Here is a 103,311-nt window from a genome sequence, read left to right as displayed (position 1 = left end):
CTCTTTCCCCACACCCCGCTCTTCCGATCTGCCCGCCCCCGCGGCCCCCCCCCCCCCCCCCGCCGCAGACCCCCGGCCTCCGATCCCCGCCACCGCCCGACCGGCTCCGGCCACCGAACCCGAAGGACGACCACCATGCCCGCCACCACCACCGTCGCGCAGTACCTGGACTCCCTCCCCACCGCCCAGCGCGAGATCGCCGACCGGCTGCTGCCGCTCGTCGAGGCCGCCCTGCCCGGCCGCGGCGCCGTCTGGCACGGCCACCCCGTGTGGAGCCTCGGCGCCGCCCCCGGCAAGAACCCGGTCTGCTTCCTCAAGTCGTACGCCGGCCACCTGACCTTCGGCTTCTGGCGCGGCCAGGAGTTCGCCGTCCCGTCCGGCCGGCTCGCCCCGGGCTCGCGCACGATGGCCTCGGTCAAGCTCCGGAGCGCCGCCGAGGTCGACACCGCGCTGTTCGCCGACTGGCTGGCCCGGGCCCGCGGCCTGGAGCAGCTGCCCGCCTGAACACCGGACGGACCCACCCGGTACGCCGGGCGGACGGACGGGTCGCACCCCGGAGCGACTCCCGCCGCCCGGCGCAGCCGCGTCCCCGGCCCCGGCCGCCGGGGCGCCGTGACCCGCCGTCACCCGCACCGCCCCGCACTGCCCCGGACGGCGACACACCGGCGGCCGGCGGGACGCCGCGCGGGCCCGGCCACGCACTACGGTGGCGCCATGGCCGCCGAACGAGACCTGTCCGCCCTGCTCTCCGGGCTGCGACCCGCGCTGAACCCGGGGCGGTACGTGTACTGCACCCTGCCCGGCAGGGTCCCGCCCGGCCTGCGCCCGGTGGTCACCGTCGCCGAGGAGGAGGGCGCCACCGTCGTGGTGCCGCAGGAGGAGGCGGACTCGCTCGGGCTGGGCTACGAGTTCGTCGCCGGCTGGATCACCCTGCGGATCCACTCCGCGCTGGAGGCCGTCGGCCTCACCGCCGCGGTCGCCACCGCACTCGCCGACCGCGGCATCAGCTGCAACGTCGCCGCCGGGTTCCACCACGACCACCTCTTCGTGCCGACCGCCGACGCCGAGCGGGCGGTCCGCGTCCTGGAGGAGCTGTCGGCCGGTCAGGGCTGAGGCGGCGGCGCCGGGGAGCGGAGGCCCGTCCGCGGGTAGGTACCACCCGTACGACCGGATCCGCTCCACCGGGAACGGAGGACGCACGTGACCACCACCCCCTGGACACCCGCGGCCGCGGCCGCCCTCGCCGACACCCTCGACCACGCCGTCCTGGACCGCGGTGTCCCGGGCGGCGTCCTCGTCCTCGGCACCGCCGGCTCCACGGAGACGGCGGGCCGCACCGTGGCCGCCCGCGGCGCCGTCGCTCCCGAGTGCGGACCCGCCGAGCCCGACGACCGCACCCGCTACGACCTCGCCTCACTCACCAAGATCATCGCCACCTGGGTGCTCACCGGCCGGGCCCTGGCGGCCGGCCTGCTCGACCTGGACGAGCCGCTGCGCGCCCGCTTCCCCCGGCTCCCCTCCCCCGGTGGCTGGCTGACGGTCCGCCAACTGCTCGCGCACAGCGCCGGCCTGCAGCCCGAGACCCGGCTGGACCGCTACCTGCACCTCGACCGCCCGCTCGCCGAACTCCTCTGCGCCGAACAGCTGGTGGCCACCCCCGGCACCGAACACCGCTACATCAACCGGGGTTACGTGCTGCTCGGCCTGTTGCTCGCCGACGCCCACGGCACCCCGCTGGACGCCCTCGGCGACCACTACTGGCACGGACTGGGCATGCGGGACACCGAGTTCGGCCCGGTGCGGCGCTCGCCCGCGGTGGCGCCGACCGAACAGCGGCTGCGCGGCGCCCCGCGCACCTGGGGGATCCCGCACGACCCCAACGCCGCCCTGCTGAACGGGATCGCCGGCCACGCCGGGCTGTTCTCCACCGCCGCCGACCTCGCCGTCTTCGCCGAGCACCTGCTGACGGCCGACGACCCCTGGCTCGCCGCCAGCCTGCGGCCGCAGATCGCGGTCGAGGCCGGCCGCTCCCGTGGGCTCGGCTGGCTGGTCACCGACACCGGCGCCGCCTACCACCACGGCTACACCGGCACCAGCCTCTACCTCTGCCCCGCCCTCGGCCGCTACGCGGTGTTGCTCACCAACGCGGTGTACCACGGCTTCAGCGGCAGCCGGCTGACCCCGCTGCGCGACCGCATCCTCGCCGCGGTCACCACCCCCTGAACCGGCGCACCGCGGCCCGGCGCACCCCGGGCCGGACGCGCGCGGGTGCCCGCACCGGCGCAGGGCCGGTGCGGGCACCGCGGGCGGGCCGGTGGGGCGGCCCGCCGCCGACGGCTCAGCCGCAGCCCACCCAGGTGGCGTGGGCCGGGTCGAGCGCGTTGGTCACGTGGTGCAGCGAGGTCGGGTCGAAGGCGATCAGGACGTGCTCCGAGAGGTCGATCAGGCAGCTGTCCTGGATGGTGATGTTGTCGACGTCCGGCCCGCTGAGGAACTGCGTCCGGTACGGGGTGACCACCTCGTCGAAGACGGTGGAGATCACCGTGTAGTGCACCCCGGGCACGGTGTCCGGCAGCGAGGAGAGGTTCCGGTTGAACGCCGAGCCGACCACCTGGTCCTTGCAGGCCGGGCAGGCGGTGTAGATCAGGTCGGCGACCCCGGGCAGGTAGGGGGCGAGGTTGGCGATGCCGGAGAGCGTGGTGCCGTGGTTGGACGGCGCGAGCGCCACCAGCTTGTCCACCTTGGACGCGCCGCCGAGGAACTTCAGGTAGTAGTTCGGGATCATGCCGCCCTGCGAGTGGCCGACGATGTCGACCTTCACGGCGCCGGTGTACGACCTCACCAGGTCGACGAACCGGCCGAGTTGGGCCGCGGACTCGGCGGCCGGGCCGAGCCCGCCGATCGGCAGCAGCACGCCGCTGCCGGAGGAGGTGACGCCGGGGACGGTGCCGTAGTCGAGGGCGAAGACGCAGTAGCCCTTGCTCTTCAGCAGCGGCGACAGCACCAGCCAGTTCTCGAAGCGGTTGGCGAAGGTGCCGTGGACCAGCACGACGGGATTGGGGTGGGCCGCGGTGGGGCGGCAGTTCCAGTCGTTGGCGCCGGGCGGGGAGGCGACGGTGTCGCCGTCCGGCGGGGCCGCCGTCGCGGGCGCGGTCTCGGCGGCGAGGGCGGCGGACCCTCCTCCGCCGAGCAGGGCGGCGGCCAGCAGGGCCGAGCCGAGGGCGCCGACGAGCCTGCGGCGGAAGGTTCTTGCGGAGAAGCGGAGAAGTGGGGTTCTCAACTGTTGCCTCCACACCAGAAGTTTGTTACCAACAGGTAACCGGGAGTGCCTCCATGATGGGGCCGCCGCACCGGACCGGCCCTCGGGCGTTCCCCAGACCTGGACGGTGATTTCTGTGAGCAGTCACAACGCCCCGGCGCAGGTCACGGGGTGGCACGTCCCGACGATCGGCGGCGTCCCCGCGGACCAGCGACTGCTGGCCGCCCTGCCGGAACTCGTCCGGGCGGTCCTCGCGGCACTGCTCGACGCCCTGCCCACCTACCGGCGGCTGCCCCGCGAACAGGTCGACGGCGAACTCGCGCGCACCACCGAGCGCCGCGTCCGCGCCCTCGCCCGGGCCGTCCGCACCGGAGAACCCGCCCCGGACGAGGAGTTCACCACCGTCCGGCAGACCGCCGCCCGCCGCGCCGAGGAAGGGCTGCCGCTGGACGCCGTCCTGCTCGCCCACCACATCGGCCTGGAGGTCTGCTGGGACTGGATGACCCGGCAGGCCGGCGAGGGCGACACCCCCGGGCTGCTCACGCTCCACCGGCTGCTGCTCGACCACCTCCGCCAGGTCACCGCCGCGGCCGGCGCCGGCTACTTCGAGGAACGCCGCACCATGGTCGACGAACGGCACGCCGCCCGGAACGCACTGCTCGGCGCCCTGCTCGACGGCACCCCCGCCGACGAGGCCGCCGCCCGGGCCGGCCTGCGACTGGCCCCCGGCTACGCCGTCCTCGTCCTCTCCGTCGACGACCACCCCGACGAACACGCCGAGGACGTCGACCGGACGGTCGCCGGCCGCCGCAAACTCCGCCGCCTGCGCGCCGAACTCGACCACCGCACCCGGCACTCGGCCCTCTCGGTGCTCGCCTCCGACGGCGGCCTGGTGCTCGTCCCGCTCGGCACCCGGCCGTCCGACCTGCCCACCGCCGAGTGGCACCGCCTCTCGGACACCGTCGCCGCGACCGCCCGGGCCGCGGGCGCCCCGGTGCTCGCCGCCGGGGCGGCCGCCGAGCCCCCGGGCGTCGCGGCCGCCGCCGCCCTCGCCTACGAAGTCCTCGACGTGGCCCGCGCCTTCGGCCGGCCGCCTGGCCTCTACCGGCTCGACGACCTGCTCCTGGAGTACCAGCTCAGCCGGCCCGGCCACGCCAGACCCCGGCTCGCCGCCCTGATCGGCCCCCTCCACGGGGCGGGCGAGTTGCTCACCACCCTGCGCACCCACCTGGCCGGCGGCCTCAACCGCCGGCACACCGCGAACGCGCTCCACCTCCACCCCAACACCGTCGACTACCGGCTGCGCCGCATCGCCGCCCTCACCGGCCTCGACCCGGCCCGCCCCGCCGACCTCCTGCGCCTCACCGCCGCCGTCGCCGCCCACGACGCCGAACGCGCGTGACCGCCGGGTCGGCGGTCACGACTCCACCACCGCCTTGCTCCACCGGCAGCGGCGCCGGCAGGGTGCTGACACAGCACCGGCACAGGGGGGCACACGGGCTTCATCAACCAGGCCGAGGGGAACAACGCGGGCAAGGAGGCGGCCGAGGCCTACGACCGCGGCGACTCCGTGTTCGTCCGGAAGGCCGTCGAGGCCTCCGGCTGGACCCTCGCCGACTTCGCCGTCGGCGAGGGCAGGGCACTCGCCGGGGAACGCATCGCCCGCGTCGTGCTCTTCCGCCGCAGGGCCTGAGCCGGGCGGTGGGAGGCGGGGTCACGGCCGCACCTCCCACCGCCACCTCACACGTGCTCCGGGTCCGCGTCGGCCGGTGCGAGGTCCTCGGACTCCCAGCGGAGCAGGTCGCCGGGCTGGCAGGCGAGGACTTCGCAGAGTGCGGCGAGCGTGGCGAAGCGGACGGCCTTGGCGCGGCCGTTCTTGAGGACGGCGAGGTTGGCGGGGGTGATCCCGACGCGGTCCGCGAGCTCGCCCACGGACATCTTCCGCCTGGCCAGCATCACGTCGATGTCGACGACGATGGGCATCAGATCACCTCGTCCAACTCGGCCTTCAGCTGCGTCGCCTCGACGTCGCGCGCGACGGCCTGGGCGAGCAGCATCCGCAGCACGAGCACGATGAGCGCGACCCCCAGGATCGCCACGCCGATCCCGGCCATGATGACGGTGACGCCCGGGTCCTCCCGCTGGCCCGGGGCGTTGATCGCGGTGACCGCGAACCAGACGAGGGCGGCCGCCACGATCGCGCCGATCACGCCGTCCACGTAGCGGAAGGCTGCGTGCGAGAACACCGTCCCGCGCCGCACCATCGCCACCAGCCGCCAGACGCAGACCAGGGCGACCTGGGCCGTCACCAGGCCCAGGATCGTCACGACGCGGAACGCGGTCAGCGGCAGCGTCCCGTCCTCCGGGTCGTTCCCGCTGACCAACACCCACACCATCAGGACCTGCACCAGCACGGTGCCGGCGAACACCACCGCGAGCACGGCGCGCAGCGCCCCCACTGTCAGCTTTCCCACGACCTCATCCTCCCATCGAATTGCGATGGGAATCTATCGAATCTCGATAGGCACGGCAAGAGCGGGCTCCGCCGGTCGTTCGCTGAGTCGTCGAGCCCCGGACGCGAAAAGGCCCCCGGCCCGCGTGATGCGGATCGGGGGCCCTCCGTCGGCCTGGTGACGGACGAGTCGGCCTGTACGCCGGGTTCTGTCTCCCGGGTTGCTTGCGCGGCCCGGGGAGGCGGCCATCCATCTAGGGCTGTCGTTGCCGACAGCCTCGTGCGGTCCACCCGCGGACTCGGGCGAGCAGCCCTCGAACATCCGCGCACGGCACCCCGAGGGGCACCGATCTTGACCTTGCTCCAGGTGGGGTTTACCGAGCCGGCCGAGTCACCTCGGTCGCTGGTGGTCTCTTACACCACCGTTTCACCCTTACCCGCCGCCGAAGCGGTGGGCGGTCTGCTTTCTGTGGCACTGTCCCGCGGGTCACCCCGGGTGGGCGTTACCCACCACCCTGCTCTGTGGAGCCCGGACGTTCCTCGGCGGGCCCGTGAAGGACCCGTCGCGACCGCCCGGCCGGCTCGTCCGCCGTAATGGTCATCGTAGCCGCTCGGGGGCCCCGCCCGGCACACCGGCCCGGGCCGGGTCCAGCCGGGCGGCGACCCGTGCGGCGCTCGCCGCGGCCCGCGGTGTGGTCGTGGCCAGACCCAGCCCGATCACGGCGAGGCCGAGCGCGGTGACGATCCACCAGCCGGCGTGGCTGGCCTCCGCGAATCCGGCGGCGGCCGGTCCGACCAGCGCCGAGGTGACCACGGTGCCGATCACCGCGACGCCGAGCGACTGGCCGACCGAGCGGCTGGTGGAGGCGACCGCGGCGGCCACCCCCGCCTGGGCGAGCGGCATGCCGGAGACCGCCGAGTTGGTGATCGGCGCGTTCACCAGCCCGAACCCGAGCCCGAACAGCGCGTAGGCGCCGAGGACCAGCGCGGGCGGCGAGTCCGCGGCCACCCGGGTCAGCAGCAGCCCGCTGGCGGCCAGCGCGGCGCCCGCGCAGACCAGCGGCGTCCGCGGCCCGGAACGCCCGACGATCCGCCCGGACACCGGCGCGAAGAGCAGCATCATCACGGCCATCGGCAGGGTGAAAAGCCCGGCCTGCACCGGGTCGTACCCGCGGACCTCCTGCAGGTACAGCGCGTTGAGGAAGAGGAAGCCGCCGAGCGAGGCGAAGGCGCAGACCGCGGTGACGGTCGCGCCGCTGAACGGGATGCTGGCGAAGAACCGCGGGTCGATCAGCGGCTCGCGCACCCGCGACTCCCAGATCGGCAGCAGGACGAGCGCGGCCGACGCGACCCCGGCCAGCGCGAGGATCAGCGGGGAGGTCCAGCCGTGGCCGGGGCCCTCGATGATCGCGGCGGTGCCGCAGCCGAGCATCAGCAGCATCAGCAGCTGCCCGACCGGGTCGAGCCGGCGCGGCCGCGGCGAGCGGGACTCGGGCACGTACCGGAGGGTCAGGACGAAGGCGGCGAGGCCGATCGGCACGTTGACCAGGAAGATCGCCGGCCAGCCGGCGCTGTCCACCAGGAAGCCGCCGATCAGCGGGCCGAGCGCCATGGAGATGCCGACCACGCCGCCCCAGACGCCGATCGCCTGGGCCCGCTCCCGCGGGCTGGTGAAGGTGTTGGTGATGATCGACATCGCCACCGGGTTGAGCATCGAGCCGCCGACCGCCTGGAGGCTGCGGAAGGCGATCAGCCAGCCGAGGCCCGGCGCGAGGCTGCACAGCAGCGATCCGAGGACGAAGACCAGCAGGCCGATCAGGAAGATCCGCCGTCGGCCGACCCGGTCGGCCACCGAACCGGAGAGCATCAGCAGCGCGGCGAGCACCAGCGTGTAGGCGTCGATCACCCACTGCAGTCCGGAGGCGGGCGCGCCGAGGTCGTGCTGGACGGCCGGCAGCGCGACGTTCACCACGGTGGTGTCGAGGCTGACGATGAACAGGCTGAGACAGCAGACCGCCAGGACGAGCAGGCGGCGGCGCCGGTCCCCCGCGGGAGCGGGTGGACGGGCGGCGGGGTCGTCCCGGCCGGGGCCGGGCGCGGGCGGGACGGGGCGGCTCAGGGACACGGGCGGCTCACACGGGTGCGAAGCGGACGGTTCGGGTGGCGGGATCGGCACTGGTGAGGCGGACGCGGATGCGTTCGCCGAGCGGCAGCCCGGGCCCCTCGCCGTCGCACTTGGCGACGACGGCGGGATCGGCGAGCTGGACGGTTCCCCGGGCGGGCCGGCGCTCGTCGACGTCGATCACCACGGCGTCGAAGTCCTCGCCCTCGCGGCCACGCAGCACCTCGGCCTCGATCAGGTCGACGCAGGCCCGCTCGACCTCGTGGGCACGCCGGTCGCCGCGCTCCATCTCCCCCGGCACGTCGAGCAGGTCGTCGCGGACCCAGCCCGGCACGTCGGTGCCGCCGGCCACCGCCACGCAGATCTCCTGCGCGTACCGGTCGGCGAGGCGGCGCAGCGGCGCCGTGCAGTGCGCGTACGGCGCGGCGAGCGCCGCGTGGCCCGGGTCGGCGGGCGGCGGCACGCCCCGGGCGGCGTCGAAGGCGTGGTAGCCGGCGCCGCGCAGCAGGCCGGTGCACTCCTCCAGGAAGGCGGCGTTGCGGGTGTCCGCAGGATCGAGCGAGCGGATCAGCTCGGGGTAGGGGATGGAGTCCGGCCAGTGCACGCCGAGCGCCCGGGCGACGCGGTGCAGCCTGGCGTAGGCGGCCTCGGGGGCGGCGGGCAGGGTGCGGAGCAGTCCGGTGCCGGCGTCCAGCATGAGGTCGGCGGCGGCCATGCCGGTGAGCAGCGAGATCTGCGCGTTCCAGGCGTCGGCCGGGCGCGGTGTGCGGTAGGCGAGCTGGTAGCCGCCGTCGGCCGGTTCGACCTCCTGCTCGGGGACGGGCAGACTGATCCCGCCGCGGGCGGCCTCCTGCCGTTCGCGCAGCCGTCCGATCTCGGCGAGCAGCCGGAGCTGCCCGTCGGCCGTGCCCGCGTCGAGCGCCTCCTGGACGCCGGCGTAGTCGAGCCTGCGGCGGGAGCGGACCTGGGCGCGGCGGACGTCGGCGAGCACCACGGCGCCGTCCGCGTCGAGGTCGATCTGCCAGAGCACCGCGGGGCGCAGCCGGCCCGGCAGCAGGCTGGCCGCGTCCTCGGAGATCCGGGGCGGGTGCAGCGGCACCCGGACGTCCGGGAAGTAGAGGGTCTGCACCCGGCGGCGGGCCTCGGTGTCCACCGCCCCGCCCGGGACGACGAACGCGGCGACGTCGGCGATCGCGTAGTGCACGCGGTAGCCGCCGTCGCGGCGGGCCAGGTGCATGGCCTGGTCGAGGTCGAGGGAGTCCGGCGGGTCGAGGGTGAAGAGTTCCAGGTCGGTCGCGTCCACGTCCGGCAGCCGGGGCACGGCCGCCGCACGGTCCGCCTCGGCGAGCACCTCGGCGGGCCAGTCGGTGCGGATCTCCAGCCGGCTGCGCAGCTCGGCGAGCTCGGTGTTGATCCGGGCGGTGTCGGCGGTGCGGACACTCAGTTGTCGACGTGGCATGACCGCAGCGTAAGCGGGCCGGCACCGGCGGGCCCGTCGGGCGCGTCCCGTCCGGTGGTCAGAGGCGGTGCGGCCGCGCGGCGGGGAGTTGACGGGGCGCGGCGACGGAGGCCGGACGGCTTCGGAGCGGGCGACCGGTCGCCAGTACAGTGGCGGGGACGTCTGCCACAAAGTGTTGAGGAGTGCCGCCGTGCTGGTCCTGTTGCCGCCCTCGGAGGGGAAGGCCGCGTCGGCGCAGGGCGCTCCGGTCGACCTGGAGGCGCTGTCGCTGCCCGGACTGACCGCGGCTCGGCGGGTCGTCCTCGACGCGCTCGTCGGACTCTGCCGCGGCGACGAGGACACCGCCGCCGAGGTCCTCGGGCTCTCCCCCGGGCTGCGGGGCGAGATCGCCCGCAACGCCGAGCTGCCCACCGCCGGGGCACTGCCGGCCGGCGAGGTGTACACCGGCGTGCTCTTCGACAACCTCGGGCTCGCCAAACTCGACCAGGAGGCCTACGAGCGGGCCGAGCGCACGCTGCTCGTCTTCTCGGGGCTCTGGGGCGCCGTGCGGATCGGCGACCGGATCCCGCCGTACCGCTGTTCGATGGGGGTGAAGCTGCCGCCGCTCGGCGCACTCGGCGCCCACTGGCGGGCCGCCACCGCGGAGGCCCTGCCGGAGGCGGCGGGTGAGGGGCTGGTGCTCGACCTGCGGAGTTCCGCGTACGCGGCGGCCTGGAAGCCGGCCGGGGAGGTCGCGGGGCGGACGGCGACCGTGCGGGTGCTGCACGAGCGCGAGGTCGGCGGCGAACTCAAGCGGTCCGTGGTCAGCCACTTCAACAAGGCCACCAAGGGGCGCCTCGTCCGGGACCTGCTGAACGCGGCGGCGGACCCGGCCACCCCCGGCGAACTCGTCGACGCCCTCACCGCGCTGGGCCACCGCGTCGAGGTCTCCGCCCGCGGCACCGCACGCCGCCCGTGGCAGCTCGACGTCGTCGTCTCCGAGATCCACTGAGGCCGGCCCTCAGAGGCACCGGGCCGACCAATAGGGGCGCGGGGAACTGCGCAATCGGGGGTAGGGCCGAACCTGCGGAGTACGCCGGCCCCGGATTGCGCAGTTCCGCCCCCGGCCTTCGGCCGGGAGGTGCCCCCAGCGCCCCTGACGTGCTGCCCCTGATCGCTCCTACCGGAGGTGGCTGGTGTCGTTGAGGAGGCGCAGGGAGGCGTTGCCGTCGGCGTAGTACTGGACTGCGCAGAGGGAGGCCGCGGAGAGCTCCATGCGGTAGACCGCGTCGGGCGGGGCGCCGAGGGCGAGCCGGACGAGGGTCTTGATGGGGCTCACGTGGGAGACGACGAGGACCGTCCGGCCGGGGTGGCGGGCGATGATCTTGTCGCGGGCGACGCCCGTCCGGTGGGCGAGGGAGGAGAAGCTCTCGCTGCTGCCGGTGGGCTTGGCCTTGCTGGAGGCGAGCCAGGCGTTCAGGTCGTCGGGGTACTGCTGCTGGACCTCGGCGAAGGTGAGGCCCTCCCAGGCGCCGAAGTCGAGCTCCCGCAGGCCGTCCTCGATCCGGACCTCCAGGCCGAGCCGCCGGGCGACGGCCTCCGCCGTCCCGCGGGTGCGGCGCATCGGGGAGCTGACCACCGCCTGGACGGTGCCGCGGGCGGCGAGCGCCTCGGCGACCCGTTCGGCCTGCCAGCGGCCCTTCTCGGAGAGTTCGGGGTCGGTGCCGCCGCTGCCGGAGAAGCGCTTCTGCGGGGTGAGGGCGGTCTCGCCGTGCCGGAGCAGGACGAAGGTGGTGGGGGTGCCGAGGTCGGCGGGGGCGGCCCAGCCGGCCCGGGGGGCGGCGGGTTCGGGCAGCGGCTCCTCGACCTCGGCGGCCGGGACGGCGGGGGCCGCGGCGGACCGGGGCTCCCACCGGCGGCCGGCCCGGCCGGCGTCCATGGCTTCGTTGGCGAGCCGGTCGGCGTCCTTGTTCCGCTCGCGCGGGATCCAGGTGTAGGCGACGCGGCCGCGCGGGAAGACGGTGCGGGCCTCGGCGGCCAGCGGCTGCATGTCGGGGTGCTTGATCTTCCAGCGGCCGGACATCTGCTCGACGACGAGCTTGGAGTCCATCCGGACGTCGACGGAGGCGTCCGGGTCGAGGCCGTGGGCGGCCCGCAGGCCGGCGATCAGTCCGCGGTACTCGGCCACGTTGTTGGTGGCGTGGCCGATGAACTCCGCGGCCTCGGCGATGATCGCGCCGGTGTCGGCGTCGCGGACGACGGCGCCGTAGCCGGCCGGCCCCGGGTTGCCCCGGGAGCCGCCGTCGGCCTCGACGATGAACCTGCGGGGGGACACGCCGCTCAGACGCCCGACTCGGCGGTGCGCACCAGGATGCGGCCGCAGTTCTCGCAGCGGACGACCGCGTCGGCCGGCTCGGCCTTGATGGCGTTGAGGTCGGTGATCGCGAACTCGACCCGGCAGCCCTCGCAGCGGCGCTGCTGGAGGCGGGCCGCGCCGACGCCGCCCTGCTGCTCGCGCAGGCGGGTGTAGAGCTTGAGCAGGTCGGCGGGGATCACCTTGGCGACGGTCTCGCGGTCGCGGGCGGTCTTCTCGACCTCGGCGTCGATCTCGCCCCACGCGGCGTCGCGGCGCTCCTCGCTCTCCTTGAGGACGACCTCGGAGTGCTGCAGACGGGCCGTCAGCTCGGTGACCCGGCCCTGGGCGGACTCCAGGCGCTCCATGACCTCCAGGACGACGTCCTCCAGGTCGGACTGGCGCTTGGCGAGCGAGCCGATCTCGTGCTGGAGGTTCTCCAGGTCCTTGGGGGAGGTGACGGCGCCGGAGTCCATCCGCTGCTGGTTGCGGGCGGCGCGGGCGCGGACCTGCTCGACGTCCTGCTCGGCCTTGGTCTGCTCGCGGGTGGTGTCGGAGAGCTGGGCCTGGGCGGCGACGACCAGGTCCTTGAGGGCGGTGTGGTCGGCGGCGGCCTTCTCGATCTCGGCGAGCTCGGGCAGGGTGCGGCGCCGGTGCGCCAGCTGGTCCAGGCGGGAGTCGATGGCCTGCAGGTCGAGCAGGCGGATCTGGTCGGCGGGCGCGGCGTTCAAGCGGGAAGCTCCTGTGTGAATCGATCAGGTGTCAGGCGGTGTACGGCATGGGGGCGTGCCCCGTCCACGGGTCGGTGACCAGGTGGGAGACCTTGGTCTCCAGCTGCCAGCCGTGCTTGCCGGCCGCTTCGGTCAGGGACCGGGCGGCGAGGTTCAGCCAGGGCCACTCGGTGGCCCAGTGGGCGGCGTCGACGAGGGCGGTCGGAGCGGCCTCGGACGCCTCGGACGCGGGGTGGTGGCGCAGGTCGGCGGTGACGTAGGCGTCGACGTCCGCGGCGCGGACCTCGGCGAAGAAGGAGTCGCCGGAGCCGCCGCAGACGGCGACCCGGCTGATCGTCCGCTCCGGGTCGCCGGAGACGCGGACGCCGGTGGCGGTGGCGGGCAGTCCGGCGGCGACCTGCGCGGCGAACGCGGCGAGGGTCATCGGCTCGGGCAGCACGCCGATCCGGCCGCCGCCGCGGCGGCCGGCCGGGTCGGTCGGGTCGGGGACGAGCGGGCCGGTGACGCGCAGGCCGACCGCCTCGGCGAGGGCGTCGGAGACGCCGGGGTCGGCGTGGTCGGCGTTGGTGTGCGCGACGTGCAGCGCGATGCCCTGCCGGATCAGGGTGTGCACGACCCGGCCCTTGAAGGTGGTGGCGGCGACGCTGGTGGTGCCGCGCAGGTAGAGGGGGTGGTGGGTGACGACCAGGTCGGCGCCCCACGCGGCGGCCTCGTCGACCACCGCCTGCACCGGGTCGACGGCGAAGAGCACCCGGCGGACCTCGGCCTCCGGGTCGCCGCAGACCAGCCCGACGGCGTCCCAGGACTCCGCCCACTGCGGCGGGTACAGCTCTTCGAGCGCGGTGATCACGTCGGACAGATTCGGCACCTGTCGAGACTACCGCGCCCGGCGGGCGGCCCGGTCCGCGCCGTTCGGCGCCGGCCCGCACAGCTGCGCGTCAATCCGCGCGCGGCGGCGCGCCGTCCGCCCGCCGGCCGGCCGGCGGCGCACGTCGTCCGGGGCGCGCTCCGGAGCGCCGGGCCCGATCCGGTCGCACTCCGGAGCCCGCGCACGACCGGAATCGGATCTGGATCACCCTTATGAGTGAAGTGACCCGGGCTGCGTTGAGTCACACCGACCACGAAAGTAACTTCATTCCCGCGAACGAGAGTTGCCCTGACCTGGGGGGTCGGGAAGGGCGCCGGACTCCGGCCCGGGCCGGGCGAGTGGCCCGCGGGCGGTCCGGCGACCGGGCCGCTCTCGTCACTTCCAGGACGACCGGGCCGCGGTGCAGGAGCAGTGGGCACCCGCGGCGTCGACACGAAGGGGTGTGAAGCGATGGGGGCGGGCACACCGCTGCGTTCGGCCTCGGTGGCGGGGCCGGTCGGTGACGGGCCGGATGCGGACGGCACGGCACTGGAGGTCGTGCGGACGGCCGAGGCCGGTGCGCCGGGGCGGGGAGGCGAGGGCGGCCGGGCGGCCGCCGTCGACGGACCTCGGCGCGCCGCCCGGCCGTCCGCGCCGGTGGACCGCGCGGGGAGGCGCGGCGAGCCGGCGGGTGCGGAACTCCGCGGTGGCGGGCGGGGGTTCGCCGAGCCGCCGGTCGGCCCCTTCGAGGGGAGGGGGTCGACCAGGCCCGGGCAGGAGCCCGGGGCACCCGAGCGGTTATCGGCCGCGCTCACCGCGGCCCGCCTCGCCGCACCACCGGGGCCGCGGACGGGCGCCGCCGGCACGACACTGGACGACTGGGTCGCCGAACGGCTCGGCCGGGACGGCGATCCCGGTGTCCCCTGGCCGCAGGCCCGCCCCGTCGCCACCGCGCTGGCCGACCTGTTGGTGCGGGTGCACGGACTGGGCGCCGCGCTGCGCGGCCTCTCCGCCGACCGGGTCATCGTCGGACCGGACGGCCGGCCCCTCCTGCTCGACCCGAGGCCGTACCCGGCGCCGCGGCCCGGCGCCGCCGTGCTCCACCGCGGCCCGTACGCCGACGACCGGCAGGCCCTCGGCGGACTGCTCTTCCTGCTCGCCACCGGCCGGCCCCCGCTGCTCGCCGAGGAGTTCCCGGAGGCCCGGGCCGGCACCCCGCCGGCTCCGCCCGCCGCGGCCCGGCTGCGGCGCTGGCTGGCCCTGGCCGCGCGCAGCGGCGAGACCGCCCGCCGACTCACCCCGGTCGTGCTCGGCCTCACCGCCGGCTCCCCCACGGACCGCTGGCCGCCGCAGCGGGCGCTGGCCGCACTGGCGGCCCTCGCCGAGCCGCCGTCCCCGGGCGGCACCGGCACCTGACCGCCGCCCGCCCCAGCCCCCGTACGGATCAGGAGAGCCGCCGATGAGCACCGTTGCCCGGAGCGCCGCCCAGGCGCTGCGCCGGTTCGGCTTCACCTTCGCCGCCGACGGCTCGCACGCCGCCTGCCTGGCCGCCGGCCCGGACGGCGGCTGGTACGCCGAGAGCTGGCGGCTGCCCGCCGACGGCTCCGCCGCGGAGCCCGTGCCGCTGCCGCCGCCGGGCGGCCGCACCGAGAACCTGCGCTCCCAGCTGGTGGCGCTCCCCGACGGCCGGGTGCTGGTCTGCCGGCACGACGGCGAGCGGCACGACCTCGTCCTGCTGGCGGCCGCGGCGGACGGCCGCGAGGAGCAGGTGGCCCGGCTGTGGCTGCCGGGGCTGCGGCTGCTGCCGCAGCCCGGCGGCGGCGCGGTCGCGCTCGGCACCGACGGGCGGCCGGTCACCACGGTCTGGCGGATCACCGCGGACGGCTCGCCGCCCGTCCAGGCCGCCGAGCTGCCCGGGATGTACGGCGGCGGCGTCTGGCTGGACGCCACCGGACGCCTGCTGGCCCTGGACCGGGTCGCCGAGGGGGCCGTGCGCACCGTCGTGCTGGACCTCGAACACGGCGCCGTCACCCCGCTGCTGGAGATCGCCGAGGGCAGCAACGACCGGCTGGTGCTGTTCGACCCGGCGAGCGGCTTCGGCCTCGTCCGCAGCGACGCGCCCGGTGCCGACCGGCTCGGGTGGGCGGTGCTCGGCGGCTCCGACCCGGTCCGCTTCCCGGAGTGCCTGCACCTGCCCGGCCCGGTGCCACGGCCGGTCGCGCTCGCCCCCGGCGGGGCGGGCGATCCGCGGGTCGTGCTGCAGCTCGACCACGGCGCGGCCACCGCCCTCGCGCTCTGGCAGCCCTCCGCGGGCCGGCTGGACCGGCTGCCCGCCCCGCCCGGCCGGTTCGGTGAAACGGGCCACTGGTCGACGGCCGGCCTGCGGATCCCGTACTCGGCGCCGGACCGCCCGGCCGCCCTCGCCACCGTCGACGTCGACGCCCTGCTGGCGGCGGGTGGCACCGGCACCCCGGGGGCCGTCCCGCCACCGCTGCCGCTGCAGCTCGCCCCGCTCGGCTCCGGTGCCGTGCACGGCGAGCAGCCGGCCGGCCCGGCCGGCGCGCACCCGCCCGGCTGGCGGGTGGACGGATCGGCCGAACCCGGCGACGGCGGCAGTTGGCAGGGCGCCCGGCTGGTGCACCTCGGCGGTCCGGCCGGCCCGCTGGAGGCGGTGGTGTACGGCGGCGACTCCTGGCTGGCCGCCCCGCACCTCGTCCTCGCGCTGCACGGCGGGCCGGCCGACGCCTGGCGGCTGGAGTTCGACCCGGCGCTGCAGCGGATGTCCGGCCGCGGGACGGCCGTGGTCGCCGTCAACCAGCGCGGTTCGACCGGCTACGGGCCGGAGCACGAGGCGGCGGTGCACGGCGCCTGGGGCGGCCCGGACCTCGACGACGTCCTGCACCTGCTGGACGGTCTGGCCGAGCAGCGGGCCGCCCTCGGCCTGGAGCCGCCCGCCCTGTTCGGGCAGAGCTACGGCGCCTTCCTGGCCCTGCTGGCCGCCGCGCACGCCCCGGCCGGGCACCTCGCGCGGTGTGCGGTGGTGGCGCCCTTCCTGTCCGGTGCGCGGCTGCTCGCCGAGGCCGCCGAGCCCGTCCGGGCGATGTGCGAGCGGCTCGGCGGCGAGGCCGAGCCGCAGGACGCCCGCGGTCCGCGCGACGTGCTGCAGCTCGCCGGACGGCTGACGGCGCCGCTGCTGGTGGTGCACGGCGACCGGGACGAGGTGGTGCCGGTCGGGCAGTCCCGCACGCTCCGTCACGAGCTGCTGCGGCTCGGCCGGGCGGAGGGCACCGACTTCCGGTACGTGGAGGCCGCCGGGGCCGGCCACGACCTGCTGGCGGAAGAGGGCGCCGCCGTCCTGCACGAGCTGCTGGCGGGCTTCCTGCGCACCGGCAGACCGGCCTGAGGGCGCGCCGGGCGCCACCGAATCGGAGTGTGCCGTGCGCGGGCGGTGACCGCCCCGATAGGCTCGTACCCGATCCGGCCGCCGCGGCAGCCGGGGCCCCGGGTGCCGAACGCCCGGGCGGCCGGGCCGCCCAGCGCCCGGCCGGACGACGCTGCAACCGCAGTACCGCACCGCACGGAGAAGACAGAACCTGATGTCCGAAACCCTCACCGACACCACCGAGCACGACCGTACCGCGCCCGGCGCCGACGGGGCCGTGGCCGAGGACAACGGGCACGGCCGCCACCGTGGCACGACGGCGGCGGACGACCGCGCCGACGCCGACGCGCACGGCAAGCACCGCCGCTGACCTGCTCGCACTCCTGCGGCCCGGGGCAGGAGCCCCGGGCCGCAGGCGTTCTCGGCGGCGCGCGGCTCAGTCGAAGGTGATCACGGTGCGCAGGCCCTCGCCGCGGCGCATGCCCGCGACCGCCTCGCCGACCTCGGCGAGCGGCACCCGGTGGGTGACCAGCGCGGCCAGGTCGAGCCGCCCGGCCCGCCACAGCTCGACGACCCGGGCCGCGGTGCGGGCGACGTCGCCACCGCCGTACAGCGAGGGCAGCACCCGCTTCTCGTTGAAGAACAGCTCGCCGAGGCTGAAGGAGACCTTGTCGTCGCGGGCGCCGGCACCGACCACCACGACGGTGCCGCCGCGCCGGGCGGCGTCGTAGGCGGCGCGGACGGTCTCCGAGCGGCCGACCGCCTCGACCACGCAGTCGTAGCCGCCGAGGGCGAGGCCCTTGGCGGCGGCCCGCAGGTCCTCCGGGGCGAGGGCGTCGGTGGCGCCGAGCGCGAGGGCCCGTTCGCGGCGGGAGGCGACCGGGTCGACCGCGGTGACCCGGGCGGCGCCGCTGACCAGGGCGGCCTGGACGGCGGCCGCCCCGACCCCGCCGGCGCCGAGCACGGCGACGGTGGCTCCCGGCTCGATCCGGGCGGTGTTCACCACCGCGCCGAAGCCGGTGGTGACCCCGCAGCCGACCAGCGCGGCCAGCTCGAAGGGCAGGTCGGCGGGCACCTTCAGCACGGCGTCGGCGGCGACCACGGCCTCCTCGGCGAAGCTGCCGGTGCTGTAGAAGCCGTACGCGGCGGTGCCGCCGCCGAAGCGGAAGGTCGGCTCGGCGAGCCGCTTGAGGCTCGCGGTGCACAGGTGGGTCTCGCCGCGGGTGCAGAACGCGCAGCGGCCGCAGGGCGGCATCCAGCAGAGCACCACCCGGTCGCCCGGGGCGAGGCCGGTGACGCCCTCGCCGACCTCGGTGACCTCGCCTGCGCCCTCGTGGCCGGGCACGAACGGCGCGGGCTGCGGCAGGATGCCGCTCATCGCGGAGAGGTCGGAGTGGCAGAGCCCGGCGGCGCGCATCCGGACCCGGACGGTGCCCGGCCCGACGGCGACCGTCTCCACGTCCTCGCGGACCTCCAGCTCGTCCCGGCCGGTCTCGTGCAGGATCGCTGCGCGCATCGGTGCTCCCGTTCCCTCGTTGCCCTGGTCGGCCTGGACGGCCCGCGCACGCCCGCGTGCCGGGGGCGCTCGACGGCACGAGCGTACGGGCGCCGGGCGCGGACGCCGGGCGCCGGGCGCGGACCTGGGCGGCCTCCGGCGCCGGACGGTCGGGTAGGGTCCGCTGCACCCGTCCGTCCGCCCCGCAGGGAGCAGCAGCATGACCGACCGCCACGACGCGCCCGGCGCGGCCCGCCCGGAGCCCGAGGTGCTCAAGGCCTTCGAGTCGGCGACCGGCTTCATGCCGGTGGACGAGGGCCTCGCGCTGTACGCGGCGGCGGTGGAGGCCGCGGGGCGCACCGGGCTGCCGGTGCTGGAGATCGGCACGTACTGCGGCCGCTCGGCCGTGCTGCTCGCGGACGCGGCCCGCCGCACCGGCACGGTGGCGCTCACCGTCGACCACCACCGGGGCTCGGAGGAGCAGCAGCCGGGCTGGGAGTACCACGACCCGACGCTGGTCGACCCGGAGGTCGGCCGGATGGACACCCTGCCGGTCTTCCGCCGGACGCTGTTCCACGCCGGGCTGGAGGAGCACGTGGTGGCCCTGGTGGGCCGCTCGCCGCAGATCGCCGCGCTGTGGGGCGGCCGGCTGGCGCTGGTCTTCATCGACGGCGGGCACACCGACGAGCACGCCACCGGCGACTACGAGGGCTGGGTGCCGCACCTGGCCGAGGACGGCCTGCTGGTGGTGCACGACGTCTTCCCGGACCCGGAGGACGGCGGGCAGGCGCCGTACCGGGTGTACCTGCGGGCGCTGGACGAGGGCTTCGAGGAGGTCTCGGTGACGGGGTCGCTGCGGGTGCTGCGGCGGACCGCCGGCTGACGGGACGGCCGGGCGGGCGGGCGCGGCGGGCACGATCCCGGGCCTTCCGCCGTCGTACGACACGGGGCGGTACCCACCGGGTGCCGTGCCGCGGCGCACCCGCGGTCTGTACGGTGTCGGACAGCAGTCGAACGGCTGGGCACGGCGCGGTGGGTGCGACGCGACTACGCAGCGGGGCGAGGGCAGGGGAATGACGGATCAGGACAACACGCCGCCGGCGGTCTGGGACCCGACCGCGCGCGGCGGTGCCGGCGGCTGGGTGCGGCGCAGGCCGGCCGCCGAGGGCGCGCCGCCGCCCCCGGCCGGCGCTCCGGGCCGCCCGGCCGCCGCGCCCTCGGGCTTCCCGCCGCACGCCCAGCCGCAGCCGTTCCCCCCGCAGGCCGGGCCGCACGCGCAGCCGCAGGGCGGGCACGTCCCGCCGCCGGGCTTCCCCCCGGCGCGGGGCCCGGTACCGGACGAGCAGGCGACGACGCTGCTGCCGCCGGTGCCCGCGGGCGGGCCGGGCGACCAGGGGCCGCCGCCGGGCGCCCGGCCGTACGTGGCCGGTGCGCAGCCGGGTGCGGCGCCCGCGGGCTTCCCGCCGCAGGACCGGACGCAGGCGTTCGCCGCACCGGCCCCGCCGCAGGGCTTCCCACCGCCGCAGGGCTTCCCGCCCGGGCCGGGCTTCCCGCCGCCGCAGGGCGGTTCCCCGTTCGACGGCGGCGGCCGGCCCCCGTTCCCCGCCTTCGACCCGGCGCAGGCCGGGCCGCACCCGGCGGGTGCCCCCGGCCCGGCGTACGAGGACCTGGACGCCGAGGAGCCGGCCCGCAGCCGGACGCCGCTGCTGGTCGGTGCGGGCGTGGCGCTGCTGCTGCTGGTCGGGGTCGGCACGGTGTGGGCGGTGCAGAACTCTGGCTCGGACGGCAAGCCGGCGGCCAACGCGCCGGCCGCCTCCGCGGTGCCGCCGCCCGGGCAGGGCGGGGCCGGCGGTGCGGCGCCGTCCGCGGCCGCGGGCGGGTCGGCGGCCGCCTCGCCGAGCGGCAGCGCGAGCGCCGGGGCCGACGCGGAGGGGCAGGCGAAGGCGCTGGACGGGCTGCTGGCCCGCGGGGAGAACGCGAAGGCCCCGATCGGCAGCGCGGTCGCGAAGGTGACCAGTTGCCCGGACAAGTCGGAGATCGCGAGCGCCGCGCAGGTCTTCGACGACGGTGCCACCCAGCGCGACCAGCTGGTCGCGGACCTCGGCAAGCTGGACCTCGGTGCCCTGCCGGGCGGCGCGGAGGCGGCGCAGACCCTGAAGACCGCCTGGCAGACCTCGGGCGACATCGACCGGGCGTACGCGGCCTGGGCCCGGACGGTGGCGAGCCAGGGCTGCTCGGGCAGCTCCGCCCCGAACACGGCCGACAAGAAGCGCGCCAACGACCTCAATCCGCAGGCCACGCAGTCCAAGAAGGACTTCGTGGCGAAATGGAACGCCATCGCGAAGACCTACGGTCTGACCGAGCGCACCTGGGACAGGATCTGAACCACCCGTGACCGGCACCACCAGCGACCCCCAGTACCCGGAGCGCCCCCGCCGCGCCCGCCGCCTCGGCATCGCCGTGCTCGTCTGCACGGTGCCCGCGCTCTGCGCGGGCGGCTGGTTCGGCTGGCAGGCGCTGGCGGACGGCTCCCGCCCGGCGGCCCCGTCCGCCGCCGCCCCGTCCGGCACGGCCCCGGCGCCGGCGCCGGCGCCCTCCTCGGCGGAGCCCGCTCCGGCGTCCTCCGGCCCGGCGGCGGGCGGGCCCGCGCCGAGCGGATCGGCGCCGACCGGTTCGGGGCCGCTGAACGGCCGCACGGTGCTGCTGGACCCGGGACACAACCCGGGCAACGTCAAGCACACCACCGAGATCAACAAGCAGGTGGACATCGGCAACGCCCGCAAGGAGTGCGACACCACCGGCACGGCGACCGACGCGGGCTACAGCGAGGCCTCGTACACGCTGGACGTGGTGCACCGGGCGCGGGAGATCCTGCGGCAGCGCGGCGCGAACGTGGTGCTCACCCAGGACGGCGACCGGCCGTTCGGGCCGTGCATCGACGAGCGGGCCCGGATCGGCAACCAGGCGAAGGCGGACGCCGCGGTGTCCGTGCACGCCGACGGCGCCCCGTCCGGTGCCCACGGCTTCCACGTGATCATGCCGGGGAAGGTCACCGCGGGTGCGGCCGACACCTCGGCGATCGTCGACCCCTCGCACCGGCTGGGCCTGGAGCTGCGGGACGCCTTCAAGCGGGCGACCGGCCAGCCGTACGCCGACTACATCGGCAAGGACGGCCTGGACACCCGTACGGACCTGGGCGGCCTCAACCTGTCGCGGGTGCCGAAGGTGTTCATCGAGTGCGGGAACATGCGCAACGCCGCGGACGCCGAGCACATGACGGACCCGCAGTGGCGGCAGAAGGCCGCCGAGGGGATCGCGGAGGCCGTGACCGCCTTCCTGGCGGGGGGCTCGTGACGGCGCGCACGGCCTGCGGGGCCGCACCGGCCCGTCCGCCGGTCGTGCGCTGACCTGGAGTCACGGCGATTTGGCAACGAAATCGGGGGTTTCCCCGGGGCGCTGTGCACAGCGGACGACCCGGGCCCTAGGCTCTAGCAGTCCGGGGACGTCCCGTACCGGTCAGCCGACCGCCCCGACACGCAGTCCACGACACACCAACGAGGGGAACGTTAGTGAATCTGCGCGCTCTCACGCGGGGAGACGCCGCCGTCGCAGGTGCGGCCGTACTGCTCTTCATCGCGTCCTTCCTGCCCTACCTGACGGTCGAGTTCTGCATCGCCGGCCGGTGCAACTCGGACAGCCAGAACGCGTGGAAGGCCTCGCTCTTCCCGATCCTGCCGTCGGTGTTCCTGCTCGGCATCGTCGCGGCGGCGCTGATCCTGGTTCACCGCCTGCAGGGCGAGGCCTCGGCCACCCGGCAGGTCCTCGGGCTGCGCCTGGACCAGTGGGGCACCGCGCTGTCGGTCGCGACGCTGTGGTCGGCGCTGTGGGCGATCGGTGGCGGCGGTGAGGGCGTGAGCCACGGCTTCGGTGCCTGGCTCGGCCTGCTGGCCGCGCTGGTGCTGGCCGGTGCCGCGGCCGCGGGCCCGCTGGTGCCGGCCCTGCAGGGCCCGCTGCTGTCGGACAAGCCGGCCGCTCCGGCGCCGCAGGCGTACCAGGCCTTCCCGCAGGGCGCGGGCCAGCCCGGCCAGTACGGCTACCCGCAGGCCGGGCAGCCGGGTGCGGTGCCGACCCCGGGCTTCGGCGCGGAGCAGCAGCAGCAGGCCGGCGGCTACGGCTACCCGGGGGCGGCCCAGCCCGCCCCGCAGCCGGCGCACGACGCCGCGCCGTTCCAGCCGTTCTGGTTCGCGGTGCCGGCCGTCCGCCAGCTGGCGAACAAGGACAACCCGGCGGGCCCGCCGGTCGGCGAGCTCGTCCCGGGCACCTGGTACCTGGCCGTCGAGCAGCGCGGCGCGGCGCTGGTGGCGCAGCTGCCGGACGGTTCGCACGGCCTGCTGGCCGACACCTCCGGCATCCAGCGCGGCTGACGGGGCGGTTCCACGCCGAAGGGGCGGTACCCGGCCGGGTACCGCCCCTTCGGCGTGTGCGGGGTTTCTCAGCAGCAGTCGTTGACGACCAGTCCGGCGGGCAGGCCGTCACCGCCGAAGACGGCCACCGTGGCGTGGTCGCCGCCGAGGGCGGCGACGGCGAGCAGCAGGGCGCCGGCCGTCCAGGTGGTGCGCTCCTCGGGCCAGATCGCGTCGTCCTCGAAGACGTAGCCCGTCCAGTAGGAGCCGTCGGTGTGCCGCAGGTGCTGGATCCAGCGGAGGATCTCCACCGCGCGGTCGGACTGGCCCACCGCCCAGAGGGCGAGGGCGAGTTCGGCGCTCTCGCCGCCGGTGACCCAGGGCCGGTCGCTGACGCAGCGCACGCCGAGGCCGGGGACGACGAAGCGGTCCCAGTCGCGGGCGATCCGCCGCTCGGCCTCGGTACCGCGCAGGGCGGTGCCGAGCACCGGGTAGTACCAGTCCATCGAGTAGCGGTCCTTGTCGAGGAACCGCTCCGGGTGGTGGGCGATCGCGTGGCGCAGCCGTCCGGCGGCCAATTCCCAGTCGGGCTGGGGCTCTTCGAGGTGGTCGGCGATGGCGAGGCCGCACCGCAGGGCGTGCAGGATCGAGGAGGAGCCGGTGAGCAGCGCCTCGTCGGGGGCGGTGCCGTCCTCGTCCTGGCGCCAGGCGATCGGGCCGCCGGGCAGCCGCAGGCCGACGGTGAAGTCGAGCGCGCGGCGGACGGTGGGCCAGATCCACTCCAGGAAGGCGTCGTCGCCGGTGGCCAGGTGGTGGTGCCAGGCGCCGACGGCGACGTACGCGCAGAAGTTGGTCTCCTTGGCGGCGTTGGTGACCTCGCCGTCGGGGCCGCCGTGGCCGTAGGAGTAGGCGGCGTACCAGGAGCCGTCGGGGTTCTGGTGGTCGGCCAGCCAGCGGTAGGCGGCCTCGGCGGCGGCGTGCTCGCCGGCGGTGTCGAGGGCCATCGCGGCCTCGGTGTGGTCCCACGGGTCGAGGTGGCCGCCGCGGAACCACGGCAGGGCGCCGTCGGCCTGCTGGTCGGCGAGGATCGACCGGACGGTGGCGGCGGCCTGCTCGGCGTCGAGGACGCCGTCGAGCAGCAGCGCGTCGGGGACGGCCGCGGTCACTTGCCGGCCCGGTGCGGCTTGGAGGCGTACACCACGAAGCTCTTGCCGATCACCGGGTTGAGCGCCTTCTCGGCGGCCTTGGTGAGGGTGCTGATCACCGGGGTGCCGACGATGTCCCAGACCAGCAGCTGGTGGTAGGCGCGGACGGGCAGCGCCTTGTCGTTGTTCACGCCGACGGCGCACTTGATCCACCAGTACGGCGAGTGCAGGGCGTGCGCGTGGTGGGTGCCGTACGGCTCCAGGCCGGACTCGCGGACCTTGTCGACCAGTTCGTCGCCGCGGTAGATGCGGATGTGGCCGCCCTCGACCTCGTGGTACTCGTCGGAGAGCGCCCAGCAGATCTTCTCCGGCAGGTAGCGGGGCACGGTGACGGCGAGCAGGCCGCCCGGCTTCAGCACCCGCACCATCTCGGCGAGCACGCCCTTGTCGTCCGGGATGTGCTCCATGACCTCGGAGATGATGATCCGGTCGAAGGTGTCGTCGTCGAAGGGCAGGTTGAGCGCGTCGCCCTCCATGGCGGTGGCGGAGGCGCCCGCCGGGGCCTCGCCGGCCTGCTCCATCGCCGCGAACCACTTGCGGACCTCGGCGATCTCGTCGCCGTTCTGGTCCAGGGCGACGACGTTCGCGCCGCGGCGGTAGGCCTCGAAGGCGTGCCGGCCCCCGCCGCAGCCCAGGTCGAGCACCCGGTCGCCGGGGGCGAGCGGGAAGCGGGAGAAATCGACGGTCAGCACTGCGGGGCTCCCATTCGTTGCTGCTGTACTGAAGGAGGTGGGGCGAAGCGTCAGTGGACGTAGCGCCAGCCGCGGCCGGCGCGGGCGCGCTGCCCGGCCCCGGTGGCGACGGCGGCGCGGTAGCGCTCGGCGGTGAGCTCGGCGGCGCGCTGCCAGGTGAAGTTGGCCAGCACCCGCTCGCGGCCGGCGGCGCCGAGGCGTTCTCGCAGCGCGGGGTCGTCCAGCAGCCGCCCGAGGGCGGCGGCGAGCGCCCCGGCGTCGGCGGGCGGCACGGCCAGGCAGGTCTCGCCGTCCTCGCCGGCCACCTCGGGGATGGCTCCGCCGGTGGTGGCGACCAGCGGGGTGGCGGTGGCCATGGCCTCGGCGGCGGGCAGCGAGAAGCCCTCGTACAGCGAGGGGACGCAGGCGACCTCGGCGGAGCGGTACAGGTCGACCAGCTCCCGGTCGGTCAGCCCCGTGCGGAAGTCGATGTGCGCCTCCAGGCCGAACCGGCGGACGGCGTCGGCGACCGGGCCGTTCTCCTTCTGCGGCTTGCCGACGACGACGAGGTGGGCCTCGCGCTCGGTGCGGACCTTGGCGAGCGCCTCGACGAGGTGGACGAGGCCCTTCAGCGGGACGTCGGCGGAGGAGGTGGTGACGATCCGTCCGGGCACGGTGGCCACCGACGGGTCGGGCGACCAGAGCCGGGTGTCGGCGCCGATCGGCACCACCGAGACGGCGCCGGCGGCGACGCCGAGGTGCTCGACGATCTCCGCGGCGGAACTCGCGGAGACGGTGATGACGTGCTCCAGGCGCGCGGCGACCCGCTTCTGCATCCGGGTGAAGGCGTACCAGCGGCGCAGCGAGAGCCGCTTGACGGCGGTGGTCGCGGCCTCCAGCTCCAGGCGGCGGTCCACGGTGATCGGGTGGTGGACGGTGGTGACCAGCGGGAAGCCGTGCCGCTCCAGGCCGAGCAGTCCGTAGCCGAGGGTCTGGTTGTCGTGGACGACGTCGTAGCGCCCTCTGTGCCGGGCGAGGAACTGCCGGGCGCGCAGCGAGAAGGTCAGCGGCTCGGGGAAGCCGCCGGTGCGCATGGTGAGGAACTCCAGCACGTCGACCGGGCCGCGGTACTCGGCGAGGGCCGGGGTGCGGAAGGGGTCGTCGGCGCGGTACAGGTCGAGGCTGGGCAGCTCGACCAGCCGGACGGAGCCGGGGCCCTCGACCTCGTCGAGGACGGGGAACGGCTGGGCGCCGATCACGTCGACGTGGTGGCCGAGGCGGGCGAGCTCGCGGGACAGGTGCCGGACGTAGACGCCCTGGCCGCCGCAGAACGGGTGGCCGCGGTAGGAGAGCAGGGCGATCCGCAGCGGTCGCGGCGACGCGGTCATGCTGGTCCCCTTGTCCCTACTCAGCCCGGCTCGGCGGCCGCAGCGGCTAAAGTAGATCACGTTTCACGGTGGAGTGTGTCATCGTCGTCGGGCATGTGAACAACGAGAGACCTCGAAGATACCGGCCCGTAGCTTCGCGGTTCGGGCCGGGGATGGTGATTCACGCCACGTGCCCGGTCCCGTCCCGTCGACGCCCTGGGGGCTGTGTTGACCGTGTCCACCACTGCCGGCCGCCGGCTCTCCCCGCGCCAGGCCGAGCGGCGCCGCGGGATCCTGCGCGCCGCCGCCGCGCTGGCCTCCCGGGGCGGCTGGGAGGCCGTCCAGATGCGCGAGGTCGCCGAGGGCGCGGAGGTCGCGCTGGGCACGCTCTACCGCTACTTCCCGTCCAAGGTGCACCTGCTGGTGGCGGTCATGGAGGAGCAGCTGCGGCAGCTGAAGGAGCAGGTGAAGCGGCATCCGCCGACCGCCGCGGACCCGGCCGGGCGGGTCGCCGAGACGCTGACGCTGGCCTTCCACGCGCTGCAGCGCGACCCGCGGCTGGCGGAGGCGATGGTGCGGGCGCTGTCCTTCGCGGACCGCTCCGTCGGGCGGGAGGTGGACGCGGTGGCCGAGCTGACGTCCGAGATCGTGCTCGCCGCGGCCCGGCTGCCGGGCCCGCCGACCGCGGAGCAGCAGGCGGCGCTGCGGGTGGTCGGGCACACCTGGCACGCGACGCTGCTGAGCTGGCTCTCCGGCCGCAGCTCCCTCGCCGAGGTCCGCGCCGACCTGCACACGGCGGCCCGCCTGCTGTCCCCGACGGCCTAGGGACCGCCCAGGAGGTGACGGGACGCCCAGGGGCGCGGGAACTGCGCAATTCGGATGCGGCCACCGTACGAAGCAAGGGTCGGCCCTGATTGCCTGTACGACCATTCCCGGACTGCGCGGTTCCCCGCGCCCCGCCAGTAGAACTGGAACGCGTTCTACTGCCCGCGCTGCAAGCGGTTCGCGGGTGCCCGTTAGAGTCGGGGCGCACGACAACTCCATCCGCCCCTCCCGGGGGAAGCCGGTGCGAATCCGGCGCTGACCCGCAACCGTGAGCCCGCCCGGCGGGCGAGCCGGACTGCCCGGGGCCGGGGGCGAGCGGCCGGCCGGGCGTGGCACGCCCGGTTCCGTCGAGGTCTACGGGCAGCCCTGCCGGGCTGCTGCACCGCTCACCGAAAGGCTCACCCTCACATGCTCACCGCCGCCCGCCTGGGCGCCTCCGCGCTGGCCGGCCTGCTGCTGGCCGCCGGCGCCGCCGCCCCGGCCCTGGCCGACACCCCGGCGCCGTCCCCGGTCACCCCGCCCGCCGCGCTGTACGGCAAGGGCGACCCCAGCTACGACGGCGTGTGGCGCCAGTCCCTCGCGCTGACGGCGCTGGCCTCGGCGAAGGTCGTCCCGGCCGCGTCCGCCGTCTCCTGGCTGACCGGCCAGCAGTGCGCGGACGGCGGCTGGCCCTCGTTCCGGGCGGACGCGGCCGCGGCCTGCGACCCGAAGACCGAGGACAGCAACGCGACCGCCGTCGCCGTGCAGGCGCTCACCGCGCTCGGCGGCCACCAGGACGCCGTCGCCAAGGGCGTGGCCTGGCTGAAGGCGAACCAGAACGCGGACGGCACCTGGTCGTACAACCCGGGCGGCCCGGGGGACGCCGACTCCACCGGTCTCGCGGTCAGCGCGCTGACCGCCGCGCACGCCGACCCGGCGCAGGTCGCCAAGGCCGGCCGCAGCGCCCTGGACGGCCTCGCCGGCTTCCAGCTGGGCTGCGCCGCGCCGGCCGCCGAGCGCGGCGGCTACGTCTACCAGCCGGGTGCCGACGCCAAGGCGAACGGCCTGGCGACCGGGCAGGCCGCGCTCGCCGCCGCCGGCGGGGCGCTGCCGGTGGCCACCACCGACCGGGTGGACGCCGCACCCGCCGCCCTGGCCTGCCCCGCGGGCGGCGCCGCGGCGGCCGTGCCCGCCGCGCAGTCGGCCGAGGCCGCCTCCGCGCACCTGGTCGGCCGGCTGAACGCCAACGGCCAGCACCTGATGCTGACCACTCCCGGTGCCGAGCCCGCGCCGGACCTGAACGCGACCTCCTGGGCGGTGCTGTCGCTGGTGCGCGCGGGCCACCCGCACCAGGCCGCGGGCGCCGCCGACTGGCTGGCCGGCAACGGCTACGCCTGGGCCGCCAAGGGCAAGAACGGCACCGACCCGGCGGCCGCCGCGACGCTGCTGCTGGTCGCCCAGGCCGCCAAGCTCGACCCGTACAACTTCGGCGGCACCAACCTGGTGCAGCTGCTGGTGGACTCCGGTCCCAAGCCGCTCTCGCTGCCGTCCGCGGCGGCGTCGGCCGCATCGGCCAACCCGGACGGCACCGCGGCGCCCGGTTCCGGCATCACCGACGGCGAGGACAACGGCGGTTTCTCGCCGATCTGGCTGGTCGGCACCGGCCTGGTGGTCGGCATCGGCGGCGGGCTGATGATCAGCCTCAACCGCCGCCGGCAGGCCGCCGCGGCCGCCGCCGGCACCCCGGCGAAGGACGACGGGCAGCAGTGACCGGTGCGCTGCGCCGGACGGCGGCGGCGCTGCTCGCCGCCGCCGTCCCGGCCGTCCTCCTCGTCCTGCTGCCGGCCGGCCCCGCGCAGGCCGCGGACTACCGCTACTGGTCGTTCTGGAAGTCGAGCGGCGGCGCCTGGGCCTACCAGCAGCAGGGCCCGGCGGTGTACGTGCCGGCCGACGGCGCGGTCGACGGCTGGCGGTTCGCGCTGAGCCCGGACGGCGGGAAGGAGGCCGCCCGGCCCGGCGCCGCCGGCGACTTCGCCGCGCTGTGCGCCGCCACCCCGGCGCAGCAGGGCCGCAAGCGGGTCGGCGTGGTGCTCGACTTCGGCACCCCCGCCGACGCCCCGAAGGGCGCGGGCGCCCCGCCCGCCGCCCGGACGGCCTGCGCCTCGGTGCCGGCCGCCGCCACCTCGGCCGAGGTGCTCGCCGCCGTGGCCCCGCCGCTGCGCTACGACAGCGCGGGCATGCTGTGCGCGATCGCCGGCTACCCGCGGGCCGGCTGCGGCGAGGCGGTGGACGCCGGCGCCCCGGCCGCCTCCGGCTCACCGTCCGGGGGCACCGGCCTCACCGGCCCGGTGCTCGGCGGAGTCCTCGTCCTGCTGCTCGGTGCCGGCGCCTGGTGGCAGCTGCGCCGCCGCCGCTGACGACCCGTCCGGAGACCCGCCGTGCCCCGAACCCGCACCGCCGCGCGCCCCGCCGTCGGCCCGCGCCACCTGCACCCCGGTGCCTGGTGGCTGTGGGCGCTCGGCCTGGCGGCCGCCGCCTCCCGCACCACCAACCCGCTGCTGCTCCTGCTGATCGGCGCGGTCGCCGGGTACGTGGTCGCCGCCCGCCGCGGCGACGAGCCGTGGTCCCGGTCGTACGGGGCGTTCCTGCGGCTCGGGCTGCTGGTGCTGGGCATCCGGATGGCGTTCACGGTGCTGCTCGGCTCGCCGGTGCAGGGCACCCACGTGCTGCTGACCCTGCCGCAGCTGCCGCTGCCGTCCTGGGCGCAGGGCGTCCGGGTGGGCGGCGCGATCACCCTGGAGGGCCTGCTGTTCGCCCTGTACGAGGGGCTGAAGCTGGCCGTGCTGCTGGTCTGCGTGGGCGCCGCCAACGCGCTCGCCTCGCCGACCCGGCTGCTGCGCGCCCTGCCCGGCGCCCTGTACGAGGCCGGGCTCGCCGCGGTGGTGGCGATGACCTTCGCGCCGAACCTGGTCGCCGACGTGCGCCGGCTGCGGGCCGCCCGCCGGCTGCGCGGCCGCGACGACCGCGGCGTCGCCGCCCTGCTGAGCGTCGGGCTGCCGGTGCTGGAGGGCGCGCTGGAACGCTCGGTCGCGCTCGCCGCGGCGATGGACACCCGCGGCTTCGGCCGCACCGCCGACGTGCCGCGCCGCCTCGCCCGCGCCACCGCCGCACTCACCCTGCTCGGCCTGCTCGGCATCTGCGCCGCCCTGTACGGGCTGCTCGGCGCGGCCGGCAGCGCCTGGGCGCTGCCGGTGCTGCTGCTCGGGCTGGCCTCGGCCGGCGCCGGGCTGCTACTGGGCGGCCGGCGCAGTCCGCGCACCCGCTACCGGCCCGATCCGTGGGCCGTCCGGGAGTGGCTGGTGGCCGGTTCGGGCATCGCCGTCGCCGTGCTGACCGTCTGGTGTTCCGGGCGGTACCCGGCCGCGTTCGCCCCGTCCGTGGTGCCGCCGGAGCTGCCCGCCCTGCCGCTGCCCGCCGTGGCCGCCGTGCTGATCGGCCTGGTGCCGGCCGCGGCCGCCCCCGTCCCGCCCCGGAGGAGCTCGTGATCACCTTCGAGCAGGTGTCGGTCGTCTACGCCGACGCCGCCGAGCCCGCACTGACCGGGGTCGACCTGACCGTGCCGGAGGGCGAGCTCTGCCTGGTCGTCGGCCCGTCCGGCTCCGGCAAGTCGACGCTGCTGGGGACGGTCAGCGGGCTCGTCCCGCACTTCACCGGCGGCACCCTGCACGGCCGGGTCACCGTCGCCGGGCGGGACACCCGCACCCACCGCCCGCGCGACCTCGCCGACGTCGTCGGCACCGTCGGGCAGGACCCGCTCGCGCACTTCGTCACCGACACCGTCGAGGACGAACTCGCCTACGGGATGGAGTCGCTGGGTCTCGCTCCGGACGTGATGCGGCGCCGCGTCGAGGAGACCCTCGACCTGCTCGGCCTCGCCGACCTGCGCGACCGCGCCCTCACCTCGCTCTCCGGCGGCCAGCAGCAGCGGGTCGCGATCGGCTCGGTGCTCACCGTCCACCCCCGGGTGCTGGTGCTGGACGAGCCGACCTCGGCGCTCGACCCGGGTGCCGCCGAGGAGGTGCTGGCGGTGCTGCAGCGGCTCGTCCACGACCTCGGCACCACCGTGCTGATGGCCGAACACCGGCTGGAGCGGGTCGTCCAGTACGCCGACCAGGTGCTGCTGCTGCCCGGCCCCGGGCGGGCCCCGGAGCTCGGCGGGCCGGCCGAGGTCATGGCGCACTCCCCCGTGCACCCGCCGGTGGTCGCGCTCGGCCGGGCGGCCGGCTGGTCGCCGCTGCCGCTGTCCGTCCGCGACGCCCGCCGCCGGGCCGCCGGCCTGCGCGCCCGGCTCGCGGACCGCACCCCGCCCGCGGCCGCGACGCCGGGCGGCGAGGTGCTGGCCGCCGTCGACCGCCTGGTGGTCAGGCGCGGGCCCGTCCCGGCGCTGCGCGGCATCGGCCTGGAGCTGCGGGCGGGCGAGACCACCGCGCTGATGGGCCGCAACGGCGCCGGCAAGTCCACCCTGCTCGGCAGCCTGGTCGGCCTGCACGCCCCGTCCGGCGGCAGCGTCCGGGTCGGCGGCCTCGTCCCGCACAGGGCCAGGCCCGCCGAACTCGTCCGGAGGATCGGGCTCGTTCCGCAGGAGCCCCGCGACCTGCTGTGCACCGAGAGCGTCGGCGCCGAGTGCGCCTCCGCCGACGAGGACGCCGGCGCCCCCGCCGGCACCTGCCGGGCCCTGGTCGCCGGACTGCTGCCCGGCCTGGCCGACGACCGGCACCCGCGCGACCTCTCCGAGGGCCAGCGGCTCACCCTGGCGCTGGCCGTGGTGCTCACCGCCGCACCCCCGGTGATCCTGCTGGACGAGCCGACCCGCGGCCTCGACTACGCCGCCAAGGCCCGCCTGGTCACGGTGCTGCGCGGCCTCGCCGAGGCCGGGCACGCCGTCCTGCTGGCCACCCACGACGTCGAGCTCGCCGCCGAACTCGCCCACCGCACCGTGGTGCTGGCCGAGGGCGAGGTCGTCGCCGACGGCCCGACCGCCGAAGTCGTCACCGCCGCACCGTCCTTCGCCCCGCAGATCGCCAAGGTCCTCGCGCCGCAGCCGTGGTTGACGCTCGGTCAGGTCACTTCGGAGCTCGGGGAGGAGCTGTGAGCGCCCCGGCCGGCCCGGCACCGCTCGGACGGCGCTCCGGCCCGGCGCTCGCCCTGCTCTCGGCGATCGGCGTCGCCGCGTTCGGCTGGCCGCTGCTCGCCTCCCCCGGCTCCGACCTGGTCGGCCACTCCGCCGACGCGCCCTGGCTGTTCGCCCTGATGCTGCCGCTGCTGCTGGCCGTGGTGGTCGCCCGGATCTCCGAGGGCCGCTCGGCCGGCGGCGGCGCCCCCGGCCTGGACGCCAAGGCCGTCGCCCTGCTCGGGGTGCTGGCCGCGGCCGGGGCGGCGCTGCGGCCGCTCGGCGCGGGCACCGCCGGTCTGGAGCCGATGTTCTTCCTGATGGTGCTGGCCGGCCGGGTGCTCGGGGCGGGCTTCGGCTTCGTGCTCGGCGCGGTGTCGATGTTCGCCTCGGCGCTGCTCACCGGCGGGGTCGGCCCCTGGCTGCCGTTCCAGATGCTCGCCATGGGCTGGGTCTGCCTCGGCGCCGGGCTGCTGCCGGGCTCGGACGGGCTCCGCGGCCGGGGCGAGCAGCTGCTGCTCGCCGGGTACGGGGCGCTGGCCGCGGTCGCCTACGGCACGGTGATGAACCTGCAGGGCTGGCCGTACATCGCCGGGCAGGCGAGCTCGATCGCCTTCGTCCCCGGCGATCCGCTCTCGGCGAACCTGCCGCGCTTCGCGCTCTACTGCCTGACCACCTCGCTCGGCTGGGACCTGCCCCGGGCCGCGCTCACCGGGGTGCTCTGCCTGACGGTGGGCGGCCCGGTGCTGCGGGCACTGCGGCGCACCACCCGCAGGGCCGCGTTCGGCGCGCCGGTGGCCTTCGCCCCGCCGGCCGGGGCGCCCGCGGCGGCGGACGCCGACGAGCCCGCCGAGCAGCACTGAGGGGGTACGGCCGGCGGCCGTACCCCCTCACCGTTCGGATCCCGTCAGGCCTTCGGCCCGGCGGACTGCACCACCTCGAAGGACCACAGCACCGAGTCGCTGGCGGCGGGCCGCTTCGGCGCCTCGCCACCCTCGGCCGGCGGACCCTGGCGGTGCGCGGCCTGCATCGGCCCCTCCATCCAGGCCTTGAACGCCTCCTCGCTGGCCCACCGGGTGTACACCAGGTACTGGTCGGTGCCCTCGACCGGGCGCAGCAGCTCGAACCACTCGAAGCCGTCGGAGTTCTCCACGGCCCCGGCGCGCGCGGCGAACCGCTTCTCCAGGGTCTCCCGCATCTCGGCCGGCACGGTCAGCACGTTGATCTTCACTACGGACATGCCTCCCATCCTGCACCACCTCACACCCGGACGGCGGTCAGGCCCCGGCGCGTCCGGAGAGGACGAGCGCCCAGCCGAGGCAGCCGAACGCCGCGGTGTTCAGCACCGCCCGGACGGTGTTCCAGCGCACCCAGGTCTGCTCGAAGGCCGCCCGGACGGCGGCCGGGTCGGTGAGCGAGCCGGGTTCACCGGCCGCGGCGAGCCGGTCGTTGAGCGGTACGTTGACCGCCATGGTGACCACCAGCACCACCAGGTAGAGCAGCGCGGCCGCGGCGATCCAGGGCAGCGCCGGCCGTCCGCCGCCGCCGAGGTGGAGGGCGCCGGCCGCGACGGTGAGCAGCAGGGCGCCGACGAACGCGGCGGCGAACCAGCCGTTGAGGACGGCGGTGTTGATCCGCTGCATCGCCTCGACGAAGGTGCTGTCGCCGCTGCGCCCGAGGCCCGGCATCACCGAGCAGGCGAACGCGTAGAAGAGGCCCGCCATCAGTCCCGTCGCGACGGTGGCCGCGAGCAGCAGTGCCGTTGCCATGGGTCGCACCTCCGATTCCCCCCCCGGATCCGTGTCATGCCGTCAAGTCAACCGGCACCCCGCCCCCCTGCCCATGGCCGAGCCGCTCACCCGCATACGCACGCGTCCAGCCTTCGGGGGCGGTTCCTCAGGGGCGACTCCTCAGGGGCGCGTGGGGGCACCTCCCGGCCGAAGGCCGGGGGAGGACTGCGCAATTCGGATGCGGGCCACCGTACGAACCAGGGGTCGACCCTGATTGTCGGTACGACCGCCCCCGGACTGCGCAGTTCCCCGCGCCCCCAGGTCGCTTCTAGGCTTGGGGTTCATGGACGCAGCCGACGGACTGGCCGGGTTGCTCGCGGCGCCGCGGGCATGCGGGGCGTTCCTGCTGCGCTCGGTGCTGGCGCCGCCGTTCGCGGTGGCGGTGCGCGACGAGGCGCCGCTGACGGTGGTCAGCCTGGTGCGCGGCACGGCCTGGATCGTCCCCGCGGCCGGCGGTCCGGTCGCGCTGGCGCCGGGCGACCTGGCGATCGTCCGCGGCCCGGAGCCGTACACGGTGGCGGACCGGCCGGACACGCCGGTGCGGGTGGTGATCCACCCGGGGCAGGTGTCCACCGATCCGCAGGGCGCCCCGCTGTGCGAGGAGATGGACCTCGGCGGGCGGTCCTGGGGCGAGCGCACGGACGGTGCGACGGTGCTGCTGACCGGCACGTACCAGCTGCGCGGGGAGGTGAACGGGCGGCTGCTGCGGGCGCTGCCGCCGGTCGCGGTGGTGCCCGCGGACGCCTGGTCCTCGCCGCTGCCGGCGCTGCTCGGCGAGGAGATGGACCGGGACGCGCCGGGCCAGGAGGTGGTCCTCGACCGGCTGCTGGACCTGCTGCTGATCACGGCGCTGCGCGAGTGGTTCGCCCGCCCGGAGGCGGCCCCGCCGCGCTGGTACCGGGCGTACGCGGACCCGGTGGTGGGACGGGCGCTGCGGCTGGTGCACCGGCGGCCGGCCGAGCCGTGGACGGTGGCTTCGCTGGCGGCGGAGGCGGGGGTGTCCCGGGCGGCGCTGGCGCGGCGCTTCACCGAGCTGGTCGGCGAGCCGCCGATGGCGTACCTGACGGGGTGGCGGCTGGACCTGGCGGCGGACCTGCTGCGCGAGCCGGACGCGACGCTCGCCGCGGTGGCCCGCCTGGTCGGCTACGGCAGTCCGTTCGCGCTGAGCAGCGCCTTCAAGCGGGTACGCGGGGTGAGTCCGCGGGAGCACCGCGCGGGCTGATCCGGCCGCCGCGGCCGGGGAAAACCCTTCGCAACCGGGCCGCCGCGCGGCCTACCGTGCCCGGATGACCCTGGAGATCGCACCCGGCGCCGACCGGGACACCTGGCTGCCCGCCCATCTGCAGCGCCTCGCCGCCCGCTACCGCGCGGCGGGGCTGTCCGCCGCGGCCGCCGGGGGGCTGGCCGAGCAGCAGCGCGCACTGGCCGGGACGTGGACGGTCGCGGACGTCCGGACGGACGGCCGGACGGTCGGCTGCGTCGCGGTGGGGGTGGCCGACCGGGACGGCACCCCGGTGGGGCGGATCGGCGAGGTGTGGACGGAGCCGGGGCACGGGCGGCTGCGCCCGGCGGCCCTGGAGTGGGCCGAGCGGTGGTGCGCCGAGCGCGGCGCGGCGCGGGTGGAGGCACGGGTGACGGGCTCGGACCCGCTCTTCGACGGGTACGCGGTGCGCGGCCAGAACCGGATGAAGGAGCTGACCGCGGCGCCGGTGGAGCAGGGCGCCGTGACGGCCCGTCCGATGACGGCCGAGGAGTACCCGGCCTGGCGGGCGCAGCAGGAGGACGCGTACGTGTTCGACATGCTCCGCGCCGGCTCGCACACGGAGCAGGAGGCCCGGGCCAAGTCGGCGGCGGACTTCGCGCGGATGCTGCCCGAGGACATGGCCACGCCCGGGCAGGCCCTGCTGGTGCTGGAGGCCGAGGGGCGGACGGTCGGCACCGGCTGGCTGCACCACGGGTTCCTGCCGGGCGTCACCTTCGGCTGCTCGCTGGACGTGCTCCCCGAGGAGCGCGGGCGGGGCTTCGGCCGGGCCGCGATGGCGGCCGGCGAGCGGGCGGTCCTGGCGGCCGGCGACGGTGCGCTGATGCTCAACGTGTTCGGCGGCAACACCGTGGCGATGAACCTGTACACCACCGCGGGGTACCGGGTGCTGGAGGAGAGCCGCTCGCGGGACGTCAGCGGCGGCGGGGCGTAGCGGGGGCGGAGCGTAGCGGTGGCGGGGGGTAGCGGTGGCGCACCGTGGGGACGGCGGGACGTCACCGACCGTTCATCCCGGCCGTTTCACCATCAAATAGGACAAGGCCGCCGTCCGCCACAGAACCTCCCTGTCATACCCGTGCAACCTCCTGCATAATCGGGCGCGTTCGTCACACCGACCGAGGAGGACCGGCCGATGCCGGGAGAGCTCTGCCCGCTGTGCGGCACGGTCCGGACGGCCGTCGGCTGCGCGTGCGCCTCCTCGTCCCCGGATGCCACCGAGACGGCCGTGCTGCCGCACCTGGAGGGTCCGCCGCTGGTCAGACCCTACGTCGCGGCGGGCGGCGGCCACGGCCGGCCGTACGCAGGGCCCGGGCCGGACCCGTTCGCGACGACCCTGCTGCCGCCCGCCCCGCCCGCCGCTCCCCCGCCGCCCGCCGCACCGCCGGGCGTTCCCCCGCAGCGCCCGGACGCTGCGCCCGAGCCGGTGGCGCCCCGCGGTGCCGGCGGCGACCTCGGCGTCTTCGACTTCCACGGCACGCCGCAGCAGCGGCCGGGCGGCCGGGCCGAGCGGCGCGAGCGCGCCCAGCTGGTCACCGGCCGGCGCCGCACCGCGGTGATCGCCGCCGGCCTCGGCATCGCGGTGGTCGGCGCCGGTCTGGCGCTGGCCCTGTCGCCGTCCTCGGACAGGCCGAACCTCGACCAGGCGCTGCCCGCGCCGTCCGGCACCCTCGACTCGGCACCCCCGGACGGCGGGCTGCCCGAGCCGACCGCGACCGCGAGCGCCTCCACCACCCAGAAGTCCTCGGCCTCCCCGACCCGCGCCGCCGGCAGGGCCGGCGCCAGCCGGGCGGCCGCGCCGAGCCCGGCCGGTTCGGCCCCGGCGAGCGCCAGCGCCGCACCGCCGGCGGCACCCAGCGCCTCGGCGGCCGCCCGGGTGCTCAAGCCGGGCGACTCGGGCCCCGACGTCCGGGCGATGCAGCAGATGCTGATCACCGTCTCCTGCGGCGAGCTCAGCGTCTGGTTCGCCACCGGCACCTTCGACTCCTGGACGCAGTGGATCCTGAGCGAGTTCCAGCGGGACGCCCGGATCAAGGGCGACGAGCGCAACGGCACCCAGTACGGCCCCAAGACGCGCGCCGCGCTGGAGAAGGCCTCGGCCGACCCCAACTGCTGACCGGCGGCCCGTCCGCAGGTGTCAGGCGGGCACCAGGTCCCGGCCGACCAGTTCGAGCACCAGCACCACCGCGGTGGACTCCACGGCGAGCAGCGCCACCAGGACGAACAGCTGCACCGCGCCGGCCTGCACCGGCCCGGCGCCGCCGAGCAGCATGCCGACGAAGGCCCCCGGCAGCGTGACCAGGCCCACCGTGCGGGTCTGGTCCAGCACCGGGACGAGCGCGGTGGCGGCGGCCGTCCGGCAGATCTCCAGCCGGGCGTCGCGGTCCTCGAAGCCGAGCGCCAGCGCCGCCTCGACCTCGCCGCGCCGGGTGCGCAGTTCGTCCAGCGCCCGCCGGCCGGCCAGCGAGGTGGCGGTGAGCCCGCCGCCGATCAGGATGCCGGCGACCGGGATCAGGGCGATGCCCTTGTGCGGCAGCAGCCCGGTGGCGAGCAGCAGCACCAGCACCGGCAGCACCCCGGCGCCGATCGGGAGGGCGGCCCACGCCCAGCCCGGGCCGGTGGTCATCCGCCGGCCCGCCGTGCGCACCGCCACCCCGAACATCAGCAGCACGAACAGCGCGGACGTCCCGAGCGAGCCGACCACCCAGGAGATCACCAGCGCGACCGCGCCGAGCTGCACCAGGGCGCGCAGGCCCGCCCGCAGCACGGCGTGCCCGTGGCCGAGCCGTCCCCGGCCGGCCACCGCGACCGCCGCGGCGAGCAGCAGCGCGATCTCGACGCCCAGCAGCCAGGTGACCGGCAGCAGTTGTCCGGCCGGTGCGGCCACCGGTCAGATCCAGCTGGTGAACCACATCCGGTCCTGCCAGTCCGACATGGGGATCACCTCCGCCGTGTACAGCGGGTGGAAGTACGCGAAGCAGCCGACCACGGCGAAGACCACCAGCCCGGCGCCGGCCGCCCCCCAGATCCGGCGCCGCCGGCTGCAGCCCGCCGGGCCGAGCATCGCGCCGAGCATCTGGGCGACCGCGAGGCACAGGAACGGCACCAGGATCACCATGTAGAAGGAGAAGATCGTCCGCTCCTGGTAGCCGAACCAGGGCAGGTAGATCCCGGCGACGCCCGCCAGGATCGCGCCGGAGCGCCAGTCCCGCCGGAACGCCCAGCGCCACAGCGCGTACGCGAGGGCGAAGCAGGCGGCCCACCACAGCAGCGGGGTGCCGAGCGCGAGGATCTGCGAGGCGCAGCCGCCGTTCGCCGTGCAGCCGCCCTGCCCGTCGCTGAGCTGCTGCCAGTACATCGACACCGGGCGGCCCTGGACGAGCCAGCTCCACGGGTTGGACTGGTAGGTGTGCGGCGAGGTGAGGCCGGTGTTGAAGTCGTACATCTGGGCGTGGAAGTGCCACCAGCCGCGCAGTGCCGACGGCACCCAGGTCATCGGCACCTGCGGCAGCGGGACGTCCACCACCGGGGTGCGCGGCATCGACAGCCCGGCGCGGTGGTCGGCCCAGTGCCGGTCGAAGCCGCCGTCGCTCGCGAACCAGCCGGACCAGGAGGCGACGTAGACCAGCACCGCGGCACCGACCGTGGAGAGCAGGCCGGGCAGCAGGTCGCGGCGGAGCAGGCTGAGGGTCGGTCGGCGGGCGCCGGCCCGGCGGCGGCCGGCCCGGTCCCAGAGCAGGGTCAGCACGGTGAACACCAGCAGGATCTGCAGGCCGTTCCACTTCACCGCGGTGGCGCAGCCGAGCAGGACGCCGGCGCCGATCCGCCAGGGCCGCAGGCCGAGGCGGACCTCGTCGGCGGCCCGGCCGCCCTCGGCGAGGGCCGCGGCGAGCACCTGCCGGGTGCGGTCGCGGTCGACGAGCAGGCAGCCGAAGGCGCCGAGCACGAAGAACATCGACACGCCGTCCAGCAGGCCGACCCGGCTCATCACGAAGTGCAGGCCGTCGACCGCCATCAGCAGGGCCGCGGTGCAGCCGAGCAGCGTGGAGGAGAAGAGCCGCCGGCCGATCCGGGCGAGCATCAGCACCGAGAGGGTGCCGAGCAGCGCGACCATCACCCGCCAGCCGAAGGGGTGCAGGCCGAACACCCACTCGCCGAGCGCGATGACCCACTTGCCGAGCGGCGGATGGGCGATGAACGCGGGTTCGGCGGTCAGCGGGATCTTCTGCGGGGAGGAGATGATCTCCCGGTTGGCGAGGTCCGGCCAGACGCCCTCGTAGCCCTGCTGCAGCAGCGACCAGGCGTCCTTGGGGTAGTAGGTCTCGTCGAAGACGAAGGCGTCCGGCTTCGCGAGGTTCCAGAAGCGCAGCAGTCCGGCGAACAGGGCGACGGCGATCGGGCCGAGCCAGTCGGCGTGCCGCACGATCCACGGCAGCGGGCCGCGCCGGACGGCCGGCGGCCGGGCCGCGACGGGCAGGCCCGTGGCCGGTGCATGCTCGGTGACTGCCGGATGCGCCATGGTCTGCCGCCGCTCCTCGCTCGGTGTCGCGGCGGCCGCGGCGGTCGCGGGCTGACGGGTCGCAGGCCCGGACTGGCGCTATGTCGCCTTTGTCGGAGAGATCCTAGCCCGGCCGCGCGGCACCGCCGTCCACCGCGCCCCGCGGTTTGACCCTCGACCTGGTCGAGGGGGCAGAGTCGGCGGTGTGGACAGCGGACTTCACAGCATCGGCGAGACCGCCCGGCTGAGCGGACTCAGCATCAGCGCCCTGCGCTTCTACGACGGCGCGGGGGTGTTCGGCCCGGCCCGGGTCGACCCGCAGACCGGCTACCGCTGGTACGCACCGGAGCAGCTCGCCGACGCCCGGCTGATCGCCCGGCTGAGGCGGGTCGGCATGCCCCTCGCGGACGTCTCGCGGGTGCTGGCCGGCCGCCCCGGCGAGGCCGCGGCCGCCCTGGACGCGCACCTGCGCCGCCTGGAGGAGGGTCTGGCGGACGCCCGCCGCGAGCTGTCCACCGTCCGACACCTGCTGGAACTGAGGGAGAACCCCGTGCAGAGCACCCGTCTGACCCTGCCCGCCGCCGAGCTCGCGGCCGCCGTGGACGCCGTCCGCTTCGCGGTCGGCCCCGACGGCTCGCTCCCGCAGGTCGCGGGGGTGCTGTTCGAGACCGACGGGGCGGTGCTGCGGCTGGTGGCCACCGACCGCTACCGGCTGGCGGTCTCGGAGGCCGCCGCGGGCACCGTCGAGGGGCCGTCCGTGGCAGTGCTCGCGCCGACCGCGTTCGTGGACGCGCTGCGCGGACTGCTCGCCGGGGCGGGCGACGGCACGGCCGAGCTGACGGTGGCCGAGGGCGTGCTGGCCGCCGCGGCCGGCGGCCGCGAGGCGACCGGCAGCCCGGTGCCCGCCGACTTCCCCGACTACCGCCCGATGCTGCGTCCGGAGCCGGTCCACCGGGTGGAGATCGCCGCGGACGCACTGCTCGAAGGGCTCGGCGCCGGGCCCGTCCGCACCGTCCGCCGGGACCAGGACGGCGTGGACTTCCCGGTCTCGGAGCTCGCCGTCTCCGCGGACGGCGCCCTCACGGTCGGCGGCGCCGAGGAGGGGGACGGGCTGTGCGTCCGGGTCAACCGGGACTTCCTGCTGGAGGCGGTCGGTGCGGGCGCCCGCGGCCAGCTCGTGCTGGAGCTCGGCGGCCCGGTCGCCCCGCTCGCCGTCCGCTTCCCGGACCGCGCGGGCACCTTCTCGCTGCTGATGCCCACCGCGCCCTGACGGTCCGCGGCCGGCCGGGGCGTGCGACGGGTTCCGGTACGCGGCCGTTGGGCCGAATCGCACGTGGTGCGCCGAATCTGTGGAGACCTCGGCAATCTGATCGGGCATATGCCGATCTTTCCCTACGGTGGTTGCGCCGCCCGCGGCACCCGGTCCGCCGTCCGGGCCCGCGCCGGGCACCACGACGACCAGGAGTCCTGCATGGCCGCTCACCACCGCCAGCCGCTCCCCCGTCCGGCACGCCGTCCGGGCGCGGGCCCGGCCGCCCCGGCCTCCCCGCCGGGTGCGGCCTCCGGCCGGCGGGCCGGCGGTGATCCCTGCCGCCGGCCCACGGCGGGTCACCCGCCCCGCCGCGTCCGCCCGCCGTGCCGGGACCTCGACCGCTGGGAGGGGTGCCGGGTGATCAGCTGGCGCGCGAGCTGGTCGAGGCAGATCGCCGCCGCCACGGGGGGAAGCCCGGCGACGATGACGTCCGGCACGGTCTGCGCGACCCCGCAGACGCAGAGCCCGGTGGCGACCGCCGAGAAGGCGAGGACGACGCTCCAGGCGTGCAGCGCGCGCCGGCCGTCGAGGGCGGCCCGGAGCACCGACAGGCAGCCGGCGAGCCAGGGCCCGTAGACCACCACCGGCCACAGCACGGACAGCCCGCCGGGCACCCGGGTGAGGGCGAGGTCCTGCAGCGGCGCGTAGGAGAGGACCCAGCCCAGCACGCACACGACCGTCACCGCGACGGCGAGCAGGGTGCGGAACAACTCGCCCAGCGCCTCCTCGCGCCGCACCTCGGCGGCCCGCACCCGGCGCCGCTTCCGCGGGGTCCGCGGCGGCGGGGCGGGCTGCGGCACGGAATCGGCGACCGGCACCGCCTGGCTCGGCACGAAAACGCCGGAACTCCAGGCGCCGGACATTTCGACGGTCGGCGCCGCATACCATCCGGCGTCCGCGGCGAGCGACCCCGCCACCCCGTCACAATGCTCTCCAGGACCGGAAAACAGCGGGTCATTTCCGTACGGACGAAAGAATTCCAGCAGTGGGTCATGCACGGGGCGGCTCATTCCCCTGCGCAGCCGCGGAATGGCCCGCCGGCGGCGGTTGCTGGGCACCGGCGGGCGCGGCGCCGGAGGGCTGCGCGGCGCCGCCGGTAACGGCGAACCGGCATTCCAGGCGGCGCAGCGTCCGGAGGAAGTCGGCGAGGATCCGGGAACAGTGCCACAGGACGACGCGCCGGCCGTTGCGCACCAGGTAGCCGGTCTCCACGTCGCCCGCGGCGTTCTGCCGGTCCGGGACGAAGAGCCAGGCCCCGAGGCTGCAGATCGGGTCGCGCTCGGAGCTGTGCGGGGTCACTGGGTCAGGCATGGGAATCACACCACGGTCAACGAAGCGATCTTCCACCCGGGTGTGCGGAATTCGGGCGACATTCCGTATGAACGCTTGCGGGCGCTCTGCGGATCTCCTCGCGGGTGGTGCGCGCCCGCATATGCGCAAGGCCGCTCGCCGAATTTTCCCATCCGTGCGGCGCGCACCGCCGCTGTGCCCCGCCGCGCTCTCCGAAATTACCCGGATGCCAAGCGCTGGAGGAACGTTTCCTCTGATTCCGATCTTCAAAGCGGTGCTGTATGGTCACTCTCTTGCAACGTTCCATTGCGAATTATCAGCCGATGTGCCGGCAAGCCTGCACGCAGGGGGTTTGGGTTGCTCAGCACGAACGAATACCTGGATGTCCGGCGGCTCCACGGCCAGGGATGGTCGATCTCGGCGATCGCCCGGCATCTCGGACGGGACCGCAAGACCGTCCGGAGGTACCTGTCCGGGAACCGCAAGCCCGGGGTGCGCACTCCGGCCGAGGACGTCTTCCTCTCCTTCCTCCCGTACTGCCGCCTGCGCCTGGCGGACGACCCGCACCTGCCGGCGACCGCTCTCTTCGACGAGATCACCGACCTCGGCTACCGCGGCGGCTACTCGACCTTCACCCGCGCCCTGCGCAGACACCGGCTGCGCCCGCCGTGCAGACACTGCCACCCCGGCGCCCCCGGCGGCGGGGCGGGCGGCGGGCACGCCGACCAGGAGGAGATCCGGTTCGGCTGGACGGACCTCGCCGACCCCCAGCCCGGCTGGGACGGCGGCGCGAAGGCCCACCTGCTGACCGGCTCACTGCGCCACGGCCGCCGCTGGCGCGGCGTCCTCCTCGACAGCGACGACTTCCCGCAGGTGCTGGAGGCCGTCGACCACCTGCTGCGGCGACTCGGCGGCACGGCACCGCGCTGGCGCTTCGACCGCGACGCGCCCGTCCGGTGCCCGGCGACCGGCCGACTGGCCAAGGAGTTCACACCGGTCGGGCGGTACTACGGGGTCGAGATCGAACTGGAGACCACCGGCCCGACCGCCGAGGAACAGCGGCGCGCCGCAGCCGCCGGGCAGCACTGGCGCGGCGTCGTCGACGACCTCGGCCCACGTGCGGCCCAGCAGATCCTCGACCGCCTGGCGGCGTGGTCGGACGACCGGATCCCGGCCGGCGACGGCACGCCGACCGCCGCCCCGGCGCTGGAGGCGCTGCCGCCGGCGCCGTTCCCGGCCTGCGTGCGCACCCTGCGCACGGTCGACCAGCACGGGCTCGTCCACTTCCGCGGCAACCGCTACGCCGTGCCGCCGGACCTCGCCGGGGCGCTGGTGGAGGTCCGCCACCGGCTGGACGAGTCCGACCTGTCGATCACCGCGTCGAGCGGGGCGGTCATCGCGCGCCACTCCCTGGCGCCGCGCGGTGCGGGCCGGACGGTGACCGACGGCGACACGACCTTCGTCCTGGAGCGCCCGCCCCGGCTGGTGCTGTCCGGTTCGGTGGGCTGCCCGGAGACCGCCGTCCGCCGCCCGCCGTCCGCGGAGGCGTCCGCCGAGGCCGAGGCCCTGCGCAGGCAGTACCTCCGCCCCGCCCCGGCCGTACCGGTGCCCCGCCCCGCGGGCCCGCGCCACGGCTGACCGCGGCCCGGCCCGCCCCGGAGACCGCCGCCGAAGGGGCGCGGGTGCTCGGTTCAGGAGCGCGTGGGGGCACCTGTGCGGCATCCGTGCGCCGTTGACGACCGGCCTCAGGCCGCCGGCCTGATGTTGTGGTTGAAGTGGAAGACGTTCGCCGGGTCGTACTCGGCCTTGACGGCGGCGAGCCGGGCGAGGTTCTCGGCGCCGCGGCCCGCGGCGGCGCGGTCCTCGCCCTCGTCTCCGATGAAGTTGAGGTAGACGGCACCGATCGACCAGGGCGCCATGTCGGCGCAGACGGCCTTCGTCCAGGCGCGGCCGCGCTCGTCGTCCGCCGGGTCCTCCCAGACCGCGAACGGGTGGACGGCCCAGGGCGCGGCCCGCCAGGGGACGGGCCACTCGTGGTCGCCGGCCGCGACCGCGCCGCCGAGGGCGAAGACGATGTGCTGGCTCGGCGAGGGAAGGATCATGTCCTTGGCCCGCGCGGTGAAGGCGTCCACGGTCTCGTCCGGGAAGCCGGAGAGGTACTCCGCCGACCAGTAGTTCCGGAAGCCGGGCGGGTCGTCGAGCATGCACTGCAGGTCGGCGTACGGGATGTCGGTGACCACCTCGGCGGCGTGCCCGAGTCCGAGCATCGGTGCGAAGGCGGGGCGGGCGCTCTCCAGGTCGCCCGCGTAGGTGAGCAGGACGCCGACGGCCTGCTGTCCGACCAGCTCCGGGGGCACGAACTCCTCGGGCGGCGCGGTGAGGTAGATGAAGGCGCCGCCGACCTCGTCGGGTGCGGCCTCCATGGTGTCGCGGTAGGCGCGCAGCACCTCCGGGCCCCGGTCCGCCTCGAAGAGCAGCAGGGCGATGGAGAAGCCGGGCAGCGGGTGCAGACCGAGGGTGAACTCGGTGACCACGCCGAAGTTGCCGCCGCCGCCGTGCAGTGCCCAGAAGAGCTCGGGGTTCTCCTGCGCGCTGGCGTGCACCCGGCGGCCGTCGGCGGTGACCAGGTCGGCGGCGAGCAGGTTGTCGCACATCAGGCCGAAGCGGCGCTCCAGCCAGCCGGAGCCGCCGCCGAGGGCGAAGCCGCCGATGCCGGTGGTGGAGGCACGGCCGCCGGTGGTGGCGAGGCCGTGCGGCTGGGTGGCCCGGTCGAGGTCGCGCATCAGGGCGCCGCCGCCGACCCGGGCGACCCGGGCGTCCGGGTCGACCCGCACCCCGTTCATCCGGCGCAGGTCGAGCACGAGGCCGCCGTCGACCAGGGCCTGTCCGCTCACCGCGTGGCCGCCGCAGCGGACGGCGATCTCCAGTCCGCGGCTGCGGCCGAAGGCCAGCGCCGCGGCGACGTCGGCGGGACCCTCGCACTGGGCGATCACCGCGGGCCGGCGGTCGACCATGGCGTTGTGGATGGTCCTCGCCTCGCCGTAGGCCTCGTCGCCGGGGAGCAGCACCCGGCCGGCGAAGCCCTCGGCCAGTTCCTCCGGACGCAGGTCGCCGTTCGCAGGGGATGCCATGGTGAGCCGTCCTTCCGGCCGGTACGGAGCCGCCGCGGCCGGCGGCCCCGCTTCCGACAGTAGGCCGGACGGGTGAAGGCCGCATCCGAGCCGGATGCGGCCTGACGGCGGCTCAGGCCGCGGTCTGCAGTTCCCGCACCACCGGCCGGACCTGCGCCACGGTGACGACGGCGTTGTCCTGCGCCGGCGTCAGGTGGCCGCGCAGCCGCACGGCCAGTACGACGATCAGCACGGTGCAGGCCGTCATCGCCAGCAGGTACAGCGGCCAGGTGCCGGCGCCGACCAGCAGCACGCCGACGGCCGGGCCGACCGCGATGGCCGTCTGCTTCACCAGGGCGTGCGCGGCGTTGTACGTGCCGAGCAGCCGGGCCGGGGCGAGGTCGGCCACGATCGGGCCGAGGGTCGGCGCGAGCAGCGACTCGCCGATGCCGAACAGCGCGTACACGGCCACCACGGCGACGGTCGCGGCGAGCGCGTCCGAGCGGACCAGGCCGGCCACCAGGGCGGCCGTCCAGGCGCCCAGCCAGACCACGCCGGCGGCGGCCATCGCGGTGGTGCGGCGGCGGCGCTCGGTGAGCCGGACGACGACCATCTGCAGCAGCACGATGGTCAGCGCGTTGGCGCCGATCGCGATGCCGAGCACGGACGGCGCGGTGCCGACCGTGCCGGTGGCGAAGGCGGCGACACCGGACTCGAACTGCCCGTAGCAGGTGAAGAAGATCAGACCGGCGAGCAGGCAGAGCCGCAGCATGGCCTTGTCCTTCAGCACCGTGCGCAGGCCCTGGCCCTGGCCCTGCCCCTGGCCCGCGCCGCGCCCGGCGGCCGGGACGGGCTCCGCCTGCGGGACGCGGGCGGAGCCGGCCACCAGGGCCAGGCCCAGCAGGGTCAGCGCCTCGATGGTGAACAGCCGGGTGAGGCTGGCCGGATCGGCGGGGTCGACGATCTGGCCGCCGACCAGGGCGCCGATGCCCATGCCCAGGTTGACCAGGGTGAACTGCAGGGCGAAGGCCCGCGAGCGGCCGGCCCTGCCGGTGCTGCGGACGATCATCGTGGCGAGCGCCGGCTGGCAGGCGGTGATGCCGGCGCCGAACAGGAACGAGGAGACCAGCAGGGTCGGCGCGGTGGCGGCCTGCCCGAAGGCGAAGGCGCCGACCGCGGCGAGCGCGGCGCCGGCGAGCAGCACCGGGCGCGGCCCGTACCGGTCGATGCCGCGGCCGGTGAACGGCAGGACGGCGAGCGCCGCGAGCGCGAAGACGGTGAACACCATCCCGGCCGCGAGCGAGCCCAGCCCCCGCACCTGGTCCACGTACACGAACATGTACGGCATCGTGAACCCGCTGCCGAACGCGCTGAGCGCGTTGCCCATCTGGACGCGGCGCAGCGGGCCGCCCGCCGCGTCCGCCCGCCGTACCCACTGCTTCACCGTGCCGGTCACCGTGCACACCCCTTTGCCGTCGAGGAAGGTTGATCCCTTCCCGCTTTAAGCCCGCAAGATTTCAGATCTAAAATCTAAGGCTTCGAAGACTCAGGCGTCAAAGGCTTAATGGCTGCACGATGCGTGGGAGAATGACGGCCATGAGCACACGCAAGCCGGACGAGCCGGCCGCCACCGAGCTCGGCATCGCCGAGCAAGTGGCCCTCTACCAGCGGGAATTCCCCACCGTGGACCCGCAGGTCGAGACGATCGTGTCCACGCTCTCCCGGCTGTCCCGCCGGATGAACGTGGCCTACAGCCGACAGCTGGCTGTGCTGGGAATCACGTCCGCCGAGTGGGAGGTGCTCAAGGCCCTGGTCTTCGCCGGCAGCCCCTACCGGCTCGGCCCGGGCGACCTCGCCAAGCGGCTGGGTCTCACCCCGGCGGCGATGACCCACCGGATCGACCGGATGGTCGCCGACGGCCTGGTCACCCGCGAGCGCGACGAGGCCAACCGGGTCCGGGTGATCATCGAGCTGACCGAGACCGGCCGCGACAAGTGGCTGGAGCTCATGCGGATGGCCGCCGTCTTCGAGGCCGACCTGCTGCAGGACATCACCGGCGACGACCGGAGCGCGCTCTCCGCGATGCTCGGCCGGATGCTGCGCCGGATCGAGCGGAGCCAGCCGGACGCCCTCGGCCGCACCGAGGACCTGGACTGACCGGCGCCCGCACGCGCGAAGGGGACCGCCCCGGACGGAGGTTCCGTCCGGGGCGGTCCCGTTCAGCTCTGGTGGTGCGGGTCGTCCGACGCGGTGCCGGTCAGCAGACGCCGTTGTCGGTCCAGACGCCCCACTGGCCGCTGAGGGTCGGGTCCTCGCCCTGGGTCCACCACTTGTTGGTGTAGTTGTGACCCTTCCAGGAGACCTTGGCACCGGCGGTCGCGTAGACCGTGGCGGCGTTCCAGCTCGGGGCGGTGCAGGTGCCACCGGTCGGGCTGGCCGAGGTCGAGGGGGAGGTCGACGGCGAGGTCGACGGGGAGGAGCTCGGCGAGGCCGAGGTGCTGGGCGAGGAGCTCGGCGAGGCGGAGGCGGTCGGCGAGGCGGTCGGCGCCGGGCAGGAGGCGGCGGAGCCGTTGGTCGCGGTCACCATCGTGTCGAAGAGCGAGGTCTGGGTGCCCAGGTCGTACAGCGAGAAGGCGAAGGAGCCGCCGAGGCCGTTGCAGTGCGCGTAGTCCATCTTGGCCTGGATCGACTTGGCGTTCTCACCCGTCCAGAAGGTGGTGCCGTCGTAGAAGTACGAGGTCTTCGCCGCGTCGTCCCAGTAGGTGTTGGCCGCGTTGCCGACGAAGCCGCTGAGCTCCTTGTACATCTGGATGCCGGCGACGTTGCCCGACATCGCGGCGCCCGGGGCGGGGCCGGTCGCGCTCTGGAACAGGCCGTGGTCGGCACCGGCGGGGACGCCCGTCCAGCCGCGGTAGTAGAACGGCACACCCATGTTGATCTTCTTGGCGGGGAAGCCGCCGGGGATGCCGTACTGCGGGTCGCCGACCGTCCACGCCTTGATGGCGTTGTCGATCGAGTACTTGCCGGTGCCGCCCGGGACGGGGGTCATCGGGTCGCTCGGGTTGTTGTAGATCGGCGCCTGGTGATTGGTCGGGCCGGTCTTGTCCCACGCGCCGTGCATGTCGTAGGTCATGACGTCGAGGAAGGTCAGGTACGGGCCGAGCTTGTCGGTCTCGACGTTCTTGATCTTGTCCTGGCCGGCGCCGACCGCGGCGGAGAGCGCGTAGCTCTTGCCGTCGGTCCTGCCCTGCGCGTCGAGCTGGGAGCGCAGCTCGGCCATCAGCGCGGTGAAGTTCTGCTTGTCGTTCGGCGAGGCGTGGTTGCCGGTGTGGCCGCCGCCGCCCGGGTACTCCCAGTCGATGTCGAAGCCGTCGAAGACGCCCGCCGCGGAGCCGGCGCCGCCGAAGCCGCCCTGCACGGGCAGGTTGCCCTTGATGAACATGTCGACGCAGGAGGAGACGAACTTCTTGCGCGCAGCGTCGGTGGCCGACACGTCGGAGAAGTACTTGGAGTAGGTCCAACCGCCGATCGACAGCAGCACCTTGAGGTTCGGGTTCTTCGCCTTCAGCTTCTTCAGCTGGTTGAAGTTGCCGACCAGCGGCTGGTTCCAGGTGTCGGCGACGCCGTCCACGCTGGTCGCCGTGTCGAAGGTCTTCTGGTAGTCGGCGTAGGCGTCGCCCGCGCCGTCGCCCGCGTTCGGGTCGTCCTCGTTCTGCGAGGCGGCCTTGGTCGCCTCGAAACAGGTGAGGTTGGTCGGGTCGATGTTGGCGAAGTCGTAGATCAGGTAGTCCAGCTTGGAGGCCACGCCGGTGTCCTGGACGGTCTTCAGGTAGTACGCGTTGGAGTAGATCGACCACTGGTCGAAGTACGCGACCTTGATGCCGCCCGAAGTGGCGGGCGCGCCGGTCGAGTTGGTGGGGGCGGCCTGGGCGCTGGTGCCGGTCAGCGCGAGCGCGCCGCCGAGCAGCAGGGAGGCCGCGGTACCGGCGGCGAGGAGGCCCGCGCCGCGGCGGCGGCGGTGCCCGCTCGGCCGGGGCCGGGACGGAAGGGAACGAAGCATGGCTGCGTGACTCCTGGTTGTGGGGGCGGTCCCGCCGCACCCCGGGGGAAGTCGCGGCGGGTGGGACCACCACGTCAGGGGCATGACAGGGAAATCGAACGTTGGCCTGCACACACAAGAAGAACCGGGTGCGGGGAGGTGTGCCGAGCCGGTACCGACGGCCCGAACCGCCGGCACCGGCCCAGGGGCTCCCTGCACCTGGCCACAAAAATGGACTAGACCAAACGTCCCGTCAAGAGTCGTCCCCCGGGCTTGAGGTGCCCTTAAGGTTCCGTTGGGATACGGCTCAGTACCGCACCGCCCGGCTCACGACGGCCTTGACCTGACCGCTCAGCGAGCGGTTGCTCGTAGCCGTGGCCTGCGCCGTTCCGCCCGCGGGGACCTCCGGAACGGTCACCACCACGGTGTCCAGCCGGTTGCCGCTCGCGTCCTGGAAGTCGACCTGCACCAGGTACTTCTGCGGATCGCCCTGCCCATTGGCAACGGTGATGGGTACCTCGACCTTGCCGTCCGAGGACGTCACCGGGGTGCCCAGCTTCACGTCCCCGGCGGCGTCCAGCCCACCCGTGACGTCGGCGACCGCCGAGGAGGCCGCCGCCTCCGCGGAGGCCACCGCGGACGCCGCCGAGGAGGCGAGTGCGCCCGCGGACGAGGCCAGCTCGGAGGCCTTCGACCCGATCGCGGCGGCCGCCGAGGAGACGGCCGAGGACGGCGAGGAGTCCGACGAGCAGCCGGCCAGTGCGGCCCCGCCCAGCAGAGCGGCGGCGCCCACCAGGGCTGCGGAACGGATCTGGAGGTTCATGGATTCCTGCTCCTGTGGGAACGACGGCTGCCGCGGGCGGGCCCGCGCGGCCAGGTCCGGTGGGACGCCGCTGGTCAGGAAAGGCCCGCGCCCTCCTGCATGGCGGCCTGCTCGACCTCCCGGATCTCCCTGCGGCGAACGGTGTCCTGACGTCGGGTCACCACGGCGGCCGCCCCGATCGCGCTCGCGCCGAAGGCCAGCAGCCCGACCCACGGCCGGTCCAGCACGTGGCCCAGCGCGTGATCCAGCGAGTAGCGGCCCGCCCCGGAGATGCCCAGCGCCAGACCGCAGGTGCCGAGCAGCCCCGGGTACTCGAAGCCGCCCCCCATCGCGAAGAAACCGGCCGGGGCGTGCACGGCGATGGCCCCGGCCATCGTCCCGGCCACCACCGAACCGGCCACCGGCGTGGCCAGGCCGAGGACGAGCAGCGCCCCGCCTCCGGCCTCGCCGAGGCCGGAGGCGATGGCGTTGGGCCGGCCCGGCTCGTAGCCCATGTGCTCCATGGCCTGGGCGGTTCCCTCGATCCCTCCCCCGCCGAACCAGCCGAAGAGCTTCTGCGCGCCGTGCGCGAACATCACCCCGCCCACAGCGGCGCGCAGGGCGAACAGGCCGAGGTCCTTGCGGTGCAGACTGGTCATGATGGGGCCCCTGGGTCGATGGCGGCACGTCCTCTCCATCCCAGCCCACGGGCCGAGGCCGCTCGACCCGGGACCGCCATCCGGGCGAACCACCGAGGAGCGCCATGTCCGCGCCGGCCACACCCGTGTTCCACCTCGACGGGACGGAGGTCACCGACGAACGGTCGCTGTTCACCGCGCTCGGAGCGGCCCTCCGCCCGCCGGACGGCTACTACGGCAGCAACCTGGACGCGCTCGCCGACTGCCTGCGCGGCGGCTACGGCCCCGAGCCGCCGTTCGTGCTGGTCTGGCACGCCTCCGCACTCGCCTCCTGCCGGCTGGACCGGCGGATGCTGCTGGCCGGCCGGGAGTGCAGCTACTTCGAGGCGGTGCTGGACGTCCTGAAGCAGGGCGGCGTCACCGTGCGGCTGCGCTGACGGTCCGTGCCGGCGTCCGGGCCCCGTTACCGAGCCGGGACACTCCGTGCAGAACCGGGCCGCCGACCCGCGGCGTGATCACGCCCGACACCCCGTGACCGGCGACCCGCAGGAGCACCCGTGAACCACCGCACGACCGCCACGACCCGGGCGGCGGCCACCGCCGCGGCCGTCCTCGCCCTCGCGCTCGGCGCGGTCGCCTGCGACGACGACACCACCGCGGCCGGCACCGGCACCGCGGCGCCCGCCCCCGCGGCCTCCACCGCCACCGCCGGCACCGGCTCCACCGCGAGCGGGGCTCCCGCCGGGGCGTCCGGGCCGGGCCCGGCGGCCGGCACCGGCGGCAGCACCGCGCAGGCCGGTACCGACCGCTGCCGCACCGCCGACCTCAAGGCCGACGTGCAGATCCAGGAGGCCGGCAAGGCCATGGTGATGCTCACCAACAAGGGCGGCCGCGCCTGCACCGTCAAGGGCCACCTCGGCTACGGCGGGCTGCTCGCCGACGACTCCCGCACCGACACCGCCACCCACCGGGTCGCCGAGCCGGGGCCGCCGGTCGCCGTCACCCTGAAGCCCGGCACCACGGCCTTCTCCGGGCTCTCCTGGAGCAGCTGCGACAAGGCGGACGCCACCTGCACCGTGCTCGCCGGCCTGGTGGTCACCCCGCCGGACGAGACCACCCAGCTGACCGCCACCGTGCTCGGCACCGACGGCAAGCCGGTCGTGCAGTTCCCCGTCGCGAAGGCCGGCTTCACCGTCGGCACCCTCCAGCCCACCAACCAGGGCGTCCTGCTCGGCTGACGCCGGCAGGAGGCCCCGGGCGCGGCCCCGGCCCAAGGGCGGCGCCGGTCAGAAGAACGTCCGGACCAGGTCGACGACGCGCGGACGGTCCGCGTCCGCGTCGTCGAGCACCGGGATCAGCGTCCAGCGGTCGAAGGCCGTGCACGGGTGGGAGATCCCGAGCCGGACGACGTCACCGACGGCGACCTCGGCGTCCCGCAGGTAGGCGTGCTGGTCGTTGAGGGCGCTCACCGTCGCACCGGTGAGCGGCTTGCCGCCGCGGACCTCCTGCGGGGCGGGCAGGCCGAGGTCGACCGGGAGGTCGCGCTTGCCGGCGTCCAGCAGCGCGAGGCCGGGCTCCGGTGCGGACACCACCCGGGCCCAGCCGTGCAGCGCGGCCCGCAGCGGCTCGCCCGCGCCGCGGCGGCCGAACGGCGAGATGCCGCGGTAGAAGCCGTCGTCGTGGGCGAGGTAGGCGCCGGCCCGGACGACCACCCGGGTCCGGTCGTCGGCGAGCGGCGCGAGCTCCTCGGCGGCGGTGTCGAAGAAGGCGCTGCCGCCGGCCGTCACCCAGACCTCGTCCACCTCGTCGAACAGGCCCTCGCCGGCGAGCTGCCGGTGCAGCTCGGCCATGCCCCGCAGGTAGCCGGTCACGGCGGAGAGCGAGGCCGGGGAGGCGTCCGGGCCGAGCGGGCCCTCGTAGCCGCTGACGCCGGCCAGCCGCAGGCCCGGTGCGGCGTGCACGGCGCGGGCCACCTCGACCGCCTCGGACAGCGTGCGGCAGCCGGTGCGTCCGCCCGGCGCGCCGAGCTCCACGCAGACGTCGACGGGTGCGGGCGCGCCGCGCAGCGCCCCGGACATCAGGGCGACGGCGCGGGTGGAGTCCACCCAGCTCGCGAAGCGGAACTCCGGGTCGGCGGCGAGCTCGGCGGAGAGCCACCGCAGACCGGCCGGGTCGAGCAGGGTGTTGGCCAGGTGGACGCGGCGCAGGCCGAAGGCGCGGCCGACCCGCAGCTGCGGCAGGTTGGCGAGGGTGACCGCGCAGGCGCCCGCGTCCAGGTGGCGCTGCCACAGGGCGGGGGCCATCGAGGTCTTGCCGTGCGGGGCGAGGCCGACGCCGGCCTGTTCGCACCAGGCGGCCATGGTGCGCAGGTTGTGGTCGAGGGCGGCGGCGTCCAGGGTCAGCAGCGGGGTGCCGAGGCCGTCGAGCCCGGGGGCGGTGGCGAGGTACTCGGCGACGGTCAGGCCCCACGCCTCGGCGGGGATCGCCTTGAAGCGGAAGTCGAGCCGCTCCCCGGCCAGTTCGGCCACCTTCGCCCGGTCGATCAGCTCCATCGCGCCCAGCCGTCCTCTCGCCCGCGCCCGCGGCGTTCCGGGCGTCCGACGGGCAGCCTATGCCGTCCGCACGGACCCGCGGGCCTACGGCGCCACCACGGGGCGCCAGGGGACGGGGCTGGAGAGGATCATCGAGCTGGCGGGCTGGCCGTAGGCCGCGAGGCGGTCGATCAACCGTTCGAAGGCGATCATGCCGGGCACCCCGACCAGCAGGGTGCAGCAGGCGCCGCCGGTGACCCGGTGCAGCTGGAAGACCTCGGGCCAGCGGGCCACCTCGGGGTCGCGCAGCACGCAGTTCGGGCCGTAGCACTGCATGGTGACCAGGGCCATCACGGCCAGGCCGGCCCGGGCGGGGTCGACGTGCGCGTGGTAGCCGGTGATCACCCCGTCGGCCTCCAGCCGGCGGACGCGTTCGGCGACGGCCGGGGCGGAGAGTTTCACCCGCCGGGAGAGCTCGTTGTAGGAGAGCCGGGCGTCGGCCTGGAGTTCGGCGAGCAGCAGCCGGTCGACGGCGTCCAAGGCGACTCCCGGGGTCGGGTTTGCGTTCGCAAAGCGGATCGGCCCCAAGACCTTTCGGTCATGAACCCGGGGCGCGTTTTCGCTGCCCGCCGCCCATTCAAGACGGAACGGATGCCGCCGCACAATGGTGGCCCCCACGATGGGAGTGGGACGTAACAGGACACACCAGGAGGAGTGCCATGGGCGGGGACACCGTCGACCGGCCGAATCTCGCCTTCGCGCCGCAGGGGGAGCCCGGCAACGGCACCCCGTACGCGCGCTACGCCATGCTGGACGTGCTGCACAGCCTGCAGCAGCCGCGCAGCAAGGTGCCGGCCGAGTACACGTTCATCGTCGCCACCCAGGTGATGGAGCTGCTCTTCGACCTGCTGCAGCGCGAGTGGGTCGCCGCCCAGCACGCGCTGCGCGAGAACGACCCCGCCGGCGCCGTCACCGCACTGCGCCGCGGCACCCACGTACAGGACGTGCTGGTCAGCTCCTGGGACCTGCTCGCCACCATGACGCCCGCCGAGTTCGCCTCCTTCCGCGAGGTGCTGGGCGAGGCCTCCGGCTTCCAGTCCTCGGCCTTCCTGCGGCTGGAGTTCCTGCTCGGCAACAAGGCCGGCTCGCTGCTGCGGATGTACGAGGACTCCCCCGCCGTGCACGCCGAGCTCACCGCGGCCCTGCACGGCGCCAGCCTGTACGACGACGCGCTCGCCCTGCTCGCCCGCCGCGGCGTGGACGTGCCGCACGAGCCGATCCCCGGCCGGCACCGGCACAGCGCCGAGGTGGAGCAGGCCTGGCGCCGGGTCTACACCGACCCGGAGCTGGCCGAGCTCGCCCGGCTCGGCGAGGCCCTGCTCGACACCGCGGAGCGGGTCACCCGCTGGCGCCAGCGCCACCTCTCCTCGGTCAAGCGCACCATGGGCGCCAAGCCCGGCACCGGCGGCTCCAGCGGCCTCAGCTGGCTCAAGCAGTCCGCCGACCAGGACATCTTCCCCGAGCTGTGGACCGTGAGGAACGACCTGTGACCACCCGCGAGGAGTGCGCGGCCCTCGACGCCGCAGACCCGCTGGCCGCACTGCGCGGCGAATTCGCCCTGCCCGAGGGCGTGCTGTACCTGGACGGCAACTCGCTCGGCGCACTGCCCAAGGCCACCGCGGCCCGGGTCGCCGGCATGGTCGAGCGCGAGTGGGGCCGGGGCCTGATCCGCAGCTGGAACGACGCCGGCTGGTTCGCCATGCCGCACCGGCTCGGCGAGCGGCTCTCGCCCATGCTGGGCGCGGCCCCCGGCCAGGTGGTGGTCTGCGACTCCACCTCCGTGAACCTCTTCAAGGTGCTCGGCGCGGCGATGCGGCTGCGGCCCGGCCGGAGCACCCTGCTCGCCGAGCACGCCGCCTTCCCGACCGACCTGTACATCACCGAGGGCGTCACCGGCCTCTTCGACGGCGCCCGCACCGTGCTGCTGCCGCGCGCCGCCGACCTCGGCGAGCACCTCGGCGAGGACACCGCCGTGGTGGTGCTCTCGCACGTCGACTACCGCACCGGCGAACTGCTGGACATGGCCGCGATCACCGAGCAGGTGCACGCCGCGGGCGCCCTGATGGTCTGGGACCTCTGCCACACCGCCGGCGCCCTGCCGATCGAACTCGACGCCTGCGGCGTGGACTTCGCCGTCGGCTGCGGCTACAAGTACCTCAACGGCGGCCCCGGCGCGCCCGCCTTCCTGTACGCGGCGCAGCGCCACCAGGGCGCCGCCGCACAGCCGTTGAGCGGCTGGTTCGGCCACGCCCGGCCGTTCGCCTTCGAGCCCTCGTACGCGCCGACCGAGGGTATCGGCCGCTTCCTGACCGGCACCCCGCCGCTGCTCGGCATGGCCGGCCTGGACGCCGCGCTGGACGTCTGGGAGAAGGCCGACCTGGCACAGGTGCGGGCCACCTCGCTGGCGCTCACCGACCTGTTCCTGGAGCTCGTCGAGCCGCTCGGCCTGGAGTCGGTCACCCCGCGGGAGCACGCCCTGCGCGGCAGCCACGTCTCGCTGCGGCACCCCGAGGGCTACGCGGTGATGCAGGCGCTGATCGCCCGCGGGGTGATCGGCGACTTCCGCGCCCCCGACCTGATGCGCTTCGGGTTCACCCCGCTCTACCTCTCCCGTGCCGACGTCTTCGACGCGGTGCGGCACCTCGCCGAGGTGCTGGAGAGCGGCGAGTGGCGCGAGGAGCGGTTCAGCCGCCGGGGCGCGGTGACCTGAGGAAGGCGTTCTCCAGGCCGTCCCAGTTCAGCGGGCGGCCCGGGGGGATGCGGGTCTCGTGCGCGACCTGCACGATCCGGGTCGCCAGCCGGTGCACCGCGAGCTCGTACAGCTCGCGCCGGCCGGCGGCCCGGGCCAGCGCGTACAGGCCCTCGCTCTGGTACTCCGGACCCAGGCTGCGGTGGTTGAAACGCAGTTGACGGGCGGCCGCGGGCTGCTCGGCCGAGGCCACCGGCAGCCAGATCACCGGGACGATGCCGCTCGCCTGCACCGCCGAGCGGTCCGCCGCCCGGGCCGCCCGCCGGGCGAAGCCGTACCACTCCCGGCCGCAGCGCTCGCTGGCGAAGTAGCGCGGCGAGTACAGCGGCACGAAGACCCGGCAGGTGGCGAGCGCCTCGGTGATCTGCCAGCGCGACCAGCTGTCCAGCTCGGGGCTGCGGTCGACGAAACCGGGCGGCACCGCGGACGGCAGGTCGGTCAGCTGGAGCACCTCCTCGCAGAGGTCCTGGAAGAGCCGGTCCACCGTACGGCCGCCCGGGCCGCCGGGGTGGCTGAGGAAGAAGTAGGGTCTGGGCGCCTCCGGGCCGGCCGGCTCCTTGCGGTGCGTGCCCGAGTGCGAGGGGGTGCGCGACTCGACCGGGCCGCCGTGCAGTTGGGCGTTGCGGGCGAGCACCAGCGGACGGCCGTCCCGGGGAGGCCAGATCCGGGTCACCGGCGGCGCCGGCGGGGTGGACTGCAGGGCGATCTCCAGCAGGTGGTGGACGGTCAGCTGCGGCGCGCCGTCCGGGTCGCCGGTGCGGATCGCCGCCGCCAGCCGGCCCGCCACCGAACGGTCCACCGGGTGGCGGAGGTTGACCACCTGGAAGCTGCCCGGGTCGACCGCCACCGGACCGCCCGCGGCCGGCTCCGGCGGCACGCTGCGCGAGCCGTCCAGGATCAGCAGCCGCCGCGCCGCCCGGCCGGCCGCCACCGTCTCCACCACCGCCTGCCAGTCCAGGCCCGGCCGGTGCACCCCGCCCCAGCGGCCGGCACCGACCGCCACGCCGAGCTCGTCGCCCGGGCCGAGCGGGCCGCCGACGTGCACCACCAGGGTGTCCTCCGCCTCCTGCACGGCCCGCTGCAACGCCCGCTGGAAGCCGTCCGGGTCGTCCTCGCCGAGCCAGATGTGCCGCCGGTCCAGGCCCACCAGCGCCGGGTCGACCAGGGCCTCGGCGAGCGCGGCGAGATCGCGCAGCGCGGTGTACTCCTGCTCCTCCAGCACCTCGCCCGGGGCGCCGCGCGAGGTGGTCAGCAGCAGCACCGCCCGGGAGCGCTCCGGGTCGGGCAGCGCCGCGGGCTCCGGCGGCAGCGGGACGGGCGGCGCGTCCTCCTCGACCGGCCGGGCCGCCGCCTGCTCCTGCTGCGCCCCGGACGCGGTGTCCGCGGGGTGCGTCCCGGCGACCGGGCCGGCCAGGGTGAACACCGGGGCGCCGGTGACTCCGAGCAGCCGGGCGGCCTCCGGGCTGACCAGGGCGAAGGGCCGGGTGTCCAGCAGCGTCAGGGTGCCGCCGCCGGCCGTCTCCACCCACGCCGGAAAGGTTCCCGCGCCCGTCCGGCCGGTGTCGCCGATCCGCCCGCCGACCCGGATCAGCAGCTCCAGCGCATGGTGCGCGGTGGACCGCGGCAGGGTGTGCAGCAGCAGCTCGCGCACCCCCGGACGGAACGCGAAGTAGCCCGGCCGGCCCTGCTGTTCGCGCAGCAGACCGCTCACCACCACCTCGGCCAGGTGCTGCGGCTGCGGGCGGGCCAGCCCGACCTGCTGGAGCAGCCGCATCACCGGCAGGGCGGGCGTGGTCAGCGCGGTCATCCCGGCGAGGGTGAACGCCTCCCGGGAGGCCGTCGCCCGGAACCGGACGACCAGTTCCTCGGCGGTCAGCTCCTCCGGGTCCGGCCCGGCCTCGACCGCCCGGCCCGCGGGGTTCGTCGCCGCGCCGACCATCAGCGCCGCGCCGACCACCTGCCCGCCGGTCGGACTGCCCACCAGCTGCGCCCAGTTGGCCAGCCACTCGGGGCCCGGCTCCAGCACCGGGACGGCCGGTGCGCCGCGCCCGGGCGGGGCGTCGGTGAACGGGGCGAAGGTGTAGGCGGCGTCGGGCGCGCCGGCCTCGGTGGCGGTGAACACCCCGGGCACGGCGGGCACCGCGGTGAGCGGCCAGAGCCGTTCGGGCAGCGGCTGGACGACCGCCACCGGCAGCCGCCGGGCCAGCGCGTGCAGGGTGCGGTGCCAGCGGTCCCCGGCCGGTCCCGAGCGCCACTGCGGGCCCATGCAGTCGCTGATCACCAGAACGGCGGAGCGGCCCTCGGCGATCCGGCGGTGGGCGAGCCGTCCGTCCGGCAGCAGCCGGCCGGAGCAGACCTGGCGGAAGGCCCCGGTCTGCTGGAAGAGCGTGCGCAGTTCCCGGGCGAGCGGCCGCCACAGGGTCATCGTCGGGCCGAGGTCGAGCACCAGGTGCAGGTCGAGCCAGCGTTCGGCGCTGGGCCGCAGCACCGGCAGCCACTGGACGGGGCCGGGCTCGCGCAGCGCCTCGGCGATCCGGTCGGCGGTCGCCTGCTCGTCGAGCAGGCGGCGGTGCTCGTCCGGGACGAGCCGCTTGAGCGGGCGCAGGGCGCGCTGCAGCGGCAGCGGGCGGGCCAGCATCGGGGCGTCGGGGGTGGGTGCGGGGACGGCGGGGGCGGGCCGGCCGCCGCGGTCGGGGGCGGGCAGGTGCAGGGCGGTGCGCGGGCCGGTGCCGTCCGGGCCCGGGGTGTGCTCGGTGCGGTGGCGGGGGCGGTGGCCGCCCGGGGCGCCGGCGGCCGGGCGGTCGGTGCTCGGGGCGGCCCGGCCGGCGGTGTCCGTACCGGTGCCGCCCTCGGTGCCGCGGGCGGCCAGCCAGAGCAGTTCGGCCAGTTCGACGGGCGCCCGGGGCGAGAGGCCGAGTTCGGCGAGCAGGTCGGTGAGGCGGTCCAGGGCCGCCGGGTCAGAAGACATCGTCGTCCTGGCCGCGGCTGAGGTAGGGCATCACCTGGGCGGCGAGTGCGGCCCGGTCGGCGGCGTCGCCGAGTTCGGGGCGGGAGGTGAGGTAGATGGCGTTGAGCAGCTGGTCGGTGGCGAGTTCGCCCTCCTCGCGGCGGGCGAGGAAGACGTCGAGGATCTCGGTGACCAACTGCCGGTCGGAGTCCGGGAGGTGGGAGTGGACGATGGACTCCAGCTCGGCGCCCTCGGGGCGGCGCAGCTCCAGCACCACGCAGCGGCGCAGGAAGGCGGCGGGGAACTCGCGTTCGGCGTTGGAGGTGAGCACGGTGAACGGGAAGGCCCGGCAGCGGACCCGGCCGGAGCGGACGGGCGCCCGGCCGGTGCCGTCGGCGGTGAGCACGTGCGCCTGGGGCTGCTGGGGGGCGGCGCGGACGAGTTCGTCGATCTCGTACTGGCCCTCCTCCAGGATGTGCAGCAGGTCGTTGGGCAGGTCGAGGTCGCCCTTGTCGATCTCGTCGATGAGCAGCACCCGGGGCCGCCGGTAGGGCAGCAGGGCGGTGCCGAGCGGGCCGAGCCGCAGGTGTTCGTCGAGCGAGGCGTCGGGGGTCTGCGGGCCGGAGCGGTTGGCGGCGTAGAGGCGGGAGAGCGGGTCGTACTGGTAGAGGCCGTCGCGCAGGGTGGTGCGGCTGGTGATGTTCCAGCGGAGCACCGGGCCGAGGCCGAGTTCGCGGGCGACCGCGTACGGCAGGCTGGACTTGCCGCCGCCGGGCGGGCCGGTGACCAGCAGTGGCCTTCTGAGGTAGAGGGCGGCGTTGACGAGTTCGACGGTCTCGGGGGTGGGGCGGAAGGTCGCGGCGCGGTGCCGGGCCGGGTCGGGCACGGGGTCGGCGGGGCCCTCGGGCTGCGCCAGCAGCGGCCCCCCGTCGAAGTCGCGCCAGGGCGGCGGGGCGGGCAGCTCGGCGATGCCGTCGTGCGGCTCGTTGACGCCCTGGTAGATGCGCTTCAGCGGCATTGCTCTCCTGCTCCTGCTCACTCGTCGGGGCCTTCGGCGGTCTCGGTCTCACTCGGGGCCCGCGGCGTGGGGCGGCGGTGCGGTCGGGACGACGCGGTAGGGGCGGTGGGGGCCGGGCAGTACCGCCGGGTCCTCCCACAGCAGCACCAGGCCCGCCGCCCAGTGCTGCGATGGGTCTGCCGCCTCCTCCGCCTCGTGCCGCAACTCCCTGACCCGGCGCGGCAGGTCGGCAGGTGCGACGTCGGCCAGTTCCTCCGCCAGTCTGGCAAGGAATCGCTCGTTGCGGCAGGTCCGGGTGTGCGTGTGGTCGGCGGTGCAGGTCTGGCCCGGCCACAGCACGGCGGGAACGCCGGCCCGCAGGGCGGCCGCCAGCAGCGGTTCGTACGGGGCGCCCCTGGGCGGGCCGGGGAGGGCGGGCAGCTCGACCCGCTCGGGCGGTCGCAGCCGGTGGTAGAGCCTTTTGCCGTCCGGGAGTTCGGTGCAGCGCAGCTGGTGCAGCAGGGTGCCGGCGGCGGCCCGCAGCGGGGTCCACTTGAGTTCGAGCTGGCGGCGGGCGGCCGGGTCGGCGCGGCGCTGCGCGTCGACCACGACGACGGCGTGGTCGGCCCCGAGCGGGCCGTAGTCGGTGCGCCGGCGCGCCCAGCCGTGCACCGGCTCGGTGAGCCACTTGCGCGGCAGCGAGAAGATGACGAGTTCCGCGCCGTCCGGTTCCAGGCGGCCGAGTTCGTGGTCGATGCGGTCGCGGACGGCGTGCTTGAGGCGCAGCCGCGGGACGGTGCGGGTGTCGGCGGCGCCGATCCGGCCGTCGCGGACGGCGGCGACCGCGACGTGGAACATCGCGGGTCCGGCGCCGCTCGGGGTGATCTCGACCAGGATGGGCCGCCACCGCTCGCGTCTGCGGCCGGCGGTGGGGGCGGTGTCGCGGTGCCGGTCGAGCCAGTCCAGCAGGCCGTCGCGGAGGACCGGGTCGGTGTGCGCCTCGGCGACGTGGTGGGCGAAGTGGACGACGGGGTGCGGCCCGTGCGGCGGCCGGGGGACCTCGGCGAGCAGGTACCAGCCGGCGTCCCAGAGGGTGGCGGGGCGGCTGGGCGGGTCGGGGCAGCCGAGCGGTCCGACGGCGGCGCGGTAGAGCTCCAGCGGGTCGGCGGGCGGCGGTCCGGCGCCGAGCAGCAGCCGCAGTCCGCGCACCGCGTCGGCGGGCAGCGCGGCGCCGGTGAGCCGGTCGGCGAGCTGCGGGACGTACCGGGCGGCGGCCTCGGCGGGCAGCATCTGGCCGAGCCGGGCGGCGGGCCGGCTGCGGTCGTCGGGGCCGCGCGGGACGCCGAGGGTGTCGAGGGCGGCGGTGACCAGCCCGGCCACCTCACCGGTGGCGGCGATGACGACCGGTCCGCCGCTGAATCCCGGGGAGAGCGGCATGCCGGTGCCCTCGTGCTCCAGCTGCACCAGTTCGCCGGCGATCCGGAAGCCGCCGCGGGTCAGTCGGATCTCGCTGCTGAGGCCGGTGTCGTGGCCGGCCGGGAAGCCGTAGGCGACCAGGGCGGGTGCGGGCGGCCCGGCCCAGCGGTGCAGCGGGGCGAACGGGGCCGGCGCGGCGGTCTGCGCGGGGACGGGCTCGCGGAGCCGGAGGACGGCCACGTCCCCTGCGCCGCCGGGGAGTTCGGGCCAGGGGCCGCGCAGCGCGACGGTGCCGGTGAGCGGCGGCAGGTCGGGGTGGGCGACCAGCCGGACCTCCGCCTCGTGGACGCCGTGCACCACGTGGGCGCAGGTGAGCACCTCGCGGTCGGAGATGAGGATGCCGGCGCCGGTCAGCGGCCCGGCGGGCCCGGCGGTGTCGATCCGGGCGAGCCAGCGGACGTCCTGCATCGGCACGTCCGGTCAGTGCCCCGCCCGTTCCCCGGTGGTGCCGGGTGACCAGGAGAGCTTGACCGTCAGGTGCGCGTCGGCCGCCGTCCGGGCGATCAGCGCGCCCGCCTCGGCGGAGAGCTTGACGCCGAACTCGATCTCCACCGCGTCCGGGCGAAGGCTGCCGTCGCGCAGGACGGCGAGCGCGGCCTCGGCGGCGGCGCGGACGCCGCCCAACGCGTGCTCGAAGGTCTCCGAGGCGCGGACGACGGCGTCGCCGCTGCCCCGGCCGACCGGCTGCATGCCGTACGCCGCCGGGGTCTGGGAGGTGCTCTCCACCCGGACCACCGCGCCGTCGGCCGTCAGGAACTCCACGTAGTGCGACATGGGCACTCCCCACCGTGTCAAGCCGTACTGTCAGCCGAATTCCTTGGCGATGGTCGCACAGCACAGGCCGTGGCGCAGCGGTTCCGACGGGGTTGACATCAGTAATCTTCAAGGAACATGACAATATGTCAGGTTGATCCGCCTGTACCGGGCCCGGCCGGATCCCGCCGGACGCGGGAGGGTCCCGGGGACGGCGGCCTAGGGTGGTCCGGACGGAGCCGAGGAGGGCGAGCGGGTGGACGGGACGGTCGGCGGGGGGCTGGTGGCGGTCGCGGGGAGCGCCGAGGTGTTGGCGCTGCCCGGCCTCGGTGAGGAGTTGCTGACCCCGGTCGAACGCGAGCGCGCGGCGCGCTTCCACCGCGACCGGAACCGGCTGGACTTCGTCGCCGCGCACCTGCTCGTCCGGCTCTGCGCGTCCCGGCTGCTGGGCGTCCCGGTCGCCGGGCTGGTGCTGGAGCAGTACTGCCCCGACTGCGGGCTCTCCGGACACGGCGCGCCCTCGTTGGCCGGGCGGCCGGAGGTGGGGCTGAGCCTGTCGCACACCGAGGGCGTGGTGGCCGCGGCCGCCGGGCCCGCGCCGGTCGGCGTGGACGTCGAACTGCCGGGCGGCCGGGACGGCACCGCCGACCTGCACGACCGGGTGCTCGGCCCCGCCGAGTCCGCCCTGGTGGCCGCCCGTCCGGACCCGGACGGGGCCTTCCTGCGGCAGTGGGTCCGCAAGGAGGCGATGATCAAGATCGGCCGGGCGAGCCTGGACACCCTCGCCTCCGTCGACCTGTCCGCGCTGCCGCTGGACCTTCCCGGCCCCGGACCGGCCCTGTACCGCCACGGCGACCTGCACCTGCTGGACTGGGCGGCCCCCGGCAGCGGGGCCCTGCTCGCCGCGGTCAGCACCCGGCCGGTCCGGCTCCTGCAGCCGGACGGCCTGCGCCCAGGAGGAGTCCAGGGGCGTTCGGGGGCGTCCGCGTAAGGGGTGTTAGCGTCGGCGACGGCCGCGTCGGACCGCATCCGCGCAGGTCCGCCCATTCCTCCCCCGCCGCGCGAAGGACGACTTCCCCATGGCCAAGTTCCTGCTGAGCCTGCACGTGCTGGCCTCGGTGCTGTTCATCGGCCCGGTGGCGGTCGCCGTCAGCATGTTCCCGCGGCGCGCGGCCGCGGCCCTGGGCTCCGGCGCGGACCAGCCGGTCGCGGCCGCCTCGGTGCGGCTGCTGCACCGGATCACCCAGGTCTACGCGCTGCTCGGGATCGCCGTCCCGCTGCTGGGCATCGGCGTGGCCCAGGTGATGGACGTCCTCGGCCAGAGCTGGCTGATCGCCTCGATCGTGATCACCGCGCTGTCGGCCGGCTCGCTGCTGCTCTTCGTGGTGCCCGCCCAGCAGTCCGTGATCGACACCCTGGACGCGGAGGCGGGCACCCCCGCCGCCCACTCCCGCGGCGACGACCGGGAGCGGGCGGAGCGCGGCCTCAAGCTGCTGCCGATGACCGCCGGGGTCTTCAACCTGCTGTGGGCGGTGGTCGTGGTGCTGATGGTCATCCGACCGGGGTCGACGACGGGGGCCTGACCTCCACCCGTCCGGCACCCCGGATCTCCAGGCCTTCGAGCAGCTCCAGGGTCGCCGCGGCCACCGCCGCGACCGCCTGCTCGAAGGCCTCCCTGTTGTGGGCGGCCGGCGTCCGGAAGCCGGACACCTTGCGGACGTACTGCAGGGCCGCGGCGTGGACGTCGTCGGTGGTGACCTCCGGCGTCTCCGGCGGCCGGAGCGTCTTGATCGATCGGCACATACCCCCCAGTCTGCCCGGCGCACCCGCCCCGCGGGCCGTCATCGGCGGATCGGGGCGACGAGGCGTACGCCCGCGCGTTTCACCGCCCGGGCGACGATCGCGGTCTCCGCGCGGGTGATGTCGAGCGGGCCCAGCACGTCGGTGGTGAACCGGAACAGGGCGGCGTGGTCCTCGCAGAAGACGGTGGCCATCAGGTTGGCCGGGCCGCTGGTCGCGAGGACGCCGTGCACCTGCGGGTGCCCGGCCAGCACCCCGCCGACCTCGGCCAGCCGGCCGGGCGGCACGTCCAGCCAGAGGTTGGCGTCGACCGCCATGCCGAGCAGCCGGGGGTCGACGGTGGCGTGGGTGCGCAGCAGTCCGCCCGCGGCGAGCCGGTGCAGCCGTCGGCGCACGGTGGACTCGGGCGCGCCCGAGGCGGCGGCGAGGGAGGCGTGCGACCGGCGCGCGTCCCGGCCGAGCAGGTCGAGCAGGGACCGGTCCAGCGCGTCGGTGGCGGGGGCCGCGGTGGTCGGGGCGGGCGGGGCGAGGGCGGCGACCTGCTCGGGCGCGAGGTGGCCGGAGTGCCAGTGGCCGGCGTCCGCGAAGGCGTGCAGCACCGCGTGCACATCGGTCTCCAGGACGGCTCCGGTGGCGGGGAGTTGGCCGTAGAGCAGGCGGTCCCGGGAGCCGGCGTCGGTGAGCACGACGGCGCTCACCTCGCTGCCGCCGAGCATGATGTCGACGAACGGCACGTCCGGGCGGGCCGCCAGCGCGTGCGCGACGGTCTCCACCTTGCCGCGCAGGACGCGGACCCTCAGCAGCAGGGCACCCACCGCGCGGTCCCGGACGTCCGGCATGAGGACGACGGTGACGGTGCCGCTGCCGAGCAGCCGGGCGAGGCGCCGGGTCACCGTCCGGGCGGAGACGCCGAGCACCTCGGCGATCCGGCCGGTCTCGGCCCGGCCGTCGATCTGCAGGGCGCAGACCAGCCGCCGGTCCAGCTCGTCCAGCCGGTCGTCCGGATCCGCCGTTTCGAGGTCCACTGTGTCCGATCTCCGCCGTTCCTGGCCGATTGAGAGTCCTGGTCCGCCGCGATCACGGTACTTCTTCTCCATGGCCGAGCCGGACACGACCGGGCAGGCCACGACCGAGAGGACCCCCGTGGAGAAGACGCTGTCCAAAACGATCGACGCGGTGCACGCCGTCGGCGGGCGGCTGACCGCCCTGCAGAGCCCGGCCCCGGTGTCCGCGACCGATCTCGCCGAGGCCGTGGCCGCCTTCCGCGCGGTGGACGGCCCCGCCGCCGCACTGCTGCGCGAGCGCCTCACCGCGCTGCGGCCGTCCGCCGGGTGGCACGGGGAGGAACTGGACGGCGACGTGCCCGCCGAGGGCGAGTGGTGGGTCTGCGACGCCACTGACGGCGCCGTCCAGTACCTGGGCGGGCTGCCGCACTGGGCGGTCACCGCCACCCTCGTCCGGGACGGCGCCGCCGTGCTCTCCGTGGTGCACGCGCCGCTCCAGGACGCCACCTACACCGCACTGCGCGGCTGCGGCGCCCACCTCGACGGCCGGCCGATCGCCCCGACCCCCCGCACCCTGCAGGTCGCGGTCGCGGCCACCGCGCAGCCGCCGACGGTGGCCGGTGACCCGGTCGCCCGGCGGCGGGCCGGCGAATCGCTGACGGCGATGCTCGGCGGGGCCCTGGCCGTCCGCAACCTCGGCCCGACCGCCCTGCAGGTGGCCCAGGTCGGCGCCGGGAACCTCGGCCTCTTCTGGGAGTACGGCCAGGACGGCCCCAACCTGCTGCCGGGTGCCCTGATCGCCGCCGAGGCCGGGGCCGTGGTCACCGACGCGGCGGGGCGGCCGTGGACGCCGGCCGCGGACAGCTTCCTGGCCGCCGCCCCCGGGGTCCACGCCGAGGCGCTGGCGGTGCTGGCACAGGTGCGGTGACGGCCGCGGCGGCCCCGTCTCAGTCCTCGGGGCTCATCAGGGTGCTGGTCAAGGGCGCGCGGGCGAGCACCACGACGCCGGCGACGATCAGCGCGACGCCGACGGTCTCGGGGATCAGCCAGAGGCCGGCGCGCAGCGTCTCCTCGTACAGCAGGACACCCAGCAGCAGGCTGACCCCCGCGTCGCCGAGGGTCAGCGCGGGTTGCGAGGCCACCAGCGGACCCGACTGCAGGGCGTTCTCCAGCAGGTAGAGCGCCCCGACCCCGGCGACGGCGAAGCCGTAGGTCTGCCAGGCCGTGAGGAAGGCCTCCAGCCCGTGCTTGTCGAGCAGATGGGTGGAGGACTTGATGAGCGCCGCGGTCAGCGCGTTGCCGACGGCCGCCGCGCCCGCCAGGCAGGCGGCGCGGACCCCGCCGGGCGGACGGCGCAGCGCCACCGCGCAGAGCACCGCGATCGCGGCGCCGCAGCCCGCGAGGGCCGGGATCCAGCGGGACATCGGGACGTGCATCGTGCCGGGGGTCGGCGCGGCGGCCCCCAGCGCGAGGCCGAGGCCGACCACCATGCAGGCGACGGCGGCCCAGGCCCGGCGGGAGAGGTTCCGGTGGGACGTCGCCGAGGCGATGACCAGCGCGAACGGCAGCTCCAGGACGAAGATCGGCTGGACGACCGAGAGGGCGCCGCGGGCCAGCGCCACCGCCTGGAAGAGCGCGGCGGCGGTCACCGCGGCGATGCCCGCCAGCCAGACCGGGCGGCGGGCCAGGTCGCGCAGCAGGCCGAACCGGAAGCCGGAGGAGCGCGGCACGGTCTGCGCGGCACGGTGCTGCAGCACGGTGGCCAGGGCGTTGCTGATCGCGCCGCACAGGGCGAACAGGACGGGGAGCAAGACGGGCGGTTCCCTTCACCGGATCCGCCCAGTCTCACCCGCCCGCCCCGCACCCGTGTCGCACCGCGCCGCACCCCGACCCCGGCGCCAGCCATTCAGGGGCGCCACCTGACGGAACACCGTGCGAGCCGCGAACACCGCACGAGCCGGAGAGCACGCCACTACCCCGTCACCCCGCCCCGCGCAGCGGCTCACCCTCCGGCCACTCCGAACAGCCGTGCCGCGTTCCCCCAGCACACCGCCCGCAGCCACTCCTCCCCCAGGCCCAGCCGCTCCAGGGCGGTCAGCGCGTGCCCGTACCCGTACGGGATGTTGGGGAAGTCGGTGCCGTGCAGGATGCGGTCCTGCAGGTCGGTGAGGCGGGGCCGCAGGCCCGGCGGGAAGGGGGCCAGGCGTTCGGTGAAGTCGGTGAACGCCATGGTGGTGTCGAGGTGGACGTTCGGGTGGCGGTCGGCGAGGTCGAGGAAGTCGGCGTACTCGGGCAGGCCCATGTGCGCGACCACCAGGTGGAGTCGGGGGTGGCGGGCGAGGACGGCGCCGATCGGCCCGGGCCCGGTGTGCTTGCCGGGGGCGGGGCCGGAGCCGCAGTGCGTGACGACCGGGGTGCCGCTCTCGGCGAGCAGGCCCCAGACGGCGTCGAGCCGCGGGTCGGCCGGGTCGTACGCACCCACCTGCACATGGGCCTTGAAGACCCGGGCGCCGCGGTCGAGCGCCGCTTCGACGTACCCGGCGGCGCCGTCCTCGGGGTAGAAGGTGGCGGTGTGCAGGCAGTCGGGGGTGCGGGCGGCGAAGTCCGCGGCCCAGGCGTTGAGCCAGGCGGCCATCGCCGGTTTGTGCGGGTAGAGCATGGCGGTGAAGGCGCGGACGCCGAACTCCCGCAGGGTGTCGACGCGTTGCCGTTCGGCGTGCCGGTAGGCGATCGGCCAGGGCTGCCCGGTGAGCGGCCCGACCGCGTCGAAGTACGCCCACACCTTGTCGAGCACCTGCTCGGGCATGAAGTGGGTGTGCACGTCGATGAGGCCGGGCAGCCCCAACTGCTGCCAGAAGGCGCGGACTTCGTCGGTCCCGGTCACCGCCGGACGGCCCTGTCCAGGATCGCGGCGGTGTCGGTGCCGGCGGGCAGGGTGCCGAAGGCGAGTCCGTGGTCGCCGCCGAGCCGGGATGCGCAGAAGGCGTCGGCGACGGCCGGGTCGCCGTACCGGACGAGCAGCGAGCCCTGGAGGGTGAGTGCCATCGACTCGACCAGCCGGCGGGTGCGGTACTCGAGGTCGGTGAGGTCGCCGAGTTGCTTGCGCAGGGCGGCGGTGGCGGCGTCGAGGCGGCGGTCGGCGCCCGCGGCGGCGTCGAGTTCGGCGAGGAAGGCGTCGACGCTGGCGGGGCGGCGGGCCATGGCGCGCAGCGCGTCCAGGGCGGCGACGTTGCCGGAGCCCTCCCAGATGGAGACCAGCGGGGCCTCCCGGTAGAGCCGGGGCATGCCGGACTCCTCGACGTAGCCGTTGCCGCCGAGGCATTCGAGCGCCTCGGCGGCGTGCGCCGGACCGCGCTTGCAGACCCAGTACTTGGAGACGGCGAGGCCGAGGCGGCGCAGCAGGGTCTCCTGTTCGTCGCCGGCGAGGGCGGCGTCGGTGGCGGCGGCGAGCCGCATCGCGACGACGGTCGCGGCCTCGGACTCGACGACGAGGTCGGCGAGGACGTTGCGCATCAGCGGCTGGTCGACCAGGGCGGCGCCGAACGCCCGCCGGTGGGTGGCGTGGTGGAGGGCGCGGACGGTGCCGTAGCGCATGCCGGAGGCGGCGCCGATCGTGCAGTCGAGGCGGGTCATGTTGACCATCTCGATGATGGTGGGGACGCCGCGGCCCTCCTCGCCGACGAGCCAGCCGGTGGCGCCCTCGTACTCGATCTCGGCGGAGGCGTTGGACTTGTTGCCGAGCTTGTCCTTGAGCCGCTGGAGGCGGATCGGGTTGCGGCTGCCGTCGGGCAGCACGCGGGGCAGCAGGAAGCAGCTGAGTCCGCCGGGGGCCTGGGCGAGGGTGAGGAAGACGTCCGACATGGGCGCGGAGGTGAACCACTTGTGGCCGGTGAGCCGGTGGCTGCCGTCGGCGTGCGGGACGGCGGTGGTGGTGTTGGCTCGGACGTCGGAGCCGCCCTGCTTCTCGGTCATCGACATGCCGGCGATCAGGCCGCGCTTGGTACCGGGCTCGCGCAGCCCGAAGTCGTACTCCCGGGCGGAGAGCAGCGGTTCGTAGCGCTCGGCGAGGTCGGGGGTGGCGCGCAGGGCGGGCACCGCGGCGTAGGTCATGGAGATCGGGCAGGTGTGGCCGGCCTCGACCTGGCCCCAGACGTAGAACTTGGCCGCGCGGGCGGTGTGCGCGCCGGGGCGGTCGTCGGCCCAGGGGGCGGCGTGCAGGCCGTACCGGACGGCGGTGTCCACCAGCCGGTGCCAGTACGGGTGGAACTCGACCTCGTCGACGCGGTGGCCGTAGCGGTCGTGGGTGCGCAGGACGGGCGGGTTCTCGTTGGCGAGGCGGCCCCAGGTGTCGGCCTCCTCGGAGCCGGCGAGGCGCCCGAGCTCGTGGAGTTCGTCCTCGGCCCAGCCGGCGCCGGCCCGGTGCAGGGCGGCGAGCAGCGCCGGGTCGGCGGCGACGTCGTGGCCGTACGGGTCGGGGACCTGGTTGGTGACCTCGTGCGTCGGCATGCCGTCCTCCTGGCGGGGGTCTGGGGGTCTGCGGGGTTTCGGTGCTCGAACGGTTCTGCGGGGCTTCGGGGTTCAGCGGGTGGTGCGGGCCGGCGGTGCGGCCTCGGGGGTGCCGAGGGCGCGCAGCGCGAAGGCGGTGAGTGCGGGGATGGTGTCGCCCGGGTCGCCGCCGGCGGCGAGCGGGCCGACGAGGGCCTCGCCGATCGCGCCGACCAGCGCGGCGGCGGTCAGTCCGGCGTCCTGGGGCGGCAGCTCGCCGCTCTCGACGGCGTCGGCGATCTGCGCGGCGATGAGGTCGCGGAAGGCCCGGCGGAAGACCAGGCGTTCGGCGTCGACGACCGGGTCGGCGGGTTCGGCGAGCAGGGCGTAGGCGCGGCGGGGGGCCTTGAGCGCGCGGGCGGCGAAGGTCTCGACGACGGCGGCGACCCGGCGCTGCGGGGTGGACTCGCGTTCGACGGCCGCGGTGACGGCGGCGACCTCCCCGCCGACGACCGTGCGGAAGAGTTCGACGGCGAGGTCGGACTTGCCGGCGAAGTGCCGGTACATGGAGCCGGTGGCGATCCCGGCGCGTTCGGCGACGGCGGCGACCGAGCAGCCCGCGTAGCCGCGCTCGGCGAGCAGGGCGACGGCCGCCTGGAGCACGGCGGCGCGCTGGGCGTCGAGCCGGGCCTGGACGGCGGGGGTGCGTCGGTATGCCATGCCAAGCATTGAAGCACTGATTCACTTCTTCGTGAAGGGCGGCGGCGCCGGTCACGCCGGCCCGCCCGGGAACGCCGCGAGGGCCGCCCGCCGGTCGGCGGACGGCCCTCGGGGAGGGGGCGGCAGTTGGCTGTCGGGCCCTTGCGGGCGTGGACCGGCCCGCTACGGCTTGGGCAGCGCGCAGCCGGACCGGTTCAGGTCGAGCTTGTTGCCCGCGGCGAAGCAGGCGGGGATGAGATAGGTCTCCTCGGCGTAGTTGATGCCCTTGCGGACGGTCACCGTGCCGTTCTGGTCGACCTCGCACGGGTTGTTCTCGGTGCAGCGCTCGCCGTCCTCGTTGCCGGTGTTGTTCACGGCGACGACCTGGCCGGTGGCGGTGTCGACGACCGGGGATCCGGACGTGCCGCCGATGGTGTTGCAGCTGGAGGTGTAGCGGACGGAGTCCTTCCAGGTCCAGCCGCCCTCCTTCAGCCGGTAGACGAAGCCGTCCACGCTGCAGGAGTAGATCTTCTTCCAGTACCCGGAGACCACCTTGATCGAGGCACCGGCCGCGGGGTGGCTCGCCGAGAGGGTGAGCGGGGCGATGCCGTAGCGGGACTGGATGGCGGCGTAGGTGCTGGTCAACTGGTAGAGCGTCACGTCGGTGTCGGTCATCGTGCTGTAGACGACCTTGTTCGCGCGCAGGGTGCCGAGGCTGCCGCCGGAGGAGTTGAGCAGGGTGAAGCTGCGGCTGGACGAGCGGTTGGTGATCACCTGACCGGGCGAGGGCATGCCGCTCTCCAGGCAGTGGCCGTTGGTGAGCACCAGCGCGGGGTCGGTGGCGGCCGAGCCGGGCAGCCGGACGACCGAGCCGGAACAGTTGCTGAGCGCCACGGTGCCGGCGAAGTCGACGGCGACGGCTGCGGCGCCCTCGGTGGCGGCCGCGGCGGGGGCGGCACCGGCCAGCGCGGTGGCGCCGCCGAGCAGCAGGGCCAGGGACGCGCCGATGAGCGGCTTCTTCATGGGAGGGCCTCTCGGAGTGGGGGTCCTCCAAACCTGGCGTGTTCATGACGCCCAGTCAATATGCTTGTATGAATTATCGGTTACAACAACCGCCCCTCAGGAGCTCCCGGAGCCGGGCCCGTGCGGCATCCTGCTGCGGTGAACGAGATCGAGGACGACCGGCCGCAGCCCGCCCGCGACGCCCCGCTCCGGACGCTCTGGCACGACGCCGTCGACGGCTGGGCCGCCCCGGGCGCCCTGGAACGACTGCCGGCGGCCCGCCGCCTGCTGGACGCCGGGGCCGACCGTGACGACCTGACGCTCCTCGCCCGGGCCGTCGCCCACGAGGCCGTCTTCACGACGCTGGAGGAACTCGACCGCTCGCGCCCCGCGGCGGGGCTGCACGAGGACCTGCTGACGGCCGATCCGAGCGGCCGCGACGGCCAGGACCTCTGGCAGTAGCCACCTGTCGGCCACCCCGGGGGCGCAGGGAAGGCCGACCACGAACAGGGGTGCCGGGGGCACCTCCCGGCCGAAGGCCGGGGGCGGAACTGCGCAACGCGGACGCGGAGAGCGCACTGATCGGGCACCCCGGAACCGCACGGCCTTCCGCGCCCCCTGCGGGATCTCAGCCCCCGTCGAGCCAGTGGCGGCGGCCGGTGGTGATCAGCCGCAGCTGGGTGCGGGCGGTGCGGGCGATCCGCGCCTCCCCCGCCGGGCCGGCCTCCAGGAAGGCGGCGGCGGTCGCCACCATGTGCTCGACGTAGAGTTCGGCGAGCATCCGCACGTCCGCCCGGGACCAGCCCTCCGAGGCCGGCTGGGCGCCGAGGCCGGCCGCCACCTCGTCGGCGAAGCGCTCGAACTCGGCGGCGATGGCCTCCCGGACGGCCCGCACCCCGCCGTGCCGCTCGCGCGCCAGGAAGCGGACGTACGCCGGGTGCTCGCGTACGTGGTCGGCGATCAACTCGACCGAGCGGTCGATGAGTTGGTCGGAGTCGCCGGACTCGGCCAGCACCCGGCGGATCATCCCGTGCAGACTGGCGAGCGACTCCCCGACCAGCACCACGGCGAGCTCGGACAGGTCGCGGAAGTGCCGGTAGAACCCGGCCGGCGAGAGCCCGGCCCCCCGGGTCACCTCGCGGACGCCGACGCCGCTGAGGTTCTGGTGCTCCAGCAGGCCGAGGGCGGCGTCGAGGAGGGCGCGGCGACTCTGCTGCTTCTGGGCCTGGCGGACCCCGGGGGTGTGACTCACATCATTCAGTAAACAACCGTTTGCCGACTTTGGCGAGCCCCGGAGCGCGTACGATGGAAAAGTCGGCGAACAGTCGTACACCGAATCGGCCGCCGACCGGGGAGAGGACACCTGCCGTGAGCCTTCTGATCGTCATCGTCGCCATGGGCCTCCTCGCGGGGGCCGCGATCCACACCTCCATGCCGGTCTTCCTGGCCGCCTCCGCCGCGATCGCGCTCTGGCTGCTCGCCTTCGGCGCCCGCGAGCGGATCGCCCGCGCCCGGCACCGCTGACAACCCGGCACCCTTTCGACCTCCCACCGGAGTCCTGCCATGGAACAGCTCGCCACACCCCGCACCCGCACCACCGCCGACGGCGACCAGATGGCCGTCGCCTCCTTCCTGCTGGCCCTGCCGGGGCTGCTGCTCTTCAACCTGGTGCTCGGCCCGGTCGCGATCGTGCTCGGCACGCTCGCCCTGGTCCGCGGCACCGGACGGCGCGGCCGGGCCCTGCTCGGCATCGCGCTCGGCGTCGCCGACCTCGCCGTCCTGACGGTGGCGACCCTGGCCGGGCACGGCACCGTCTGGCAGCTCGGCGCCTGACGCAACGGCGACGCGCCCGGTCCTGCCCTGCGGCAGGACCGGGCGCGTGCCCGTGGACGACCGGCCCGTCAGGAGGTCGGGGCCGTCCACTTCTGGTTGGCCGCGCCGGTGCAGGTCCAGATCTGGATCCGGGCACCGTTGGCCGGACTGTTGTCCGTCACGTCCAGGCACTTGTTCGCCGTCGGGTTGACGAGGTCGTGCGTCGACGGGTTGTACGCCCACTGCTGGGCGCCCGTCCCGTTGCAGTCGTACAGCTGGGTCTTGGCGCCGTCGGCGGTCGAACCGGAGGCCACGTCCAGGCACTTGCCGAGGGCGCGGACCGTCCCGTCGGTGCCGACCGTCCAGTTCTGGGCGCCGGTGCCGTTGCAGTCGTAGAGCTGCACGGCGGTGCCGTTGGCGGAGTTGGCGCCCGCGACGTCCAGGCACTTGCCGCCCAGGCCGGTGATCCGGCCGGTCGCGCCGCCGCCCCCGCCCTGGGTACCGGCCCAGGTGAAGGTGGCGGAGGTCTTCGCGGGCAGGCCGTAGCTGAAGTTCTGGCCGCCCCAGACCACCCGGACGGTCTGCGCGCTGCCGCTGTCGTTGTACGCGATCAGCGCCTTGGAGCCGTCCGGGTTCTGCCAGGCGACGTTCGGCACCGCGGAGTTGGCGGTGGAGGCGATCCGGTAGGCGCCCGGCTTCACGAACTTGGTGAGGTGGCCCATGGTGTAGTACTCGACGGTGTAGTCCACCTGGCCGCTGCGGGAGTCGCCGTTGTGCACCGTGACCAGGCCGGTGCAGGTGCCGCAGCCGCCGTAGTGCGGGCCCATGTTCTGGTCGACGGCGAGGCTCCACTTGGTCACCGACTTACCCCAGTTGCGGGTGTAGTCGATGATGTTGCGCATGTCCTCCTGCTGCTGGTCGCCGATCCAGGTGCCGCCGGAGTGCTCGGTGTCGAAGGCGTCCACCGTCGGGTACTGGTTGTGCCCGGTGGTCTGCGCCGAGACGTCGCCGCCGTAGCCGTGCCAGGCCATGCCGCCGAAGTTGGGGTGGGTGCGGATCGCCGCGTCGTCCATCACGGGTGCCGCGTAGCCGTTGTACTGGTCCCAGTTCCAGTCCAGGGCCAGGACCTTGGTCGGCAGGCCCGCGCCGGCCAGCGCCGGCAGCAGGTTGTTCTTGGTGAAGTAGGCGAGGCCCGAGCCGTTCCAGCTCATCGACGGGTAGCCGGCGCAGCAGGTGGGCTCGTTCTGCACCGTCACGTAGTTCACCGGCACGCCCTGCGCCTGGTACGCCTGCAGGTACTTCACGAAGTACTGGGCGTAGGCGCCGTAGTACTCGGCCTTCAGCCAGCCGCCGCCGAGGTTGCCGCTGTCCTTCATCCAGGCGGGCGCCGTCCACGGCGAGGCCATGGTGGTGAGGGCCGGGTTGAGCTGCTTGGCCTGCTTGGTGAGCGGCAGCACGTCGGCCAGGTCGTGGCCGATCGTGAAGCCGTTCAGCGCCGGGTCGACCGAGCCCGCGGGCTGGTCGTCGTAGGTGTAGCCGTAGCGGGCCAGGTCGGAGGAGCCCATCGGGTTGCGCAGGAACGACAGCCCGATGCCCTCGGTCGGCGAGAAGAGCTTGCGCATGGTGGCGTCGCGGGTGGCCGCGCCCAGGGCGCCGCTGCCGTTCATCAGCCAGGCGGCGGTGTCGGTGAACGAGGCGCCGCCGCCGGTGAACTGCTGGTAGCGGGTGGACTCGTCGACCGAGATCAGCTGACCTCCGCTGCCGGAGCCCGGGTTGAAGGTGAACGCCGCCTGCTGGGCGAGCCCGCGGGTGACGTGCCGGCCGCCGGCGTCGTCGGTGGTCGTGAGCCAGACGTTCACGGTTTCGCCTGCCGCGTGCGCGCCGGGGGCTCCGGCCAGCAGGCCGGTCGCGGCCAGGGCGCCGGAGAGCAGCGCGGCGGCCGTCCGGCGCGTGCGGACGGCATGGTGGGGTGGGGGCCAGGCCATGATCGGATCCGCCTTCGGTGTGGGGGTGGGTGGGACGGATGGGCGATGTACGACTGCCGGCCGGCGGTCCAGATTCAACTCCTGATGACTCATCACCGTCAAGAAGCCGGTCTGCACCAAATTCCTGTCAACTCATGAACACAGGAGAGCGATTGCTCGGTGATCATGTGCCACGAGTTGACGGAATGTCTGACAGGAAAGTTTCCAGTTGACTTGACGTGGCCATCGCCGGACTAGTTGACTCCAGCTCCCGTCGCCCCCACCGACCGGAGGACCCATGCACCGTCGCCACCGTCGCCGCCGGCTTCCCGCGGCCGCCGCGCTGCTCGCCCTCGTCTGCGCGATACCCGTCGGCATCAGCGCGACCTCCCCCGCTCCGGCCGAGGCCGCGCCCACCGCGTTCGCCCACCCCGGCGTGCTGCTCTCCAAGTCCCAACTCGACTTCGTGCGCGCCGAGGTGCAGGCCGGGGCGCAGCCGTGGAAGAGCGCCTACGACCAGATGCACGCCAGCAAGTACGCCTCGCTGAGCCGGACCCCCAAGCCCCGCGCGGTGGTCGAGTGCGGCTCGTACTCCAACCCCAACTACGGCTGCACCGACGAGCGCGAGGACGCACTGGCCGCGTACACCCTCGCCCTGGAGTGGTCGATCACCCGGGACACCCGCTACGCCGCCAAGGCCGTCCAGATCATGGACGCCTGGTCCGGCACGGTCAAGGACCACACCAACAGCAACGCCCCGCTGCAGAGCGCCTGGGCGGCCTCCACCTGGCCGCGGGCCGCCGAGATCATCCGCTACACCTACGGCGGCTGGCCCGCCGACAAGGTCGACCGCTTCGGCGCGATGCTGCGGGGCGTCTACCTGCCGAAGGTGGTCAACGGCTCACGCTCCAACGGCAACTGGGAGCTGAGCATGACGGAGGCCACCATCGGCATCGCCGTCTTCCTCAACGACCGCACGGTGTACGACAAGGCGGTCGCGACCTTCCGCAACCGGGTGCCCGCCTACGTCTACCTCGCCTCCGACGGCGCCCTGCCGAAGACGGTGCCCGGCAGCGGCCTCGACACCCGGGACGAGGTCGTGAAGTACTGGCAGGGCCAGTCCACCTTCGTCGACGGCCTCACCCAGGAGACCTGCCGCGACCTCACCCACACCGGCTACGGCCTGTCCGCGATCGCCCACGTCGCCGAGACCAGCCGCATCCAGGGCCAGGACCTCTACCCGGAGGTCGCCGACCGGCTGCGGCACGCCCTCGGCTTCCAGTCCACGTACGAACTGGGCACCGCCGTCCCGTCCTGGCTCTGCGGCGGCAGCCTCTCCCAGCACATGGGCCCGGTCACCGAGGTCGGCTTCAACGCCCTGCACAACCGCCTGGGCTACGGCATGGACAACACCCAGAAGCTCACCGGGCAGCGCCGGCCCGCCGGCACGGACAACCTGTTCACCGCCTGGGAGACCCTCACCCACGCGAACAACCCGTCCTGAGGCGCACCCGGAACGAAGCCGCCTCACCCCCGGTCGGCCGGGCCTGCGTCCCGCAGCCGCCGGACGGACTCGGGGGTGAGGTGCCGGCCGAGGACGTCGAGGGCGGCGAGCACCTCGGCCAGTGCGGCGGGGTCGTCGGTGCCGAGCGCGGCGGCGACGGCCGGGTCGACGGGTGCGGCGGCGGCCAGGGCCGAACGCCCGGAGACCTCGGCGGCCTTGCGGACGAGGGAGCGGCGCCGGTCGGCCGGGTCGGCCTCCGTGACGACCGACCCGGCCTCGCGGAGCCGGGCGACGCAGCCGGAGACCTGGCTCTGCGGCAGACCGGTACGGGCGGCGATCTCCCCGACGGCGCTGCCCGGGTGCTCGACGATGTCGCCGAGGACGACCAGCACGGCACGGGTGCCGGTGGACTGCGGGCCGATCCCCGCGGTCGGGATGGCCTGCTCGCCGATCTTCATCAGGGTGCGGCCGAGGGTGAGGAGTTCCAGTCCGTTCACCGCCCCAGACTACATCCAGGCAGATGCATCTCATATATATGCATCTCTCTTGATGCATCTCTTCTGATGCTTTACTGTGGCAGCCATGACCACCACCGCCCTGCTCCCCGTCCCCGGCGCCCTCCTCCACCACCAGGTCCGCGGCAACGGCCCGCTGCTCCTCGTCGCCCAGAGCGGCGAGGGGGACGCCGACCGCAGCCGCGACCTGGTCGACCGGCTCGTCGACGACTTCACCGTCGTCACCTACGACCGTCGCGGCCTCTCCCGCAGCACACCCGACGACCCGTCACTCCCCGTACCGATGGCCACCCACGCCGACGACGCCCACCGCCTGCTGACCGCACTGACCGACCGGCCCGCCCTGATGCTCGGCTGCAGCTTCGGCGCCGCGATCGGACTCCACCTGGCGGCACGCCACCCCGGGGCGCTGCACACGCTGATCGCCCACGAGCCCGCCGTCCCCGAACTGCTGCCCGCCGCGGAACGCGCCGCCACCGAAAGCGAGTTGCACGCCGTCACCCGCACCTACCGGGACGAGGGCTGGCTCGCGGCCGTCCGCCGGGTCACCGCCGTCCTCGGCATCGACCCGCACCACCAGGACACCGAACCGGACGTCACCGCCGAACCGATCACCGAGGCCCGCGCGGCGAACTTCGCCCGCTTCCTCACCCGCGACATCGACACCGTCCTCGCCGGCGGCCTCACCCCGGCCGACCTCGACGCCCTGCGCGACGGCCCGACCCGGATCGTCCCGGCCGTCGGACGCACCACCCCGCACCAGGTCTTCGACCGCCGCTGCGCCGCCCTCCTCGCCGACCACCTGGGCACCACCCCGGCCGAATTCCCCGGCGGCCACAACGGCAACCTCACCCACCCCCGCGCCTTCGCCACCCGACTGACCTCGCTGCTCGGGTGACCGCTTCAGGAACGCGGGGAGCACCTGAACCGACCGTCCGAGCACATCTGAAGGCAGCTCCCGGCCCCCGCCCACGGCAGGACCGCCCGGGCGATCGGATCGCCCGGGCGGTCCCGGAGGGTGATGCGGGTGGATCAGGGGACGCTGCCGGGTCAGACGGCGAGCGGGCGGACGGCGGTCGGGGCGTGGCCGGGCTCGGTGGCGAGTTCCTCGAACTCGACCACGCTGGCGATGTCGGTGCCGCTCATCGCGATGTTGGTGACCCGCTCCAGGATCGCCTCGACGACGACCGGGACGCGGAACTCGGCGGCGAGCTTCTTCGCCTCCTCGAAGGCGGGCAGCAGCTGGTCCGGCTCGGTGACCCGGATCGCCTTGCAGCCGAGGCCCTCGGCGACCTTGACGTGGTCGACGCCGTAGACGCCCAGCTCCGGGGAGTTGAGGTTCTCGAACTCCAGCTTGACCTGGAAGTCGATGTCGAAGTTCCGCTGCGCCTGGCGGATCAGGCCCAGGTACGAGTTGTTCACCAGGACGTGGACGTAGGGGATCCGGTGCTGGGCGCCGACCGCCAGCTCCTCGATCATGAACTGGAAGTCGTAGTCGCCGGAGAGCGCGACGACGGGGGTCTCCGGGTCTGCGGTGGCGACGCCGAGGGCGGCCGGGATCGTCCAGCCGAGCGGGCCGGCCTGGCCGCAGTTGATCCAGTGCCTCGGCTTGTAGACGTGCAGCATCTGCGCGCCGGCGATCTGCGAGAGGCCGATGGTGGTGACGTACCGGGTCTCCGGGCCGAAGGCGCGGTTCATCTCCTCGTAGACGCGCTGCGGCTTGAGCGGCACGTCGTCGAAGTGGGTGCGGCGCAGCAGGGTCGCCTTGCGCTCCTGCGCGGAGGCGGCCCAGGCGCTGCGGTCCTTGAGGGTGCCCGCGGCGCTGCGCTCCTCGGCGACCTCGACGAAGAGCTCCAGGGCGGCGCGGGCGTCGGAGGCGATGCCGTAGTCGGGGGCGAAGATCCGGCCGATCTGGGTGGGCTCGACGTCGACGTGCACGAAGGTGCGGCCCTTGGTGTAGACGTCGAGGTTGCCGGTGTGGCGGTTGGCCCAGCGGTTGCCGATGCCGAGGACGAAGTCGGACTCCAGGAAGGTCGCGTTGCCGTAGCGGTGCGAGGTCTGCAGGCCGACCATGCCGGCGTTGAGCCCGTGGTCGTCCGGGAGGGCGCCCCAGCCCATCAGGGTCGGGACCACGGGGACGCCGGTGAGTTCGGCGAACTCGACGAGCAGGTCGGAGGCGTCGGCGTTGATGATGCCGCCGCCGGCGACGATCAGCGGCCGCTCGGAGGCCTGCAGCAGGTCGATCGCCTTCTCGATCTGCGCGCGGGTGGCGGTGGGCTTGTAGACCGGCAGCGGCTGGTAGGTCTCCGGGTCGAACTCGATCTCGGTCAGCTGGACGTCGATCGGCAGGTCGATGAGGACGGGGCCGGGACGGCCGGAGCGCATCAGGTGGAAGGCCTGCTGGAAGACGCCGGGGACCTGCGCGGCCTCCAGGACGGTGGTGGCCGCCTTGGTGACCGGGCGGGCGATCGAGGCGATGTCGACGGCCTGGAAGTCCTCCTTGTGGATCCGGGCGACCGGCGCCTGCCCGGTGATGCACAGGATCGGGATCGAGTCGGCGACGGCGGAGTACAGGCCGGTGATCATGTCGGTGCCGGCCGGCCCGGAGGTGCCGATGCAGACGCCGATGTTGCCGGGGTTGGCACGGGTGTACCCCTCGGCCATGTGGGACGCGCCCTCGACGTGGCGGGCCAGCGTGTGGTGGACGTCGCCGGCGGCCTTGAGGGCGGCGTAGAAGGGGTTGATCGCCGCGCCGGGCACGCCGAACGCATTGGTCACGCCCTCGCGCTTGAGGATCTCAACTGCCGCGCGGGCGGCTGTCATTCGAGGCATCGGCTTCTCCTGCCCGGCGGAAGTTCCGCGATGTGAAATGCTGATTCTGGACTGCGGAATCAAAGTAGGCCGGAGGCGGCGGACGCGTCAAGGTAGGTTTCAACAGATCGTTGAAGACTTGGGCGGGGGTGGCCCGGCGGGCACCACAATGGGGAGGGAGAGGGGGCGAGCCGCATGCCGTACATCGCCGTCAGTGCGCTCAGCCACGAGGGCCTGGTCCGCGACCACAACGAGGACAGCCTGGCCGTCGGACCGTGGACGCTCTGCGCCACCGTCACCGAGAGCCCGCAGACCCTGCTCTTCCCGCTCGGCGGCACGCCCGTCGTGGTGGCGGTCGCGGACGGGCTCGGCGGCCACCCGGCCGGCGAGGTCGCCTCCTCGCTCACCGCCCGCCGGCTCGCCGCGTCCGGCACCGGCCTGCGCTCCGAGGACGACGTCCGCCGCGAACTCCGCTCCTGCAACAGCACCCTGTACGAGGCCGCGGAGGCCGACCCGGACCTCACCGGCATGGGCACCACCGTCGCCGGCCTGGTGCTGAGCGCCGAGCACGTCCTGGTGTTCAACATCGGCGACAGCCAGGTCTTCGAGATCGCCGGAACGGCCGCCCCCGAACTGCGACTGCTCAGCACCGACGACAGCCCGCCGCCCCCGCCCGGCCGGCGCACCACCAACATCGTCACCAGCACCCTGGGCGGCACCGTCGTCCGCCGCGAGGTCGAGCCGCACCTGCGCCGGCTGCCCGCCGCGGCCGGCGCCCGCTACCTGGTGTGCAGCGACGGCCTGACCGACCCGGTGCCGCCGGAGGAGCTGGCCGCCCTCCTCGCCGCCGAGGACGACCAGCGGGCCGCCTTCGAACTCTGGCGGGCCGCGATCGAGGCGGGCGGACCGGACAACATCACCCTGGCGCTGGTACGGATCGAGGAGTGAGCCGACGGCCGCCGCCGACCGGGTGAGCCATCGGGTTCCCGATGGCTCCCATCGGTCCGGCTATTGGCCCGACCCGGGGCCGGCGGCCTAGCGTCGAGGGAGAGCCCACCGAAGGAGTGACCGCCGACATGGCGAAGATCCTGTTTGTGATGACCGGCGCCGACCACTGGACCCTGGCCGACGGCAGCAAGCACCCCACCGGCTACTGGGCGGAGGAGTTCCTCACCCCGTACCGCGCCTTCACCGCCGCCGGGCACGAGGTCGTGGTGGCCACGCCGGGCGGCGTGCGGCCGACCGCGGACGCCGGCAGCCTGTCCGCCGGCGCCCTCGGCGGCGAGGAGAACGCCGCCGCGGCGGCCGCCGCGATCGCCGCCGCCGAGCCGCTGCGGCAGCCGGTCGCACTGACCGACGTCGACCCGGCCGACTACGCGGCCGTCTTCTACCCCGGCGGCCACGGCCCGATGGAGGACCTCGCCGTCGACGCCGACTCGGGCCGGCTGCTCACCGCCGTGCTCGACGCCGGCCTGCCGCTGGGCGTGGTCTGCCACGGTCCGGCCGCGCTGCTCGCCGCGGTGCGCCCGGACGGCACGCCGACCGTCGCCGGGTACCGGCTGACCGGTTTCAGCAACACCGAGGAGCGGCTCGCCGGTCTCGCCGACCGCGCCCCCTGGCTGCTGGAGGACCGGCTGGTGGCGCTCGGCGCCGACTACGCGGCGGGCGAGCCCTGGGCGCCGTACACCGTCACCGACCGCAACCTGTACACCGGGCAGAACCCGGCCTCGTCCGGCCCGCTGGCCGAGGAGCTGCTCAAGGCGATCGGCTGAGGCAGCGGCCCGGTAGGTCCCGGGGGCGACAACTGCTTGACATCATCAAGCAGAACGGGCGGGAGCCGACCACCGGCTCCCGCCCGTTCCGCCCGCGCCGGTCGGATTCACGCCCGGCGAGGACGCCGGTCAGCCGACCGGTACCTCCAGCACCGCCTTGCGGTGGCTGAACGCCTCGATCGAGTACCGGCCGTGGTAGCTGCCCATGCCGCTCTCCCCCACCCCGCCGAACGGCAGGTCGGAGACGGTCAGGTGGGCCAGCGGCAGGCCGAACCCGAGCCCGCCCGAGGAGGTCTCCTCGGCGAGCCGGCGCCGGGTCTCCTCCGAGGGGCTGAACACGTACAGGGCGAGCGGCTTCTCCCGGTCGTTGACGAAGTCGATCGCCTCGTCCAGGCCGGCGACCTCGACGATCGGCAGGATCGGGCCGAAGATCTCCTCCTGCATCACGGGGGAGTCCGGCGACACCTCGGCGAGCACGGTCGGCGCGAGGTAGCGGCCGGCCCGGTCGTGGCCGCCGCCGACCACCGTCCGTCCGGAGCCCAGCAGCGCGGCCAGCCGGTCGAAGTGCCGCTCGTTGACGATCCGGCTGTACAGCGGCGAGGCGGCCGGGTCCTCGCCGTACCGGGCCCGGACCTCGTCGGCCAGCAGCGGCTCCAACGCGCGGGCGGTGGCCGGGTCGGTCAGCACGTAGTCCGGGGCGACGCAGGTCTGGCCGGCGTTGAGGAACTTGCCCGCCACCAAGCGCTCCGCCACCACCGCGAGGTCCGCCCCCGCGTCGACGAACGCCGGTGACTTGCCGCCCAGTTCGAGGGTGACCGGGGTGAGGTGCTCGGCGGCGGCCCGCATCACGACCCGGCCGACCGCCCCGTTGCCGGTGTAGAAGATGTGGTCGAACCGCTGGGCCAGCAGCGCCGTGGTCTCCGGCACCCCGCCCTCCACCACCGCGACCGCCGCGGTGTCCAGGTACGCGGGCAGCAGCCGGGCGAGCAGGGCCGAGGTGGCCGGCGCCAGTTCGCTGGGCTTGGCCACCACCGCGTTGCCGGCCGCCAGTGCCCCGGCGACCGGCGCCAGCAGCAGCTGCACCGGGTAGTTCCACGGGGCGATCACCAGGACGACGCCGAGCGGGTCGTACTGCGTCCGCGCCCGTGCGCCGGCCAGCCGCTCGGGCACCGGCGCGTCCTCGGGCCGCAGCCAGTCCGCGAGGTGCTCCAGGGTGTGGTCGACCTCCCGCACCACGAAGTCGACGTCGGTGCGCATCGCCTCCTGCTCGCTCTTGCCGAGGTCGGCGCCGAGCGCCGCGGCGAGCTCCGGCCCGTTCTCGGTGAGCAGCGCGCGCAGCCGGTGCAGCTGCCCGGTGCGCCAGGACAGCGGTCGGGTGCGGCCGGTGCGGAAGGCCGCGCGCAGGCGGGCGACGAGGTCGGCGGGCTGCTCGGCCGGGCGGTCGTTCATGGGGTTCCTCGCAGGGAATGGTTGATATCCTCAACTACCTGCTTTCAGGAAACGCCGGTTACTTGAGGATGTCAAGTGAATCCAGATGCGTCGGACCTGGTGGAGCCGCTCGCCCGCGTGGTCCGCGGCTACTACGACGACCTGGCGGCGGTCGCCGGGCGGCACGGTCTCAGCACCACCCAGGCCCGCGCGCTCATCGCCCTCGACCACCCGCTCAGCATGAGCGCGCTCGCCGAGCACCTGGTCTGCGACGCCTCCAACGCCACCGGGCTGGTCGCCCGGATGGAGGCCCGCGGACTGGTGGCGCGGACCCCCTCCCCCGAGGATCGCCGCAGCAAGACGGTGCACGCCACCGGGGACGGGCACCGGCTCGCCCGGTCCCTGCGCGCCGAGATGCACACCGTCCACGGCGCCCTCGCCGACCTCACCCCCACCGAGCGCGGCGCCCTGCTCCCGCTGCTGCACCGGCTCGGTGAACTGCTCGGCCGACCCCGGGGCTGAACCCGCACGGCCGGCCCCGGGGACCGAACGCACGCGGCCGGCCCCCGGGAGCCTCCCGGAGCCGGCCACCGTCCGCCCGGACGTCCGCTCAGTCCGCCGCCGCCTCCCGCTCGGCACGGAACCGCGCGACCACGGCCTCCGTCCCCGGCAGCCCGGCCAGCGGCTCGCCGACCACCCGGCCGGCCAGCTGCACCGCCGACACCACCACGTCCTCGCGCAGCTCGGCCTCGGCGATCACCCGGCTCGCCGCCAACTGCACCTGCGCCGCGACGACGAGCTCCTCGCGCTCCCGCAGCGCCTGCGCCCGGGCGGCCGCGACCAGGGCCGCACCCTCCTCGGCGGCCTCCTGCCGGATGCGGGCCGCCTCGTGGCGGGCGGCGTCCAGCTGCGCGCGGCGCTCCTCGTCGAGCTCCAGGGCCTCGTGGCGGATCCGTTCGGCCTCGGCGAGCCGCCCGCCGGTGGCCGCCTCGCGCTCCGCGAGGGTCCGTTCGATCCGCGGCAGCACGCGCCGGCCGAGTATCCCGAACAGGACGAAGAAGCAGATCAGACCAATGACGAATTCCACCGGGTTCGGCTCTAGGGGTCCCATGCCCCCAGACCTACCCATGTCCCGCACGGGCATGCGGTTGACCCCCCGTCAGGAACGGCCGGCCGCCGCTGCGGGAGGCCCGGGCCGCCGGCACCGCCCCGGCCCGGGCCCCGCCCGACCGCCGGTGTCCGGCGTGCGTGGCCTGACCTGCGTCCGGCCGGTTCCGGGGCATCATGTCCCCAGGCGAAGGGAGAGCCCCGTGTCGCAGCAGACCGACGCCCCCGACCCGTGGTGGCACCGCGTCGTACCCGCCGCCCCGGGCCTTCCCGTGCTCCGGCACTACCGGCGCGACTGGATCCGCGGCGACCTGCTGGCCGGCGCCACCGTGGCGGCGTACCTCGTGCCCCAGGTGATGGCCTACGCCAGTGTCGCGGGCCTGCCGCCGGTGGCCGGCCTGTGGGCGATCCTCCCGGCGATCCTGATCTACTCCGTACTCGGCTCCTCCCGGCTGCTCTCGGTCGGCCCCGAGTCCACGACCGCCCTGATGACCGCCACCGCGATCGCGCCCCTCGCCGCCGGCGACAGTTCCCGGTACGCCGTCCTCGCCGCCGCCCTCGCCGTGGTCGTCGGCCTTCTCTGCCTGGTGGCCTGGGTGGCCCGGCTGGGCTTCGTCGCCGACCTGCTCTCCCGGCCCGTCCTGATCGGCTACCTGGCGGGCGTCGCCCTGATCATGATGGTGGACCAGCTGACCAAGCTCACCGGAGTGGAGACCGAGGGCGAGGGCTTCTTCCCCCAGCTGGTGTCCTTCTTCGAGAACATCTCCGACCTCCACGGGGCGACGGTGGTGTTCAGTGCGGCCGCACTGCTCTTCCTCTTCGTCGCGGGCCGGTTCCGCGGCGTCCCGGGCCCGCTGCTCGCCCTGGTGCTGGGGACGGCCGCGGTGTCGGCCTTCGGTCTGGAGGACCACGGCATCAAGGTGATCGGCACGATCCCGCCCGGTCTGCCCAGCCCGGACTTCCCCAGCCTCTCCGACCTGTCCCAGCTGGTGCTGCCGGCCCTCGGCGTCCTGCTGGTCGGCTACACGGACGTGATCCTCACGGCGCGCGCCTTCGCCACCCCGGGCGACGGCTCCCGGCTGGACGCCGACCAGGAACTGCTGGCGCTCGGCGCGGCGAACATCGGCGCCGGCGTGCTGCACGGCTTCCCGGTGAGCAGCAGCGCCAGCCGCACCGCGCTGGCCCAGTCCGCGGGCGGCCGCACCCAGGCGTACGCGCTCACCGCGGGGCTGGCGGTGGTGGCGGTGCTGCTGTTCTTCAGCACGCTGCTCAGCCACACCCCGACGGCCGTCCTCGGCGCCCTGGTCGTCTACGCGGCCGTCCGCATGATCGACGTGTCGGGCTTCCGCCGGCTGCTCTCCTTCCGCCGCGGGGAGTTCCTGCTGGCGCTCGGCTGTCTGGCGGGCGTCCTCGCGCTGGACATCCTCTACGGCGTGCTGGTCGCGGTGGGCCTGTCCATCGCCGAGATGCTGGGCCGGGTGGCCCGCCCGCACGACGCCGTCCTCGGCACGGTGCCGGGGCTCGCCGGCATGCACGACGTCGACGACTACCCGGCCGCGCAGACCGTGCCCGGCCTGGTGGTCTACCGCTACGACTCGCCGCTCTTCTTCGCCAACGCCGAGGACTTCCGCCGCCGGGCGCTGGCCGCCGTCGACGACCAGCACGAGCCGGTGCACTGGTTCGTCCTCAACGCCGAGGCCAACGTCGAGGTGGACATCACCGCCCTGGACTCCGTGGACTCGCTCCGCCGGGAACTCGCCGACCGCGGCATCGTCTTCGCCCTCGCACGGGTCAAGCAGGACCTCCGCGAGCAACTCGACGCCTACGGCCTCAGCGACTCCGTGGGCGAGGACCGCATCTTCCCCACCCTCGCGACCGCCGTCACCGCCTACCGCACCCGGTTCGGCACCGCGGAAGGGTAGGGCCGTGCGGTCGGCCTCTCCCGCCGCGCTACCGGGGCGATACGTCGATCATGAAAGCCTGGGGCGGTGGGAGTGCGCCGACGTGCCGGTGTCCCGGCCGGTGGCCGGGACACCGGCACGTCCTCCCGTCCTGACCGCGGCGGCCTCGCCCGCCGTGTTCGTCGGCCTGTGGGCCCCGGCCGCGGTCATCGCTCCTCATCCCCGGCCTCGGGGCCCCGCGGTCCGGCCTTTCGCTGCCGGCCGCGCTGGACCGCGCCCACGATGACCTTGATGCCAAGGCCGAGGACGACCAGGTCGGCCAGCATCTGGACGGTGACGACCAGCCGCGCGGTGTCGGTCCTGGCGGTGATGTCGCCGAATCCGACGGTGGAGAACACGGTCACCGTGAAGTAGATCCCGCCGGAGTGGGACAGGGGCTCGCCGAAACTGCCGGGGGACAGTGCGGCCAGCGCGACGTAGGTGGCGGAGAACAGCAGCAGGAAGAACGGGACGCAGATGGACAGCGCCTCGGCGGCCCGCAGCCCCGGGTGCCGGGAGCGAACGATCGACCGGACCTGGAAGGCGACCAGCACGATGAACCCCGCCAGTCCGACGAGGAGCATGGTGACGGTGGCCGACGTGGACGAATGGTCCAGCGGCAGCCCGTAGTACAGGGCCACCAGCACCACGACCGAGCCGACCACGCGGACGAACGTCCAGGCGATCCTTCGAACCGAGGGCCGGGCTCCGGCCCGGTCCTGGGGCGGCGACCCGGTGCCGGCGGTCATGCCGGAATCCGCAGCCCGGTGGCCGTACCGGAGAAGATGAAGTGGAGGACGATCAGCATGCCGCTCCCGAACGTGCCGGTCGCGACCGAGCACGGCCCCGGCCTGCGCCGGGCGACCTGTCGGGTCGGCAGGAACCGCGTCGCGGACCGCCGGGGGGCCGTGCACGCGGCGACGTCGATGGTCCCACCACCGCGACCGGTCGGCCCAGCACCCGCAGCCGGTCCGGCGCGGAGCAGCAGCATGGCGGCCGGCAGCATGACCTGGTTCAGGAAGTCGAACGCGTCCGGGCGGTGCCACGGGTACTCGGCCCACGACCCCGCGTACTTCGCCCTCCCCCACGCGCTCGCCCGCCGGGCGCGCCGGACACTCCGCTCAACGGCCTTCGCGCCGGGGCGTCTTCCCCCTGCGCCACGGGCCCGTGCCTCCCGCCCGTCCCGCGGCCTTCCCGGTGTCCTGTCCGTCGCCCGCATGGCACATCCTCCAGGAGCCGATCACCCGGATCGGCTACGGCCCGTCCCACGGCGGCAACACGCGTACTCCGGGCTGCGGTCCTGTATCCACCGTCGCACGACACCCGGCCCGTGTCAGGGCCGCACGGCCCTGGCGGCCCACGCCGCCCGGCCTCGTGTCGGCGGGCCGAGGCGGCACCGCGCGTGAACCCCGCACGGCCGGACGGCAGTCGGTCCGCCGTTGATGTCGGATCCGGATGTCGAAAAGCCCCGGACCGGGAAGGGTCCGGGGCTCTCGTGGTGTTCACAGCCGGTGGGCGCAGACGGTTTCGAACCGCCGACATCCGCCTTGTAAGTTCGACCGGATAGCCGGGCAAGCAGCGTCGCACCTGCTCAAAGGCCGTTTGCCAGTGTTCACACAACCAGGGCCGGCCGTCGTGGTGCGCCGCCGTTGATGTCACTTACTGATGTCATACCGCGCGGGCCCTCAGAGTTGCTGCCGCTGGCTCCGCGAACTTGTTGTGCAGGAACTGACGATGCTTCCTGACGTCCTGCGTCTTTGCATGGCGGACCGTCTCCGACCTGCTCCGGAGCCCTCAGCGTCTGTTAGCGCCGGTCGCCCTCGGCTTGCCTCGCACGGCCCACAGACGGCCCAGAGCCAGACCCCAGCTTTAGGAGAACGGGCGTTGCACTACCTGCCTGACCTGCACGCTTGCTGTGCTGCGTGATTGATGACTTCCCCTCCGCTGCCGCCCGCGGTTCCCCGTGGCTCCCCACCCAACATGGCACGGCTGTGGCACGGCCCCTTAGCCCTTGAAGAGTTTCGGGTAAGGGCAGACTTCCAGCGGATCGTCCGGCCGGTCAGACCACTTCCACCAGACGTGCCCCCGATCGCAACCCCACACGCCTCGACAGACGCGCTGCCCGTCCTCCTCACGGCGGCTGAGTGCCATCGCTCCCAGCTCCAGGGACTGGTCGCAGTCCGGACAGCGCGGACGGTTCTCCTCGGATGTCATGGCGCGCACCGTATCGCGCGATCTGCCGGCCCTGGCCCGGTATATCGGCTGCAGGTCCCCTACGCGCCTGCGGGCCGCTGCACGCCCTGGCCTGGTTGGAGCGGTGGCCTCTTTGTCCCGAAGCAACCCCGGCACCCGCCAGACGCGGGACGGTGATGCCGTTGACATGCACAAAAGATCCCCGAGCGTCCGTGGTCGTCCGTCGCAGTGCGGGGTTGTTGTAGCGCAGATAGACACTCAGCCTGCGAGGAGATCCGGGTATGGACACATCTCCAGGTGATCGCTTGGCCGGTCCGCCAGCATCCACCGGATGTGGATCGCACCACCCGCCGCCGACACGGTTGCGGCATGGCCGCTGCCCGCAGGCTGCGGCTCCGGGCGCGGTGCCATGGTCGCATACATAGTGTGGAAGAAGTAGACCCGCGGGAGGCATCATGCAGCTCTGCTATTGGTGCAAGAAGGAAGTAACTGATTGCCCCAGGTGCAATGGAATATTCGAGCAGTACGGCGGCAAATTGGAGACATGCCTCACATGCAATAAAACAGGCATGGTGTGCCTTGAACACAAAGGCGACTGGCAGGGCAGCGTTCCATGCTCTAGTGAAATATCAAGCACCATCGATGAATGGCTTGAAATTAACATGTGGTTCACTGCAGAAAGCCTTAAGCGGGAAGACATCCCGTTCTCAACGCGCGAGGAGTTAAGCTATCTAGCTTTCGCTTCAGATCTCAGGGCGAGCCAGGCAGACCTTGCATTCATCCAACAAGGCCTCGGCGCGCTGCGATGGCTGATTAAGTGCAGAAATCTGGCCATCGAGGCAGGTGGACGCGAGCCCGATATCATGCGAGCAGGTCCACTGCATGAGCCGGAGGAAACCTCGGAGCCTGCGCACGCTCCGGCAGGTCAGCATAATTCTGACCGTCAGCCTCAGAAGAAGTGGCGATGGTGGAACCACCGATGACCAATGGGGATATTAATAGGCAAAGGGATCGCCAATCATGCCTAGAGTCGGGGAAAATATCCAAATTAAATGCCCCAACAGATACTGCGGCAAGTTGACTTGGGTAAGGTGGGGATACCCGGCGAATTGCCAGCACTGCAACCAGCCTATCGTGACCCGGTGAAAGGCGCCCAGCACATCTGTCGAGCTCGCGACACTCGGCAGGGATGGGATGCCGCAGGGTCTGTGCACGGGCGGGCTGACTCACAACACCTCACCACCGCGCCTAACCTATTCGACCGCCCGGCGTCGACGGGCAGGCGCGACCGCCCAGTGCTTCCTGCTCAATCGGCCATCAACACCAGAATCCGAGCGGGCTTTGGCGATCAAGATGCCTTGCAGCTCGATAATCTCGCTACTGCACTCGGTGAACAGCCGATGTATCACTCTTGCCACTATCGGACGGCTTGATAGGCAGCAGTCAATGAAAGAAATGCATCCCGCCACGGCGGCTCTTCACGCCGAGGCAGCCCGACTGTTTCGCCCCCTGGCCGGGGAGCCGAACCCTTTCACGCCCGTGTCGGACTGGCGGGGCGGAGCTGACGAGATATCACTTGATGGATTCGAAAGCGAGGCGGATATCTCCGCCAAGGTACTTAGTCGACTCGATCCGTGGTTCGAAGTCTCGCCGCAGGTTCATGGCAGGCACTACACTGGGGTCGACTGCTACGTTGATGCCGTCATTAGGCCGCGCGATCCACAGGCATGGCACAATCCGAATATTGCCATGGGAATTGAATTCAAGCGGTCAGCTCAGGGAAGTCGCAAGGACATCACATCATGGGTGGCCCAATCAATTGATTATGCATACATCGAGTGGGACGGCTTTGGGCGAATTCCTGTTTTTATGTGCCCCAACCCTTTCCCTTCTCGTCGATCACTTAAAGACCCTCTTGATCCGTTAGGGTTTTTTGTCGATGGCCTACTTGCACAGTTCAGCGTTGGCTATGTGGCCCTCTATAGGGGCTACGGACTGTCCTTGGTCCTTCAGGGCACGCATAAAATCTGGTCGGAGCGCTATGGCGTCCGAGAAGGGCGTAACTGGAGCCTCCACAAACGAGTTGGCTCACGCTAACTAGGCCGCGAGATTCGAACAACTGGGGAGCACGGCCGAAGCGGGGGCCTCGCGCGCGATTTCACAGGCCCTGAAATCGACCTCCAGAAATCAATCTAACTCTACCTTCGATAAATTCCCCCAATCGCTCGCGGGCCACCGCAACACTATCCAACGCCTCAATCAGGCGAGCATGCTGGACAGCCCCAATGGGCGGCCCATTAATGATGCAATTCCGAACGATTGATGTTGCATAATCGAGAGCATTAAGCAATCGAATCTGCCTAGAATCTGAGGGCTGCTCCGTGGCGACGAATGGCCCACCAGTCCTGGCGCTGCACCCTTGGAATTGCCAGATTCCCACATTCATAGTGTCATCGACAGCAATCCCTGCGGCGACACGTAGCCCCATAACCGATTCGTCAAATCTCTCAATGTCCCCAAAACGCCCCAGCTCAAGATCCTGCACCGCATCCTGCAGAGCAAGGTGCCACGCCCTAGAGGTAGTGCGCATATTTATCAAACGTCGCACCTCTGCCTGGTTTTCCGCGCGATCACCATGCGACTTTTCGCTGCGATCCCTTTGCCTTTGCAAGAGAGCAGGACCGAAGATGGCAGCGCAAGCCCCAATGAGCGCTGCGGAGACCGCGCCAATCAGGCCATACATAGCCACACTGTCCATATACCCACTATGCCTCAGCCCTCCGTGAGCCCATCATGGCGACCCAGAGCAATCGATGCAGCTGCCCGTGGCCGCAGCTTGCCGCGGTGGAGAGACAGCGTGCCAAAGCCTCGGGCTATCGAAGGGCCGTGCGGGCGGTGGAGCGGTTTTGGCCGGTGTCCTGTCTGGTCTGGGGTCGAGCATGATCGGGGGGCCGTAAGCTTGCCAGCGATCTCGGGCAGGCTCCTTGCCTGCCCGCAATCTGGCTGAGTGGCCCCCGGTCTTGCTCGACGCGGGTCCCGGTCCGGAGAGGTGGGTAAAACCGCGGAGCCGCCCGCCCCCAGCCACGGCGGGGTTCTGGGCTCAGCCCATCTTTGCCCCCTGGCCGCTGGCGCGCCGTGCGCGCCCTTGATTTAGCAGAGAAACTCGTAACGACTCCCCCTATCCTCAGTCGAGTCCGAGTAGGCATGACCTATCTACCTGCGGCTTCGCCCTGGACTGATCGACCAGAGCGGGCGGGCAACGACAAGGGGCTGGCCCCGAGGATCACCCCTTGCGAGCTGGCCCTTCCGGCGTTCCTAGCGCTGAGTCTCCTGTCGGCTTCGAACGGACGACCCCGCTTGTCGGCGACGTTGCGCGCCCAAGAAGGCCCCGGGGCTACCCACACCCCTAGCCCCGGGGTCTTCCTGCTTTGGCGATCAAACGGCAACGCGCCACCCATCGAGCGCCGCGAGGGCGCGTGCTCGTTCTTCGATAACCGCCATGCGGGCGGACCGCTCGCCTTCGTGAACGTGCGCTGCCTGGCTGGTGCTTTGACCTGGCCACTTCCGGTAGAGCAAACCGGTCTCCGCCGTGAACCATCCCCGACTGACCGCCGAGAGCGCGAGTAGCAGTCCAGTATCTTCGGATGCCGGCAACGCCATCCAGCCACCCAGCGCAAGCACGAGATTACGGCGGGCACACATGGTGCCGGGGACTACCGGAAGGCGGAAATCGTGAGCCTTCCAGTGCTCCAGTACCGCGCCACGCTCCAGCGGCCCCGCAGGTGGATCATGGTCGAAACTGACCAATGAACCATCCGGAAGGAGATCGAGCACGCGCGATGTGACCCAACAAATGCCAGGCTCCTGAAGAGCGGTCAGGTCGCGAGCGAGCGCCCCGGGGGTCAACATGTCGTCAGCGTCCAGCACCTTGACGTACTGGCCTGTTGCCCGTGAGAGCGCCATGGTCCGCGCCATACCAGCCCGACCGCACCGCCCTTGCCCGAAACTGATGCGCGGATCACCCGGCACGTACGGGGCTACGGCATCGGTCTCCCCATCCTCTTGCACGACCCACTGCCAGTCCCATCCTTCCGGGAGCTTCTGCTCCAGCAGGGACTTGTACGCGTCGGGTAGATGATGGGCCGCCGGCCCGTGGACGGCCGTAATCACGGAGATGACGTTGGCCATGCTCACCACCTGTTCAAAGAAGTCGTGAACACCATCTCGGTGCGGTCTCCAGGCATCGTGACATCTGAGACTTCAACCACCCGACCTTCGGTGTCGTAGCAGATCTTTCGGAGCAAGAGCACCGAGACTCCGGCCCGAATGCTGAGGTCTTCGGCCTCTTCGGCCGTAGGTGGCCGTGCGGTGACGCGCTCCTCGATCCGGCTTAGCTCGATGCCGATCGTAAAGAGCTGATGCTGCGTTCCCCCCGGCCAAGGCTCCATGGCCGGGTTCAGCAGGTCAGGGTTCGCCTTGGCCACGTCGCGCACGAGGTATGACCGGGAGACGTTGAAGGGCGTGTCCTCCTCCCGGTACCGCGTGCGGTAGGAACGCTCAAGCAGCTGAGTGCCTACAGGAACGCCGAAGAGGCCAGCCAGATCCTTGTTGGCCTCAATGTCCCGGAAACGGGCATCGAAGACGAGGTCCGAGATGGTCAGGCCGGTGTCATGCTCAGTAGCACCTGTCTTCCTGCGCTCTTCCTCCGGCTGTCGCGCCCGGTCCTTCTCCCACTGGTGCCGCTCATTGGTCCGTACGACGAGCTTGCGTGGCTCGCGGACGTAGTTGCCGCGACCGTGCACCTTGTCCACCACGCCTTCGGCTGCCAGGACCGCAAGCGCCTGACGGATGGTCGGAAGGCTGGCCTTGTAGTGCGCCGTCAGCTCCGGGGTCTCGGAGGGCAGCTTCTCGCCAGGCAACCACTCACCGGATCGGATGCGCTCTCGCAGGCCGTCCGCAATCTTCTCGTACTTGGCCACTTCGGACCTCACTTCCCTTCCGCGGGGACCACGACAGCTTAAGTCCTCAAGAGGTGTTGACGCGATACTGACGGTCCGTCATAGTCGTAGCCACTCCTCCTGAGGAGCTCAGGAGAGGTTGTCCTGATGAGCAGTCATGCTCGGAACGTTGCAACCCCTATGCCATCTAGCTGCGGCGGTCGGTTGTCGAGGAAGGCGGCTCAGCCGCACGCCTACGGACCGTGCCTGATCGCGGTTCCTTGAGAACTCAACAGTGTGTTGATCGATGAACGAGTGTCTTTGGTCCTCGATCCGCGCCCATCTGTGCGGGTCGGGGGCCATGGCTGCTCGTGATGAGTGGTCTGGGCCCATGAAACGGGCCGTCGCGCTTCCGGCCAAGGTGCGCGCGACGGCCCTGGGGCCACCCGCCTGTTGGGAGAGGTAGACCCGTGAAGTCGATTGTTGCAGGCCAGCACGCCGCGGACCCGGAGGAGTTCGCAGAGCTGGCGTTGGGCGTGGACGAGGAGCTGTTCGCCGGCGTGTCCGGCGAGACGGCCCTCGACCGCGCCGCCCGGATGGACGCCGCGGCGGCGGTGCTGGCGGACCTGCGCCGGGACGCCCCGGAGCTGGCCGCCTACGCCGAGCGCCTGATGAACACCGCCCCCATCCCGCTCGCCGCGGCCGGCCGCATCGCCCGCCGCCGGCCGGTGACGCTGGGGGTGGCGGCGTGAGCCGGCAGGGCAAGTTCTGGATGGTCGCCGCGCTGCTGGGCGTGGTCGGCATGGCGTTCCGCGTCTCCTGGAACGCGCTCAAGGACATCGCCGGTGCGATCGGCGCCGACCCGCTCGCCGCCGGCCTCTACCCGCTCGTGGTGGACGGCCTGATGGCGCTCGCTCTGGTCGCCGCACTGATCCTCACCGGCACCGACCGCCGGTTCGCGCTGCGGGTGCTGGGCGCCTTCACTGCCGCGTCGCTGGTGCTCAACTACGTGCACGGCCTGGTGCCCGCCCTACACAGTGGCGGTCGGGTCCGGTTGGCCGACTGGGCACCCGCGCACTACGCCCTGGTGCTGCTCGCCTCGTGCCTGCCGGTCGGCTCCATCTTCTTCGGCTCCGACCTGGTGGCCAAGGTGCTCCACCATAAGCCCGAACCGGCAGAAAACGACCAGACCATCGCAAATCGGTCGACCCCTGATCAGCCCGAACCCGCCGACCCCACCCCGGCGCCGTCGGACGTGCAGTCGGTGGACGAGTTGGCCGACCTCGCCCCGGACCTGGAGCCGACTCCGGCGCCGGTCGAGGCGACGGCGGTTCGGCCGGTGCGGGCGGTGGCGGCGGTGTCGAGTCGGCCCCGGCGGGCGACCGGCAGCGTGCCGCAGTCGGCCCGTACCGCCCGACCGGCCCGCACACCCGAGCAGCTGCTCGCCGAGGCCCGGTCGGCCACCACCGACTGGACCGACGACCAGCTAACCGCGGAGCGCATCCGCACCGCGGTCCGCACCTCCGCCGACCGCGCCCGCACCCTGCGCGACACCCTCAAGGCCGAGCGCGCCGCCGGGCGGCCGGGCCTGCACGCCGTGCCCGACACCGACGACCTGCCGCCCGCCGCCGAGGAGCCCGCGCCGGAGACCGGCGAGGGCAGTGAGGAGCAGGCATCGTGACTCCCACCACGTCCGACCAGATCCGGGCGGCCGGCACACTGCTGGCCCTGCTGACCGCATTCGCCGACCTGCCCGCCGCCGACATCTGCCTGCGCCAGCCCGACCCCAGCGCGGACACGGGCTGGGGCGTGCGGGTCGACATCCACGCCGGCCTGGCCCACTTCGAGCAGTGGCGCGAAGCGCTGGCCGTGCCGACCGAGACCATCGACCACCGCGAGACCACACACCTCGCGTGGCTGCGCACGACGGCCGAGTTCGCCGGCGTGCCGGTCGAGTTGATCGGCTACTACACCCCCAACCGCGAGGCCGAACAGTGAGCCGCCCGCGGTTCTGGGACCCGCACGGCGAGCGGTTCGGCCTGCCCACCTATCCATGGCGGATGGCCCCCGACGGCCTGCTGACCCGCCGCCAGCTCCGCATACGGGGGCTGCGGCCCGGCGGTCAGCCGGTCGCCGCACAGATCCTCTGGCGCTCCCGCCGCTCCCGCGACGTGCGCGCCGCGCACCTCTACCGCACCTGCCTGGCGAAGCCCGTCCGGCCGATGACCCCCGGCCGAACGGCCGCGCTCGCCGCGGCCAACCGGGCCCGCCGCACCTGCCCCGCCTGCGGGCGGGACGCCGGCTACGTCCTGCCCGCCCACCTCGGCACCTGCCTGCCCTGCGCCGACGGCCTCACCGCCGCCCTCATTGCCTCAGCCTGATCACGCGAGGAGAACCCCGTGTCCAGCACGTTCATCCGCACCGACTCCGCCACCGGCCTGCCGGTCGACACCGAGGCCGTGTTCCTCACCCTCGGCTCCGCCCTGGTCGCCCTGTTCCCGACCGGCGGCACCAACGAGCACGGCGCCCCCACCTTCCACTGGGCCTGCAACGGCTGCCGGGACCGCAGCTACTACGCCGAACTCCGCGGCACCGCCCGCAACCGGGCCAACGCCCACGCCGCCGACTGCCGCGCGCTGCCCTGGCCCACCACCGGTGACCAGGACTGACCGCGGCCACTGCACCACTGGCACCACACCCCGGGACGGCCGTTCCTGCCGGCAAGCTGACCGGCCGTCCCGGGCCCTTTCCCGCACCACACAGCAGTAGTGAGGAAGGACCTCCAGTGAACCAGCCCAACCCGCCCGACCCGCACAACCCGGAGGACCCGGACGGCCTGTTCGCCGCCCTGGAGGCGGACCTGGCCGGCAACCGGGCGATCGGCGCGACCGTCCTGGACTTCGACAAGGCCCGCGCCGACCGCCGCCCCGCCGAGGTGGACGAGGACGGCCTGCCGCCGGTGTACGTCGACTCCCGCAACCCGCGCGACCAGGTGGGCGCGGTGGACCGGATGGCGACCGCCCGCGGGGCGAAGCGCCGCCCGATCATCCCCGCGTGGGCCCGCTCCAAGGCCGAACTCGTCTCCTACGCCCGCTGGCTGGGCGGCAACATGGCCCACACCACCGGCTACCACGCCGTGCGCTCCCCGCTCTACGCCGCCAAGCTGCTCGGCCGCGCCCCGCGCGGCACCGCCCGCCTGGTCGGCGGCACCTACCGGTGGGTGACCGACGCCGAGGGCCGCCCGGTCCGCGCGGCGTCGGTGCGCCGGGAAGACGTCGAGCAGTACCTGATCCTGTCTCGGCAGCGGGACCGCCGGGTCCGCGCCCGCGGCGTCATGCTCCTGCTCGCCTCCGTGTTGGGGGTGGCGTTCACGGCGGTGCTGCTGGTCGCCACCCCGGGCTGGACCACCCTCGCGCTGGCGACCGCCGCGGCCCTGGCGCTCGGCTGCGCGGGCGGGCAGGCCGACCAGCCGCTGATCGACCGGGCGGTCGTCGCCACCAAGGTGCAGCGCCTGACCTCGGACATCGTGGTCCGCGCGCTGGGGGCGATGGGCATCGCGGAGATCAACAAGGCGATGGCCAAGGGCGGCGACGGGATCAAGTTCGTCGCCCCGATCACCCGGGACGGCAACGGCTGGCGCGCCGACATCGACCTCCCCTACGGCGTGACCGCGATCGACATCATCGACAAGCGCGACCGCCTCGCCTCCGGCCTGCGCCGCCCGCTCGGGTGCGTGTGGCCGGAGCCGGTGCACGACCAGCACGCCGGCCGCCTGATGCTGTGGGTCGGCGACCAGGACATGTCGCAGACCAAGGCCCCCGCCTGGCCGCTCGCCACGGCGGGGACGATCAGCCTGTTCAAGCCGCTGCCGTTCGGCACCGACCAGCGCGGCCGCTCGGTGAGCATGCTGCTGATGTTCGCGAACGTGCTGATCGGCGCCATGCCCCGCTTCGGCAAGACCTTCGCCCTCCGCGTCCTCATGCTCGCCGCCGCGCTCGACCCGACCGCGGAACTGCACGTGTGGGAGCTGAAGGGCACCGGTGACCTGGAGGACGCCGCCAAGGTCGCCGCCGACTACGGCTCCGGCGCCGACGACGAGACCATCGAAGGCGCCGTCCACTCCCTCCGCTACGTGTACAAGGAGCTGGAGCGCCGCGCCGCGGTCATCCGCTCGCTGCCGAAGGAGCGCCGCCCGGAGAACAAGGTCACCCCCGAGCTCGCCGCCGACCGGAAGTTGGGCCTGCACCCGCTGGTGCTGATCATCGACGAGTGCCAGGAGCTGTACTCCCACGACAGCTACGGCAAGGAGGCCGGCACCCTCTCCGAGGCGATCATCAAGCGCGGCCCCGCCATGGGCGTCATCCTGCTGCTGGCCACCCAGCGCCCGGACGTGAAGTCCCTGCCCTCCGGGGTCTCCGCGAACGTGGGCATCCGGTTCTGCCTGCGCGTGATGGGCCAGACCGAGAACGACATGGTCCTCGGCACCTCCAGCTACAAGAACGGGCTGCGGGCCACCTCGTTCACCGCGAACGACAAGGGCATCGGCTACCTGGTGGGTGCCGCGACCGACGCGCAGATCGTCCGCTCCTACTACCTGGATGGCCCGGCCGCCGGTCGCATCATGGACCGGGCCCGCGCCGCCCGGATCGCCGCCGGAACCCTCACCGGGGTGGCCGCGGGCGAGATGCCGGAGCGGGCGAAGAACCAGGGCGGGATCCTGGACGACCTGATCAGCATTTGGCCCGCCGGGGAGGCCAAGGTGTGGTCCGAGACGCTGGTCGCCGCGCTCGCCGCCCTGGACGAGGACCGCTACGGCGGCTGGGAGGCGGACCAGCTCGCCGCCGCGCTCAAGCCGCACGGCGTGGAGACGGTGCAGATCTCCCGTCGGGTGGAGGGCCGGCAGACCAACCGGCGCGGGGTGGAGCGCGACCGCATCACGGAGGCCATCACGCGCCGTGACGGACAGCGGTCCGCCTGACCCCCACGCAATGGTGCTACCGGTAGCGGGTGGGCCCGCTACCGGTAGCACCCCCGCTAGCACCCCATCCCCGCCCTGAGCTGGCCGCTAGCGGATAGCGGCCCACCTGGACAAACCCTGGAAACCGCCCCGGGAGGGCCCGTCGTGACCCCCGCCGCCCTGGCACTCGCCTGCCTACTCGCCGTGACTCTCGGTTACGTCCTGGTGTGTTGGGTGAGCCCGTTCGGCCGCTGCCGCAGGTGCACCGGCACCGGCCTACTCATGCCCACTGGCCGCATGCGGCGCCGCCCGAAGCCCTGCCGCCGCTGCCAGGCGACCGGCCGGCGGCTGCGGATCGGCCGCCGCCTGCACCACCACACCACCGCCGCCCGGACGGCCGCCCGCCGCATTCGCGACGACGCCCACCACTGAATCCCGAGGGGAGAACCGCCGTGCTCATCACCGTGTCCGCCGCGCTCCTGATGGCCGCCGCCTCCGGTGCGCTCCTGTACTTCCGCCGCCTCGGCCCCGGCGCCGCCACCGTCGTCTGGCTGTCCGGCTTCACCGCCGCCTCCACCGGCCTCGCCGGCCCCGTCAACGCCCTGCTCACCGCCGCCGTCCACGCCCTCGCCCAGCACTGAGCCGCGCGCCTGCTCAGCGCCGCCCGCGGCGGGCCGCAACGACCATGCAGGCCACGAAATTGATCGGGAACGCGACGGCGGCCTGCACGTTCAGCGACCACCCGTAGTGGCGCGACAGGAAATCCAGCACGCCGTCGACACAAACCACCGCCCAGACCACCCGCGACGTCCGCATGCGCGCACCCTAACCACCCGCCGCCCGGCCCCGGCCGGGCGCCCCCGTGAAAGGGACCGACCCATGGCCCAGCCCGTGATCCGGCCGCTCGCGGCCGTCCACCTCCGCGAAGCCCTCACCGCCGCCGCCGACCACCAGCCCGCCGCCGCCCTCGCCGCCCTGATGCACATCGACCACGACTCCTGGCAGGCCATCACCCACCGCCTGGCCCTGCTCGGCACCGACCTGCTCGACGTCCTCGCCACCACCACCGCGAACGGAGGCACCACCCCGTGAACGCCACCGATCTGGTCACCGCCGCCGTCCTGTTCGGCCCCGGCCTCGCCGGCACCGCCGCCTACCTGACCACCCAGCGCGGCTGGCGCACCGACTCCGCGGCCGTCCGCACCGTCCTCGCCGAATCCGCCGCCGCCGCACGCGCCGCCGTCGACAACGGCACCCCGCCCCGGGGTGGCGAGCCCGCCCCCGAGGCGGCGCCCGCGGAGCCGGTGCGGCTCGCCACCGTCCTGCCCTTCCCCACCACCGACCGCCGCGCCGCCTAACCCAGCAGGGAGAACACCGCCATGGCCAAGAAGGACCCCCGCACCTACCTCGACCCGCGACAGATGGGCGCCGACAACCTCACCGACGCCGCCCGCCTGTTCCTCATCGGCGTCCGCGTCGTGCGCGCCGAGAACCGCGGCAAGAACACCGCCCGCCTGGAGGCCCGCGCCGACCGCATCCAGAACGACGCCATCGCCCGCTGGGACGCCAAGTACGGCAACCCCCGCGACTGACCCGCATGGCCACCCCGGGGCCGCCCGCCGATCGCGGCGGGCGGCCCGGGCGGCACGTCTGCGCCGAAAGCACGGCGAACGACAGCGGCGGCCCCCTCCCGGCCAGGACCGGGGCCGCCGCCCATCCAGCACCCTCAGAGAACTGGAGACATCCAGCATGACCCAACCGACCATGATTCGGGGAGAGCACCTGCCCACCGCGCTCTCCCTGGCCGCGTCCGGCGTGCCCGTGCTGCCGTTGCGGGCCGGGAAGGTGCCGTTCGGCAACTGCCCGCGGTGCGCGGACAACGCGTGCGGCGGGCGGCCGAACATGAAGAACCCCGGCCCCTGCACCTGCCTGGCCCCGTGCCACGGCTGGGCCGCCGCCACCACCGACCCCGACGTCCTCATCTCGCGCGTGTGGGGTCGGGCCTGGCGCGAGTCCGCCGCTGTGGCCTACCACCCCGGCGGCGCCGGACTCACGGTCGTAGACCTCGACAACACGGACGCCATCGCCTGGGCGGACGCCAACCTGCCCGCCACCCAGGTCGTACGCACCACCCGCGGCGAGCACTGGATCTACCGCGGCACCATGCCCTCCGCCAACGCCGTGCGCCCGGGTGTGGACGTCAAGTCGCTGATGTCCTACGCCCGGTGGCTCGGAACCGGCACCGGCACCCTGACGACCCTGCCCGAGGTGGTCCGCGCCCTGGTGGTGCGCGAGCCCGCCCCGATCCGGCCGGCCGCCGTCACGGCGTCCGCCCCGGCCGGGGGTGGCAGGTGCCCGCACCGCAGCCCGGCCTTCCTGGAACGCGGCATCGCCATGGCCGAACAGCGCATCGCCCAGGCCGCCAGCGCCGTGCACGCGACCGTGTTCTCGGCCTTCCTCGCGGTGCTCTCGACGCACGGCCGATGCGGCTGCCTCACCGAGGCGCACACCGCCCGGCTGTTCGCCGCCGCCCAGGCCAAAGGCGAATCGCCGAGGCACTGCGCGGACGCGTGGGCCAACGCCCTCCACAGGCTGGGGATGTGATCGTGGCCGAGGAGGAGAAGACCCCGGCGCGCGAGGTCATCGCCGAGTACGCACAGGCGCACTTCCGGTACTTCCGCACCGCGGACGGAACCGTGTACGCGCAGCGCAACGGCCACCCGGTCGCGCGCCCGATCCGCTCCCAGGGCACCACCGGCAGCCACCGCCAGGAACTCATCGTCGGCATGTACCGGGACGGGGTCGGCGTGTTCAACGGCACCGCGCTCAAGGAGGCGTTGGACTTGATTGAAGCGCTCGCCCTCGCGGAGGACGTGCAGCCGGTCCACATCCGCGTGGCCCCCGGGTCCGGTGGGGCGACGTGGCTGGACCTGGGCCGTGCCGACGGCCTGTCGGTGCGGATCCACCCGGACGGCTGGGACCTCGCCGTCCCGGACCCGCGCGAGGTCTGCTGGCGGCGCACCCAGCTCACCGGCGAACTCCCGGTGCCCGCCAAGGACACCGACGGCAAGGGCATCGACCTGCTGCTGCGGCTGTGCAACTTCGCGAACGCCGCGACCGAGTGCCTGGCCATCGCGTGGCTGATCGGCTGCCTCGGCCCGTCCGTGCCGGTGCCGGCCCCGTTCCTCACCGGGCCGCAGGGCGCGGGCAAGTCCACCGGCGGCCGGATGCTGGTGCGGATCATCGAGGGCATGAGCGGTGACCTGCGCCGGGCGCCGAAGGACGAGGAGAATCTGATCGCGGCGGTCGCGGCCGGATGGGTCACCGCCCTGGACAACCTCTCCCACATGACCCCCGACCTCTCCGACGCCATGTGCTGCATCGTGACCGGCGCCGAGAGCGTCAAGCGCGCCCTGTTCACCGACGGCGACGTGTTCCGCGTCAGCTACCGCCGGCCCCTGCTGCTGACCGGCATCGACGTCGGCGTCATCCGGCCCGACCTCGCCGAACGGCTCCTGCCGCTGCGGCTGGAGCGGCCCCGGGTGCGCCGGACCGAGGCGGAACTGTGGGCGGAGTACGCCGAGGTGCTGCCCATCGTGCTCGGCTCGCTGCTCGACCTGTCGGTCAAGGTCCGGGCGGCGCAGGCGGAGACCCCGACCGACCTGCGGATGGCGGACTTCGCGCACCTGTGCGCGCAGCTCGACGCCGCGACCGGTCTGGGGGCGCTGGCCGCCTACCGGGCCAGCCTGGACGACCTGAACGACGACGTGATCGAGGGCGACCTGCTCGCGCAGACCGTCCTGCAGCACGCCGACACCATGGAGCCCGGCGGGGCGCAGCGCATGACCTCCACCGAGTGGCTGGCCTGCCTCAGCCGCCTCTACGCCGGCGACGACCTGCGCGCGGTGCCGAAGGGCTGGCCGACCACCGGCAAGGTTCTCTCCGACCGGCTCAAGCGCCTCCAGCCCACCCTGGCGGCCCGCGGTGTCCTCATCGACACCGGCCGAACCAGGGAGGGCCGGTACCTCGAAATGACCCGCCACGCCCCTGCGCCCCCGCAGGAACGGGTCCCGCTGTTCTGACCCGCACCGCCTCGTACGAACGGCAAGAGGAGCACCGGCGCCCGCGAGGGGGGTGCTCCTCTTGCTGTTCGGCGAGGCCGTCCATAGGTCGCGCCGCGCAGCGGCTCCTTCTTTCTCGCTGCGCGGGCGCCGAACTACAACAGACAGCCCCTCTTTTGTCCTAAGAGGGAAGACGCTGCGTCACCTGCGTCACGCGGGCTGGAAAACGGCCCCTGACCTGCGAGGAAAGCCGTGACGCAGACGGCGGCTGCTGCGTCATCGCTGCGTCACCTGCGTCACGCGGTGACGCAGCCCGTGACGCACCGGTGACGCACCCCCGGCCATCAAGCCACGCAAAACCGCAGGTCAAAGGCCCGAGTGACGCCGATGACGCGGTGACGCAGAAATCCCCACCTAGGACACACGCGCGCCCTTCCACCCTCCGCCCGACACCGGGAAGGACCCACCCTTGGCCACCGCCATCCCCGAAGTCCTCACCGTCCCCGAGGTCATGACCGCCCTCCGGATGAGCCGCAGCAAGGTCTACGACCTCATCCGCGCCAAGAAGCTCGCCACCTTCTCCGAGGGCCGCTGCCGGCGCATCCCGGCCGAATCCCTCGCCGCTTACATCCGCACCAAGATGGAGGAAAACGCCTGATGCCCAAGCGCAACCCGAACGGTGCCGGCACGGTGACCAAGCGCAAGGACGGCCGCTACCAGGCGGCTGTCTACGTGCCGCAGCCCGACGGCACCCGGGCCCGCAAAATCGTCTACGGGAAGACTTGGGACGAGTGCGACGACAAGCGCCGCGAGCTGGTCGAGCGTGACCAGCAGGGCATCCCGACCCCAACCCGTTCGGCGAAGCTCTCCGAGTGGCTGCCCTACTGGTTGGAGCACTTCATTAAGCCGCAGTGCAAGCGCACCACCGCGTCCAAGTACGAGATGCACGTCCGGCTCTACCTGCTCCCGCTGCTGGGATCGAAGGGGCTGGAGTCCCTGAGTCCCCGCGACGTCCGGCTCTTCCTCGCGAAGGTGACGGAGCGGGCGAGTGCCGCGACCGCCAAGGAGTCCCACAAGGTTCTGCGGACGGCACTCACTTCGGCCTGCCGGGACGAGCTCATCAGCCGCAACGTGGCGATGATGGTGCCGCCGCCCCGGGTGGTGAGCAAGGAGTCCCGGCCGTGGACGCTGGACGAGACCCTGACCTTCCTCGCGGCGGCCCGCACCGATCCGCTCTACGCCGCGTTCGTCCTGGCCATCGCGCTCGGCATGCGCCGGGGCGAGATCGTCGGCCTGCGGTGGTCGGACGTGGACCTCGACAACCGCACCCTGGTGGTCCGCGAGCAGGTCCAGCGGATCGGCGGCGAGCTG

Annotated in this window: 105 protein-coding genes, 1 other RNA gene and 1 riboswitch (1 of these 107 cut by a window edge); of the genes, 58 read left to right on the top strand and 48 right to left on the bottom strand. The window is 74.2% G+C overall.

Translation table 11 applies throughout. The features are described from left to right. The first annotated feature begins 135 nt into the window (after positions 1-135). From AB0442_RS02575 to AB0442_RS02565, 3 genes are all read left to right on the top strand, one after another. Positions 136-504 (top strand): DUF1801 domain-containing protein, encoded by a 369-nt coding sequence (locus AB0442_RS02575; RefSeq protein WP_366160105.1) that lies wholly within the window; start codon positions 136-138, stop codon positions 502-504. A gap of 210 nt (positions 505-714) precedes the next feature. Beyond that, positions 715-1,113 carry an ACT domain-containing protein gene (locus AB0442_RS02570; RefSeq protein ID WP_344627683.1) on the top strand — a complete coding sequence of 133 codons (399 nt, stop codon included), beginning with the start codon at positions 715-717 and terminating at the stop codon, positions 1,111-1,113. Positions 1,114-1,200: 87 nt separating this feature from the next. Next, positions 1,201-2,223 (top strand): serine hydrolase domain-containing protein, encoded by a 1,023-nt coding sequence (locus AB0442_RS02565; RefSeq protein ID WP_366160104.1) that lies wholly within the window; start codon positions 1,201-1,203, stop codon positions 2,221-2,223. A gap of 115 nt (positions 2,224-2,338) precedes the next feature. On the opposite strand, the gene AB0442_RS02560 is transcribed toward AB0442_RS02565, so the two are convergent. Then, a complete protein-coding gene (locus tag AB0442_RS02560) occupies positions 2,339-3,208 on the bottom strand; it encodes an alpha/beta fold hydrolase (protein WP_366160119.1) in 870 nt (289 codons plus the stop codon). Between the two features lie 187 nt (positions 3,209-3,395). Here AB0442_RS02560 and AB0442_RS02555 point away from each other — a divergent pair, with 187 nt between their 5' ends. Then, on the top strand, positions 3,396-4,661 hold the full coding sequence (locus AB0442_RS02555) for a helix-turn-helix domain-containing protein (RefSeq protein WP_366160103.1): 1,266 nt from the start codon (positions 3,396-3,398) through the stop codon (positions 4,659-4,661). A gap of 168 nt (positions 4,662-4,829) precedes the next feature. Beyond that, complete coding sequence (locus AB0442_RS02550) at positions 4,830-4,952, top strand: hypothetical protein (RefSeq protein WP_366160102.1); 123 nt, start codon at positions 4,830-4,832, stop codon at positions 4,950-4,952. 47 nt (positions 4,953-4,999) lie between these two features. Here AB0442_RS02550 and AB0442_RS02545 read toward each other — a convergent pair whose 3' ends face one another. The 5 genes from AB0442_RS02545 to AB0442_RS02525 form a co-directional block, all read right to left on the bottom strand. Next, positions 5,000-5,242 (bottom strand): helix-turn-helix transcriptional regulator, encoded by a 243-nt coding sequence (locus tag AB0442_RS02545; protein ID WP_363539789.1) that lies wholly within the window; start codon positions 5,240-5,242, stop codon positions 5,000-5,002. Then, the gene (locus AB0442_RS02540; protein WP_344627688.1) at positions 5,242-5,733 is read right to left on the bottom strand and encodes a DUF2975 domain-containing protein; all 492 of its coding nucleotides are present in this window, start codon (positions 5,731-5,733) and stop codon (positions 5,242-5,244) included. The genes AB0442_RS02545 and AB0442_RS02540 overlap by 1 nt, the downstream gene beginning before the upstream one ends. A 160-nt stretch (positions 5,734-5,893) precedes the next feature. Beyond that, positions 5,894-6,296, bottom strand: an RNA gene (gene rnpB, locus AB0442_RS02535) — RNase P RNA component class A. Positions 6,297-6,309: 13 nt separating this feature from the next. Further along, positions 6,310-7,740, bottom strand: coding sequence for a DHA2 family efflux MFS transporter permease subunit (locus AB0442_RS02530; RefSeq protein ID WP_366160118.1), 1,431 nt, complete (start codon positions 7,738-7,740; stop codon positions 6,310-6,312). A gap of 103 nt (positions 7,741-7,843) precedes the next feature. Continuing rightward, positions 7,844-9,292 carry an RNB domain-containing ribonuclease gene (locus tag AB0442_RS02525; RefSeq protein ID WP_366160099.1) on the bottom strand — a complete coding sequence of 483 codons (1,449 nt, stop codon included), beginning with the start codon at positions 9,290-9,292 and terminating at the stop codon, positions 7,844-7,846. 190 nt (positions 9,293-9,482) lie between these two features. On the opposite strand from AB0442_RS02525, the gene yaaA reads away from it, so the two are divergent. Then, a complete protein-coding gene (yaaA, locus tag AB0442_RS02520; RefSeq protein ID WP_366160098.1) occupies positions 9,483-10,283 on the top strand; it encodes a peroxide stress protein YaaA in 801 nt (266 codons plus the stop codon). 168 nt (positions 10,284-10,451) lie between these two features. On the opposite strand, the gene AB0442_RS02515 is transcribed toward yaaA, so the two are convergent. From AB0442_RS02515 to AB0442_RS02505, 3 genes are read right to left on the bottom strand one after another with little or no spacing between them, the layout of a single operon-like run. Then, positions 10,452-11,606, bottom strand: a complete 1,155-nt coding sequence (locus AB0442_RS02515; protein WP_366160097.1) for a bifunctional RNase H/acid phosphatase — start codon at positions 11,604-11,606, stop codon at positions 10,452-10,454. A gap of 5 nt (positions 11,607-11,611) precedes the next feature. Next, on the bottom strand, positions 11,612-12,355 hold the full coding sequence (locus AB0442_RS02510; RefSeq protein WP_366160096.1) for a C4-type zinc ribbon domain-containing protein: 744 nt from the start codon (positions 12,353-12,355) through the stop codon (positions 11,612-11,614). Between the two features lie 31 nt (positions 12,356-12,386). Further along, positions 12,387-13,223, bottom strand: coding sequence for a Nif3-like dinuclear metal center hexameric protein (locus AB0442_RS02505; RefSeq protein WP_363539801.1), 837 nt, complete (start codon positions 13,221-13,223; stop codon positions 12,387-12,389). 450 nt (positions 13,224-13,673) lie between these two features. On the opposite strand from AB0442_RS02505, the gene AB0442_RS02500 reads away from it, so the two are divergent. The 3 genes from AB0442_RS02500 to AB0442_RS02490 all read left to right on the top strand — a co-directional run bounded on the left by AB0442_RS02500 (position 13,674) and on the right by AB0442_RS02490 (position 16,954). Beyond that, entirely contained in the window at positions 13,674-14,618 is a 945-nt protein-coding gene (locus AB0442_RS02500) for a hypothetical protein (RefSeq protein ID WP_366160094.1), read from the top strand. Positions 14,619-14,661: 43 nt separating this feature from the next. Next, positions 14,662-16,605, top strand: coding sequence for an alpha/beta fold hydrolase (locus AB0442_RS02495; RefSeq protein WP_366160093.1), 1,944 nt, complete (start codon positions 14,662-14,664; stop codon positions 16,603-16,605). A 193-nt stretch (positions 16,606-16,798) separates the two neighbouring features. Further along, the gene (locus AB0442_RS02490; RefSeq protein ID WP_344627696.1) at positions 16,799-16,954 is read left to right on the top strand and encodes a hypothetical protein; all 156 of its coding nucleotides are present in this window, start codon (positions 16,799-16,801) and stop codon (positions 16,952-16,954) included. Positions 16,955-17,020: 66 nt separating this feature from the next. On the opposite strand, the gene AB0442_RS02485 is transcribed toward AB0442_RS02490, so the two are convergent. Then, positions 17,021-18,100, bottom strand: a complete 1,080-nt coding sequence (locus tag AB0442_RS02485) for an alcohol dehydrogenase catalytic domain-containing protein (protein ID WP_366160092.1) — start codon at positions 18,098-18,100, stop codon at positions 17,021-17,023. A gap of 199 nt (positions 18,101-18,299) precedes the next feature. Between AB0442_RS02485 and AB0442_RS02480 the strand changes: the two genes are divergently transcribed. The 4 genes from AB0442_RS02480 to AB0442_RS02465 all read left to right on the top strand — a co-directional run bounded on the left by AB0442_RS02480 (position 18,300) and on the right by AB0442_RS02465 (position 22,503). Further along, complete coding sequence (locus tag AB0442_RS02480) at positions 18,300-18,962, top strand: class I SAM-dependent methyltransferase (RefSeq protein WP_344627698.1); 663 nt, start codon at positions 18,300-18,302, stop codon at positions 18,960-18,962. Positions 18,963-19,152: 190 nt separating this feature from the next. Beyond that, positions 19,153-20,463: a hypothetical protein gene (locus tag AB0442_RS02475; protein ID WP_366160090.1), complete on the top strand. Its 1,311-nt coding sequence runs from the start codon at positions 19,153-19,155 to the stop codon at positions 20,461-20,463. Positions 20,464-20,470: 7 nt separating this feature from the next. After that, positions 20,471-21,433: an N-acetylmuramoyl-L-alanine amidase gene (locus tag AB0442_RS02470; protein ID WP_366160089.1), complete on the top strand. Its 963-nt coding sequence runs from the start codon at positions 20,471-20,473 to the stop codon at positions 21,431-21,433. Positions 21,434-21,648: 215 nt separating this feature from the next. Continuing rightward, positions 21,649-22,503, top strand: a complete 855-nt coding sequence (locus tag AB0442_RS02465; protein WP_366160087.1) for a hypothetical protein — start codon at positions 21,649-21,651, stop codon at positions 22,501-22,503. 68 nt (positions 22,504-22,571) lie between these two features. On the opposite strand, the gene AB0442_RS02460 is transcribed toward AB0442_RS02465, so the two are convergent. From AB0442_RS02460 to AB0442_RS02450, 3 genes are read right to left on the bottom strand one after another with little or no spacing between them, the layout of a single operon-like run. Next, positions 22,572-23,648 carry a prenyltransferase gene (locus tag AB0442_RS02460; RefSeq protein WP_366160086.1) on the bottom strand — a complete coding sequence of 359 codons (1,077 nt, stop codon included), beginning with the start codon at positions 23,646-23,648 and terminating at the stop codon, positions 22,572-22,574. Then, positions 23,645-24,379: a class I SAM-dependent methyltransferase gene (locus AB0442_RS02455; RefSeq protein WP_363539818.1), complete on the bottom strand. Its 735-nt coding sequence runs from the start codon at positions 24,377-24,379 to the stop codon at positions 23,645-23,647. Before AB0442_RS02455 ends, AB0442_RS02460 begins: the two co-directional genes overlap by 4 nt. 50 nt (positions 24,380-24,429) lie before the next feature. Then, a complete protein-coding gene (locus AB0442_RS02450) occupies positions 24,430-25,746 on the bottom strand; it encodes a glycosyltransferase family 4 protein (RefSeq protein WP_366160085.1) in 1,317 nt (438 codons plus the stop codon). 213 nt (positions 25,747-25,959) lie between these two features. Between AB0442_RS02450 and AB0442_RS02445 the strand changes: the two genes are divergently transcribed. The 6 genes from AB0442_RS02445 to AB0442_RS02420 all read left to right on the top strand — a co-directional run bounded on the left by AB0442_RS02445 (position 25,960) and on the right by AB0442_RS02420 (position 32,562). Beyond that, complete coding sequence (locus AB0442_RS02445) at positions 25,960-26,550, top strand: TetR family transcriptional regulator (protein WP_344628000.1); 591 nt, start codon at positions 25,960-25,962, stop codon at positions 26,548-26,550. 231 nt (positions 26,551-26,781) lie between these two features. Continuing rightward, positions 26,782-26,851, top strand: a riboswitch (cobalamin riboswitch). A 107-nt stretch (positions 26,852-26,958) separates the two neighbouring features. Next, positions 26,959-28,299, top strand: coding sequence for a prenyltransferase/squalene oxidase repeat-containing protein (locus AB0442_RS02440; RefSeq protein WP_366160084.1), 1,341 nt, complete (start codon positions 26,959-26,961; stop codon positions 28,297-28,299). Then, entirely contained in the window at positions 28,296-28,946 is a 651-nt protein-coding gene (locus AB0442_RS02435; protein WP_366160082.1) for an SCO2322 family protein, read from the top strand. The genes AB0442_RS02440 and AB0442_RS02435 overlap by 4 nt, the downstream gene beginning before the upstream one ends. Before the next feature lie 21 nt (positions 28,947-28,967). After that, positions 28,968-30,074, top strand: a complete 1,107-nt coding sequence (locus AB0442_RS02430; RefSeq protein ID WP_363539828.1) for an energy-coupling factor transporter transmembrane protein EcfT — start codon at positions 28,968-28,970, stop codon at positions 30,072-30,074. Continuing rightward, positions 30,071-31,681 (top strand): ATP-binding cassette domain-containing protein, encoded by a 1,611-nt coding sequence (locus AB0442_RS02425; protein WP_366160081.1) that lies wholly within the window; start codon positions 30,071-30,073, stop codon positions 31,679-31,681. The genes AB0442_RS02430 and AB0442_RS02425 overlap by 4 nt, the downstream gene beginning before the upstream one ends. Beyond that, positions 31,678-32,562 carry an ECF transporter S component gene (locus AB0442_RS02420; protein WP_366160080.1) on the top strand — a complete coding sequence of 295 codons (885 nt, stop codon included), beginning with the start codon at positions 31,678-31,680 and terminating at the stop codon, positions 32,560-32,562. The genes AB0442_RS02425 and AB0442_RS02420 overlap by 4 nt, the downstream gene beginning before the upstream one ends. Before the next feature lie 44 nt (positions 32,563-32,606). On the opposite strand, the gene AB0442_RS02415 is transcribed toward AB0442_RS02420, so the two are convergent. Together AB0442_RS02415 and AB0442_RS02410 are read right to left on the bottom strand one after the other, a co-directional pair. Further along, a complete protein-coding gene (locus AB0442_RS02415; protein WP_344628006.1) occupies positions 32,607-32,939 on the bottom strand; it encodes an antibiotic biosynthesis monooxygenase in 333 nt (110 codons plus the stop codon). Positions 32,940-32,976: 37 nt separating this feature from the next. Further along, positions 32,977-33,468, bottom strand: a complete 492-nt coding sequence (locus tag AB0442_RS02410; RefSeq protein WP_366160078.1) for an anthrone oxygenase family protein — start codon at positions 33,466-33,468, stop codon at positions 32,977-32,979. A gap of 304 nt (positions 33,469-33,772) precedes the next feature. Here AB0442_RS02410 and AB0442_RS02405 point away from each other — a divergent pair, with 304 nt between their 5' ends. The 3 genes from AB0442_RS02405 (at position 33,773) to AB0442_RS02395 (ending at position 36,863) form a co-directional block, all read left to right on the top strand. Then, positions 33,773-34,711 carry an AraC family transcriptional regulator gene (locus AB0442_RS02405; RefSeq protein ID WP_366160077.1) on the top strand — a complete coding sequence of 313 codons (939 nt, stop codon included), beginning with the start codon at positions 33,773-33,775 and terminating at the stop codon, positions 34,709-34,711. A gap of 64 nt (positions 34,712-34,775) precedes the next feature. Continuing rightward, positions 34,776-35,684, top strand: coding sequence for a GNAT family N-acetyltransferase (locus tag AB0442_RS02400; protein WP_366160075.1), 909 nt, complete (start codon positions 34,776-34,778; stop codon positions 35,682-35,684). 198 nt (positions 35,685-35,882) lie between these two features. Beyond that, entirely contained in the window at positions 35,883-36,863 is a 981-nt protein-coding gene (locus AB0442_RS02395) for a peptidoglycan-binding domain-containing protein (protein ID WP_366160074.1), read from the top strand. A 21-nt stretch (positions 36,864-36,884) separates the two neighbouring features. On the opposite strand, the gene AB0442_RS02390 is transcribed toward AB0442_RS02395, so the two are convergent. Together AB0442_RS02390 and AB0442_RS02385 are read right to left on the bottom strand one after the other, a co-directional pair. Then, positions 36,885-37,634 carry an ABC transporter permease gene (locus AB0442_RS02390; RefSeq protein WP_366160073.1) on the bottom strand — a complete coding sequence of 250 codons (750 nt, stop codon included), beginning with the start codon at positions 37,632-37,634 and terminating at the stop codon, positions 36,885-36,887. Positions 37,635-37,637: 3 nt separating this feature from the next. Beyond that, positions 37,638-39,266, bottom strand: a complete 1,629-nt coding sequence (locus tag AB0442_RS02385; RefSeq protein WP_366160072.1) for a phospholipid carrier-dependent glycosyltransferase — start codon at positions 39,264-39,266, stop codon at positions 37,638-37,640. A 184-nt stretch (positions 39,267-39,450) separates the two neighbouring features. On the opposite strand from AB0442_RS02385, the gene AB0442_RS02380 reads away from it, so the two are divergent. After that, positions 39,451-40,515 carry a MerR family transcriptional regulator gene (locus AB0442_RS02380; protein ID WP_366160071.1) on the top strand — a complete coding sequence of 355 codons (1,065 nt, stop codon included), beginning with the start codon at positions 39,451-39,453 and terminating at the stop codon, positions 40,513-40,515. Between the two features lie 338 nt (positions 40,516-40,853). Here the strand turns inward: AB0442_RS02380 and AB0442_RS02375 are convergent, their stop codons facing one another. Together AB0442_RS02375 and AB0442_RS02370 are read right to left on the bottom strand one after the other, a co-directional pair. Continuing rightward, entirely contained in the window at positions 40,854-41,390 is a 537-nt protein-coding gene (locus AB0442_RS02375) for a DUF2637 domain-containing protein (RefSeq protein WP_366160069.1), read from the bottom strand. Between the two features lie 157 nt (positions 41,391-41,547). Then, positions 41,548-41,868, bottom strand: a complete 321-nt coding sequence (locus AB0442_RS02370) for a hypothetical protein (RefSeq protein ID WP_366160068.1) — start codon at positions 41,866-41,868, stop codon at positions 41,548-41,550. Positions 41,869-42,204: 336 nt separating this feature from the next. Between AB0442_RS02370 and AB0442_RS02365 the strand changes: the two genes are divergently transcribed. Further along, the gene (locus AB0442_RS02365; RefSeq protein ID WP_366160066.1) at positions 42,205-43,485 is read left to right on the top strand and encodes an IS21 family transposase; all 1,281 of its coding nucleotides are present in this window, start codon (positions 42,205-42,207) and stop codon (positions 43,483-43,485) included. Between the two features lie 107 nt (positions 43,486-43,592). Here AB0442_RS02365 and AB0442_RS02360 read toward each other — a convergent pair whose 3' ends face one another. Both AB0442_RS02360 and AB0442_RS02355 read right to left on the bottom strand, forming a co-directional pair. Further along, complete coding sequence (locus AB0442_RS02360) at positions 43,593-44,978, bottom strand: FAD-binding oxidoreductase (RefSeq protein ID WP_366160064.1); 1,386 nt, start codon at positions 44,976-44,978, stop codon at positions 43,593-43,595. Between the two features lie 112 nt (positions 44,979-45,090). Continuing rightward, positions 45,091-46,413, bottom strand: coding sequence for an MFS transporter (locus AB0442_RS02355; protein ID WP_366160063.1), 1,323 nt, complete (start codon positions 46,411-46,413; stop codon positions 45,091-45,093). A 140-nt stretch (positions 46,414-46,553) separates the two neighbouring features. On the opposite strand from AB0442_RS02355, the gene AB0442_RS02350 reads away from it, so the two are divergent. Further along, a complete protein-coding gene (locus AB0442_RS02350) occupies positions 46,554-47,114 on the top strand; it encodes a MarR family transcriptional regulator (protein WP_366160062.1) in 561 nt (186 codons plus the stop codon). A gap of 100 nt (positions 47,115-47,214) precedes the next feature. Here the strand turns inward: AB0442_RS02350 and AB0442_RS02345 are convergent, their stop codons facing one another. The 3 genes from AB0442_RS02345 to AB0442_RS02335 form a co-directional block, all read right to left on the bottom strand. Further along, entirely contained in the window at positions 47,215-49,017 is a 1,803-nt protein-coding gene (locus AB0442_RS02345) for a glycosyl hydrolase family 18 protein (protein ID WP_366160060.1), read from the bottom strand. Between the two features lie 286 nt (positions 49,018-49,303). Further along, positions 49,304-49,819, bottom strand: a complete 516-nt coding sequence (locus AB0442_RS02340; RefSeq protein WP_366160058.1) for a hypothetical protein — start codon at positions 49,817-49,819, stop codon at positions 49,304-49,306. 74 nt (positions 49,820-49,893) lie between these two features. Next, positions 49,894-50,457 (bottom strand): DoxX family protein, encoded by a 564-nt coding sequence (locus AB0442_RS02335; RefSeq protein ID WP_363539864.1) that lies wholly within the window; start codon positions 50,455-50,457, stop codon positions 49,894-49,896. A gap of 104 nt (positions 50,458-50,561) precedes the next feature. On the opposite strand from AB0442_RS02335, the gene AB0442_RS02330 reads away from it, so the two are divergent. Both AB0442_RS02330 and AB0442_RS02325 read left to right on the top strand, forming a co-directional pair. After that, on the top strand, positions 50,562-50,873 hold the full coding sequence (locus AB0442_RS02330; RefSeq protein WP_363539866.1) for a barstar family protein: 312 nt from the start codon (positions 50,562-50,564) through the stop codon (positions 50,871-50,873). Positions 50,874-50,993: 120 nt separating this feature from the next. Then, positions 50,994-51,674, top strand: coding sequence for a DUF4232 domain-containing protein (locus tag AB0442_RS02325; protein ID WP_366160056.1), 681 nt, complete (start codon positions 50,994-50,996; stop codon positions 51,672-51,674). A gap of 48 nt (positions 51,675-51,722) precedes the next feature. Here the strand turns inward: AB0442_RS02325 and AB0442_RS02320 are convergent, their stop codons facing one another. Together AB0442_RS02320 and AB0442_RS02315 are read right to left on the bottom strand one after the other, a co-directional pair. Next, the gene (locus AB0442_RS02320; protein ID WP_366160055.1) at positions 51,723-52,988 is read right to left on the bottom strand and encodes an alanine racemase; all 1,266 of its coding nucleotides are present in this window, start codon (positions 52,986-52,988) and stop codon (positions 51,723-51,725) included. An 84-nt stretch (positions 52,989-53,072) separates the two neighbouring features. Then, on the bottom strand, positions 53,073-53,507 hold the full coding sequence (locus AB0442_RS02315) for an Lrp/AsnC family transcriptional regulator (RefSeq protein WP_366160053.1): 435 nt from the start codon (positions 53,505-53,507) through the stop codon (positions 53,073-53,075). 179 nt (positions 53,508-53,686) lie between these two features. On the opposite strand from AB0442_RS02315, the gene AB0442_RS02310 reads away from it, so the two are divergent. Continuing rightward, positions 53,687-54,517, top strand: a complete 831-nt coding sequence (locus AB0442_RS02310) for a tryptophan 2,3-dioxygenase family protein (RefSeq protein ID WP_366160052.1) — start codon at positions 53,687-53,689, stop codon at positions 54,515-54,517. Beyond that, complete coding sequence (gene kynU / locus AB0442_RS02305; protein WP_366160051.1) at positions 54,514-55,737, top strand: kynureninase; 1,224 nt, start codon at positions 54,514-54,516, stop codon at positions 55,735-55,737. Before AB0442_RS02310 ends, kynU begins: the two co-directional genes overlap by 4 nt. Here kynU and AB0442_RS02300 read toward each other — a convergent pair. From AB0442_RS02300 to AB0442_RS02285, 4 genes are read right to left on the bottom strand one after another with little or no spacing between them, the layout of a single operon-like run. Next, entirely contained in the window at positions 55,712-58,744 is a 3,033-nt protein-coding gene (locus tag AB0442_RS02300) for a TIR-like protein FxsC (protein ID WP_366160050.1), read from the bottom strand. The two genes, kynU and AB0442_RS02300, sit on opposite strands and share 26 nt — an antisense overlap. After that, complete coding sequence (locus AB0442_RS02295; RefSeq protein ID WP_366160049.1) at positions 58,734-59,741, bottom strand: MoxR family ATPase; 1,008 nt, start codon at positions 59,739-59,741, stop codon at positions 58,734-58,736. Before AB0442_RS02295 ends, AB0442_RS02300 begins: the two co-directional genes overlap by 11 nt. A gap of 48 nt (positions 59,742-59,789) precedes the next feature. Beyond that, a complete protein-coding gene (locus AB0442_RS02290; RefSeq protein ID WP_366160116.1) occupies positions 59,790-61,604 on the bottom strand; it encodes a trypsin-like peptidase domain-containing protein in 1,815 nt (604 codons plus the stop codon). 12 nt (positions 61,605-61,616) lie between these two features. Then, positions 61,617-61,970: a CU044_2847 family protein gene (locus tag AB0442_RS02285; RefSeq protein ID WP_263105562.1), complete on the bottom strand. Its 354-nt coding sequence runs from the start codon at positions 61,968-61,970 to the stop codon at positions 61,617-61,619. Between the two features lie 235 nt (positions 61,971-62,205). On the opposite strand from AB0442_RS02285, the gene AB0442_RS02280 reads away from it, so the two are divergent. Continuing rightward, positions 62,206-62,940 (top strand): 4'-phosphopantetheinyl transferase superfamily protein, encoded by a 735-nt coding sequence (locus AB0442_RS02280; protein WP_366160047.1) that lies wholly within the window; start codon positions 62,206-62,208, stop codon positions 62,938-62,940. 88 nt (positions 62,941-63,028) lie between these two features. Further along, positions 63,029-63,532: a DUF2269 family protein gene (locus AB0442_RS02275; RefSeq protein ID WP_344622723.1), complete on the top strand. Its 504-nt coding sequence runs from the start codon at positions 63,029-63,031 to the stop codon at positions 63,530-63,532. Here the strand turns inward: AB0442_RS02275 and AB0442_RS02270 are convergent. Beyond that, positions 63,501-63,752, bottom strand: coding sequence for a DUF2277 domain-containing protein (locus AB0442_RS02270; protein ID WP_366160045.1), 252 nt, complete (start codon positions 63,750-63,752; stop codon positions 63,501-63,503). The genes AB0442_RS02275 and AB0442_RS02270 overlap by 32 nt on opposite strands. A 38-nt stretch (positions 63,753-63,790) precedes the next feature. Then, on the bottom strand, positions 63,791-64,774 hold the full coding sequence (locus AB0442_RS02265; RefSeq protein ID WP_366160043.1) for an Lrp/AsnC family transcriptional regulator: 984 nt from the start codon (positions 64,772-64,774) through the stop codon (positions 63,791-63,793). Between the two features lie 118 nt (positions 64,775-64,892). Between AB0442_RS02265 and AB0442_RS02260 the strand changes: the two genes are divergently transcribed. Continuing rightward, entirely contained in the window at positions 64,893-65,681 is a 789-nt protein-coding gene (locus AB0442_RS02260) for an inositol monophosphatase family protein (protein ID WP_366160042.1), read from the top strand. Between the two features lie 19 nt (positions 65,682-65,700). Here the strand turns inward: AB0442_RS02260 and AB0442_RS02255 are convergent, their stop codons facing one another. From AB0442_RS02255 to AB0442_RS02235, 5 genes are all read right to left on the bottom strand, one after another. After that, a complete protein-coding gene (locus AB0442_RS02255; protein ID WP_366160041.1) occupies positions 65,701-66,564 on the bottom strand; it encodes a DMT family transporter in 864 nt (287 codons plus the stop codon). 191 nt (positions 66,565-66,755) lie between these two features. Continuing rightward, positions 66,756-67,637, bottom strand: coding sequence for an amidohydrolase family protein (locus tag AB0442_RS02250; protein ID WP_366160040.1), 882 nt, complete (start codon positions 67,635-67,637; stop codon positions 66,756-66,758). Next, the gene (locus tag AB0442_RS02245) at positions 67,634-69,259 is read right to left on the bottom strand and encodes an acyl-CoA dehydrogenase family protein (RefSeq protein WP_366160038.1); all 1,626 of its coding nucleotides are present in this window, start codon (positions 69,257-69,259) and stop codon (positions 67,634-67,636) included. Before AB0442_RS02245 ends, AB0442_RS02250 begins: the two co-directional genes overlap by 4 nt. Before the next feature lie 72 nt (positions 69,260-69,331). Beyond that, positions 69,332-69,958: a TetR/AcrR family transcriptional regulator gene (locus tag AB0442_RS02240; RefSeq protein WP_366160036.1), complete on the bottom strand. Its 627-nt coding sequence runs from the start codon at positions 69,956-69,958 to the stop codon at positions 69,332-69,334. Positions 69,959-70,120: 162 nt separating this feature from the next. After that, on the bottom strand, positions 70,121-70,960 hold the full coding sequence (locus tag AB0442_RS02235; protein WP_366160035.1) for a serine protease: 840 nt from the start codon (positions 70,958-70,960) through the stop codon (positions 70,121-70,123). Between the two features lie 138 nt (positions 70,961-71,098). Between AB0442_RS02235 and AB0442_RS02230 the strand changes: the two genes are divergently transcribed. Next, positions 71,099-71,401 (top strand): hypothetical protein, encoded by a 303-nt coding sequence (locus AB0442_RS02230; RefSeq protein WP_366160034.1) that lies wholly within the window; start codon positions 71,099-71,101, stop codon positions 71,399-71,401. Between the two features lie 166 nt (positions 71,402-71,567). Here AB0442_RS02230 and AB0442_RS02225 read toward each other — a convergent pair whose 3' ends face one another. Further along, on the bottom strand, positions 71,568-72,191 hold the full coding sequence (locus AB0442_RS02225; protein WP_366160032.1) for a TetR family transcriptional regulator: 624 nt from the start codon (positions 72,189-72,191) through the stop codon (positions 71,568-71,570). Positions 72,192-72,307: 116 nt separating this feature from the next. Between AB0442_RS02225 and AB0442_RS02220 the strand changes: the two genes are divergently transcribed. Together AB0442_RS02220 and AB0442_RS02215 are read left to right on the top strand one after the other, a co-directional pair. Next, positions 72,308-72,463, top strand: coding sequence for a hypothetical protein (locus AB0442_RS02220; protein ID WP_344622714.1), 156 nt, complete (start codon positions 72,308-72,310; stop codon positions 72,461-72,463). Between the two features lie 39 nt (positions 72,464-72,502). After that, complete coding sequence (locus AB0442_RS02215; RefSeq protein ID WP_366160031.1) at positions 72,503-72,772, top strand: DUF4190 domain-containing protein; 270 nt, start codon at positions 72,503-72,505, stop codon at positions 72,770-72,772. A 68-nt stretch (positions 72,773-72,840) separates the two neighbouring features. Here the strand turns inward: AB0442_RS02215 and AB0442_RS02210 are convergent, their stop codons facing one another. Next, the gene (locus tag AB0442_RS02210) at positions 72,841-74,736 is read right to left on the bottom strand and encodes a ricin-type beta-trefoil lectin domain protein (protein WP_366160029.1); all 1,896 of its coding nucleotides are present in this window, start codon (positions 74,734-74,736) and stop codon (positions 72,841-72,843) included. 277 nt (positions 74,737-75,013) lie between these two features. On the opposite strand from AB0442_RS02210, the gene AB0442_RS02205 reads away from it, so the two are divergent. Then, positions 75,014-76,219 carry an alginate lyase family protein gene (locus AB0442_RS02205; protein ID WP_366160028.1) on the top strand — a complete coding sequence of 402 codons (1,206 nt, stop codon included), beginning with the start codon at positions 75,014-75,016 and terminating at the stop codon, positions 76,217-76,219. 23 nt (positions 76,220-76,242) lie between these two features. On the opposite strand, the gene AB0442_RS02200 is transcribed toward AB0442_RS02205, so the two are convergent. Continuing rightward, positions 76,243-76,716: a helix-turn-helix domain-containing protein gene (locus AB0442_RS02200; protein WP_366160026.1), complete on the bottom strand. Its 474-nt coding sequence runs from the start codon at positions 76,714-76,716 to the stop codon at positions 76,243-76,245. 85 nt (positions 76,717-76,801) lie between these two features. Here AB0442_RS02200 and AB0442_RS02195 point away from each other — a divergent pair, with 85 nt between their 5' ends. Beyond that, positions 76,802-77,632 carry an alpha/beta hydrolase gene (locus tag AB0442_RS02195; RefSeq protein ID WP_366160024.1) on the top strand — a complete coding sequence of 277 codons (831 nt, stop codon included), beginning with the start codon at positions 76,802-76,804 and terminating at the stop codon, positions 77,630-77,632. A gap of 152 nt (positions 77,633-77,784) precedes the next feature. On the opposite strand, the gene gcl is transcribed toward AB0442_RS02195, so the two are convergent. Further along, positions 77,785-79,566 (bottom strand): glyoxylate carboligase, encoded by a 1,782-nt coding sequence (gcl, locus tag AB0442_RS02190; protein ID WP_366160022.1) that lies wholly within the window; start codon positions 79,564-79,566, stop codon positions 77,785-77,787. A gap of 174 nt (positions 79,567-79,740) precedes the next feature. Between gcl and AB0442_RS02185 the strand changes: the two genes are divergently transcribed. Both AB0442_RS02185 and AB0442_RS02180 read left to right on the top strand, forming a co-directional pair. Then, a complete protein-coding gene (locus AB0442_RS02185; RefSeq protein ID WP_366160020.1) occupies positions 79,741-80,493 on the top strand; it encodes a protein phosphatase 2C domain-containing protein in 753 nt (250 codons plus the stop codon). A 128-nt stretch (positions 80,494-80,621) separates the two neighbouring features. Then, a complete protein-coding gene (locus AB0442_RS02180) occupies positions 80,622-81,317 on the top strand; it encodes a type 1 glutamine amidotransferase domain-containing protein (protein WP_366160018.1) in 696 nt (231 codons plus the stop codon). A gap of 129 nt (positions 81,318-81,446) precedes the next feature. On the opposite strand, the gene AB0442_RS02175 is transcribed toward AB0442_RS02180, so the two are convergent. Then, entirely contained in the window at positions 81,447-82,766 is a 1,320-nt protein-coding gene (locus AB0442_RS02175) for an aldehyde dehydrogenase family protein (protein ID WP_366160017.1), read from the bottom strand. Between the two features lie 75 nt (positions 82,767-82,841). On the opposite strand from AB0442_RS02175, the gene AB0442_RS02170 reads away from it, so the two are divergent. Continuing rightward, on the top strand, positions 82,842-83,267 hold the full coding sequence (locus AB0442_RS02170; RefSeq protein ID WP_366160016.1) for a MarR family transcriptional regulator: 426 nt from the start codon (positions 82,842-82,844) through the stop codon (positions 83,265-83,267). Positions 83,268-83,355: 88 nt separating this feature from the next. On the opposite strand, the gene AB0442_RS02165 is transcribed toward AB0442_RS02170, so the two are convergent. After that, a complete protein-coding gene (locus AB0442_RS02165; RefSeq protein ID WP_363539914.1) occupies positions 83,356-83,832 on the bottom strand; it encodes a hypothetical protein in 477 nt (158 codons plus the stop codon). Positions 83,833-84,055: 223 nt separating this feature from the next. On the opposite strand from AB0442_RS02165, the gene sulP reads away from it, so the two are divergent. Further along, positions 84,056-85,774, top strand: a complete 1,719-nt coding sequence (sulP, locus tag AB0442_RS02160) for a sulfate permease (protein ID WP_366160015.1) — start codon at positions 84,056-84,058, stop codon at positions 85,772-85,774. A gap of 185 nt (positions 85,775-85,959) precedes the next feature. On the opposite strand, the gene AB0442_RS02155 is transcribed toward sulP, so the two are convergent. Then, entirely contained in the window at positions 85,960-86,541 is a 582-nt protein-coding gene (locus AB0442_RS02155) for a potassium channel family protein (RefSeq protein ID WP_366160014.1), read from the bottom strand. A gap of 1,899 nt (positions 86,542-88,440) precedes the next feature. On the opposite strand from AB0442_RS02155, the gene AB0442_RS02150 reads away from it, so the two are divergent. Continuing rightward, on the top strand, positions 88,441-88,968 hold the full coding sequence (locus tag AB0442_RS02150; RefSeq protein ID WP_366160012.1) for a hypothetical protein: 528 nt from the start codon (positions 88,441-88,443) through the stop codon (positions 88,966-88,968). Between the two features lie 463 nt (positions 88,969-89,431). Beyond that, complete coding sequence (locus AB0442_RS02145; protein WP_366160010.1) at positions 89,432-90,082, top strand: hypothetical protein; 651 nt, start codon at positions 89,432-89,434, stop codon at positions 90,080-90,082. A gap of 61 nt (positions 90,083-90,143) precedes the next feature. Here the strand turns inward: AB0442_RS02145 and AB0442_RS02140 are convergent, their stop codons facing one another. The 3 genes from AB0442_RS02140 to AB0442_RS02130 form a co-directional block, all read right to left on the bottom strand. Further along, positions 90,144-90,743 carry a hypothetical protein gene (locus tag AB0442_RS02140; RefSeq protein ID WP_366160008.1) on the bottom strand — a complete coding sequence of 200 codons (600 nt, stop codon included), beginning with the start codon at positions 90,741-90,743 and terminating at the stop codon, positions 90,144-90,146. A 677-nt stretch (positions 90,744-91,420) separates the two neighbouring features. Continuing rightward, on the bottom strand, positions 91,421-92,173 hold the full coding sequence (locus AB0442_RS02135; RefSeq protein WP_366160006.1) for a glycosyltransferase: 753 nt from the start codon (positions 92,171-92,173) through the stop codon (positions 91,421-91,423). A 2-nt stretch (positions 92,174-92,175) separates the two neighbouring features. Further along, positions 92,176-92,964, bottom strand: coding sequence for a GntR family transcriptional regulator (locus AB0442_RS02130; RefSeq protein WP_366160005.1), 789 nt, complete (start codon positions 92,962-92,964; stop codon positions 92,176-92,178). Between the two features lie 428 nt (positions 92,965-93,392). Between AB0442_RS02130 and AB0442_RS02125 the strand changes: the two genes are divergently transcribed. From AB0442_RS02125 to AB0442_RS02090, 8 genes are all read left to right on the top strand, one after another. Further along, the gene (locus AB0442_RS02125; RefSeq protein ID WP_366160003.1) at positions 93,393-93,674 is read left to right on the top strand and encodes a hypothetical protein; all 282 of its coding nucleotides are present in this window, start codon (positions 93,393-93,395) and stop codon (positions 93,672-93,674) included. Further along, positions 93,671-94,603 (top strand): DUF2637 domain-containing protein, encoded by a 933-nt coding sequence (locus tag AB0442_RS02120; protein ID WP_366160001.1) that lies wholly within the window; start codon positions 93,671-93,673, stop codon positions 94,601-94,603. The genes AB0442_RS02125 and AB0442_RS02120 overlap by 4 nt, the downstream gene beginning before the upstream one ends. Continuing rightward, positions 94,600-94,920 (top strand): hypothetical protein, encoded by a 321-nt coding sequence (locus tag AB0442_RS02115; RefSeq protein WP_366160000.1) that lies wholly within the window; start codon positions 94,600-94,602, stop codon positions 94,918-94,920. Before AB0442_RS02120 ends, AB0442_RS02115 begins: the two co-directional genes overlap by 4 nt. Beyond that, positions 94,917-95,303, top strand: coding sequence for an RRQRL motif-containing zinc-binding protein (locus AB0442_RS02110; RefSeq protein ID WP_366159998.1), 387 nt, complete (start codon positions 94,917-94,919; stop codon positions 95,301-95,303). Before AB0442_RS02115 ends, AB0442_RS02110 begins: the two co-directional genes overlap by 4 nt. 18 nt (positions 95,304-95,321) lie before the next feature. Next, a complete protein-coding gene (locus tag AB0442_RS02105) occupies positions 95,322-95,591 on the top strand; it encodes a hypothetical protein (protein WP_366159996.1) in 270 nt (89 codons plus the stop codon). Between the two features lie 116 nt (positions 95,592-95,707). Then, a complete protein-coding gene (locus AB0442_RS02100; protein WP_366159994.1) occupies positions 95,708-97,900 on the top strand; it encodes a cell division protein FtsK in 2,193 nt (730 codons plus the stop codon). A gap of 261 nt (positions 97,901-98,161) precedes the next feature. Further along, the gene (locus tag AB0442_RS02095) at positions 98,162-98,311 is read left to right on the top strand and encodes a hypothetical protein (protein WP_366159992.1); all 150 of its coding nucleotides are present in this window, start codon (positions 98,162-98,164) and stop codon (positions 98,309-98,311) included. Positions 98,312-98,331: 20 nt separating this feature from the next. Then, on the top strand, positions 98,332-98,520 hold the full coding sequence (locus tag AB0442_RS02090; protein ID WP_366159990.1) for a hypothetical protein: 189 nt from the start codon (positions 98,332-98,334) through the stop codon (positions 98,518-98,520). A gap of 13 nt (positions 98,521-98,533) precedes the next feature. Here AB0442_RS02090 and AB0442_RS02085 read toward each other — a convergent pair whose 3' ends face one another. After that, a complete protein-coding gene (locus AB0442_RS02085; RefSeq protein WP_344624998.1) occupies positions 98,534-98,695 on the bottom strand; it encodes a hypothetical protein in 162 nt (53 codons plus the stop codon). Positions 98,696-98,758: 63 nt separating this feature from the next. Between AB0442_RS02085 and AB0442_RS02080 the strand changes: the two genes are divergently transcribed. The 7 genes from AB0442_RS02080 to AB0442_RS02050 all read left to right on the top strand — a co-directional run. After that, the gene (locus AB0442_RS02080; RefSeq protein ID WP_366159988.1) at positions 98,759-98,971 is read left to right on the top strand and encodes a hypothetical protein; all 213 of its coding nucleotides are present in this window, start codon (positions 98,759-98,761) and stop codon (positions 98,969-98,971) included. Beyond that, entirely contained in the window at positions 98,968-99,237 is a 270-nt protein-coding gene (locus tag AB0442_RS02075) for a hypothetical protein (protein WP_366159986.1), read from the top strand. The genes AB0442_RS02080 and AB0442_RS02075 overlap by 4 nt, the downstream gene beginning before the upstream one ends. 21 nt (positions 99,238-99,258) lie before the next feature. Continuing rightward, positions 99,259-99,471 carry a hypothetical protein gene (locus AB0442_RS02070; RefSeq protein ID WP_366159985.1) on the top strand — a complete coding sequence of 71 codons (213 nt, stop codon included), beginning with the start codon at positions 99,259-99,261 and terminating at the stop codon, positions 99,469-99,471. 157 nt (positions 99,472-99,628) lie between these two features. After that, positions 99,629-100,483, top strand: coding sequence for a bifunctional DNA primase/polymerase (locus AB0442_RS02065; RefSeq protein WP_366159984.1), 855 nt, complete (start codon positions 99,629-99,631; stop codon positions 100,481-100,483). A 2-nt stretch (positions 100,484-100,485) separates the two neighbouring features. After that, positions 100,486-101,961 (top strand): ATP-binding protein, encoded by a 1,476-nt coding sequence (locus AB0442_RS02060; protein WP_366160114.1) that lies wholly within the window; start codon positions 100,486-100,488, stop codon positions 101,959-101,961. A 448-nt stretch (positions 101,962-102,409) separates the two neighbouring features. Next, the gene (locus tag AB0442_RS02055; protein ID WP_366159983.1) at positions 102,410-102,598 is read left to right on the top strand and encodes a helix-turn-helix domain-containing protein; all 189 of its coding nucleotides are present in this window, start codon (positions 102,410-102,412) and stop codon (positions 102,596-102,598) included. Further along, positions 102,598-103,311, top strand: partial view of a site-specific integrase gene (locus tag AB0442_RS02050; RefSeq protein ID WP_366159982.1) — the 5' portion only. Its footprint extends 420 nt past the window's final position; 714 of the gene's 1,134 nt are visible here — the first part of the coding sequence; the start codon lies at positions 102,598-102,600; the stop codon falls past the right edge of the window. The genes AB0442_RS02055 and AB0442_RS02050 overlap by 1 nt, the downstream gene beginning before the upstream one ends.

The organism is Kitasatospora sp. NPDC085895 (genome assembly GCF_040702125.1).
GTDB classification, from domain to species: domain Bacteria; phylum Actinomycetota; class Actinomycetes; order Streptomycetales; family Streptomycetaceae; genus Kitasatospora; species Kitasatospora arboriphila.
The sequence above is the reverse complement of the archived record's forward strand: the minus strand, read 5'-3'. Positions and strand labels throughout refer to the sequence as shown.

Bases quoted from the DNA above. Each gene is read 5' to 3' on its own strand.
- AB0442_RS02575 (WP_366160105.1), top strand. From the start codon at position 136: ATGCCCGCCACCACCACCGTCGCGCAGTACCTGGACTCCCTCCCCACC.
- AB0442_RS02570 (WP_344627683.1), top strand. From the start codon at position 715: ATGGCCGCCGAACGAGACCTGTCCGCCCTGCTCTCCGGGCTGCGACCC.
- AB0442_RS02545 (WP_363539789.1), bottom strand. From the start codon at position 5,242: ATGCCCATCGTCGTCGACATCGACGTGATGCTGGCCAGGCGGAAGATG.
- AB0442_RS02525 (WP_366160099.1), bottom strand. From the start codon at position 9,292: ATGCCACGTCGACAACTGAGTGTCCGCACCGCCGACACCGCCCGGATC.
- AB0442_RS02500 (WP_366160094.1), top strand. From the start codon at position 13,674: ATGGGGGCGGGCACACCGCTGCGTTCGGCCTCGGTGGCGGGGCCGGTC.
- AB0442_RS02495 (WP_366160093.1), top strand. From the start codon at position 14,662: ATGAGCACCGTTGCCCGGAGCGCCGCCCAGGCGCTGCGCCGGTTCGGC.
- AB0442_RS02490 (WP_344627696.1), top strand. From the start codon at position 16,799: ATGTCCGAAACCCTCACCGACACCACCGAGCACGACCGTACCGCGCCC.
- AB0442_RS02485 (WP_366160092.1), bottom strand. From the start codon at position 18,100: ATGCGCGCAGCGATCCTGCACGAGACCGGCCGGGACGAGCTGGAGGTC.
- AB0442_RS02480 (WP_344627698.1), top strand. From the start codon at position 18,300: ATGACCGACCGCCACGACGCGCCCGGCGCGGCCCGCCCGGAGCCCGAG.
- AB0442_RS02475 (WP_366160090.1), top strand. From the start codon at position 19,153: ATGACGGATCAGGACAACACGCCGCCGGCGGTCTGGGACCCGACCGCG.
- AB0442_RS02450 (WP_366160085.1), bottom strand. From the start codon at position 25,746: ATGACCGCGTCGCCGCGACCGCTGCGGATCGCCCTGCTCTCCTACCGC.
- AB0442_RS02440 (WP_366160084.1), top strand. From the start codon at position 26,959: ATGCTCACCGCCGCCCGCCTGGGCGCCTCCGCGCTGGCCGGCCTGCTG.
- AB0442_RS02415 (WP_344628006.1), bottom strand. From the start codon at position 32,939: ATGTCCGTAGTGAAGATCAACGTGCTGACCGTGCCGGCCGAGATGCGG.
- AB0442_RS02410 (WP_366160078.1), bottom strand. From the start codon at position 33,468: ATGGCAACGGCACTGCTGCTCGCGGCCACCGTCGCGACGGGACTGATG.
- AB0442_RS02405 (WP_366160077.1), top strand. From the start codon at position 33,773: ATGGACGCAGCCGACGGACTGGCCGGGTTGCTCGCGGCGCCGCGGGCA.
- AB0442_RS02400 (WP_366160075.1), top strand. From the start codon at position 34,776: ATGACCCTGGAGATCGCACCCGGCGCCGACCGGGACACCTGGCTGCCC.
- AB0442_RS02395 (WP_366160074.1), top strand. From the start codon at position 35,883: ATGCCGGGAGAGCTCTGCCCGCTGTGCGGCACGGTCCGGACGGCCGTC.
- AB0442_RS02385 (WP_366160072.1), bottom strand. From the start codon at position 39,266: ATGGCGCATCCGGCAGTCACCGAGCATGCACCGGCCACGGGCCTGCCC.
- AB0442_RS02370 (WP_366160068.1), bottom strand. From the start codon at position 41,868: ATGCCTGACCCAGTGACCCCGCACAGCTCCGAGCGCGACCCGATCTGC.
- AB0442_RS02360 (WP_366160064.1), bottom strand. From the start codon at position 44,978: ATGGCATCCCCTGCGAACGGCGACCTGCGTCCGGAGGAACTGGCCGAG.
- AB0442_RS02350 (WP_366160062.1), top strand. From the start codon at position 46,554: ATGAGCACACGCAAGCCGGACGAGCCGGCCGCCACCGAGCTCGGCATC.
- AB0442_RS02345 (WP_366160060.1), bottom strand. From the start codon at position 49,017: ATGCTTCGTTCCCTTCCGTCCCGGCCCCGGCCGAGCGGGCACCGCCGC.
- AB0442_RS02340 (WP_366160058.1), bottom strand. From the start codon at position 49,819: ATGAACCTCCAGATCCGTTCCGCAGCCCTGGTGGGCGCCGCCGCTCTG.
- AB0442_RS02335 (WP_363539864.1), bottom strand. From the start codon at position 50,457: ATGACCAGTCTGCACCGCAAGGACCTCGGCCTGTTCGCCCTGCGCGCC.
- AB0442_RS02330 (WP_363539866.1), top strand. From the start codon at position 50,562: ATGTCCGCGCCGGCCACACCCGTGTTCCACCTCGACGGGACGGAGGTC.
- AB0442_RS02320 (WP_366160055.1), bottom strand. From the start codon at position 52,988: ATGGAGCTGATCGACCGGGCGAAGGTGGCCGAACTGGCCGGGGAGCGG.
- AB0442_RS02310 (WP_366160052.1), top strand. From the start codon at position 53,687: ATGGGCGGGGACACCGTCGACCGGCCGAATCTCGCCTTCGCGCCGCAG.
- AB0442_RS02300 (WP_366160050.1), bottom strand. From the start codon at position 58,744: ATGTCTTCTGACCCGGCGGCCCTGGACCGCCTCACCGACCTGCTCGCC.
- AB0442_RS02295 (WP_366160049.1), bottom strand. From the start codon at position 59,741: ATGCCGCTGAAGCGCATCTACCAGGGCGTCAACGAGCCGCACGACGGC.
- AB0442_RS02290 (WP_366160116.1), bottom strand. From the start codon at position 61,604: ATGCAGGACGTCCGCTGGCTCGCCCGGATCGACACCGCCGGGCCCGCC.
- AB0442_RS02285 (WP_263105562.1), bottom strand. From the start codon at position 61,970: ATGTCGCACTACGTGGAGTTCCTGACGGCCGACGGCGCGGTGGTCCGG.
- AB0442_RS02275 (WP_344622723.1), top strand. From the start codon at position 63,029: ATGGCCAAGTTCCTGCTGAGCCTGCACGTGCTGGCCTCGGTGCTGTTC.
- AB0442_RS02270 (WP_366160045.1), bottom strand. From the start codon at position 63,752: ATGTGCCGATCGATCAAGACGCTCCGGCCGCCGGAGACGCCGGAGGTC.
- AB0442_RS02245 (WP_366160038.1), bottom strand. From the start codon at position 69,259: ATGCCGACGCACGAGGTCACCAACCAGGTCCCCGACCCGTACGGCCAC.
- AB0442_RS02240 (WP_366160036.1), bottom strand. From the start codon at position 69,958: ATGGCATACCGACGCACCCCCGCCGTCCAGGCCCGGCTCGACGCCCAG.
- AB0442_RS02235 (WP_366160035.1), bottom strand. From the start codon at position 70,960: ATGAAGAAGCCGCTCATCGGCGCGTCCCTGGCCCTGCTGCTCGGCGGC.
- AB0442_RS02215 (WP_366160031.1), top strand. From the start codon at position 72,503: ATGGAACAGCTCGCCACACCCCGCACCCGCACCACCGCCGACGGCGAC.
- AB0442_RS02210 (WP_366160029.1), bottom strand. From the start codon at position 74,736: ATGGCCTGGCCCCCACCCCACCATGCCGTCCGCACGCGCCGGACGGCC.
- AB0442_RS02205 (WP_366160028.1), top strand. From the start codon at position 75,014: ATGCACCGTCGCCACCGTCGCCGCCGGCTTCCCGCGGCCGCCGCGCTG.
- AB0442_RS02195 (WP_366160024.1), top strand. From the start codon at position 76,802: ATGACCACCACCGCCCTGCTCCCCGTCCCCGGCGCCCTCCTCCACCAC.
- gcl (WP_366160022.1), bottom strand. From the start codon at position 79,566: ATGCCTCGAATGACAGCCGCCCGCGCGGCAGTTGAGATCCTCAAGCGC.
- AB0442_RS02185 (WP_366160020.1), top strand. From the start codon at position 79,741: ATGCCGTACATCGCCGTCAGTGCGCTCAGCCACGAGGGCCTGGTCCGC.
- AB0442_RS02180 (WP_366160018.1), top strand. From the start codon at position 80,622: ATGGCGAAGATCCTGTTTGTGATGACCGGCGCCGACCACTGGACCCTG.
- AB0442_RS02175 (WP_366160017.1), bottom strand. From the start codon at position 82,766: ATGAACGACCGCCCGGCCGAGCAGCCCGCCGACCTCGTCGCCCGCCTG.
- AB0442_RS02155 (WP_366160014.1), bottom strand. From the start codon at position 86,541: ATGACCGCCGGCACCGGGTCGCCGCCCCAGGACCGGGCCGGAGCCCGG.
- AB0442_RS02150 (WP_366160012.1), top strand. From the start codon at position 88,441: ATGCAGCTCTGCTATTGGTGCAAGAAGGAAGTAACTGATTGCCCCAGG.
- AB0442_RS02145 (WP_366160010.1), top strand. From the start codon at position 89,432: ATGAAAGAAATGCATCCCGCCACGGCGGCTCTTCACGCCGAGGCAGCC.
- AB0442_RS02140 (WP_366160008.1), bottom strand. From the start codon at position 90,743: ATGGACAGTGTGGCTATGTATGGCCTGATTGGCGCGGTCTCCGCAGCG.
- AB0442_RS02135 (WP_366160006.1), bottom strand. From the start codon at position 92,173: ATGGCCAACGTCATCTCCGTGATTACGGCCGTCCACGGGCCGGCGGCC.
- AB0442_RS02095 (WP_366159992.1), top strand. From the start codon at position 98,162: ATGCCCACTGGCCGCATGCGGCGCCGCCCGAAGCCCTGCCGCCGCTGC.
- AB0442_RS02085 (WP_344624998.1), bottom strand. From the start codon at position 98,695: ATGCGGACGTCGCGGGTGGTCTGGGCGGTGGTTTGTGTCGACGGCGTG.
- AB0442_RS02080 (WP_366159988.1), top strand. From the start codon at position 98,759: ATGGCCCAGCCCGTGATCCGGCCGCTCGCGGCCGTCCACCTCCGCGAA.
- AB0442_RS02070 (WP_366159985.1), top strand. From the start codon at position 99,259: ATGGCCAAGAAGGACCCCCGCACCTACCTCGACCCGCGACAGATGGGC.
- AB0442_RS02065 (WP_366159984.1), top strand. From the start codon at position 99,629: ATGACCCAACCGACCATGATTCGGGGAGAGCACCTGCCCACCGCGCTC.